At 59.4% G+C, this 115,343-nt stretch carries 98 protein-coding genes, 4 tRNA genes and 2 riboswitches (2 of these 104 cut by a window edge); of the genes, 46 read left to right on the top strand and 56 right to left on the bottom strand.

Annotated features, from left to right (window positions below; genetic code table 11):
• Window positions 1–1,026: the beginning of a methionine synthase gene (metH, locus tag ACIGDJ_RS02160; RefSeq protein ID WP_397478226.1), read on the bottom strand. 2,685 nt of this gene lie to the left of the window's left edge; the window shows 1,026 of its 3,711 coding nt (coding positions 1–1,026); its start codon is at window positions 1,024–1,026; its stop codon lies beyond the left edge, outside the window.
• 156 nt (window positions 1,027–1,182) lie between these two features.
• Between metH and ACIGDJ_RS02155 the strand changes: the two genes are divergently transcribed.
• Complete coding sequence (locus ACIGDJ_RS02155) at window positions 1,183–3,477, top strand: fatty acid cis/trans isomerase (protein WP_397478225.1); 2,295 nt, start codon at window positions 1,183–1,185, stop codon at window positions 3,475–3,477.
• Between the two features lie 59 nt (window positions 3,478–3,536).
• Here the strand turns inward: ACIGDJ_RS02155 and ACIGDJ_RS02150 are convergent, their stop codons facing one another.
• On the bottom strand, window positions 3,537–8,033 hold the full coding sequence (locus tag ACIGDJ_RS02150; RefSeq protein ID WP_397478224.1) for an SET domain-containing protein: 4,497 nt from the start codon (window positions 8,031–8,033) through the stop codon (window positions 3,537–3,539).
• A 268-nt stretch (window positions 8,034–8,301) separates the two neighbouring features.
• On the opposite strand from ACIGDJ_RS02150, the gene nfuA reads away from it, so the two are divergent.
• A complete protein-coding gene (gene nfuA / locus ACIGDJ_RS02145; RefSeq protein ID WP_003225494.1) occupies window positions 8,302–8,886 on the top strand; it encodes a Fe-S biogenesis protein NfuA in 585 nt (194 codons plus the stop codon).
• 100 nt (window positions 8,887–8,986) lie between these two features.
• Here nfuA and cobM read toward each other — a convergent pair whose 3' ends face one another.
• From cobM to ACIGDJ_RS02125, 4 genes are all read right to left on the bottom strand, one after another.
• On the bottom strand, window positions 8,987–9,733 hold the full coding sequence (cobM, locus tag ACIGDJ_RS02140; RefSeq protein ID WP_101159410.1) for a precorrin-4 C(11)-methyltransferase: 747 nt from the start codon (window positions 9,731–9,733) through the stop codon (window positions 8,987–8,989).
• A 78-nt stretch (window positions 9,734–9,811) separates the two neighbouring features.
• On the bottom strand, window positions 9,812–10,225 hold the full coding sequence (locus ACIGDJ_RS02135; protein ID WP_101159411.1) for a cobalamin biosynthesis protein: 414 nt from the start codon (window positions 10,223–10,225) through the stop codon (window positions 9,812–9,814).
• Window positions 10,222–10,923 carry a CbtA family protein gene (locus ACIGDJ_RS02130; RefSeq protein ID WP_101159412.1) on the bottom strand — a complete coding sequence of 234 codons (702 nt, stop codon included), beginning with the start codon at window positions 10,921–10,923 and terminating at the stop codon, window positions 10,222–10,224. Before ACIGDJ_RS02130 ends, ACIGDJ_RS02135 begins: the two co-directional genes overlap by 4 nt.
• A gap of 11 nt (window positions 10,924–10,934) precedes the next feature.
• Window positions 10,935–11,132 carry a CbtB domain-containing protein gene (locus tag ACIGDJ_RS02125; RefSeq protein WP_101159413.1) on the bottom strand — a complete coding sequence of 66 codons (198 nt, stop codon included), beginning with the start codon at window positions 11,130–11,132 and terminating at the stop codon, window positions 10,935–10,937.
• A gap of 122 nt (window positions 11,133–11,254) precedes the next feature.
• A riboswitch (cobalamin riboswitch) is annotated at window positions 11,255–11,474 on the bottom strand.
• A 740-nt stretch (window positions 11,475–12,214) separates the two neighbouring features.
• A riboswitch (cobalamin riboswitch) is annotated at window positions 12,215–12,427 on the top strand.
• A gap of 98 nt (window positions 12,428–12,525) precedes the next feature.
• Between ACIGDJ_RS02125 and cobW the strand changes: the two genes are divergently transcribed.
• The 13 genes from cobW (at window position 12,526) to ACIGDJ_RS02060 (ending at window position 28,079) form a co-directional block, all read left to right on the top strand.
• On the top strand, window positions 12,526–13,596 hold the full coding sequence (cobW, locus tag ACIGDJ_RS02120) for a cobalamin biosynthesis protein CobW (RefSeq protein WP_101159414.1): 1,071 nt from the start codon (window positions 12,526–12,528) through the stop codon (window positions 13,594–13,596).
• 3 nt (window positions 13,597–13,599) lie between these two features.
• Window positions 13,600–17,448, top strand: a complete 3,849-nt coding sequence (gene cobN / locus ACIGDJ_RS02115) for a cobaltochelatase subunit CobN (RefSeq protein ID WP_397478223.1) — start codon at window positions 13,600–13,602, stop codon at window positions 17,446–17,448.
• A 70-nt stretch (window positions 17,449–17,518) separates the two neighbouring features.
• Complete coding sequence (locus ACIGDJ_RS02110) at window positions 17,519–18,529, top strand: ATP-binding protein (RefSeq protein ID WP_397478222.1); 1,011 nt, start codon at window positions 17,519–17,521, stop codon at window positions 18,527–18,529.
• Window positions 18,445–19,194 carry a VWA domain-containing protein gene (locus tag ACIGDJ_RS02105; RefSeq protein ID WP_101159606.1) on the top strand — a complete coding sequence of 250 codons (750 nt, stop codon included), beginning with the start codon at window positions 18,445–18,447 and terminating at the stop codon, window positions 19,192–19,194. Before ACIGDJ_RS02110 ends, ACIGDJ_RS02105 begins: the two co-directional genes overlap by 85 nt.
• Window positions 19,195–19,482: 288 nt before the next feature.
• Entirely contained in the window at window positions 19,483–21,042 is a 1,560-nt protein-coding gene (locus ACIGDJ_RS02100; protein WP_397478221.1) for a transporter associated domain-containing protein, read from the top strand.
• A gap of 424 nt (window positions 21,043–21,466) precedes the next feature.
• Window positions 21,467–22,315 carry a transporter substrate-binding domain-containing protein gene (locus ACIGDJ_RS02095; RefSeq protein ID WP_101159418.1) on the top strand — a complete coding sequence of 283 codons (849 nt, stop codon included), beginning with the start codon at window positions 21,467–21,469 and terminating at the stop codon, window positions 22,313–22,315.
• Between the two features lie 51 nt (window positions 22,316–22,366).
• Window positions 22,367–23,029 carry an amino acid ABC transporter permease gene (locus ACIGDJ_RS02090; RefSeq protein ID WP_101159419.1) on the top strand — a complete coding sequence of 221 codons (663 nt, stop codon included), beginning with the start codon at window positions 22,367–22,369 and terminating at the stop codon, window positions 23,027–23,029.
• Window positions 23,030–23,038: 9 nt separating this feature from the next.
• Window positions 23,039–23,701, top strand: a complete 663-nt coding sequence (locus ACIGDJ_RS02085; protein WP_101159420.1) for an amino acid ABC transporter permease — start codon at window positions 23,039–23,041, stop codon at window positions 23,699–23,701.
• Window positions 23,698–24,489, top strand: coding sequence for an amino acid ABC transporter ATP-binding protein (locus ACIGDJ_RS02080; protein ID WP_397478220.1), 792 nt, complete (start codon window positions 23,698–23,700; stop codon window positions 24,487–24,489). Before ACIGDJ_RS02085 ends, ACIGDJ_RS02080 begins: the two co-directional genes overlap by 4 nt.
• A 31-nt stretch (window positions 24,490–24,520) precedes the next feature.
• The gene (locus tag ACIGDJ_RS02075; protein ID WP_016774497.1) at window positions 24,521–24,910 is read left to right on the top strand and encodes a RidA family protein; all 390 of its coding nucleotides are present in this window, start codon (window positions 24,521–24,523) and stop codon (window positions 24,908–24,910) included.
• Between the two features lie 129 nt (window positions 24,911–25,039).
• The gene (locus ACIGDJ_RS02070; RefSeq protein WP_101159422.1) at window positions 25,040–25,804 is read left to right on the top strand and encodes an IclR family transcriptional regulator; all 765 of its coding nucleotides are present in this window, start codon (window positions 25,040–25,042) and stop codon (window positions 25,802–25,804) included.
• 38 nt (window positions 25,805–25,842) lie between these two features.
• On the top strand, window positions 25,843–27,057 hold the full coding sequence (locus ACIGDJ_RS02065) for an amino acid deaminase (RefSeq protein WP_101159423.1): 1,215 nt from the start codon (window positions 25,843–25,845) through the stop codon (window positions 27,055–27,057).
• Window positions 27,058–27,143: 86 nt separating this feature from the next.
• Window positions 27,144–28,079, top strand: a complete 936-nt coding sequence (locus tag ACIGDJ_RS02060; protein ID WP_397478219.1) for a sugar kinase — start codon at window positions 27,144–27,146, stop codon at window positions 28,077–28,079.
• A gap of 44 nt (window positions 28,080–28,123) precedes the next feature.
• On the opposite strand, the gene ACIGDJ_RS02055 is transcribed toward ACIGDJ_RS02060, so the two are convergent.
• The gene (locus ACIGDJ_RS02055; protein WP_007912322.1) at window positions 28,124–28,399 is read right to left on the bottom strand and encodes a peptidylprolyl isomerase; all 276 of its coding nucleotides are present in this window, start codon (window positions 28,397–28,399) and stop codon (window positions 28,124–28,126) included.
• Window positions 28,400–28,451: 52 nt separating this feature from the next.
• A complete protein-coding gene (locus ACIGDJ_RS02050) occupies window positions 28,452–30,989 on the bottom strand; it encodes a PAS domain-containing protein (RefSeq protein WP_101159425.1) in 2,538 nt (845 codons plus the stop codon).
• A gap of 109 nt (window positions 30,990–31,098) precedes the next feature.
• Here ACIGDJ_RS02050 and ACIGDJ_RS02045 point away from each other — a divergent pair, with 109 nt between their 5' ends.
• Window positions 31,099–32,205: a PilT/PilU family type 4a pilus ATPase gene (locus ACIGDJ_RS02045; RefSeq protein ID WP_397478218.1), complete on the top strand. Its 1,107-nt coding sequence runs from the start codon at window positions 31,099–31,101 to the stop codon at window positions 32,203–32,205.
• 6 nt (window positions 32,206–32,211) lie between these two features.
• On the opposite strand, the gene ACIGDJ_RS02040 is transcribed toward ACIGDJ_RS02045, so the two are convergent.
• From ACIGDJ_RS02040 to ACIGDJ_RS01995, 10 genes are all read right to left on the bottom strand, one after another.
• Window positions 32,212–34,167, bottom strand: coding sequence for an acetoacetate--CoA ligase (locus ACIGDJ_RS02040; protein WP_397478217.1), 1,956 nt, complete (start codon window positions 34,165–34,167; stop codon window positions 32,212–32,214).
• A gap of 51 nt (window positions 34,168–34,218) precedes the next feature.
• Entirely contained in the window at window positions 34,219–34,992 is a 774-nt protein-coding gene (gene hbdH / locus ACIGDJ_RS02035; protein ID WP_101159428.1) for a 3-hydroxybutyrate dehydrogenase, read from the bottom strand.
• A 7-nt stretch (window positions 34,993–34,999) separates the two neighbouring features.
• The gene (locus tag ACIGDJ_RS02030; RefSeq protein WP_101159429.1) at window positions 35,000–36,391 is read right to left on the bottom strand and encodes a GntP family permease; all 1,392 of its coding nucleotides are present in this window, start codon (window positions 36,389–36,391) and stop codon (window positions 35,000–35,002) included.
• A gap of 272 nt (window positions 36,392–36,663) precedes the next feature.
• Window positions 36,664–38,079 (bottom strand): sigma 54-interacting transcriptional regulator, encoded by a 1,416-nt coding sequence (locus ACIGDJ_RS02025; protein ID WP_312999037.1) that lies wholly within the window; start codon window positions 38,077–38,079, stop codon window positions 36,664–36,666.
• Window positions 38,080–38,175: 96 nt separating this feature from the next.
• Window positions 38,176–39,750 carry an ABC transporter ATP-binding protein gene (locus ACIGDJ_RS02020; protein WP_397478216.1) on the bottom strand — a complete coding sequence of 525 codons (1,575 nt, stop codon included), beginning with the start codon at window positions 39,748–39,750 and terminating at the stop codon, window positions 38,176–38,178.
• 9 nt (window positions 39,751–39,759) lie between these two features.
• Window positions 39,760–40,782, bottom strand: a complete 1,023-nt coding sequence (locus tag ACIGDJ_RS02015) for an ABC transporter permease (RefSeq protein ID WP_101159432.1) — start codon at window positions 40,780–40,782, stop codon at window positions 39,760–39,762.
• Entirely contained in the window at window positions 40,782–41,843 is a 1,062-nt protein-coding gene (locus ACIGDJ_RS02010) for a microcin C ABC transporter permease YejB (protein WP_101159433.1), read from the bottom strand. Before ACIGDJ_RS02010 ends, ACIGDJ_RS02015 begins: the two co-directional genes overlap by 1 nt.
• Window positions 41,843–43,711: an extracellular solute-binding protein gene (locus ACIGDJ_RS02005; RefSeq protein ID WP_101159434.1), complete on the bottom strand. Its 1,869-nt coding sequence runs from the start codon at window positions 43,709–43,711 to the stop codon at window positions 41,843–41,845. The genes ACIGDJ_RS02010 and ACIGDJ_RS02005 overlap by 1 nt, the downstream gene beginning before the upstream one ends.
• A 130-nt stretch (window positions 43,712–43,841) precedes the next feature.
• Complete coding sequence (locus ACIGDJ_RS02000; RefSeq protein WP_042610373.1) at window positions 43,842–44,123, bottom strand: peptidylprolyl isomerase; 282 nt, start codon at window positions 44,121–44,123, stop codon at window positions 43,842–43,844.
• Window positions 44,124–44,218: 95 nt separating this feature from the next.
• Entirely contained in the window at window positions 44,219–45,088 is an 870-nt protein-coding gene (locus ACIGDJ_RS01995; RefSeq protein WP_101159607.1) for a triacylglycerol lipase, read from the bottom strand.
• 334 nt (window positions 45,089–45,422) lie between these two features.
• Here ACIGDJ_RS01995 and ACIGDJ_RS01990 point away from each other — a divergent pair, with 334 nt between their 5' ends.
• Complete coding sequence (locus ACIGDJ_RS01990) at window positions 45,423–46,502, top strand: hypothetical protein (protein WP_101159435.1); 1,080 nt, start codon at window positions 45,423–45,425, stop codon at window positions 46,500–46,502.
• A 52-nt stretch (window positions 46,503–46,554) separates the two neighbouring features.
• On the opposite strand, the gene ACIGDJ_RS01985 is transcribed toward ACIGDJ_RS01990, so the two are convergent.
• The gene (locus ACIGDJ_RS01985) at window positions 46,555–47,628 is read right to left on the bottom strand and encodes a 3-deoxy-7-phosphoheptulonate synthase (RefSeq protein ID WP_101159436.1); all 1,074 of its coding nucleotides are present in this window, start codon (window positions 47,626–47,628) and stop codon (window positions 46,555–46,557) included.
• A 605-nt stretch (window positions 47,629–48,233) separates the two neighbouring features.
• Here ACIGDJ_RS01985 and ACIGDJ_RS01980 point away from each other — a divergent pair.
• The 6 genes from ACIGDJ_RS01980 to ACIGDJ_RS01955 all read left to right on the top strand — a co-directional run bounded on the left by ACIGDJ_RS01980 (window position 48,234) and on the right by ACIGDJ_RS01955 (window position 52,121).
• On the top strand, window positions 48,234–48,677 hold the full coding sequence (locus ACIGDJ_RS01980) for a GNAT family N-acetyltransferase (protein ID WP_397478215.1): 444 nt from the start codon (window positions 48,234–48,236) through the stop codon (window positions 48,675–48,677).
• A 127-nt stretch (window positions 48,678–48,804) separates the two neighbouring features.
• On the top strand, window positions 48,805–49,446 hold the full coding sequence (gene uvrY / locus ACIGDJ_RS01975) for a UvrY/SirA/GacA family response regulator transcription factor (RefSeq protein ID WP_024012761.1): 642 nt from the start codon (window positions 48,805–48,807) through the stop codon (window positions 49,444–49,446).
• A 2-nt stretch (window positions 49,447–49,448) separates the two neighbouring features.
• Entirely contained in the window at window positions 49,449–51,272 is a 1,824-nt protein-coding gene (uvrC, locus tag ACIGDJ_RS01970) for an excinuclease ABC subunit UvrC (RefSeq protein WP_024012762.1), read from the top strand.
• Between the two features lie 32 nt (window positions 51,273–51,304).
• Window positions 51,305–51,865: a CDP-diacylglycerol--glycerol-3-phosphate 3-phosphatidyltransferase gene (pgsA, locus tag ACIGDJ_RS01965; RefSeq protein WP_397478214.1), complete on the top strand. Its 561-nt coding sequence runs from the start codon at window positions 51,305–51,307 to the stop codon at window positions 51,863–51,865.
• A gap of 60 nt (window positions 51,866–51,925) precedes the next feature.
• Window positions 51,926–52,001: transfer RNA gene (locus tag ACIGDJ_RS01960), tRNA-Gly, on the top strand.
• A 46-nt stretch (window positions 52,002–52,047) separates the two neighbouring features.
• Window positions 52,048–52,121: transfer RNA gene (locus ACIGDJ_RS01955), tRNA-Cys, on the top strand.
• Between the two features lie 84 nt (window positions 52,122–52,205).
• On the opposite strand, the gene ACIGDJ_RS01950 is transcribed toward ACIGDJ_RS01955, so the two are convergent.
• A complete protein-coding gene (locus ACIGDJ_RS01950; protein ID WP_178081207.1) occupies window positions 52,206–52,739 on the bottom strand; it encodes a GAF domain-containing protein in 534 nt (177 codons plus the stop codon).
• A 504-nt stretch (window positions 52,740–53,243) separates the two neighbouring features.
• Here ACIGDJ_RS01950 and ACIGDJ_RS01945 point away from each other — a divergent pair.
• Window positions 53,244–53,330 (top strand) — tRNA-Leu (locus tag ACIGDJ_RS01945).
• Between the two features lie 113 nt (window positions 53,331–53,443).
• Here the strand turns inward: ACIGDJ_RS01945 and ACIGDJ_RS01940 are convergent.
• From ACIGDJ_RS01940 to cyoA, 10 genes are all read right to left on the bottom strand, one after another.
• Window positions 53,444–54,742 carry an MFS transporter gene (locus ACIGDJ_RS01940; RefSeq protein WP_397478213.1) on the bottom strand — a complete coding sequence of 433 codons (1,299 nt, stop codon included), beginning with the start codon at window positions 54,740–54,742 and terminating at the stop codon, window positions 53,444–53,446.
• A 330-nt stretch (window positions 54,743–55,072) separates the two neighbouring features.
• Complete coding sequence (locus ACIGDJ_RS01935; RefSeq protein WP_397478212.1) at window positions 55,073–55,747, bottom strand: polysaccharide lyase family 7 protein; 675 nt, start codon at window positions 55,745–55,747, stop codon at window positions 55,073–55,075.
• A gap of 42 nt (window positions 55,748–55,789) precedes the next feature.
• Entirely contained in the window at window positions 55,790–56,956 is a 1,167-nt protein-coding gene (locus ACIGDJ_RS01930; RefSeq protein ID WP_397478211.1) for an MFS transporter, read from the bottom strand.
• Window positions 56,957–56,996: 40 nt separating this feature from the next.
• Window positions 56,997–57,239 carry a DUF2934 domain-containing protein gene (locus tag ACIGDJ_RS01925; RefSeq protein WP_101159443.1) on the bottom strand — a complete coding sequence of 81 codons (243 nt, stop codon included), beginning with the start codon at window positions 57,237–57,239 and terminating at the stop codon, window positions 56,997–56,999.
• A 52-nt stretch (window positions 57,240–57,291) separates the two neighbouring features.
• Window positions 57,292–57,546, bottom strand: coding sequence for a metallothionein family protein (locus tag ACIGDJ_RS01920; protein ID WP_397478210.1), 255 nt, complete (start codon window positions 57,544–57,546; stop codon window positions 57,292–57,294).
• Complete coding sequence (gene cyoE, locus ACIGDJ_RS01915) at window positions 57,539–58,564, bottom strand: heme o synthase (RefSeq protein ID WP_397478209.1); 1,026 nt, start codon at window positions 58,562–58,564, stop codon at window positions 57,539–57,541. The genes ACIGDJ_RS01920 and cyoE overlap by 8 nt, the downstream gene beginning before the upstream one ends.
• Window positions 58,522–58,860, bottom strand: a complete 339-nt coding sequence (gene cyoD, locus ACIGDJ_RS01910; protein ID WP_101159446.1) for a cytochrome o ubiquinol oxidase subunit IV — start codon at window positions 58,858–58,860, stop codon at window positions 58,522–58,524. The genes cyoE and cyoD overlap by 43 nt, the downstream gene beginning before the upstream one ends.
• Window position 58,861: 1 nt before the next feature.
• A complete protein-coding gene (locus tag ACIGDJ_RS01905; RefSeq protein ID WP_101159447.1) occupies window positions 58,862–59,476 on the bottom strand; it encodes a cytochrome o ubiquinol oxidase subunit III in 615 nt (204 codons plus the stop codon).
• A gap of 2 nt (window positions 59,477–59,478) precedes the next feature.
• Entirely contained in the window at window positions 59,479–61,452 is a 1,974-nt protein-coding gene (cyoB, locus tag ACIGDJ_RS01900) for a cytochrome o ubiquinol oxidase subunit I (protein ID WP_101159448.1), read from the bottom strand.
• Between the two features lie 3 nt (window positions 61,453–61,455).
• Window positions 61,456–62,385 carry a ubiquinol oxidase subunit II gene (gene cyoA, locus ACIGDJ_RS01895; protein WP_039760286.1) on the bottom strand — a complete coding sequence of 310 codons (930 nt, stop codon included), beginning with the start codon at window positions 62,383–62,385 and terminating at the stop codon, window positions 61,456–61,458.
• Between the two features lie 401 nt (window positions 62,386–62,786).
• Between cyoA and ACIGDJ_RS01890 the strand changes: the two genes are divergently transcribed.
• Window positions 62,787–63,101 (top strand): hypothetical protein, encoded by a 315-nt coding sequence (locus ACIGDJ_RS01890; RefSeq protein WP_101159449.1) that lies wholly within the window; start codon window positions 62,787–62,789, stop codon window positions 63,099–63,101.
• A 13-nt stretch (window positions 63,102–63,114) separates the two neighbouring features.
• Here the strand turns inward: ACIGDJ_RS01890 and galE (ACIGDJ_RS01885) are convergent, their stop codons facing one another.
• Window positions 63,115–64,140 carry a UDP-glucose 4-epimerase GalE gene (gene galE / locus ACIGDJ_RS01885; protein ID WP_397478208.1) on the bottom strand — a complete coding sequence of 342 codons (1,026 nt, stop codon included), beginning with the start codon at window positions 64,138–64,140 and terminating at the stop codon, window positions 63,115–63,117.
• A 326-nt stretch (window positions 64,141–64,466) separates the two neighbouring features.
• On the opposite strand from galE (ACIGDJ_RS01885), the gene ACIGDJ_RS01880 reads away from it, so the two are divergent.
• The 4 genes from ACIGDJ_RS01880 to ACIGDJ_RS01865 are packed head-to-tail and all read left to right on the top strand — an operon-like array spanning window position 64,467 to window position 69,758.
• Window positions 64,467–65,636: a glycosyltransferase family 1 protein gene (locus tag ACIGDJ_RS01880; protein ID WP_397478207.1), complete on the top strand. Its 1,170-nt coding sequence runs from the start codon at window positions 64,467–64,469 to the stop codon at window positions 65,634–65,636.
• Complete coding sequence (glf, locus tag ACIGDJ_RS01875) at window positions 65,624–66,805, top strand: UDP-galactopyranose mutase (protein ID WP_397478206.1); 1,182 nt, start codon at window positions 65,624–65,626, stop codon at window positions 66,803–66,805. Before ACIGDJ_RS01880 ends, glf begins: the two co-directional genes overlap by 13 nt.
• Before the next feature lie 50 nt (window positions 66,806–66,855).
• Window positions 66,856–68,001 (top strand): beta-glucosidase, encoded by a 1,146-nt coding sequence (locus ACIGDJ_RS01870; RefSeq protein ID WP_397478205.1) that lies wholly within the window; start codon window positions 66,856–66,858, stop codon window positions 67,999–68,001.
• On the top strand, window positions 67,998–69,758 hold the full coding sequence (locus ACIGDJ_RS01865; protein ID WP_397478204.1) for an ABC transporter ATP-binding protein: 1,761 nt from the start codon (window positions 67,998–68,000) through the stop codon (window positions 69,756–69,758). The genes ACIGDJ_RS01870 and ACIGDJ_RS01865 overlap by 4 nt, the downstream gene beginning before the upstream one ends.
• Before the next feature lie 8 nt (window positions 69,759–69,766).
• Here ACIGDJ_RS01865 and ACIGDJ_RS01860 read toward each other — a convergent pair whose 3' ends face one another.
• The 14 genes from ACIGDJ_RS01860 to rfaH all read right to left on the bottom strand — a co-directional run bounded on the left by ACIGDJ_RS01860 (window position 69,767) and on the right by rfaH (window position 86,380).
• Complete coding sequence (locus ACIGDJ_RS01860) at window positions 69,767–71,245, bottom strand: family 16 glycosylhydrolase (protein WP_101159455.1); 1,479 nt, start codon at window positions 71,243–71,245, stop codon at window positions 69,767–69,769.
• Window positions 71,246–71,275: 30 nt separating this feature from the next.
• Complete coding sequence (galE, locus tag ACIGDJ_RS01855) at window positions 71,276–72,331, bottom strand: UDP-glucose 4-epimerase GalE (RefSeq protein WP_312999122.1); 1,056 nt, start codon at window positions 72,329–72,331, stop codon at window positions 71,276–71,278.
• Between the two features lie 31 nt (window positions 72,332–72,362).
• A complete protein-coding gene (locus ACIGDJ_RS01850) occupies window positions 72,363–73,781 on the bottom strand; it encodes an oligosaccharide flippase family protein (RefSeq protein ID WP_397478203.1) in 1,419 nt (472 codons plus the stop codon).
• A 17-nt stretch (window positions 73,782–73,798) separates the two neighbouring features.
• Window positions 73,799–74,728: a glycosyltransferase family 2 protein gene (locus tag ACIGDJ_RS01845; RefSeq protein WP_101159458.1), complete on the bottom strand. Its 930-nt coding sequence runs from the start codon at window positions 74,726–74,728 to the stop codon at window positions 73,799–73,801.
• Window positions 74,722–76,029 (bottom strand): O-antigen ligase family protein, encoded by a 1,308-nt coding sequence (locus ACIGDJ_RS01840; protein ID WP_397478202.1) that lies wholly within the window; start codon window positions 76,027–76,029, stop codon window positions 74,722–74,724. Before ACIGDJ_RS01840 ends, ACIGDJ_RS01845 begins: the two co-directional genes overlap by 7 nt.
• Window position 76,030: 1 nt before the next feature.
• On the bottom strand, window positions 76,031–77,137 hold the full coding sequence (locus tag ACIGDJ_RS01835; RefSeq protein ID WP_397478201.1) for a glycosyltransferase: 1,107 nt from the start codon (window positions 77,135–77,137) through the stop codon (window positions 76,031–76,033).
• Window positions 77,134–78,213 carry a glycosyltransferase gene (locus ACIGDJ_RS01830; RefSeq protein WP_397478200.1) on the bottom strand — a complete coding sequence of 360 codons (1,080 nt, stop codon included), beginning with the start codon at window positions 78,211–78,213 and terminating at the stop codon, window positions 77,134–77,136. The genes ACIGDJ_RS01835 and ACIGDJ_RS01830 overlap by 4 nt, the downstream gene beginning before the upstream one ends.
• Before the next feature lie 11 nt (window positions 78,214–78,224).
• Entirely contained in the window at window positions 78,225–78,932 is a 708-nt protein-coding gene (locus ACIGDJ_RS01825) for a WecB/TagA/CpsF family glycosyltransferase (protein ID WP_101159462.1), read from the bottom strand.
• Window positions 78,929–80,287, bottom strand: coding sequence for a UDP-glucose/GDP-mannose dehydrogenase family protein (locus tag ACIGDJ_RS01820; RefSeq protein WP_101159463.1), 1,359 nt, complete (start codon window positions 80,285–80,287; stop codon window positions 78,929–78,931). Before ACIGDJ_RS01820 ends, ACIGDJ_RS01825 begins: the two co-directional genes overlap by 4 nt.
• A 46-nt stretch (window positions 80,288–80,333) precedes the next feature.
• On the bottom strand, window positions 80,334–81,725 hold the full coding sequence (locus ACIGDJ_RS01815) for an undecaprenyl-phosphate glucose phosphotransferase (protein ID WP_101159464.1): 1,392 nt from the start codon (window positions 81,723–81,725) through the stop codon (window positions 80,334–80,336).
• 66 nt (window positions 81,726–81,791) lie between these two features.
• Window positions 81,792–84,101 carry a GumC family protein gene (locus ACIGDJ_RS01810; protein WP_397478199.1) on the bottom strand — a complete coding sequence of 770 codons (2,310 nt, stop codon included), beginning with the start codon at window positions 84,099–84,101 and terminating at the stop codon, window positions 81,792–81,794.
• Window positions 84,102–84,103: 2 nt separating this feature from the next.
• Entirely contained in the window at window positions 84,104–84,637 is a 534-nt protein-coding gene (locus ACIGDJ_RS01805) for a polysaccharide biosynthesis/export family protein (protein WP_101159466.1), read from the bottom strand.
• Window positions 84,638–84,649: 12 nt separating this feature from the next.
• Window positions 84,650–85,810 (bottom strand): outer membrane beta-barrel protein, encoded by a 1,161-nt coding sequence (locus ACIGDJ_RS01800; protein ID WP_397478198.1) that lies wholly within the window; start codon window positions 85,808–85,810, stop codon window positions 84,650–84,652.
• Between the two features lie 51 nt (window positions 85,811–85,861).
• A complete protein-coding gene (gene rfaH / locus ACIGDJ_RS01795; protein WP_397478197.1) occupies window positions 85,862–86,380 on the bottom strand; it encodes a transcription/translation regulatory transformer protein RfaH in 519 nt (172 codons plus the stop codon).
• A 684-nt stretch (window positions 86,381–87,064) separates the two neighbouring features.
• Here rfaH and ACIGDJ_RS01790 point away from each other — a divergent pair.
• Window positions 87,065–88,039, top strand: a complete 975-nt coding sequence (locus ACIGDJ_RS01790) for an NAD-dependent epimerase (protein WP_101159469.1) — start codon at window positions 87,065–87,067, stop codon at window positions 88,037–88,039.
• 1 nt (window position 88,040) lies between these two features.
• On the opposite strand, the gene ACIGDJ_RS01785 is transcribed toward ACIGDJ_RS01790, so the two are convergent.
• On the bottom strand, window positions 88,041–88,250 hold the full coding sequence (locus ACIGDJ_RS01785) for a hypothetical protein (protein ID WP_073474659.1): 210 nt from the start codon (window positions 88,248–88,250) through the stop codon (window positions 88,041–88,043).
• Window positions 88,251–88,344: 94 nt separating this feature from the next.
• Window positions 88,345–89,271, bottom strand: coding sequence for an alpha/beta hydrolase (locus ACIGDJ_RS01780; RefSeq protein WP_178081205.1), 927 nt, complete (start codon window positions 89,269–89,271; stop codon window positions 88,345–88,347).
• A gap of 118 nt (window positions 89,272–89,389) precedes the next feature.
• Here ACIGDJ_RS01780 and ACIGDJ_RS01775 point away from each other — a divergent pair, with 118 nt between their 5' ends.
• Window positions 89,390–90,295, top strand: coding sequence for a LysR family transcriptional regulator (locus ACIGDJ_RS01775; protein WP_397478196.1), 906 nt, complete (start codon window positions 89,390–89,392; stop codon window positions 90,293–90,295).
• A gap of 136 nt (window positions 90,296–90,431) precedes the next feature.
• Here ACIGDJ_RS01775 and ACIGDJ_RS01770 read toward each other — a convergent pair whose 3' ends face one another.
• The 3 genes from ACIGDJ_RS01770 to ACIGDJ_RS01760 form a co-directional block, all read right to left on the bottom strand.
• Window positions 90,432–92,891, bottom strand: a complete 2,460-nt coding sequence (locus ACIGDJ_RS01770) for a fimbria/pilus outer membrane usher protein (RefSeq protein WP_397478195.1) — start codon at window positions 92,889–92,891, stop codon at window positions 90,432–90,434.
• Window positions 92,892–93,088: 197 nt separating this feature from the next.
• On the bottom strand, window positions 93,089–93,838 hold the full coding sequence (locus tag ACIGDJ_RS01765; RefSeq protein ID WP_312999169.1) for a molecular chaperone: 750 nt from the start codon (window positions 93,836–93,838) through the stop codon (window positions 93,089–93,091).
• A 68-nt stretch (window positions 93,839–93,906) separates the two neighbouring features.
• Complete coding sequence (locus ACIGDJ_RS01760; protein ID WP_101159472.1) at window positions 93,907–94,509, bottom strand: fimbrial protein; 603 nt, start codon at window positions 94,507–94,509, stop codon at window positions 93,907–93,909.
• A 319-nt stretch (window positions 94,510–94,828) separates the two neighbouring features.
• Between ACIGDJ_RS01760 and ACIGDJ_RS01755 the strand changes: the two genes are divergently transcribed.
• The 6 genes from ACIGDJ_RS01755 to ACIGDJ_RS01730 all read left to right on the top strand — a co-directional run bounded on the left by ACIGDJ_RS01755 (window position 94,829) and on the right by ACIGDJ_RS01730 (window position 103,563).
• A complete protein-coding gene (locus tag ACIGDJ_RS01755; RefSeq protein WP_024012832.1) occupies window positions 94,829–96,049 on the top strand; it encodes an EAL domain-containing protein in 1,221 nt (406 codons plus the stop codon).
• A 173-nt stretch (window positions 96,050–96,222) separates the two neighbouring features.
• A complete protein-coding gene (locus ACIGDJ_RS01750; protein WP_397478194.1) occupies window positions 96,223–96,930 on the top strand; it encodes a response regulator in 708 nt (235 codons plus the stop codon).
• Window positions 96,931–96,937: 7 nt separating this feature from the next.
• The gene (locus ACIGDJ_RS01745; protein ID WP_397478193.1) at window positions 96,938–100,570 is read left to right on the top strand and encodes a transporter substrate-binding domain-containing protein; all 3,633 of its coding nucleotides are present in this window, start codon (window positions 96,938–96,940) and stop codon (window positions 100,568–100,570) included.
• Window positions 100,571–100,672: 102 nt separating this feature from the next.
• Window positions 100,673–101,050: a type 1 fimbrial protein gene (locus ACIGDJ_RS01740; RefSeq protein ID WP_101159475.1), complete on the top strand. Its 378-nt coding sequence runs from the start codon at window positions 100,673–100,675 to the stop codon at window positions 101,048–101,050.
• A 338-nt stretch (window positions 101,051–101,388) separates the two neighbouring features.
• Entirely contained in the window at window positions 101,389–101,820 is a 432-nt protein-coding gene (locus ACIGDJ_RS01735) for a hypothetical protein (protein ID WP_397478192.1), read from the top strand.
• A gap of 114 nt (window positions 101,821–101,934) precedes the next feature.
• Window positions 101,935–103,563: a methyl-accepting chemotaxis protein gene (locus ACIGDJ_RS01730; protein WP_073474635.1), complete on the top strand. Its 1,629-nt coding sequence runs from the start codon at window positions 101,935–101,937 to the stop codon at window positions 103,561–103,563.
• A 38-nt stretch (window positions 103,564–103,601) separates the two neighbouring features.
• Here ACIGDJ_RS01730 and ACIGDJ_RS01725 read toward each other — a convergent pair whose 3' ends face one another.
• Entirely contained in the window at window positions 103,602–104,186 is a 585-nt protein-coding gene (locus tag ACIGDJ_RS01725; RefSeq protein ID WP_397478191.1) for a hypothetical protein, read from the bottom strand.
• Window positions 104,187–104,515: 329 nt separating this feature from the next.
• Here ACIGDJ_RS01725 and ACIGDJ_RS01720 point away from each other — a divergent pair, with 329 nt between their 5' ends.
• Window positions 104,516–105,472, top strand: a complete 957-nt coding sequence (locus ACIGDJ_RS01720) for a fimbrial protein (protein WP_397478190.1) — start codon at window positions 104,516–104,518, stop codon at window positions 105,470–105,472.
• Here the strand turns inward: ACIGDJ_RS01720 and ACIGDJ_RS01715 are convergent.
• Together ACIGDJ_RS01715 and ACIGDJ_RS01710 are read right to left on the bottom strand one after the other, a co-directional pair.
• Window positions 105,467–105,826 (bottom strand): response regulator, encoded by a 360-nt coding sequence (locus ACIGDJ_RS01715; protein ID WP_101159479.1) that lies wholly within the window; start codon window positions 105,824–105,826, stop codon window positions 105,467–105,469. The genes ACIGDJ_RS01720 and ACIGDJ_RS01715 overlap by 6 nt on opposite strands.
• A gap of 23 nt (window positions 105,827–105,849) precedes the next feature.
• On the bottom strand, window positions 105,850–107,289 hold the full coding sequence (locus ACIGDJ_RS01710) for an ATPase domain-containing protein (RefSeq protein WP_101159480.1): 1,440 nt from the start codon (window positions 107,287–107,289) through the stop codon (window positions 105,850–105,852).
• Window positions 107,290–107,601: 312 nt separating this feature from the next.
• Between ACIGDJ_RS01710 and pstS the strand changes: the two genes are divergently transcribed.
• The 6 genes from pstS (at window position 107,602) to ACIGDJ_RS01680 (ending at window position 112,846) form a co-directional block, all read left to right on the top strand.
• A complete protein-coding gene (pstS, locus tag ACIGDJ_RS01705; RefSeq protein ID WP_101159481.1) occupies window positions 107,602–108,633 on the top strand; it encodes a phosphate ABC transporter substrate-binding protein PstS in 1,032 nt (343 codons plus the stop codon).
• Between the two features lie 74 nt (window positions 108,634–108,707).
• Complete coding sequence (gene pstC, locus ACIGDJ_RS01700) at window positions 108,708–109,673, top strand: phosphate ABC transporter permease subunit PstC (RefSeq protein WP_312999194.1); 966 nt, start codon at window positions 108,708–108,710, stop codon at window positions 109,671–109,673.
• Window positions 109,673–110,584: a phosphate ABC transporter permease PstA gene (gene pstA / locus ACIGDJ_RS01695; protein WP_101159610.1), complete on the top strand. Its 912-nt coding sequence runs from the start codon at window positions 109,673–109,675 to the stop codon at window positions 110,582–110,584. The genes pstC and pstA overlap by 1 nt, the downstream gene beginning before the upstream one ends.
• Window positions 110,585–110,659: 75 nt before the next feature.
• Window positions 110,660–111,421: a phosphate ABC transporter ATP-binding protein PstB gene (gene pstB, locus ACIGDJ_RS01690; RefSeq protein ID WP_016774591.1), complete on the top strand. Its 762-nt coding sequence runs from the start codon at window positions 110,660–110,662 to the stop codon at window positions 111,419–111,421.
• Window positions 111,422–111,506: 85 nt separating this feature from the next.
• Complete coding sequence (locus ACIGDJ_RS01685) at window positions 111,507–112,205, top strand: hypothetical protein (protein WP_101159483.1); 699 nt, start codon at window positions 111,507–111,509, stop codon at window positions 112,203–112,205.
• Window positions 112,205–112,846 carry a hypothetical protein gene (locus tag ACIGDJ_RS01680; protein WP_397478189.1) on the top strand — a complete coding sequence of 214 codons (642 nt, stop codon included), beginning with the start codon at window positions 112,205–112,207 and terminating at the stop codon, window positions 112,844–112,846. The genes ACIGDJ_RS01685 and ACIGDJ_RS01680 overlap by 1 nt, the downstream gene beginning before the upstream one ends.
• Window positions 112,847–112,999: 153 nt before the next feature.
• Here ACIGDJ_RS01680 and ACIGDJ_RS01675 read toward each other — a convergent pair.
• Window positions 113,000–113,087, bottom strand: a tRNA-Ser gene (locus tag ACIGDJ_RS01675).
• A 123-nt stretch (window positions 113,088–113,210) separates the two neighbouring features.
• Between ACIGDJ_RS01675 and ACIGDJ_RS01670 the strand changes: the two genes are divergently transcribed.
• Complete coding sequence (locus tag ACIGDJ_RS01670) at window positions 113,211–113,882, top strand: Bax inhibitor-1/YccA family protein (protein ID WP_008006561.1); 672 nt, start codon at window positions 113,211–113,213, stop codon at window positions 113,880–113,882.
• Window positions 113,883–113,947: 65 nt separating this feature from the next.
• Here ACIGDJ_RS01670 and ACIGDJ_RS01665 read toward each other — a convergent pair whose 3' ends face one another.
• On the bottom strand, window positions 113,948–114,277 hold the full coding sequence (locus ACIGDJ_RS01665) for a YceK/YidQ family lipoprotein (RefSeq protein WP_101159484.1): 330 nt from the start codon (window positions 114,275–114,277) through the stop codon (window positions 113,948–113,950).
• 58 nt (window positions 114,278–114,335) lie between these two features.
• Window positions 114,336–114,773, bottom strand: a complete 438-nt coding sequence (locus ACIGDJ_RS01660; RefSeq protein WP_312999208.1) for an Lrp/AsnC family transcriptional regulator — start codon at window positions 114,771–114,773, stop codon at window positions 114,336–114,338.
• Between the two features lie 147 nt (window positions 114,774–114,920).
• Here ACIGDJ_RS01660 and ACIGDJ_RS01655 point away from each other — a divergent pair, with 147 nt between their 5' ends.
• Window positions 114,921–115,343 carry the 5' end (the start) of a DMT family transporter gene (locus ACIGDJ_RS01655; RefSeq protein WP_312999210.1) on the top strand. 471 nt of this gene lie beyond the right edge of the window, so the window shows 423 of its 894 coding nt (coding positions 1–423); it begins with the start codon at window positions 114,921–114,923; the stop codon falls past the right edge of the window.

The following is a 115,343-nucleotide window of genomic DNA, read 5'->3' as shown; positions in this document are numbered from 1 at the left end:
GGCCTTGGGAATATCCGGAATCTGCCGCGGTGCGTAACCGGCCACGGCTTTGGCGATGGCTTCGATGTGCCCCGGGGTGGTGCCGCAGCAACCGCCGACGATGTTGAGGAAGCCGCTCTGGGCGAATTCTTCGATGACTTTGGCGGTTTGCGAAGGCAGTTCGTCGTACTCGCCGAATTCGTTGGGCAGGCCAGCGTTCGGGTGCGCAGAAACGTGAGTGCTGGCCTTGTTCGACAGCTCTTCCAGGTACGGACGCAGTTCGCTGGCGCCGAGGGCGCAGTTCAGGCCCACGGAGATCGGCTTGGCGTGGGCCACCGAGTTCCAGAACGCTTCGGTGGTCTGGCCCGACAGTGTGCGGCCGGAGGCGTCGGTGATGGTTCCGGAGATCATGATCGGCAGTTCGATGTGCAGCTCTTCGAACACACCTTGCACGGCGAAAATCGCCGCTTTGGCGTTGAGGGTGTCGAAGATCGTCTCGATCAGGATGAGGTCGGCGCCGCCCTCGATCAGCCCCTTGGTGGCTTCAGTGTAGTTTTCCACCAGCTCATCGAAAGTGACGTTGCGGTAGCCGGGGTTGTTGACGTCGGGCGACAGCGAGCAGGTACGGCTGGTCGGGCCGAGCACGCCGGCGACGAAGCGTGGCTTGGCCGGATTTTCGGCGGTCTTGGCGTCGGCAATCTTGCGCGCCAGGCGTGCGCCTTCTACGTTTAACTCGTACGCCAGCTCTTCCATGCCGTAATCGGCCATGGAAATGCGCGTGGCGTTGAAGGTATTGGTTTCGAGAATGTCGGCGCCGGCGTCCAGGTAGGCCTTTTCGATACCGCCGATCACGTCCGGGCGGGTGATCACCAGCAGGTCGTTGTTGCCCTTGACGTCGCTCGGCCAGTGCGCGAAGCGTTTGCCGCGATAATCCTGCTCTTCGAGCTTGTAGCTCTGGATCATCGTGCCCATCCCGCCGTCGAGAATCAGGATGCGCTCTTTGAGGGCTTGCTTGAGAGCTTGAAGGCGGACGCTGCGATCGGACATGTGGACTACTCGAAAAGACCATTACGAAGGAGCGCGATCATAGCAAACCTGTGCGCTTTTGGAGCATCCGCAGCTTTTGCATGAATATCGCTCATGTTGGTGCGGCCGTCATAACGGTAGAATCGTCGCCTTTTTTACACAATCGGGATCAGCAGCATGCCGTACCGCGTCATCAGTTTATGGTTGCTGATCCTGAGCGGGAGCGTTGCGGCGCAGGATCCAGCTGCTCCTTCTTCTATTTCCTATACCCGGGACATTCAGCCGATTTTTACCGAGAAGTGCGTGGCGTGCCATGCCTGTTACGACTCGGCGTGCCAGCTCAATCTGGGCAGTGGCGAAGGCGCCGCTCGTGGCGCGAGTAAGATGCCGGTGTATGACGGCGAACGCACCCAGGCAGCACCCACCACCCGATTGTTTTACGACGCCTTCGGCAAGCGCGCCTGGCAGCAGAAAGATTTCTATTCGGTGCTCGACGCTCAGGGCAGTCAGGCCGCGCTGATGGCGCGCATGCTCGAACTCGGCCACAACACGCCGCTGACGCCGAACGCCAAGCTGCCCGAGGACATTGTCCTGGGGCTCAATCGCAACAATCTCTGTGCAATGCCCGCCGAGTTCGACGGCTACGCCGGCGCGCACCCGAAGGAGGGCATGCCGCTGGCAGTCACCGGTCTGACCAACCAGCAATATCAGACCTTGCAGCGCTGGCTGGCGTCTGGCGCGCCAATTGACGAGCAGAGTCTGGCGCCCAATGCGCAAGAGGCCATGCAGATCCTGCAGTGGGAAAACCTGCTCAACGCCCCCGGCGCGCGGCAAAGTCTGGTCGGGCGCTGGCTGTTCGAACACTGGTATCTGGCGCACATCTATTTCAAGGACGGCGAGCCGGGGCACTATTTCCAGTGGGTGCGTTCGCGCACGCCGAGCGGCCAGCCGATCGATCTGATCGCCACGCGCCGCCCGAACGACGACCCCGGCACGCAGGTGTATTACCGCTTGTGGCCGGTGCAGGGAGTGATCGTGCACAAGACGCACATCACCTATGCGCTGAGTGCGGCAAAAATGGCCCGCGTCAAAAGCCTGTTCTACAGCGGTAACTGGCAGGTCAATGCGCTCCCAGGTTACGGCCCGCAAAGCCGCGCCAACCCGTTTGCGACCTTCGAGGCGATTCCGGCTCAGGCGCGCTATCAGTTCATGCTCGATAACGCCGAATACTTTGTTCGCACCTTTATTCGCGGGCCGGTGTGTCGGGGGCAGATCGCGACAGATGTGATCCGCGACAACTTCTGGGCGTTGTTTCAGGCACCGGAACATGACCTCTATATCACCGACCCGAACTACCGTGGCCAGGCCACACCGTTGCTGGCGATGCCGGGGCAGAACGACGATGTCGGCAGCGTGCTGAGCCTGTGGCGCAACTATCGCGACAAGCGCAACGAATACGAAGCCCTGCGCCGCGACAGCTACGCCGATCTGCCGGCGCCGAGCTGGTCGACGCTGTGGGCCGGCAACGACAACGCGCTGTTGAGCATTTTCCGTCACTTCGACAGTGCGTCGGTGACCAAAGGCCTGATTGGTGAAGTAACGCAGACGATGTGGCTGTTCGACTATCCGCTGCTGGAACGCACCTACTACCAGCTCGCGGTCAACTTTGACGTGTTCGGCAACGTCTCCCATCAGGCGCAGACGCGCCTGTATTTCGACCTGATCCGCAACGGTGCCGAACAGAACTTCCTGCGCCTGATGCCCGCCGACTCCCGTGAGGATTACCTCAATGATTGGTACCAGGACGGCGGGCAGTTCAAGATGTGGCTCGATTATGAAGCCATTGATGACGACAAGCCGACTGCCCTGAAACTCGACGAAAAGGACCCGAAGCGCGATTTTGCGATGCAATTGCTGGCGCGTTACGGTGACCTCAATGCGCGACCTGATCCGATCAATCGTTGCGATGGCGCTTACTGCTCGCGGCCGAACATCGACCCGGCACTGCAAAACGCCGAGCAAGCCTTGAGCCGTCTCGCCTCGCGGCCGGCGGCGGGGCTGAAAGTCATCGACCAGATGCCCGAAGCAACCCTGCTGCGTGTCGAAACCGCCAGCGGCAAGCGCGAGGTCTACAGCCTGCTGCGCAATCGCGCGCACAGCAACGTGGCGTTTTTGCTCGGCGAATCACGGCGTTATCAACCGGGGCTCGACACCCTGACCATTTATCCTGGCGTGCTGACCAGTTACCCGAATTTCATGTTCAACGTGCCGGCCGAGCAGGTGCCGGCGTTTGTCGATGCCATGGAAAATGCCAGGGATGCCAACCGGTTCGAAAAAATCGTCGAGCACTGGGGCATCCGCCGTAGTCATCCGCAGTTCTGGCTGTATTTCCATGACTTGAGCCGATACATCCACGAAACCGAACCGGTGGAAGAGGGTGTGCTGGACATGAACCGGTACGAGAATCTTTGAGCAGACAACGACGCAGGCTTGTGGCCTGCGTCTTTGGGTGCGTCAATGCTGAACAGCGCTCATGTCGGGTCGGTCGCTGACGCGACGCCAGCGGCCCTCAAGGTTTTCCAGTAATCAGAGCCGTAATCGAGGAACAGTTCGGTGCCTGCCGGAATCTTCTCCCATGCGAGCAAAAAAACCATGTATTTGCCAACATAGATCGAGCCAACGTTCTCGACGCCTATGTTGGCCTGGCCGGGCACATTGACCGCATTGATCAGGCTCAGCACGTTGCTGTTGCCATGACCGCTCAGAGTGGCGCCCTTCGTTGCCGTTGCGAAGAGAAACGTGCTGACTTTCTCGGTGGATTTCTCCAGCATTTCCGCCCGTACGGATCTGGTCGTGCGGTGCAGTTTGCCGGTGTAAGGTCCTAGCACTTCGAAAGGCTCGATGTCGACTTTGGCAAATACCGACAACCCCCGTTCCGGGCCGTCGAGCGGTCGTCTGACCTCGAGTCGACTGGCCAGCCTGTCATGATGGCGGCCTTCATCGGCGATCCATTCCTGGACGTCTTCGGTGATTCTTCGTGTCATTTCCTTGAGTCTGGGACCCTCGAACCCCGCGAGAAAGCGATTGGTTTCGGTGATGGTGATTTTGTCGATATCACCCTCAAGTTTGCTCGTGAGGCTGATTCTGACATCCGTCGGGTCCTGAAGAATGGGGGCATTGTTATTGATGTGATGCCCAAGCGAAGGGATCAGGTCTGCGTCGCGCGGGGTTTCAGGCGCAGCATTGTCCAGGCGAGGTCGTTTGGAACTGCCAGCAACCGGCGGCGAAAGTGGTCCTGTTTCGCGGGGCGAAGGCGGCTGTGGTAACTGCCAGGAAGCGGATTTTATCCCCGTGCCGGGGGGTAGGGACTTTCGAGCACGCATGAGCGCTGAATCCGAGGCAGCGAGCAATTGCAGACACTCTGGCACCGCACTTCTCAATTCACCCCGATCATTGACAAACGTTGACCAGAGCACCGGGTCGAGATTGTTGTCATCGAGGAACGTACCCATGGTGCTGGCGGAGCCGGTGGCGATGTAACGCACGCGCCATTGCTCGATGTGCTCTGCGGTCAAAGGCGTGAACGCCTGGTTATGGGCATATTTCTCCAATACCTTTCCCGGTGCCCGAAACGAGCCATCGGTGTTGACGTGGGTAATGAAGTCCTGCGGGTCAAGATTGTGCGTGGCGGCGAAGCCTTCGCGGCTGAGCGTGCTGCGGCCTTCCTGCGACATGCTGCGCCACTCCCGCAGATGCTCGTAGGTGACAACCGTACGCGCGGTGTCGGCCCGATCCAGTATCTGTTGGCCCAGCGGTTTCAACTGCCCTTCTGTGTGGACGAATTGCCTGAAGGCGGCCGGGTCCAGCCGATGTTTTTTCGCAAACGCCTCAAGGGTGACCTCCAGCACATGCTCGCTGAACCGCGACCACTTTTGCAGATGCAAAGGCGTTGTCACGTTGGGGTCATCAGGCGCGCCGCCTCTGACCCGGATTTCCCTGCTGTACCAGTGGCCGGGCTTTACCGATGAGAGGTTGATCGACAGGTCACGGTTGTTCTTCGGGTTGACTAGCACGACCGAGAAGCTGTTTTCCCCGTTTTGCGCGGTTTCCTGAAGGAATCCATACGAGTTTTCACGTATCTGGTAAACGGCGACAGTCCCGTTTTCATCGATGTTGCAGATGAATTTCTGGTTGTATTCAGGACGGAAAAAGATTCCTCGCGAGTCGGCCTGGAGGCCGGAAATCCAGTGGGGCTGAACAGCGTAGGGCTGCAACAACGGACTGCTGTTGCTCATCACTCTCACCGGCTCGCGGTAGCGAGGGCCGAACGCCTGCCCGGACAGCGCATCGATGAGCCGATAATCCGCCGCGCCGACGCTGCCGACGTTGCGCATGGGAATGTCAGCGATTCCTTCGACGGTGCAGAGCCGGTCGCCGGGTTGGCGCGGTGCCCAGGTGTTCGGGTCGACTGCGATCAAGTGCTGAACGCTGACCGTTCCGTCGCGCAACTGGGCAATGCCCAGGCGTACCTGGCGCATTGCCGCCGCGCCGAGCTTGCGCAGGGTAAAGCGACCGAGCTTGAGCAATGCCAATACCGACTCCAGCGGGTTGAGTTCGCGCAGCGTCGATACCAATAGAGTTCGCGTCAGACCGGCAAATTTTGGCAGGGCGAGGCGCAGGCCGAGCGTGCCTGCCTGGCTGACCAGGCGGGTACAACCGGCGAGGTATTTTCCGATGGGCAGCGCAAACGAAACGATGTCGGTGAACAGGCCGAGCCCGCCGCGCTCGATGCGTTGCGGCTCGCCGGATGCCAGATCATCAATGGCGCCCCAGAACGGTACGAACATTTTTCCCCAGAAGGTGAGGTCCTCGAGAAAATCCCGGCCGATGTCGGTGCTGCGTGTGGCCTTGCGGGTGTCTTCGAGCAGGGCCGACTCATCCTTGTAAAACAGCTCGCGGGCGATCATGGCGGCCAGTTCTTCTGCCCGGGCAGAGGTCAGGTTATTGGCTGCAAAGGGCAGGGTGCGTGCCGCGACGTCGGGCGAGCGTTTTTCGATGGGTACCGCGGCAAACGTTTCGCCAACCTGTTCGACGATAAGGTTGGCGTGCTCGTCCGTTCTGGGTTTCGAGCCGTCGCGGTAGGCTTCCCAATCGAACGGCAATTGGGTGCCTTTTCTGAATGAACCCCGGCTTGTTCGACTGCTGGAGCCAACGCTCTCGACCTTGATCTCACCGCCAACTGGCAGCGAGTCGATGTCTTTGCGCAAGCGCACGATACCCGCTCGCGGAAAGACTTCAATGTAGCGGACCTTTGCCGGATAGACCGGATTGATCATTCGCAGAATGAACCCGCAGCGGCCACGCACGGCGTCGGTGTTGGCTTTGTTCTCATGTTCGACCTGCATGTCGTTCAGCGGCAGCCGCAGCGAGTAAACAGTCACTTCGTCCCGCTCCAGATCACCCCGGCATGCAGGCAGATATTGGGCGAGCAATGTCTTGATCAAACACTTATAGGCTTCTCTTGGGGTGACCAGCCAGGCATGAAACGCCTGGTCATACGCTGCGTCCGAGGCATAGCGAAAGCGACTGGGTGGGGTCAGCGCGAGGTTTTTCAGGGCATCGAGCATTTCTTGCTCATGCTGTTCCAGCGTGCTCAATGCCAGCTCTATTTCGCTGACCGGATAAGCCGTCTGACGTGTGGCGAACAATCCCATCGCCGCTGCCCACTCCACCGTCGGGCGGACTTTGGCGGCGGCAACCAGTCGCTGTTGCTCGATATCGTGCGCAAAGGCCCGGAAATGCTCCGCCGGCAAATTGAGCAACTGTTCGAAGGTCATGTGCCGGGAGGAGCCGGGCGCGACGGATTCGGCAAGCATGAAACCACTCCTGAAATTGACCCAGGTGCTGGACGTGGCGTACGGCAGTGCGTCGGGAATATCCTGAACCCACGCTTCGCTGGCCACGTTGCTCTTCATGATGGCCACCGCTAACAAGGCAATAGGCCGCTCGACCGACAGTGATCTTTGGAAGTGCTCGATCAACGATTCGTGGATGGACGAATAGCCACAACCGGGCCCGATCAGTATCTGCAGTTCGTTTTGATAGTTGCCGTGCGGGCCCGGTTTTACGCTCAGCCAGAGCGCTCGCCACAACAACCTGGTCAGTACACTGGCCGGGCGGTTTTGCTCGTTCTTCGCGGTGTACCAATCCAGTGCTGCGGCAATACGTTGTGCCAGTTGCAGGTTGCTCGCCGATTGCAGGGCTGTTTCCAGCAGCGCTACCGGCGTGGTTTGGCTCAACTTTGCAAATTTGCCATTGGATTTCACCGGTACGACATTCGCCAATAGGCAGCGTGATGTCTCGGCTTCGATTTCGCGGACAACCCGGATGATCGTTTCGTCGCTTTCAGCGCTGAACAAGTGCTCGAAGTCACTGACGGCCCCGTGATGCCCAAGCAACAATAACGCGCGATGCTCCACCAGATTGTGCAGCAGGCGCTGCCAGTCCGCCTGTGTGGCGGGACGCCGTGGGATCAGCGCGTACCAGGCCAGAACCTGGTCGAACCGCACGGAACCGTCGCTTTTGACCCCGTTGCCGACTTGACGGTAGATATCGAGCAAGACATCAACATCGATCGACCAATACATCGGAACGTCTCTCAGCGTTACCGAGTGACCGGCGATCGGGAAAACTTCCGCCGGGTCAGGTGTCGGCGACTTCGTGGAACTCAACTGGACGGACAGGAAGTCGTACAGGAAGTCGTTGCCTAACAGCGATTGATCGACCGTGGCTGGCGTGGAAAGGTGCGTTATGAAATCTTCGTCTGCCTCGAGTTTTTTCAATACACGAAAGGCTTCTTTGCATTCGCGCCCCAATTCAGAGGCGGCGGGCGGGTGGTAATAGAGCTCACTGGCATCCGTGTTGAAGTTGTCGTCGATGAGCCCATGCAGGTAACTGATCAGGTGGTTGAGATCCTGCAATCTGCGAGGCGGCGTCTTGTTGTAGAAACTGGATAACAAAGTAGACATTCAAGGCCTTTGAACCGTAGCGGCTGGAAAAATAGTCGAAGGCCTTGAATATAGGGGCATGGAAAACCGGCAGAGGTATACATATATATGGGGGCGAATGTGCTTGGGTTTCCATTTGTTAACAGCCACCCGTTGATCAAGCGCTCAATCGTCGCCACCGTCAGCGAGCAGGCGAGGGCACACGTGCGGCTTTTTCCGACAAAAATACTGGGACTTTGTCCCGCGCTCCGATTGGCGTAAACTGCGCCCAAGCCTGCGAGGAGTTTTTATGACCGCTATTACCATTACCGACGCCGCCCATGATTACCTGGCCGACCTGCTTTCCAAGCAGAACACCCCCGGCATCGGCATCCGTGTCTTCATCACCCAGCCTGGCACCCAGTACGCCGAAACCTGCATTGCCTACTGCAAGCCGGGCGAAGAAAAACCTGAAGATACTGCGCTGGGGCTGAAAAGCTTCACTGCTTATATCGATTCGTTCAGCGAAGCGTTTCTCGATGACGCCGTCGTCGACTACGCCACCGACCGTATGGGCGGCCAGTTGACCATCAAGGCGCCGAACGCCAAGGTGCCAATGGTCAATGCCGACAGCCCGGTCAATGAGCGCATCAATTATTACCTGCAAACCGAGATCAACCCGGGGCTGGCCAGCCACGGCGGTCAGGTCAGCCTGATCGATGTGGTCGAGGACGGCATTGCCGTATTGCAGTTCGGTGGCGGTTGCCAGGGCTGCGGCCAGGCAGACGTGACCTTGAAGGAAGGCATCGAGCGCACCCTGCTCGAGCGCATCCCGGAGCTCAAGGGCGTTCGCGATGTGACCGACCATACGCAGAAAGAAAACGCCTACTATTAAGGCGTTCGCTGCGAGCATGAAAAACGGCGCCCCGTGAGCGCCGTTTTTTTATGGACAATGTTCGCCGACCCTGTCGGCGGAACTGCTCGCAAAGGTGCTTCTAGGGGCGATAAAGGTGCGCATGCCCGGCGCGATACAACGATGACTCGCTGAACACCTCACTGCCCAGCACCCGCCCGACCAGAATCAGCGCCGTACGCCGAAACCCTTTGGCCTCGACTTTCCCGGCAATGTCCTCCAGCGTGCCGACCACCCAGTCCTGATCTGGCCATGTCGCCCGGTGAATAACGGCAATCGGGCAATCCGCGCCGTAATGGGGCAGCAATTGAACCAGTATCTTCTGCAGATGATTGACGCCCAAATGAATGGCCATGGTCGCGCCATGTTGCGCCAGACTGGCCAGTTCCTCGCCGGCCGGCATGGCAGTCTTGTCGGCGTAACGGGTCAGAATCACGCTTTGTGAAATGTCCGGCAGGGTCAACTCGGCGCCGAGCAGCGCTGCGCATGCCGCTGTGGCAGTCACGCCTGGAATGATCTCGAAGGGAATGCCGAGCTCGCGCAGATAGCGAATCTGCTCACCGATCGCTCCGTACAGACTCGGATCTCCGGAATGCACGCGCGCGACGTCCTGGCCTTTGGCATGGGCACTCTTGATCAGATCGATGATCTGTTCCAGGTGCAGCTCGGCACTGTTGACCACGCTATCGGCCCGGTGACCTTCCAGCACTGCCGACGGCACCAGCGAGCCAGCGTAGATAATCACCGGGCAGGCGCGGATCAGGCGCTGGCCTTTGACGGTGATCAGTTCCGGATCGCCGGGCCCAGCGCCGATAAAGTAGACGGTCATCGTTAAATCCTAGTAAAGAGGCGCAGCTGCACTACAGATGAAGTGTGCTCATGATCGATGTCGACGATTATCGGGATTTTATGCAGCGCCAGCCAATGCCAGCGTGGCCTGCGCATATTTCTGCCGCGCAATGAACAGTCTCGCCGGCGCCTGGATCAGTTGCTCGGCCATTGCCAGCGCGGCGCTTTCCGCCACGCCGTAGCAGCCGGTGCGCTCAAAGGCGATCTGTGATTGATGGCTGAGACGCTGTTGGTAACCGGCCAGTTCGGCACTGCTGAAAAACCGCAAGGGCAGGTTCAACTGTGTGGCCAGTTCCAGCAGACCCGGTTCGTCACGCTTCAGATCGATAGTGGCTAACGCCTTGACGGCTCGCAGTTCGATGCGATGCGCCTGCAGGGCTTGATCGAGTAACGCGCGCAGCGTACTGGCCGGGCAGCCGCGCTGGCAGCCCAAGCCAACAACCAGCGTCGGCGCTGCGCGGTCATTGATCATGCCTGATAGTGCCCTGCGCTTTTGCGGCGGAACAACCAGGCACTGATCAGGCCCAAGGCCAGCCAGAACGCTACGTTAGTCAACTGAGAAGCGATTTTGAACTGGGTTTCCAATGCCTCCGGCGCGAGCATGGAATGCACCTGTGGCTGCGGCGCGCCGATCACATGCGGCACTGCAAGAATCGCCACTCCGAGAATCTTCATCAGCCAGTGACGGCTGAAGGCGATCAGTGCCAGACCGACAGCGGTCGAAGCAGCAGTGCCAATCCACCATATTTGTCGCGATGCCAGATCGGCGGCTGCCGTGCCCGGCAATTCTGGCGGCAGCCCCAGCGTTGGCGCGAGAACGAACGTGGCGTAACCGGCCAGCCCCCAGAGCAGACCTTGCGAAGTCCGGGTCGGCGCGCGCAGGGTGTAAAGGCCAGCGAGCATCAAGGCGAAACCCACTGCCACCACCAGATTGCCACCGGTGGTCGAGACCACGCGCTGCCAGCCGTCTTCGGGCTCCCAGGCTTCGCCATCGTGGCTGTGGGCGGCAGTGCCAGCGGCGTGTTCGTGAACTTGCACGACCGGTTCGGATTTCTCGAAGGTTTCGGCCTGCAGAATCAGTGGTGATACCCAGAAACTCTGCAGCAACGTCAGCAGCAGGGCGGCCAGCAAGCCGGTGAACCCCGCCGTTTGCGCGATACGCTTGATCATGTCGGCAGGTCTCAGTGGCAAGGGAACGCAGCGCTGTGGCGGGTATCGTGGGCAGCGTTGTGCACTGCTTCGATGTGCGAGAAACCGGCGAACCAGACCAGACTGGCGCCGAGGATCGAGGCGAAGAGGGCGGCGGCCACGCGTTGGCCGAGAGTGGTGGTGCTGGAGATGTGGTCAGTGTGGCTGACGGTATTGCTGATGATCGACATAGCGCTTCCCTCTGAAATGTCAGCGGGTGAATAGAGCGCAGGAAAATCCCTGCGAGTCGGGCACGCAGGGATTTCGAACAGCGCCCGCCCACCGCGGGTTTGTTGGTGGTCAGCGGCGCTTGCGCGCGCTGGGTGTTGCGGGCCGGTCTCCGGGCTCACGAGGGGTTGGTTTGTCACCGACCTGCAAGCGTCACCTTCCCATGCCAGGGCACAGTGGATTTGACGCTTCGCTCGCTTACCGTTGCGGGGGCAGCACCGGACTGACATGGCTTTGAGTAAAGCACATGATTCACCGGTTTCCCGTTTCACCCTGTGAAGGGCACCCGTAACAAGGTGTGCAGGAGAACATGGGTTTGGGTTTTTAGTCAATTTCCGGGGAGTTTTCGGTGCTGCGGTGGGGGCATTTTCTGATGTTTTTGTGTGTATATCCGTTGCTGCGGGTGTTGCTGATTACGGTTTCGCCCTTACGGCGAGGCACTTTTCCCAAACGCCGAAAAAGTACCCAAAAAGGCTTGCTCCTACGTTCGGCCCTCGCAGGCTCGGGTTCCTTCGCTGCGGGACTGATCCGGGCGCAGCGGCTCCGGTTTGCTTCGCTGCACCTACACTCGCTGTGTACGACTGCGTCGTACGGTCGCTGCGCTCCCACGCCCGGATCAATCCCTCCGCTCAGCCTTCCGACGTCGCCGGTGGATCAAGATCAAGAGCACTCGAGCTTGCGCTCATTGTTGAGTGGGGCGGCTTCGCCGCGGGCAGCTGCGCTGCCTTGCTTTTTGCTTTTTGTGGGAGCGAGCCCGCTCGCGAAGGCGGCCTGACAGCCGACCTGGTCTTGCAGCACGCGATCCGACTGTAGGAGCTGCCGAAGGCTGCGATCTTTTGATCTGGCTTTTGCTTTTGATCTTTTGCCCCTTCGGCAGGCTTCGTTATGGGATCGCTCCGGGTGTGTGATCACAGCTACCGTACGACGCAGTCGTACATCTGGAAAAGGGAGTCGCTGGAGCGAAACCGCACGCCGCTGCACCCGTAGCAACGGATATACCCCCAGTTTCAGACTCACCGACCATTGACCCACGACGGACCCATGCGTAGCCTTGCGCTTTCGAGGTTCTTCGGCACTCGCCGAAGCTAAGAAGGGAACGCGGTCAAAGCCGCGGCTGCCCCCGCAACTGTGAACGGTGAGGTTCGTTGCCACGCCACTGCCAGCTCAGCCAATGAGCCAGCGGGAAGGCGCAGCGAATGCCAGGCCCAGCGCCTGGACACCGTCAGCCAGGAGACCTGCCTCGTCACAGATTCTCACTACAACCGGGCGGGGTGATCCGGTGGCGAATGCTTCCGGCGTGCACACGCGCTGCCGGTTCTCGTCCCGTATGCCCGCCGCTTGCCAAAGGGCATACCGATGAAAACACTGGCCAAACTCCCCGTCACCATCGTCACCGGTTTTCTCGGTTCGGGCAAAACCACGCTGCTACGGCACATGCTCGACAACGCTCAGGGCCGGCGCATCGCGGTGATCGTCAACGAGTTCGGCGAGTTGGGCATCGACGGTGAAATCCTCAAGCAATGCACCATCGGCTGCACCGAAGAAGAGGCCAGCGGCCGCGTATACGAATTGGCCAACGGCTGCCTGTGCTGCACGGTGCAGGAAGAATTCTTCCCGGTGATGCGCGAACTGGTAGCCCGTCGCGGTGACCTCGATCACATTCTCATCGAAACCTCGGGCCTGGCCCTGCCCAAGCCATTGGTGCAAGCGTTCCAGTGGCCGGAAATTCGCAGCGCCTGCACCGTCGATGCGGTGATCACTGTGGTCGACAGCCCGGCCGTCGCCGCCGGCACGTTCGCCGCGTTCCCGGATCAGGTCGATGCCCAGCGCAAGCTCGATCCGAACCTCGACCATGAATCGCCGCTGCACGAGCTGTTCGCCGATCAACTGGCGAGCGCCGATCTGGTGATCCTCAACAAGGCCGACCAGACCAGCCCGCAAGACTTGGCTCGCGTACGCGCTGAGGTCGCCGAAGAGCTGCCGCCAGCGGTAAAAATCATCGAAGCCAGCAACGGTCGTTTGCCGCTCGACGTCTTGATTGGCCTCGGCGCTGGCTCCGAAGAACACATCGATAGCCGCCACAGCCACCATGATCACCATCATGACGGTGATGACGATCATGACGACCACGATCACGACGCCTTCGACTCGATCTCCATCGAACTGCCGCAAGCCGACGAAAGCCTGCTGCTCGACGCACTGACGCAATTGGTGGTGCAGCACGGCATTCTCCGTGTCAAAGGTTTCGCCGCCATCCCGAACAAACCGATGCGCTTGTTGATTCAGGGTGTAGGCACGCGTTTCGACAAGCATTTCGACCGTCAGTGGGGCGCTGAAGAAGCGCGCGTCACGCGTCTGGTGCTGATTGGTCAGGCACTGGATGCCGTGCAACTCGAAGCGCAATTGCGCGCCGCGCTCAGCGTTTAAGCCATGCACCTGCTCAGGACTCAGCCCGGCGGATTCGTCTCGGATGACAACATTGCCGACCTCGGACAAACCCCCGCCGAGCTGGTGATCCTGTGCAGCGGCGATTCCAGCCTGGCGCTGCTTGCCGAGGCGGCGCAGCAGCTGCCGGATGATTATCCGAGCTTGCGTCTGGCCAACCCGATGCAGGTGCAGAATCATGCGTCGGTCGATTTGTACGTGGACGAAGTGCTGCGACACGCCAAGGTCATTCTCATCTCGCTGCACGGCGGCATCGCCTATTGGCGCTACGGCGTCGAGCGGCTGATCGAACTGTCCGAACGCGGCGTGCAACTGATTCTGGTACCGGGCGATGACCGTCCGGACCCGGAGCTCAGCGACTTGAGCACGGTCAGCGCTCAGTCACGCGATCGACTCTGGCAGTTCCTGCGTCAGGGTGGCATGGGCAATGCGCTGGATTTCTTCCGTTGCCTGGGCAACCAATGGTTCGCCCGCGATTACCCGTGGAGCGAGCCGCAGACCCTGCCGCGCACGGCCATTTATCACCCACGGAAAAACACCGCCGCCCTGAGTGACTGGCAAGCCGAATGGCTGCCCGATCAACCTGTGGCGGCGCTGTTGTTTTATCGCTCGCATTTGCAGGCCGCGAACACCGCGTTCATCGATGTGTTCTGTCAGCGTTTGCAGGCGGCCGGGCTCAATCCGCTGCCGATCGCGGTGGCCAGTCTTAAAGAGCCAGCCTGCCTGGCGGTGGTCGAGGATTGGCTGGATGAAGTCGAAGCGGGGGTGATTCTAAACACCACCGGGTTCGCCCAATCGAGCCCGGAAGCACCGCATCTGCGCCCGTTTCGCCGCAATATCCCGGTGATTCAAGCGATCTGCGCCCAAGACAACGAGCCCGGCTGGCGCGCCAGCGAGCAGGGCCTCGGGCCGCGCGACCTGGCGATGCATATTGCCTTGCCGGAACTCGACGGGCGCATCATCAGCCGGCCGATCAGCTTCAAGGATCTGGCCTGGCGCAGCGAGCGCAGTCAGTCCGACGTGGTTTGCTACCGCGCCCAGCCCGAGCGCATGGATTTCGTCGCCGAACTGGCGCGGCGCTGGATTGATCTGGCGCGCGTGCCCGATGGCGAAAAGCGCATTGCGCTGATCCTCGCCAACTACCCGACCCGCGACGGTCGCATCGGTAACGGTGTCGGTCTCGATACGCCGGCGGCAGCGCTAAACATTCTGCGGGCATTGCGCGGCGAGGGTTATCCGGTCACGGCCGAGTTGCCCGACAGCGGCACCGAGCTGATTCAGCAATTGCTCGGCGGCGTCAGCAACGACCTCGACAGCCTCGATCTGCGCCCCTGTCAGCAGAGCCTGGCGATGGACGATTACCTGGCAATGTTCAACGCGTTGCCGCAGGCCAATCGCGCTGCGGTGCTCGAGCGTTGGGGATCGCCACACAATGATCCGATGTGCCGCGACGGTCGCCTGATGATCGCCGGTCTGCGTTTCGGTCTGACCTTTGTCGGCATCCAGCCGGCCCGGGGTTATCAGGTCGATCCGAGCGCGGTCTATCACGACCCGGATCTGGTTCCGCCGCACGGTTATCTGGCCTTCTATTTCTGGTTGCGCAACACCTACGGCGCGCATGGCGTGATCCACGTCGGCAAGCACGGCAACCTCGAATGGCTACCGGGCAAAGGTGTCGGCCTCTCGGACAATTGCTGGCCGGACGCACTGCTCGGGCCGCTGCCGAATATCTATCCGTTTATCGTCAACGATCCGGGCGAGGGCGCCCAGGCCAAACGGCGCACGCAGGCGGTGATCATCGACCACCTGATGCCACCACTGACGCGCGCAGAAACCTATGGGCCGCTGCGCAATCTGGAGGTGCTCGCCGATGAATATTACGAGGCGCAACTGCTTGATCCGCGCCGCGCGCGTGAGCTTCAGCGCGACATCCTGCAATTGGTCCGGGACACGCAGATCGACCGCGAACTGCAATTGGACGCTGCGCTGGACAGTGACGCCGATGCGGCGATCTGGTTGCCGCGTCTGGATACTTATCTGTGCGATCTGAAGGAATCGCAGATTCGCGATGGTCTGCACATTTTTGGTGAATCGCCGAGCGGGCGCTTGCGCATTGACACGTTACTGGCGTTGCTACGGATTCCGCGCGGTGATGGCAAGGGCGCACAGTCGAGTCTGTTGCGGGCGTTGGCCAAGGCGTTTGAACTGGGCTTTGATCCGCTGGATTGCGCGTTGGCCGATCCGTGGAGCGGCCCGTGTCCCGGCGAGTTGCAGTCCGTCAGCGATGAAGTCTGGCGCACCGCTGGCGACACCCGCGAACGCCTCGAATTGTTTGCCACCGACCTGATCTCCCAAACACTGGATTTCCCCTGTGGGAGCGGGCTTGCTCGCGAAGGCGGAGTTTCAGTCGACGACCCTTTGCCTGACACACCGCTTTCGCGAGCAAGCCCGCTCCCACAAGGGCCGGGGTGGGCTGAGGTTGATTCGATACTCGAGCATCTGCGCGAAGTCGTCGCCCCACGCCTGGACGCTTGCGGCGCGGCCGAAATGCGCGGGCTGCTCGATGCGTTGCGCGGTCGTTTCGTCCCCGCCGGCCCCAGCGGCGCGCCCAGCCGTGGCCGCCTCGACGTGCTGCCGACCGGGCGAAACTTCTATTCTGTAGATGTGCGCAACCTGCCCACCACCACGGCGTGGCGCATCGGTTTCCAGTCCGCCACGCTGATTCTCGAGCGGCACCTGCAGGATCATGGCGATCACTTGCGTCAATTGGGCTTGTCGGTCTGGGGCACCGCAACCATGCGCACAGGCGGCGATGACATCGCCCAGGCCATGGCGCTGATGGGGGTGCGCCCGGTCTGGGCCACGGGCAGTCAGCGCGTGGATGATTTCGAAATTCTGCCGCTGAGTCTGCTCGATCGCCCAAGGGTCGACGTGACGCTGCGGGTCTCGGGTTTTTTCCGTGATGCGTTTGCCAATCTCATCCGCCTGTTCGACGCCGCCGTGCAAGCGGTGGCCGCGCTGGACGAACCGGATGACTTGAATCCACTCGCCGCCAAAGTGCGTGCCGAACGCGAGGCGCTGTTACAAGCGGGCGCCGACGAAGACACTGCGCGGCGTCAGGCCGGATGGCGGATCTTCGGCGCAAAACCGGGTGCATACGGCGCCGGGGTGCAAGGCGCGATCGATGGGCGCCTGTGGCAGACCCGCGAAGACCTCGCCGAGGTCTACCTGAATTGGGGCGCCTACGCTTATGGCGGTGCAGACGATGGCACCGCCGCCCGCGAGCAATTCAGTCAGCGCCTTAGCCAGGTGCAAGCGGTGCTGCACAACCAGGACAACCGCGAGCATGACTTGCTCGATTCCAATGATTACTACCAGTTTCAGGGCGGTATGCTCGCGGCAGTGGAAAGCCTGCGCGGCGAGGCGGCGGCCAGTTATCACGGCGATCACAGCCAGCCGGATCTGCCGAAGATCCGTACCTTGAAGGAAGAACTGAACCGCGTCGTGCGCTCGCGAGCGGTGAATCCGAAGTGGATCGACGGAGTCAAACGCCACGGCTATAAAGGTGCGTTCGAACTGGCGGCGACGGTTGATAATCTGTTCGCCTTCGACGCGACTACGCAATTGATCGACGACCATCAATATGCCTTGCTGGCGGATGCGTATTTGCTCGACCCGGCGACGCGGGATTTTGTACGTGAACATAATCCGCATGCGCTGCGCGACATGACCGAGCGCATGCTCGAGGCGCAGCAGCGGGGGATGTGGCAGGAGCCGGGGGCCTATAAAGAGGCGCTTGAAAACCTCCTGCTGGACATTGAAGAAGACACCTGACACACCGCGATTCCCTGTAGGGCCGAGCCCGCAGTTGAAGCAATTCACTGACCATGACCGAGTACCCACAATGACCGACACCCCGCATTTCCCGCTCTCTGCCGTGGTCGGCGCCGACGATTTGAAACTCGCCCTGTGCCTGACCGCCATCGACCCGAAAATCGGCGGCGTGCTGATCGAAGGTCCGCGTGGCATGGCCAAGTCGACGCTGGCCCGGGGCCTGGCGGATCTGCTCGCCAGCGGTCCATTCGTCACTTTGCCGTTGGGCGCTACTGAAGAGCGGCTGGTCGGCACCCTCGATCTCGACGCAGCCCTGAGCAGCGGTCGCGCACAATTCTCCCCCGGAGTTTTGGCCAAGGCTGACGGTGGCGTGCTGTACGTCGATGAGGTCAATCTGCTGCCGGATCATCTGGTGGACCTGCTGCTTGATGTCGCCGCCAGCGGCACCAACCTGATCGAGCGCGATGGCATTTCCCATCGGCATTCGGCGAAATTCGTCCTGATCGGCACCATGAACCCCGAAGAGGGGGAACTGCGGCCGCAACTGCTTGACCGTTTCGGTTTGAACGTCGCGCTCAGCGGTCAAACCGCGCCCACCGAGCGCGGGCAGATCATCCGTCGGCGGCTGGATTTCGATAGCGATCCGCGAGCGTTCTGCGCGCAATGGGAAGGCGAGCAGCACATCTTGCGTTTGCGTTGTGAAAACGCACGTGAGCGCTTGGCTGACATCCCGCTGGATGATGCAGCATTGGCGTTGATTACCGAGCGCTGTTTCGCTGCTGGCGTTGATGGCTTGCGCGCCGATCTGGTCTGGTTGCGCGCGGCTCGCGCCCATGCCGCGTGGCGCGGGGCGGATGCAATTGCCCAGCAGGACATCGACGCGGTGGCCGAATTCGCCCTGCGCCATCGTCGTCGCGAACAATCTTCATCCGGCGCTGAGCCGCCTGCGCCGTCGCCGGCGGGCGCAGAAAGCAATTGCGACGCAGGGCAGGGCCAGTGGGGCGAAATGCCGGCGACAGCGCAAGTGACCGGCGCTCGCCGCGAAGTGCCGAGCTGGCCGCCGCTGGCAAAAAAGCCCTAGGCATTCGCCCCCGATCCGACGCGGGGGCGAATGCCAGACCCCGCGCCGGACAACTCGATAACGGCCGTCAAGGGCAACGGCAGGCGGCCAGCAGCGGCGCGGTGAACTGGCCGGGCACGCTGCTCAATGGCCACCCTCAGCGGCGCGCTGATCTGCTGTTTCATCAACGCACTCGTTCGCCCCATGAAATCTGGCTGGTCATCGTCGACGCTTCGGCTTCGACCCGTCGCCATCAGGCCCTGAGCGATGCCAAAGGCGTGCTCGCACAACTGTTCGACGATGCTTACCGCCAACGGGCGCGGCTGGCCTTGCTGACGGCCAGTGGCGCCGCGCCGAAGTGGCAGGTGCAAGGCTTGAAAGCCTCAAGCGGCCTGCGTGTCTGGCTCGACAAGCTGGGCGCCGGTGGCGGGACGCCGTTGCTCGCGGCGCTGGCGCAGGCGCAGCAGTGGTTGTCCGTGCGGCGCAAGCGTTTTCCCGCTGAACAGCAGCGCTGTCTGATCGTGACCGATGGTCGCTTGAAAGAACTGTCCGGACTGCCGGTGCTCACCTGCCCGGGATTGCTGATCGACATCGAGCGCGGGCCGATACGACTGGGCCGAGCAAAGGAACTGGCGACCGCGCTGCAAGCGCAGTATCAGCATATCGATGCGCTGGGTTTGAGCTGAACATTAGATTCCTGCTGTTGATACAGATTTTGAAATGATTTGCTGCTGTGGAGCAGGCCGGTTGAACCTGTACGCTCCAAGGCCATTTTTCATTCAGGATTTACATGAACACCCTCTTGGAGCCTCCCAGTCAACACTCCCCAACGCGCCTTCACGCGATCTTGATCCATTCGCAGCACCCCGTCTTTCGACTTCCGACTATCGTTGATAACGCGGCCCTTGAGCCTTCGCGTTGCACTTCGCCGTGTCCGGCAGCCTGAATTCACAGAATAGAGATCGAGACGTTTTATGGAATGGTTAGCGGATCCCACGGCCTGGTTAGGCCTGTTGACTCTGATCGTGCTGGAGCTGGTGCTGGGTATCGACAACCTGGTGTTTATTGCAATTCTTGCCGACAAACTGCCGCCGCATCAGCGTGATCGCGCGCGGATCATCGGTCTGTCGCTGGCGCTGATCATGCGACTGGGCCTGTTGGCGAGTATCTCCTGGCTGGTCACGCTGACGCAGCCATTGTTCGAGGTGTTCGACAAGAGCTTCTCCGGACGTGATCTGATCATGCTGTTCGGTGGTGTGTTCCTGTTGTTCAAGGCCACCATGGAATTGCACGAACGGCTCGAAGGCCACGTCGGCGAGCGCTCGACCAACAGTGCCTATGCGCTGTTCTGGCCGATCGTGGCGCAGATCGTGGTACTCGACGCAGTGTTTTCCCTCGATGCGGTGATCACCGCCGTAGGCATGGTCGATGAATTGGCAGTGATGATGATCGCCGTGATCATCTCCATCGGCCTGATGATTGTCGCCAGCAAACCGCTGACGCGTTTTGTCAACGCGCACCCGACCGTGATCATGCTGTGTCTGGGCTTCCTGATGATGATCGGTTTTGCCCTGACTGCAGAAGGTCTGGGTTTCCACATCCCGAAAGGTTATCTGTACGCGGCCATCGGGTTCTCGATCCTGATCGAAGTGTTCAACCAGATCGCCCGTGCACGCCGCAAGCGTTCGATGCAGGGCTTGCGGCCCTTGCGCGAGCGCACTGCCCATGCGGTGATGCGTTTGCTCGGTGGGCGCAAACTGGCCGTGGAGGAAGTTGGCGAAGAGATTTCCGATTTGCTCGATAACGGTGAGGCGCCGGTCGCCGAACTGTTCGACCGCCGTGAGCGGGTGATGATCAGCGGCGTGCTGCAATTGGCGGAGCGTGCGATTCGCCACCTGATGACGGTGCGCGCCGACGTTGACCTGATTGACCTTGCCGATGATGCAGAAACCATTCGTACGAAGTTGATGCATTCGTCCTACTCGCGCTTGCCGTTGATTCGCGATGGTGCGGTGGATGAGCCGTTGGGCTTCGTGCACAAGAAGGAGTTGCTCAAGGAATACCTGGCCGGCAACGAGCCGAACCTTGAGCATCTGGCACGCAAGACCATCAATCTGCTCGACAGCTATTCGATCCTCAATGCGTTGGAACAAATGCGCGCGGCGTCGACGCACATCGCCTTCGTCGTCAATGAGTTCGGTGACTTTGTCGGCGTGCTGACCATGACCGACATCCTCGAATCCATCGCCGGCGAGTTACCCGATGCCAGCGAAATCGAAGGTCCGGATGTGGTCGAAGAGCACAATGGTTTCCTCGTCAGCGGTGCGCTGCCGTTGGCTCGCGTACGCCAGCGCACCGGCTTCGGTGCCGAACCGACCGAGGACTATCAAACCATGGCCGGGTTGGTAATGAGCCTGCTTGATCGGTTGCCGATCACCGGCGATCAACTGCAATACGAGGGCTGGCAGCTGACCGTCAGGGCGGTTGAAGAGCGGCGGGTGACACGGGTTTTGCTGGAGCGTGCTGCCGCGTAATACCGAGTTCTGTAAAGGCTGCCGGCCTCTTCGCGAGCAAGCTCGCTCTCATGTCTGAACGCAGTCAGATGGGAGCGAGCTTGCTCGCGAATGCAATTTGGCAGGCACCTGCGATCCCTTCCTGACAGTTGTTCAGATTGTCTTGATTGCCACGGTCACAGTCGACCGTGGCACTTGGTTGTTTTTGGTGCGCCGCGCCATTGCATGTGGCGCGAATACCCGCCTCGTGTAGCCAAAGGTAGCGCGCGTTGAGGGCGTGCCGGGTAACAGCGGCATTACATTCATCGCATCCACCTGATTTCAAAAACATTTCATTGCGCTGCAGATTCCTTTGACAGGCTGTGGCACACTTTCTGCTGTTCATTCCGTAGTAACAAACCGAGTTCCGGTATAGCGGAATAAACACCTCTCAGGAGTGCTTGCCATGCATCGCCGTCCTTCGTTAATCAAAGCGTGTGTTTTTGTTCTTGCAGCGTCTTCTTCGGTCATGGGCCTGGCCCAGGCGGCTGACAGCAAGCTCGACAGTGTCCTGGCCCGTGGCAAGTTGATTGTCGGCACCGGCAGCACCAATGCGCCGTGGCACTTTCAGGGCGCGGACGGCAAGTTGCAGGGTTTTGATATCGACATCGCCAGGATGGTGGCCAAGGGGCTGTTCAACGATCCAGGCAAAGTCGAGTTCGTGGTGCAGTCGTCCGATGCGCGGATTCCCAACCTGCTGACCGACAAGGTCGACATGAGCTGCCAGTTCATCACCGTCACCGCCAGCCGTGCGCAGCAAGTTGCGTTCACTTTGCCGTACTACCGCGAAGGCGTCGGCCTGCTGTTGCCGAACAACAGCAAGTACAAGGAAATCGAAGACCTGCAAGCGGCGGGCGATGACGTCACCGTCGCGGTGCTGCAGAACGTGTACGCCGAAGAGCTGGTGCATCAGGCATTGCCCAAGGCCAAGGTCGACCAGTACGACAGCGTCGACCTGATGTATCAGGCGGTGAATTCCGGGCGCGCCGATGCCGCCGCCACCGACCAGTCCTCGGTTAAATACCTGATGGTGCAGAACCCTGGCCGCTACCGCAGCCCGGCTTACGCGTGGAGCCCGCAGACCTACGCCTGCGCGGTCAAACGTGGCGATCAGGACTGGCTGAACTTCGTCAACACCGCGCTGCACGAAGCCATGACCGGAGTTGAATTTCCGACTTACGCCGCGTCGTTCAAACAGTGGTTCGGTGTTGATCTGCCGTCGCCTGCCATCGGTTTCCCCGTCGAATTCAAATGATCCCGTGAGAGTGGGGCGATTTCAGTCGCCCCGCTCAAGGTACTGCTGACCATGAACTATCAGTTGAACTTTGCTGCCGTGTGGCGCGATTTCGACACCTTGCTGGCGGGGCTCGGTTTAGGCTTGCAGCTGGCGCTGGTGTCGATCGCCATCGGCTGCGTGATCGGCCTGCTGATGGCGTTTGCCTTGCTGTCGAAGCATCGCGCCTTGCGGGTGCTGGCCTCGGTGTACGTCACGGTGGTGCGCAACACGCCGATCCTGGTGTTGATTCTGTTGATCTACTTTGCCTTGCCGAGCCTTGGGATACGTCTGGACAAGATCCCGTCGTTCATCATCACGCTGTCGCTGTATGCCGGCGCATACCTGACCGAGGTTTTTCGCGGCGGCTTGCTGAGCATTCCCAAAGGCCAGCGCGAAGCGGGGCTGGCGATCGGCCTCGGCGAATGGCAGGTCAAGGCTTACGTCACCGTGCCGGTGATGCTGCGTAATGTCTTGCCGGCGCTGTCGAACAATTTCATTTCGCTGTTCAAGGACACTTCGCTCGCCGCTGCGATTGCGGTGCCGGAGCTGACCTATTACGCGCGCAAGATCAACGTCGAAAGCTACCGGGTGATCGAAACCTGGCTGGTGACCACGGCGTTGTATGTCGCGGCCTGTTACTTCATTGCCATGCTGCTGCGTTACCTCGAGCAGCGCCTGGCGATCCGCCGATAGGAGGCTGCAATGTACCAATCTCCCAGTTGGTTGCATGAATTGTGGCTCGCCCGCGAGCCGTTGTGGCAGGGCTTTCTGACCAGCGTGCAAGTTTCGGCGCTGGCCATTGTGCTGGGCACGCTGCTTGGTGTGGTCACCGGGCTGATCCTGACTTACGGCAGATTCTGGATGCGCGCGCCGTTCCGGGTTTACGTCGATCTGATTCGCGGCACGCCAGTATTCGTGCTGGTGCTGGCCTGCTTCTACATGGCGCCGGCGCTCGGTTGGCAGATCAGCGCGTTTGAGGCCGGCGCTCTAGGGCTAACCCTGTTCTGCGGCTCGCACGTTGCCGAAATCGTACGCGGCGCGTTGCAAGCCTTGCCGCGCGGCCAAATGGAGGCGGGCAAAGCCATTGGCCTGACGTTCTACCAATCCCTCGGCTACGTACTGTTGCCTCAGGCGCTGCGGCAGATCCTGCCGACCTGGGTCAACTCGTCCACCGAAATCGTCAAGGCTTCGACCTTGCTCTCGGTGATCGGCGTCGCCGAATTGCTGCTCAGCACGCAACAGATCATCGCCCGAAACTTCATGACCCTGGAGTTCTATCTGTTCGCCGGTTTTCTGTTCTTCGTCATCAACTACGGCATCGAATTACTCGGCCGGCACATTGAAAAGCGGGTGGCCCTGCCATGACTCAAGTTCAAGTTGCTTCACCGGATCAGGCGCTGCTGGACATTCGCGGCCTGCACAAACAGTACGGCGCAGTGGAAGTGCTCAAAGGTGTCGACCTGAGCATGCAGCGCGGCAACGTCGTCACGCTGATTGGCTCCAGCGGCTCGGGCAAGACCACGTTGCTGCGTTGCGTGAACATGCTGGAAGAATTCCAGGGCGGGCAGATCCTGCTCGACGGCGAATCCATCGGCTACGACGAGATCAACGGCAAACGGGTTCGCCATCCGGAAAAAGTCATTGCCCGTCATCGCGCGATGACCGGCATGGCGTTCCAGCAATTCAATCTGTTCCCGCACTTGAGCGCGTTGCAGAACGTCACGCTGGGCCTGCTCAAGGTTAAGAAGATGCCCAAGGACGAAGCCGTGGTGCTCGCCGAAAAATGGCTCGAGCGCGTCGGCCTGCTGGAGCGGCGCAATCACTTTCCCGGTCAGTTGTCCGGCGGCCAGCAACAGCGCGTAGCAATCGCCCGGGCCATCGCGATGAACCCGAGCCTGATGCTCTTCGATGAGGTCACCTCTGCCCTCGACCCGGAACTCGTCGGCGAGGTGCTTAACGTTATCAAGGGGCTGGCCGAGGACGGCATGACCATGTTGCTGGTGACCCACGAGATGCGTTTTGCCTTCGAGGTCTCGGACAAGATCGTCTTCATGAATCAAGGGCGCATCGAAGAGCAGGGGCCTCCCAAGGAACTGTTCGAACGCCCGCAATCGCCGCGTCTGGCTGAATTTCTCAAGAACACGCGGTTTTGAATCTGCACTTTTGCAATCAGGAGAAACACCCATGAGCATTACGCGTTACGGCACTGGCAGCACCGCCGCCGGCGGCCAGCCTCGTCCCTTCGCCCGCGCTGTTGAAGCGGATGGCTGGCTGCATGTGTCCGGTCAGGTACCGGCGGTGGATGGCGAGATCATTGTCGGCGGCATCGTTGAGCAGACCCACCAGACCATGAAGAACCTGATCGCGATTCTCGAAGAGGCCGGTTATGGCCTGGAGGATGTGGTAAGGGCCGGTGTGTGGCTGGACGATCCACGGGATTTCAGCAGTTTCAACAAGGTCTTCGCCGAGTATTTCAAACCCGAACACGCCCCGGCCCGGGCGTGTGTGCAGGCGAGCATGATGGTCGATTGCAAGGTTGAGATCGACTGCATTGCCTACAAGAAGAAGGCCTGAGGCAACGCGGCTCTTGTAGGCGCTGCCGAAGGCTGCGATCTTTTGGCATTTTTGGATGCGCCAAAAAGGCAAGATCAAAAGATCGCGGCCTGCGGCAGCTCCTACAGGGAATATCGAGTGAGTAATGACATGACCGAAGACACCATCAAACGCCGGGCACGCGGTCTGGACCGGGCGTTCGATATCCTCGATTTTCTCAAGGAAATCGGCCAGCCGCTGCGCCCCAATGACATCGCCAGCGGCATCGGCGGTCCGAAATCCACGGTCTACGAACTGGTCGCGTCCCTGCTCGAACGACGGATTCTGGAGCCGGTGGGCAAGGACGGTCACGTCTATCTGGGCCGGCAGCTGTATTTTTTAGGCCAGGCGCATCTGCGTCATTTCGACCTCAGCCGCGAGGCCGACCACGCTCTGCAGGAAATCGTCAGCCAGACCCGCGAAACCGCGCAGATGTGCCTGCTCAACGGGCGCAAATACACGGTGGCGCTGATGAAAGAGGGCGAGCGGCATTTCCGTATTTCCTCCGACATCGGCGAGAACGCGCCGATCCCGTGGACGGCCTCCGGGCGCCTGCTGCTGGCGCATCTGAGCGATCAGCAGATCATCGACCTGATCGATGAGGACGACTACATCCTGCCCGACGGCGAACGCCTGCCGCTGGAACGCTTTCTGGCAGAGATTCGTCAGGCCGGCATCGATGGGTTCTTCTCCTTCGACAGCGTCGCCGACACCTTCACCCATTGTTTCGCCGCGCCCGTCAAAGACCCGCAAGGCGTGGCCATTTGTACCTTGTGCATCGTCGCCCCACGGGCCGATGCGAAAAACAATTACAACGACTATCGCCGGGTTTTGATCGAGAGCGCCAACAGCCTCGCCCGGCGTATCAACGAATAACCGCGGCTGCCTGCGGCCGCGACTGTGAGGATTGGACCATGACGACTGCCATCAACTCTGCCGTGGAAAAGGGCGACGCCACCATCGGCGCACAGCTGACCCGCGACGTCAGCCTGCCGGCGCTGGTGCTGCACCGCGAAGCGCTGGAGCACAACATTCGCTGGATGCAGACATTTGTCAGTGACAGCGGCGCGGAACTGGCGCCCCACGGCAAAACCAGCATGACCCCGGCGTTGTTCAAGCGACAGCTCGACGCCGGCGCCTGGGGCATTACCCTCGCCAGCGCCACTCAGACCCGCGCCGCTTATGCTCATGGCGTGCGACGGGTGTTGATGGCGAATCAGTTGGTCGGCACGCCGAACATGGCGCTGATTGCCGATCTGCTGGCCGATCCGTCGTTCGATTTTTATTGCATGGTCGATCATCCGGACAACGTCGCCGACCTCGGGGCTTACTTCGCCTCGCGTGGGGTCAAACTCAACGTGATGATCGAGTACGGTGTGGTCGGCGGGCGCTGTGGTTGCCGCAGCGAGCAGGAAGTCATCGAACTGGCCAGGGCCATCGACGCGCAACCGGCGCTGGCACTGACCGGCATCGAAGGTTACGAAGGCGTGATCCACGGCGATCACGCGGTCAGCGGCATCCGCGAGTTCGCCGCATCGCTGGTGCGCCTGGCGGTGCAGTTGCAGGACAGCGGCGCTTTCGCAATTGCCAAACCGATCATTACCGCATCCGGTTCTGCCTGGTACGACCTGATCGCCGAATCCTTCGAAACGCAGAACGCCGCTGGCCGCTTCCTCAGTGTGTTGCGCCCGGGCAGCTACGTGGCGCACGACCATGGCATCTACAAAGAGGCGCAGTGCTGCGTGCTCGACCGTCGCAGCGACCTGCACGAAGGCCTGCGCCCGGCGCTGGAAGTCTGGGCTCATGTGCAGTCGCTGCCGGAACCGGGTTTCGCGGTGATCGCGCTGGGCAAGCGCGACGTTGCATTCGATGCCGGTTTGCCCGTGCCGTTGTTGCGCTACAAGGCCGGCGTGGTGCCGGCGGCGGGTGAGGATGTCGGTGCATGCAAGGTCACGGCGGTGATGGATCAACATGCGTTCATGACGGTGGCACCGGGCATTGAGCTGCGGGTCGGCGACATCATTTCCTTTGGTACCTCGCACCCGTGCCTGACGTTCGATAAATGGCGGGTGGGGTTGCTGGTAGATGAGCAGTTGGCGGTCATCGAGACCCTGGAGACTTGCTTCTAAGGCTTGAGACCGCGTTGCGGCCATTCGCGAGCAAGCTCGCGAAGACGCCAGTCCAGACACCATCGATCAACCAGAGACAGCACAAAATGAACACCCTCAGCCCCCAGGGCCCGAACATTCCACATGTCGCCCTCATCGGCGAATGCATGATCGAACTGCAGCAACGCGCCGACGGCAGTCTGCAGCAAAGCTTCGGTGGCGATACGCTCAATACGGCGGTGTACCTGTCCCGCGCGATGGGTGACAAGGCGCAAGTCGATTACGTAACAGCGCTGGGTGATGACAGTTTCAGCGACGCCATGTGCCAGATCTGGCGCAGCGAAGGTATCGGCCTCGAACTGGTGCAGCGTTTGCCCGGTCGACTGCCCGGTTTGTACTGCATCCAGACCGACGCCAGCGGCGAGCGGCGTTTCCTGTATTGGCGCAACGAAGCGGCGGTGCGCGATTGCTTCACGACACCTGCGGCTGAACCAGTCCTTGCGGCCTTGCCCGACTACGATGTGCTGTATTTCAGCGGCATCACCCTCGCCGTGCTCGGCATGCAGGGGCGCGCTCGCCTGGTCAAGACGTTGAGCGAAGCCCGGCAGCGCAATGCGCGTATCGTTTTCGACAATAACTACCGCCCACGCCTGTGGGCTTCGGTGGAAGAGGCGCGGGCGGCGTATCGCAGCGTTTTGCCTTACGTCGATCTGGCGTTACTCACCGTAGATGACGAACAGGCGCTGTTCGGTTTTGCCGATGGCGAAGAAGTGTTCGCCGCTTATGCGCAGTTCGGCACGCCGGAAGTGGTGCTCAAGCGTGGCGCCGAGGCGTGTCTGATTCGTTGTGCGGGGGAGGCGTTTGAAGTCCCGGCGCTGAAGGTTGAAAAGGTCGTCGACACCACGGCGGCAGGGGATTCGTTCAGTGCGGCGTATCTGGCCAGGCGCCTGCTCGGCGGCAGCCCGGCAGAGGCGGCGCAGGCGGGACATGAATTGGCCAGTCGGGTGATTCAGGTGCCCGGAGCACTGATCCCCAAAATCTGAAATCCAATCCCTTGCACTCGTCAGCTCCTACACAGCTGCAGTGATCAATCGCGGTAAAACACCTGCACCAGGTGATAACCAAACTTGCTCTTGATCGGCCCATGCACGGTGCGCAGCGGTTTCTTGAAAATCACCGCATCAATCGCGCCGACCATCTGCCCCGGCCGCACTTCGCCCAGATCGCCGCCGCGCTTGCCCGACGGACAGGTCGAAAACTTCTTCGCCAGCACATCGAACGCCTCGCCCTTGGCGATGCGCTGCTTGAGTTGTTCGGCCTCTTCGGCGGTTTTCACCAGAATGTGGCGGGCTTGGGCTTTCATCGTGCAATACCTGATAACGGGGCGACGGCGGGGCGCGCGATTATGCCTCAAGTCACGGGGTCGGGTTGATCAACTTGCGAATCTTGCTCGCCAGCACTTCGAGGACAAATGGCTTGGCGACCATGTCCATACCTTCTTCAAGGAAACCCTGACGTTCGGCAGCAATTTGCGCGTAACCGGTCATGAACAGCACCTTCAGCTCCGGACGATGCTGCCGGGCAATCTCCGCCAACTGGCGACCGTTCATGCCGGGCAGCCCGACATCGGTGACCAGCAGATCGACGCGCCGCGCAGACTCGAGCAACGGCAGCGCGGTCTGAGCGTTTTGCGCTTCGACGGTTTTGTAGCCCAGCTCCTTGAGCAGATCGAGCACCAGCATGCGCACCGCCGGATCATCCTCGACGACCAGCGCGGTTTCACCAGTCGATGACGCCGCGATCGGTTCGGCATTCTTCACCGACACCGCCTCGGCATCCAGTTCAAGCAAGCGCGGCAAGTACAGGCGCACACAAGTGCCTTGCCCCGGCACGCTGTCGAGGCTGACATGCCCGCCCGACTGCTGGGCGAAACCGTAAATCATCGACAGCCCGAGCCCGGTGCCCTGGCCGATCGGCTTGGTAGTGAAAAACGGGTCAAACGCCTTGGAGCGAATTGACGGCGTCATGCCGGTGCCGTTATCGCTGACCGCGAGCATCACGTATTCCCCGGCCTTCACCGGCTCGAGAATGGTGATGTCACTGCTGTCGAGATACACGTTGGCAGTCTGGATCAGCAACGTGCCGCCTTCCGGCATCGCATCGCGGGCGTTGATCACCAGATTGAGCAGCGCGTTTTCCAGCTGACTCACGTCGGTGCTGACTGGCCAAACCTCTTCGGGCAGGCGCAGTTGCAGATCGATGGCATCGCCCTTGGTGCGGCGGACGAGGTCTTCCAGCGAATGCACCAGTTCGTTGACGTTCAGTTGTTTGCGGTCCAGCGATTGGCGCCGTGAGAACGCCAGCAAGCGATGCGTCAGCGCCGCCGCGCGATTGGCCGAGGACACCGCCGCCTCGGTGAATCGGCCGATCTCATCGGCGCGACCGTTGGCGATGTAGCGCTGCATCAAATCCAGACTGCCGATGATGCCGGTGAGCATGTTGTTGAAGTCGTGGGCAATGCCCCCGGTGAGCTGGCCGACGGCTTCCATCTTCTGCGCGTGGCGCAAGGCATCCTCGGCGCGCTCGCGCTCGAACATCTCGTTCTGCAAACGCTGGTTGGCCTGGGCCAGTTGCTCAGTGCGCGCGCTGACCCGCTCTTCAAGCGTTTCGTTGAGATTGCGCAGGGCTTCTTCGGTTTTCTTGCGCTCGGTTTCGTCAATCACAAAGATGTAGAAACCGTTGACCGCACCGTCTGCGCCGTGACGTGGCAGATAGTTCATCAGGGCATGACGGGTGCTGCCGTCGCGGTGGGGGGTGTAGAAACTGAAGGAACACGAGCGCCCGGCCAGCGCTTCAGCGATATAAGGCGCACGCAGGAAATACGCCTCTTCGCCGATGACTTCGCGGATTGTGCGCCCATACAACTCCTGCGGTGTCAGGCCGTACCAATCGAGATAGGCCGCGTTGTTGAGGCGAAAACGTTCTTCTGCGTCGACGTAGCTGATCAGGATCGGCATGGCGTTGATGATCAATTGCAATTCGGTCTGGCTCTGACGCAGCGCCTGTTCCGTGTGTTTGCGTTCGGTCAGATCCAGCGCCGCGCCGAGAAACCGCATCGGCCGACCATGATGGTCCTTGTAGCAGCGCCCGCGTGCGAACACCCAGCGCAACGTGCCATCGGCCTGCAACAAGCGGTATTCCTCGGCGTACTCGGTGCCATGAGTAATGCAATGTTTGATGCCACGCGCGACCATGGCGCGGTCTTCCGGGTGCACCCCGTGCAGATATTCGCTGATCGGCAACTGTCCGGCCCCGGCCGGATCGACGCCATGCAATTCGGCGAAGTGCGCATCGGCGATGAAGCGATCTTCACCAATGTCCCAATCCCAGGTGCCGACCGCGTCGGTGGCGGCGAGGGCCAGTTGCAGGCGCTCTTCGGACTGACGCTGGGCCTTGAGGCTTTCCTCGGAGCGGCGCTGCAATTCAAGGGCGATGCGGCGGCGTTCGTTGGTTTCGATGGCGGTGATCAGAATTCCCGCCACCTGTGCGGTTTCATCACGAATCGGGCTGTAGGTCAGATCCAGCCAGAAATCGGTTTTTTTACCGTCGCGTTGCACGCTGAAACGCTGCTCGCTGAAGCTGCGCACCTGGCCTTGCAGTACCGCCTGATAAATCGGTTCGGAAAAATCCCGCACTTCCGGCCAGACCTCATGCGTCGGCTGCCCGAACGCCTCGGGATGCTTGCTGCCGGCGAGCAGGGCGAAACCATTGTTGTAGATCTGCGTCAGCTCAGGACCCCATAACAACAACATCGGCATCGGCGAATGAAGCACGATATCCACGGCCGTGCGCAGGCTTTGCGGCCAGGTGCCGGCGGCGCCCAGCGGGCTGCGGCTCCAGTCGGTGCGGGCAATCAGGGCCTGAGCGTCATCGGTGGTGGGTACAGCATTCATGTTTCAATCCTGAGCGTGGTTCTGTGAGACGGGGTCTATCATTGTTGCAGGAGCCGCGCAAAGCGTAGGCCAAATCTGCTGTTTCAATGCTTCGCGGGTGCTTTCAGCCATGGAAATCGATGCACTGTTGTCAATATTGTCGCAAAAAAACGGTTCTGATCTATTCCTCTCCACCGGCGCAGCGCCGAGCGCGCGCATTGACGGTGTGCTGAGGGCATTGAGCGACCAGCCGTTCAAACCCGGCGAAACTGCGGCCATCGCCGCCTCCCTGATGGACGCCGAGCAACGGCGGGAGTTCGACCGGGATCTGGAAATGAACCTGGCAATCTCCCGAACGGGCGTCGGGCGATTCCGCGTAAACATTTTTCAGCAGCGCAACGACGTCTCGATCGTGATTCGTAACGTAAAACTCGACATCCCGCGATTCGAAGACCTGAAGCTGCCGCCGGTATTGCTGGAAACGGTGATGCTCAAACGCGGCCTGATCCTGTTCGTCGGCGCGACCAGTTCGGGCAAATCGACCTCGTTGGCGGCATTGATCGATCATCGCAACCGCCACAGTGCCGGGCACATTGTGACGATCGAGGACCCAATCGAATATATACATCGGCACAAGCGCTCGATCATTAACCAGCGTGAAGTCGGCGTTGATACACGCAGCTTCCATGCGGCGCTGAAGAACACCCTGCGCCAGGCACCGGATGTTGTGTTGATCGGCGAAATCCGTGACCGCGAAACGATGGAACATGCGCTCGCGTTTGCCGAAACCGGGCATCTGGTGTTGTCGACGTTGCATGCGACCAATGCCAATCAAGCGCTGGACCGGATCATCAACATGTTTACCGAAGAGCGCAGGCCACAACTGCTGCAAGCCTTGGGCAATCACCTCAAAGCCTGCGTGTCCCAGCGCTTGGTCCGCACGCGCGACGGTCAGCGCCGCGCAGCGGTGGAAGTAATGCTCGGCACACCAACCGTCAGCGACTTGATCCGCAGCCACCAATTGGGCGAGCTCAAAGGCATCATGGAAAAATCTGCCGAGTCGGGCATGCAAACCTTTGACGCTGCGTTACACGCGCTGGTGATAGAAGGCTCCATCAGTGAGGAGGAGGCCCTCAAGCACGCCGACTCGGTGAATAATCTGCGGCTGCGATTGAAGCTGCAGGCCGACGGCGCGCCAGGGAACCCTGACTCGGGTGAGTGGGGGTTGATGGATTGATTCCGCTCAACTGCGCAATTCGACGCGGTCGCGAAACTGTTCCAGTGCTTGCGGATTGGCCAAGGCATCGGTGTTCTTCACCTTTTCGCCATGCACCACATTGCGTACCGCCAGCTCGACGACCTTGCCGCTGATAGTGCGCGGTATGTCCGTCACCGCCACAATCCGCGCCGGGACGTGCCTGGGCGTGGTATTGGCGCGGATCACGTCGCGGATTCGCTGTTCAAGCCCTTCATCCAGTTCGACGCCGTCGCGCAGACGCACGAACAACACAACCCGCACATCATCCTGCCATTGCTGACCGATGGCGACGCTGTCCAGTACCTCAGTGATTTTCTCGACCTGGCGATAGATTTCCGCTGTGCCGATGCGCACACCACCCGGATTCAGCACCGCATCCGAGCGGCCGTGAATCATCATCGCGCCATGGGGCAACTGTTCAGCGTAATCACCTTGCGCCCACACGCCGGGAAAGAGACTGAAATAGGACTGACGCAGTTTTGCGCCGTCGGAGTCATTCCACAAACCGATCGGCATCGCCGGGAAATGCCGGGTGCAGACCAGTTCGCCTTTCTCGCTGACGACCGGCTGGCCGGCGTCGTTCCACACCTCGACGGCCATGCCCAGGCTTTTACCCATGATCTCCCCACGGCGTACCGGTGACAGCGGATTGCCGTTGACGAAGCAGGAAACGATGTCGGTGCCACCGGACATCGAAGCCAGGCACACGTCGGTTTTGAAGTCGCGATAAACGAAATCGTAACTGTGCGGCGATAGCGCCGAGCCGGTGCAGAGCAAGGTTCTCAGGCTTGCCAGATGATGACTTTCGCGGGGTCTGACGCCACTGCTTTCAAGCGTGGCGAGGAACTTCGGGCTGGTGCCGAACACGCTGATGCGCTCGTCGTCGATCAGGTCGAGCAAACGCTGAGGGGCCGGGTGAAACGGCGAGCCGTCGTAGAGCACCACAGCGCTGCCGACTGCCAATGCCGAGACCAGCCAGTTCCACATCATCCAGCCGCAGGTCGTGTAGTAGAACAAGCGATCACCAGGCCCGAGATCGCAATGCAAACCGTGCTCCTTGACGTGTTGCAGGAGCACGCCGCCGGTGCTGTGCACAATGCATTTCGGCACGCCGGTGGTGCCGCTGGAGTACAGCACGTAAAGCGGATGATTGAACGGCACCGGGATGAAATCCGGTTCGCCGCCGGGCTGATAAAAGTCCTCCCACAAGGTGACTTCCGCCTGGGTTGGGTAATCCTCGGTGCGCGCCTGCGCTCGGGCGTACGGGACGATGACCAACTGCTGCAGTGTCGGCAGCTGCGCGAGGATTTCATTGAGCTTGGCAGTCTGGTCAAGGGTTTTTCCGGCGTATTGATAACCGGCGCAGGTTAGCAGCAGTTTCGGTTCGATCTGGCCGAAGCGATCGATCACGCCGTGGGTGCCGAAGTCGGGTGACGAGCACGACCAGATTGCGCCAAGGCTGGTGGTTGCCAGCATCGCCACCAGGGTTTGCCAGGTGTTGGGCATGCAAGCTGCTACGCGATCGCCTTGAGCAACGCCCGCCGCCCGCAGGCTGGCCTGAAAACCGGCGACGTGTTCGGCCAGCTCGGCCCATGTCAGTTGCTCACGCTGGCCGCTCTCCGCGACGGCGACCACTGCAACGGCATCGTCGCGACGGCGCAGCAGGTGTTCGGCGAAATTCAGTGTCGCCCCGGGGAACCACTCGGCGCTGGGCATCGCTGCGCCTTCGCGCAAAACGGCATCGGGCTGAGTGTGAAAACGGATATCGAAGAAATCGACAACCGTTTGCCAGAAATCGGCGCGTTGCCCGATGCTCCATTGGTACAGGGCAGGGTAGCCATCGAGCTCAAGCGAATGCCGCTGATTGATCTCGCGCCGCAAAGCGTCCATACGCGAACGAGCGATACGCTGGGCGTCGGGTTGCCAGAGGATGTCGGACATCAGTTGCCTCTTCTTGTTTGATTACACATAGCTGCGCAGGCGCGGGCGGCTTTATTGCGCCAACCAGCCACCATCAATATTCCACGCCGCGCCGCGCACCTGGCTGCCGGCTTCGCTGCACAAGAACAGCACCAGCTCACCCAGATGCTGCGGCGTGACGAACTCCAGCGACGGCTGTTTCTCGGCAAGCAGATCATGCTGCGCCTGCTGCGGATCGACGCCTTTGGCCGCGCGATCATCGATCTGCTTCTGCACCAGCGGCGTCAACACCCAGCCCGGACAGATCGCATTGCAAGTGACATTGCTGGTCGCGGTTTCCAGCCCGACTACCTTGGTCAGACCGATAACACCATGCTTGGCGGCGACATACGCGGCTTTGCCGGTGGAACCGACCTGGCCATGCACCGAGGCGATATTGATGATGCGTCCCCAGTTTTTCTGGCGCATGCCCGGCAGGCTCAAGCGAGTGCTGTGAAACACCGAGGACAGGTTGATCGCAATGATCGAGTCCCAGCGCTCCACTGCAAACTCCTCCACCGCAGCCACGTGCTGAATGCCGGCGTTATTGACCAGAATATCGACGCCGCCAAATTCACGCTCGGCGTAAGCGATCATGTCGGCTATCTGCGCCGGATCGCTGACATCGGCGGGATGGTGGCCGACCTTGCCGCCGAACCGGGCGACCTCGGCGATCACCTGCGAGGCGTCGCCGAAGCCATTGAGAATCAGGTTGGCGCCAGCTTTCGCCAGGCTCAGCGCGATGCCCAGGCCGATGCCGCTGGTAGAACCGGTGACCAAAGCTGTCTTGCCGGAAAGAGTGGTCATGAATACCTCACACAATGCCAGTGGCGTAGAAAGTGCCGATCACCACGAAAACCGCCAGGGTCTTGATCAGCGTAATACAGAAAATGTCTTTGTAGGCTTCGCGGTGTGTCAGCCCGGTGACGGCCAGCAGCGTGATCACCGCGCCATTGTGCGGCAGGGTGTCCATGCCGCCGCTGGCCATCGCTGCCACGCGGTGCAGCACTTCCAGCGGAATATTCGCCGCGTGCGCCGCGCTGATGAATTGCTCGGACATCGCTGCCAGCGCAATGCTCATGCCGCCGGAAGCCGAACCGGTGATGCCGGCGAGCAGCGTCACGGTGATCGCTTCGTTGACCAGCGGATTGGGAATTTGCTTGAGCCAGTCGGCCAGCACCAGGAAACCGGGCAGCGACGCGATCACCGCGCCAAAGCCGTACTCGGACGCGGTGTTCATCGCCGCCAGCAATGCGCCGCTGACCGCGCTTTTACTGCCTTCGGCGAGTTTGCTTTTAATCGCCTTGAAGCCGAATGCCAGCACCATGAGGATGCCCACCAGCAGCGCCGCCTGCACCGCCCAGATCGCCGTAAGCTTGGCGATCTCGGTGGTGACCGGCGCAGCCATCCCCGGCAGCGCCAGGCTGTGAGTCTTGCCGTACCACTGCGGAATCCATTGGGTGAACAGCAGATTCATGATGCCCACTGCCAGCAAGGGCGACAGCGCAATCCATGGGTTGGGCAGCTTCAGGTCTGCGGCCGTCTCGGGCTCGTTGCGCAGTTCAGTGCCGTAACCTTCACCGGCACGCTGTGCCTTGTTGCGCTGACGCTGAAGAAACAGCATGCCGGCGCAGAACACGAAAATCGTGCCGATCACGCCCAGCCATGGCGCTGCCCACGCGGTGGTGTTGAAGAAGGTGCTGGGGATGATGTTCTGGATCTGCGGGGTGCCGGGCAGGGCGTCCATGGTGAACGAGAACGCACCCAGGGCGATGGTCGCCGGGATCAGACGCTTGGGGATGTTGCTCTGGCGGAACATTTCGGCTGCAAACGGATATACCGCAAATACCACCACGAACAGCGATACGCCGCCGTAAGTGAGCAGGGCGCAAACCAGCACAATCACCAGCATGGCCTGTTTGGTGCCGAGCAACCGAATCGCGGCAGCCACAATCGAGCGCGAGAAACCCGACAATTCGATCAGCTTGCCGAACACTGCGCCAAGCAGGAACACCGGGAAGTACAGCTTGATGAAGCCGACCATCTTGTCCATGAATACCCCGGTGAACGCGGGCGCCACGGCGGACGGATCGGTGAGCAGGACCGCGCCGAGGGCGGCGATCGGGGCGAAGAGGATGACGCTGTAGCCACGGTAGGCAGCAAGCATCAGCAGCGTCAGGGCTGCCAAGGCAATGATCACACTCATGGTGTGTCTCTCCAGGATTGTTATTTTTGTGGGTGGAACGGGTGTGGAGAGGTGTTAGCGATTACTGTGCCAAATACCTAACATGTTGATATCTGTAGATATTTCCTGCAGAAGTGAGATTGTGCAGGAAAAGTTGTCTCGTTTGTGAGACCGAAAAGATCACAGCCTTCGGCAGCTCCTACAAGGAAATACGTATCTACCCTGTAAGAGACGCCGAAGGCTGCGATCTTCTGATCTTAAAAAGCTATCCATGATATGAGACCAGTGTCTCTTTATGTAGACTCAACGATCCCCAGCGCAGCCATCTTCTTGTACAGGGTCGACCGCCCCAGCGCCAACCGAGCCGCAGCTTGCGGTACTTTCCCCTCGCATTGCGCTAACGTCGATTCGATCAACTGCCGATCAAACCGCGCCCGCGCCTGCGCAAATGTCTCGTTGAGCGGAAGTTGCCTGCCCGGCTCGACCGGTCGCTCAACCGGCGTGAACGCCCCGATCGCCCCGCGAATATCCTGCTCTGTCAGCAGCAAATCATCACTGAGCAACGCCGCCCGCTCCAGTACATTGCGCAGCTCGCGAATATTGCCCGGCCACGCATGCTGGCCCAGCAACGCCATCGCATCGCGGTGCAATTCGTGCTGGCTGCGCAGCTCTTCCAGGATCGCCTCGCTCAGCGCCGGGAGGTCATCGAGACGTTCGCGCAGCGGTGGCACCTGGATCGGCAGTACGTTGAGGCGGTAGTACAAATCGGCGCGGAACTCGCCGCGTTTGATCGCCGCCTGCAGATCCGTCGAGGTTGCCGCGATCACCCGCACATCGCTCTGAATCACTTCGTTGGAGCCGACCGGTTCGAACTCCTTTTCCTGCAGCACCCGCAGCAGTTTGCTTTGCAGCGGCAGCGGCATGTCGCCGATCTCGTCGAGAAACAGCGTGCCGCCCTGAGCAATCTGCAGCTTGCCGGTGCGTCCCTTGCGATCGGCGCCGGTAAAAGCACCGGGTGCCGTGCCAAAGAACTCGGCCTCCAGCAGCGCCTCGGGAATCGCCGCGCTGTTGATGCTGACGAAGGCCTTGTGCGCGCGGGGCGAAGCGCTGTGAATCGCTTGCGCGAGCAGCTCCTTGCCAGTGCCCGTTTCCCCCAGCAGCAATACCGGCGAATCAGCGCTGGCACTGCGCCGGGCGCGGCGTTTGACTTCCAGGCTGGCAGCGCTGGTACCGATGAAATGGGCGAAGTTGTATTTGGTCTGTCGCGCACGCAGCAGCGAGCGGGTCGAGGCCAGTTCTTCCTGCATGCTCAGGTAACGCTTGAGCATCGGCGACAGCGTGCGCAGCTCGTCGAACAGGGCAAAACCGATGGCGCCGATCACGCTGCCGGCGTCGTCGTGAATGGGCAGACGCATCACCACCAGCGGTTCCTTCGGCGTGTCCTGCATGTCCAGCAGAATGGGCCGACCGGTACGCACCACCTCACGCAGCAAGCTACCGGGGATCACGCTTTCGCAAGGTTTGCCGATCGCGCCTGCTGCTGAGGCAAGACCAAAGCGCCGGGCGTAGCGTTCGTTCATCCAGACGATATTTGCGTCGCGGTCGACAATCACCGTGCCCTCGCTGGATTGCTCGATGATCTCGAACAGCGAACGGATCGCCAGGGTGCGCACCCGTTGGTAGTCCTTGAGGCTTTCGGTGGTGTTCATGAAAATTGATCCTGATGTGTGTCGCCAGTGCCGGCCCCTTCGCGAGCTAGCCTGCTCGCGAAGGGGCCGCTGTGCCGAGGCTAGCGCCGATTATGCCTACCCCGGATGTGCTGCCGACAACAGCTCTTGAGTGTAGGGATGCTGCGGGTTGTCAAACACGTCATGACTGGCGCCACGCTCGACGACCTGACCGTCCTTGATCACGATCATGTCATGGGCGAGGGCGCGCACTACCGCCAGATCGTGGCTGATGAACAGGTAAGTCAAGCCGTGTTTCTCCTGCAGGTCACGCAGCAGCGCAACCACCTGTTTCTGCACGGTGCGGTCGAGCGCGGAAGTCGGTTCATCGAGCAGAATCAGCGCGGGTTTCAGCACCAGCGCCCGGGCGATGGCGATGCGCTGACGCTGGCCACCGGAGAATTCATGCGGATAACGATGGCGACTCTCGGGGTCCAGGCCGACTTCCTTGAGTACGCGAATCACTTGCTCTTCGCATTCGTCAGCCGTCGACTCGCCGTGGACTTCCAGGCCTTCACTGATGATCTGCGCCACCGACATGCGCGGGCTGAGGCTGCCGAACGGGTCCTGAAACACCACCTGCATCTGACGCCGCCACGGCCGCAGTTGCTTTTGATCAAGACTGTCGAGCGCTTCGCCCTGAAAGCGAATGCTGCCTTCGGAGTCGAGCAAGCGCAGGATCGCCTGACCCAGTGTTGACTTGCCCGAACCGGACTCGCCAACGATCCCCAGGGTCTTGCCACGCTGAATATTCAAGCTGACCCCATCGACCGCGCGCAAATATTGCTTGCGCTGGAACAGTCCGCCACCGACCTGGAAATCAACGCGCAGGTCAGCCACTTCCAGCACGTTTTCACGTTCGTCACGGGGCAGGGCTTCACCTTCCGGTTCCGCGTTCAACAACACGCAGCTGTAAGGGTGTTTCGGCTCGGTGAACAGGGTTTCGCAGGGTGCCTGCTCGACGATCTCACCAGCCTTCATCACACACACGCGTTGCGCGATGCTGCGCACCAGATTGAGATCGTGACTGATCAGCAGCAGCGACATGCCGAGTCGCTGTTGCAGGGACTTGAGCAGCACAAGGATCTTGCGTTGCACGGTGACATCCAGCGCCGTGGTCGGCTCGTCGGCGATCAACAGCTCCGGCTCACACGCCAACGCCATGGCGATCATCACCCGTTGTCGTTGGCCGCCGGACAGTTGATGCGGATAGGCTTTCAACCGTTCCCCGGGCTTCTGAATGCCGACCAGCCCGAGCAGTTCGAGAATGCGCGGCTGCGCTTGTTTGCCGCCGAGGCCACGGTGCAGCAACAGGGTTTCGCCGATCTGCTTTTCGATGGTGTGCAGCGGATTGAGCGAAGTCATCGGCTCCTGAAAGATCATGGCGATGCGATTGCCGCGCAGTTCTCGCAAGACCTTCGGATCAGCACCGAGCAGTTCCTGGCCGCGATAGCGAATGCTGCCACGGGTTTGCGCCTCGCTCTCAGGCAGCAACTGCAGGATCGAATGCGCGGTCACCGATTTCCCCGAACCCGATTCGCCGACCAGTGCCAGGCACTCACCGGGGCGGATATCCAGGCACAGGTCACGCACCACAGTCTGGCCATGGAAAGCGACATTGAGGTTGCGGATTTCGATCAGATTTTCAGTCATGGTCACGCTTCAGGATCGAGGGTCAAAAGCGTCACGTAACGCTTCACCGATGAATACCAGCAAGGAAAGGATCAGCGCGAGGGTGAAGAACGCGGTCAACCCCAGCCATGGCGCTTGCAGGTTCTGCTTGCCCTGACCGATCAACTCGCCCAGCGAAGCGCTGCCGGCCGGCATGCCAAATCCCAGGAAGTCCAGCGCGGTCAGCGTCGAAATGGCCCCGGTCAAAATGAACGGCAGGTAGCTCAGCGTCGCATTCATTGCGTTGGGCAGGATGTGCCGGAAGATCACCTTGCGGTCAGTCAGGCCCAAGGCGCGTGCGGCTTTGACGTATTCCAGATTGCGCCCGCGCAGAAATTCGGCGCGCACCACGTCCACCAGCGCCAACCAGGAAAACAGCGCCATGATCCCCAGCAGCCACCAGAAATTCGGCTCGACGAAACCGGAGAGGATGATCAGCAGATACAGCACCGGCAGCCCTGACCAGACTTCCAGCACGCGCTGTCCGAGCAAATCGACCCAGCCACCGTAATAGCCCTGCAACGCGCCGGCGGCGATACCGATCAGCGCGCTGACAAAGGTCAGCATCAGGGCAAACAGTATCGAGACCCTCGCACCGAAAATGACCCGCGCCAGTACATCGCGCGCCTGATCGTCGGTGCCCAGCCAGTTGACTGAGGTCGGAGGGCTCGGTGCGGGTTTGTCCAGATCGTAGTTGGGCGTGTCGTCGCTGAAGGGTATCGGCGGGAACAGCAACCAGCCGCCGTCCTTGCGGATCAGATTCTGCACATACTCGCTGCGATAATCAGCCTGGAACGGCAATTGCCCGCCGAACTCCTGTTCGGTGTGACGCTTGAATACCGGGAAGTACCACTGGTCCTGATAGCTGACCACCAGCGGTTTGTCGTTGGCAATCAACTCGCCACCCAACGTCAGCATGAACAGACCGATGAACAGCCACAGCGACCACCAGCCGCGCCGGTTTTTCTTGAATCGCTCGAAACGGCGCCGACCCAAAGGCGAGAGCTTGAACATCAGGCATTCCTCGCGGCGAAGTCGATACGCGGGTCGACGAGGGTGTAGCAGAGGTCGCCGATGAGTTTTATCAGCAGGCCGAACAGCGTGAAGATGAACAGCGAGCCGAACACCACTGGGTAGTCCCGCGACACCGCGGCTTCGTAGCTCATGCGTCCGAGGCCATCGAGCGAGAAGATCACTTCGATCAGCAGCGAGCCGGCAAAGAACACACTGATGAAAGCCTGAGGTATCCCCGAAACCACCAACAGCATGGCGTTGCGAAACACGTGTCCGTACAGCACGCGGCGTTCGCTCAAGCCTTTGGCGCGGGCCGTTACTACGTACTGTCGGGTGATTTCATTGAGGAACGAGTTTTTCGTCAGGATCGTCAGGGTCGCGAAGCCACCGATCACCAATGCAGTGACGGGCAACACCAGATGCCAGAAATAGTCGGCGATCTTGCCCAGTGTCGACAGCGATTCGAAATTGTCCGAGACCAGCCCGCGCACCGGAAACCAGTCAAGCGACGTGCCGCCGGCAAACACCACGATCAGGAACATCGCAAACAGAAACGCGGGCATGGCGTAACCGATGATGATGGCCGTGCTGCTCCAGATGTCGAAATGGCTGCCGTGGTGCACAGCCTTGCGGATGCCCAGCGGGATCGACACCAGATAAGTGATCAGCGTTGCCCACAGCCCGAGGGAAATGGTCACCGGCATCTTTTCCAGAATCAGGTCAGTGACCGTTGCACCACGAAAGAAGCTCTTGCCGAAATCCAGCTGCGCGTAATTCTTCAGCATCAGCCACAGCCGTTCGTGGGCCGGCTTGTCGAAGCCGTACTGTTTTTCGATGTCTTTGATCAGTTGCGGGTCCAGGCCCCGGCTGGCCCGCGAAGCGTTACTCGACGTCTCGCTGGCGCCACCGCCGACACTGGCGCCGCCGATCCCTTGCAGATGGGCGATGGCTTGTTCCACTGGCCCGCCGGGCGCGGCCTGAACGATCACGAAATTGACCAGCAGGATAATCACCAGCGTCGGAATGATCAGCAGCAGCCGCCGCAGTGTGTAACCCCACATCAGTGCGGTCCTCCGGGTCTGCTGCGACTGATTTTCTCAGCGGTCATTTGTTGATTGGTCAGCGGCGTTCGACTGATTTCCCACCAGCTCTCGATGGCTTCGTCATTGCTTGCCTGCACCGTGGGGATGCCGAAGCGATTCCACCACACGGTCGAGGTGCCCGGCGGGTAATAATTGGGAATCCAGTAGTAATTCCATTGCAGCACCCGGTCCAGCGCATGGGCGTAATGCAACATGTCCGACTGGGTCGAGGCGCGGATCAGTCCGTTTATCAAGGTATCGACCGCCGGGTTTTTCAACACCATGTAGTTGTTCGCGCCCGGGTCATTGGCCGCTGCCGAGCCGAAATAGTTGAGCAACTCGCCGCCCGGAGAAGTGGTAACGGGATAGCCGGTGACGATCATGTCGTAGTCGCGACTCATCAGGCGATTGACGTATTGCGAGGCGTCGATGCGACGGATATTCAGCTCGATGCCGATCTGCTTCAGCGTGCGCTTGTATGGCAACAGCAGGCGGTCCATGCCGTTCTGGCTGACCAGAAAAGTGAAGCTCAGCGGCTCGCCGGCGCTGTTGACCAATTGGTCACCATCCGGTTTCCAGCCGGCCTGCTCGAGCAGTTGCAGGGCTTGCAACTGCTTGTCACGGATGATGCCGCTGCCGTCGGTCTTCGGCGCCTCGAAGACTTTACTGAACACTTCCTCAGGCACCTGACCGCGCAGCGGTTCAAGGATTTTCAATTCCTGCGCATCGGGCAACTGCCGGGCGGCGAGATCGGTGTTGGAAAAGTAACTTTGCTGGCGGATATAAACGTTGCGCATCATCTGCCGGTTGCTCCATTCGAAATCCCAGAGCATCGCCAGTGCCTGGCGTACCCGGCGGTCCTGGAATATCGGCTTTTGCAGATTGAACACGAAACCCTGGGCCGACTGCGGCGCTTCAGTGGCCAGGTGGGCTTTTTGCAAGCGGCCATCGCTGAGGGCGGGGCTGTCATAGCCGATCGAGTAGCCGGTCGCGGAGAACTCCCGGTTGTAGTCGTAGGCGCCGCCACGCAGCACCTGACGCGCGACGTCGGTGTCGCCGAAGTACTCGATGCTGAAATGATCGAAGTTATACAAGCCGCGACTGACCGGCAGATCCTTGCCCCACCAGTCGCCATTGCGTTCGAAAGTGATGCTGCGCCCGGAATCGACCTTGCCAACCCGGTACGGTCCGCTGCCCAGCGGCGGTTCATAACCACCGCCGCTGGCGAAATCGCGGCTCTTCCACCAGTGTTCGGGGAACACCGGCAGGGTCGCGATATCCAGCGGCAACGTGCGGTTTTCGTTGCTTTTGAAGTCAAAGCGCACGGTCAGCGGGGCCTCGACCTCGACGCCTTTGACGTCGGCGAACTGCGTGCGATAACGCAGGCTGCCCTGGGTCATCAGCAAGTTGAAGGTGTAGCGAACGTCTTCGGCAGTAATCGGTTTGCCATCGGCAAAGCGTGCCTTGGGATTGATAAAGAAACGCAGCGACAGGCCGTCGTCCGAACGTTCCATCTTCTGCGCGACCAGACCATAGACGGTGTAAGGCTCGTCCAGCGAGCGCTGCGCCAATGGCGAATACAGCATGCCGTCGATCTGCGTTACGCCGATGCCTTTGTCTATATAAGGCAGCAAATGGTCGAAGTGACCGATTTCGATCGCCGATCGACGCATTGTTCCGCCCTTTGGCGCTTGCGGATTGGTGTAGTCGAAGTGGCTGAAACCGGCGGGGTACCTGGCCGGTTCGCCGTAGACGGTCAGTGCGTGTTGCGGCGCAGCGGTCACACCGGCGGCACCCGTGAGCAGGGCGAGGGCGGTGAGCATCAGTGTGGGAAAAACCAGTCGCATCGTCAGCCTTGGAACGGAAATCGATAAGCGCAAGTTGTACGCGAGCGGCGCGCCACTCGCCAGCCGTATGTTTTACTGAAACACAACGGCCCACCAGAAGGCGGGCCGTTGTCAGCAATCGGACGAGGAATCAGTCCTGACGGCTGGTGACTTCCAGAAGGTGATAACCGAACTGGGTCTTTACCGGGCCTTGCACGACGTTGATCGGCGCGCTGAAGACCACGGTGTCGAATTCCTTGACCATCTGGCCAGGGCCGAACGAACCCAGATCACCACCCTGACGGCTGGATGGGCAGGTGGAGTTGGTTTTGGCGACTTCGGCGAAATCGGCACCGGCTTCGATCTGAGCCTTGAGTTCGTTGCACTTGTCTTCGCTGGAAACCAGGATGTGGCGGGCAGTGGCTTTAGCCATGGGGAATTCTCCGAACTGTTTCAATAAAAGGTGGAGCCTACCGGAATCAGTGGGCGAATTCTCGGCAAAGTTCCATTGTGAGTTGCTGACTCCATTCAAAGATCTGCCGCACGCAGGCGCCGGGCATGCTCGACGTACAGCTCGATCGGATCCGCTGAAGACGGGTTGATGCCCGCGCTGCGTCGCAGGCTGGCCAGATGATCCATCGGATAATCGGAGCGGATCACTTGGCCGAGATGGCTGCTGAAGCGTCCGACGAAACCGTCATTCTGCTGGGCTTCGGTGGTGAAATATTGCGACAGCACCCGGCAGATGGCTTCAACCGGATCCAACGCAGGCAGCTTGGATTGCGCTACAACCCCGCTCCACGAGTAATAACGCACGCCGTTGACTTGCTCAGGGCCGTGGCCGCCCCAGGTTTGTGGCAATCCCTGCGGAAACTTGTCGTTGAATTGACCGACGCCGAGGGTCGTCAGCGCGTTGAGTGCGGCCAACGCATTTTGCGGCAGTGCCACGTTGCCACTGAGCAGCGATAACAGATCAGCAAATTGCGTCGCCACGTTTTGTGCGACGGCTTCGGGAAGCTTGCCTGGGATCAAAGCCTTGCGCAGGAAGTCGGCAAGCTCCGAACCGTGGTTCGGGCCACTGACGGAGGTGACTGAAGCGACGACGTCTGGTGCAAGCGCCGCCGCATAGCGCGCAGCGAGTGCGCCCTGACTGTGTCCTATGAGGTTGACTTTCTTCGCACCTGTGCCTCGCAGCACACAGGCAATCTGAGACAGCAATTGCTCACCCCTTGTTTCATTATCGTGGGTGGCCGAAAGGTGTGGAACAAACAAACGACATCCGGACGCTTTGAGTGCGGTCTTGACGTCATGGAACAGCTCGAAATGACCGATACGCTCGAACCCGAACAGACCGTGGATCAACAGGATTGGATAACGAGTTGTAGCATTCCGTTGCATGTTCTTACCTTTTTCGTAGAAGTTCATGGGGAAATCACCGAGCCACTCTAAAACACTCATCTCGTTGAAGAAGTACGAAGAGGCTTCACGTTGCGTTTGAAAAGGGATTAATAGGCGTACGAAATTTCCTAGAGCTGTGAAATCCGAATCGGAAGTTCGCTGGGTCGTTTGTCGTCATAACAGTGTGAACTCCCCATTTGCCTACCTTGCGAGTAGCGGTTACGCCGTCGTCGCGGTGCATTCGGCTGACATCCGGAACATTCAAAGAAGTGCTCAATGTAGGCGTCAGTGTCGTCATTCAGGACGGCACGTTGTCCAGGGAGTGGAGACGAAAATGAATAGCCATGAAGTCGAGTTTTGCTGGCGGATACGACAGCTCGCGGTTACCGAAGCGTCTGTCGAGCCTCTGGTTGCGCCGATGATTGACGGGTTGGAGGGCAGCGTGCTGGAGCCTTCGCTGGTCAGGGCCGTCGTTCGCATTTCTCCTTACGCCAACATGAGCAGTGGCGATCAGCTCGTTCTGTACTGGGAGGGGCTGGATATCGAAGGCTTTGCGTATCAATACGAAAGTGTTCGATTCATCAGCCAGGCCCAGGTTGGCAAAGACGTTATCTTCGTCATCAAGGGCATGCATATAGCTGCGCTGGAGGGTGGCTCGCTTGAGGTTTACTGCACGCTCCAAACCGCGCTCGCACCCAAGGCAGTCGAATCAGCACGCCTGCAACTGTCGGTGGGCGATGTCCGTACGCAACTGTTGGCGCCGCTTATAGAAAACTCGGTAAACGGAGCGCTGGATCCGCCACGAGTGGTCGAGGGCACCCTGGTGACCCTGCAGCCTTACGCGAGAATGTCGGCGGGCGACCGGGTAATGTTGTCGTGGCACGGAGACACCTCACCCGAGATCTTTACCGACTCGTTGAACGTGGAGGCCTACGCCGTCGCGCAAAGCCTGTCATTCTGGGTGCCGGGCAGTTACATCGAAGCGCATCGTGGTGGCGAGGTGGTTGTCGCCTACCGTGTCGAACCACGCTCTGGAACGGTTCGAATTTCGGAACCTGCGACGATTTACATCGGGCCGACCGTGCGTGGGCAACTGGCTGCGCCGGATGTCGTTGAGGCGGTTGAAAACGTGTTGTCAGTAAAGGATTCGGTTGACGGCGTTTCCATCCTCATCGAAGAAGCGCACGTGCAGGAGCAGGAACTGGTCTATCTCAAGTGTGACGGTGAGTTCTTCAGTCACCGGGATGATCTTGAAATCACCCGGGAGATGGCCGGGCAGCCGGTGAGTTTCATTGTTCCCCATCGGTTCTGGCGTGAGCACCACGGCACGACGGTGGAGATCGGCTACACGATTGAGCGACTGGATGACGTCAGTCAACTTTCGGCGGTAAGACGCATCAGCGTAGAGGCATAGCCTTTTAGAGTCAGCCCTCCACGCCCTGTATGAGCGGGAGGGCGGCATGTGCTCAGTTTCTGACGTGAGCCAGGCGCCGCGCGGCGTCTGTCAGCAACTGTTCGGTAGCGCCGAAGCCGAGGCAGCCATCGGTGATCGATACACCGTAGCGTAGAGATGAGCTCAGCGACTGACAGCCTTCGAACAGGTGAGACTCCAGCATCATGCCAATCAGCGAATGGTTGCCTCGCAAACGTTGTTCGAGCACATCGTTGAACACCGCTGGCTGACGCAGTGGATCCTTGCCGCTGTTGGCATGGCTGCAGTCGACCATGATCCGGTTGGGGATCTTTAGTCGGCTGAGTTCGGCGCTGATTTTGGCTACGCTGGTTGCATCGTGGTTTGGCCCTTGATGACCACCGCGCAGCACGATGTGTGTGTCCGCGTTGCCGGCAGTCTGCACAATCGCCGGATGCCCTTGGCTGTCCACGCCGAAGTGCCGATGAGGGTGGGCTGCCGAGCGCATGGCGTCGACAGCAACGGCGGCGCCGCCATCGGTGCCGTTCTTGAAGCCCACCGGCATGTTCAAGCCACTGGCCATTTCGCGGTGGATTTGCGATTCGGTGGTGCGGGCGCCAATGGCCACCCAGCTCAAAAGGTCATCGAAGTAATTGGCAGCCATGGGTTGTAGCAGTTCGGTGGCGATCGGTAGTCCGAGCTGGATCATTTGCAGCATCAATTCGCGGGAAAGCGTGAGGCCGGCAGCCATGTCGTCAGTGCCGTCCAGATGCGGATCGTAGGCCAGGCCTTTCCAGCCCACTGTCGTACGAGGCTTTTCGACGTAGGCGCGCATGACCAGCAGCATTTCACTGCTCACATCCTCGGCCAGGTGCGCGAGTTTGCTGGCATATTCGAGTGCCGATTGCGGATCATGGATGGAGCAGGGGCCAACGATGACCAGCAGGCGTGGGTCTTGACCGTTGAGGATGGCGCGCACCGCCTGGCGATGGGCATTGACTTGCTGAAGCAGGGAATGACCGAGCGGTAATTGTTGTTTGAGCTGCAGCGAGCTGGGCAGACGCAGGGTCAACGCTTCGTTGGCAGAATCGAGGGTGGACAGCGGCAAAGCGGAAGCGGAGGAGTTCATATTCGTTCTTCCTGGGCGGATGGCGGGTATTTCCCGCTCGCTCGGCCCTACTGGGGTGTTCGACAAATGGCCGTACTGGCTGGGCGCGTATGTTTGCCACCTGTAGGTGACCGATCGGAGGCGGCAGGCTGTCCCGAGCGGAAGCTGGTAAATCGCCAGGCGCTAAAGCTGTCGTAACGGTAATAAGTGGCGTAGTTCATGATGTATTCCTCAAAGTGTCTGGTGTGATGCTGAAAGTTGTGGGCCTGAAAAAACAAAACCCCCGGTCGGGAGGCCGACCGGGGGTTGAGAAATCTCTGGTAGGCGACCCGTTATCATGGGCGCCGTTTGGGTATCAGGCGCGCCAGTGGCTAAACCAATACCCAAAATAAAAAGTGGCAGGAGCGCAGGTTTCATTCACCCGGACAGCCGCAACCGAGCGCAGGGCGCTGGCGATGCAAGACTGTGAAGGGGCGTTGAACATGATCTGTCTCCGTTGAATGCGCCGAGCTTACTCGACGCTGATACACGTCAGCAATCAGAAAATGCTATTGCCTGTGCCCGAAACGACTATCAGTGGCAAACCAGACGGGTGAATCGCATTTTACGGTTACGGAGAAAACCGAATGATCTACTGGATTCGCCATGCCACGGTCGACGATCTGGCTTTTGCGCGGGATCTGACCTGTCGCAACATGCTGCGCTATTACATCGATCATGATCTGCTGTGGCAGGACGAGGCGTTTGACGCAGGCTGGCAGTCTCGTGAAAACTGGATAGTCCTGCAGGGTGAAACGCCAATCGGCTTTTTCAGTCTGAGCCAGGCTGCACGGGCGCTATACATACGCGAACTGCAAATTGCTCAGGCCTGGCATGGGCGGGGTGCCGGTTCCTGGTGCATAGACCAGGTTATCGAGATGGCTCGTCAGGCAAGACGACCCGCACTCAGGCTGACCGTGTTCGAGAACAACCCGGCGCAAGAACTGTATGCACGCAAAGGGCTGCACAGAGTGGGCAGGGACGAGTGTTTCATCAGGATGCAGCTTGATTTGAGTACGGCTGTGCGCTGAAACCCACGGCCGGCAAGCCCTGAATGATGAATTGAAACTTTTTAAATGCGGCTTTCCGCTAGGTGTGTCTGGCACTTTTTGCTAAGGTGTCCGGCATCCCAATAAGACCATATCGCGAGGTGTCTGCTTGATTAGGGTGCTAGTGGTCGACGACCATGATCTCGTTCGCACAGGCATTACACGGATGCTGGCCGATATTGATGGCCTGCAGGTGGTAGGGCAGGCCGAGTCAGGTGAAGAGTCCCTGATCAAAGCCCGTGAGTTGAAGCCTGACGTAGTGCTCATGGACGTCAAGATGCCCGGCATCGGCGGCCTCGAAGCCACACGGAAATTGCTGCGCAGCCACCCGGACATCAAGGTGGTTGCCGTTACGGTGTGCGAAGAAGACCCTTTCCCGACGCGCTTGCTGCAGGCAGGGGCCGCCGGTTATCTGACCAAGGGCGCAGGTCTGCCGGAAATGGTGCAGGCCATTCGATTGGTCTTCGCCGGGCAGCGTTATATCAGTCCGCAAATCGCCCAGCAGTTAGCGATCAAATCATTCCAGCCGACCAATGATTCGCCGTTCGATGCTTTGTCGGAACGGGAAATCCAGATCGCGTTGATGATCGTCGGCTGTCAGAAGGTCCAGATCATTTCTGACAAATTGTGCCTGTCGCCGAAAACCGTGAACACCTACCGCTACCGCATTTTCGAAAAGCTTTCGATCAGCAGCGACGTCGAGTTGACACTGCTCGCGGTACGGCACGGCATGGTGGATGCCAGCGCCTGACCATGACCGAGACATTCGATTCCAGTGCTTTCCTGTCGACCGTGAGCGGTCGGCCGGGCGTCTATCGCATGTTCGACAGCGAGGCGCGCCTGCTGTATGTCGGCAAAGCCAAAAACCTGAAGAAACGTCTGGCGAGCTACTTTCGCAAGACCGGACTGGCGCCGAAAACGGCTGCACTGGTCGGGCGTATCGCTCAGGTCGAGACAACCATCACCGCCAACGAAACCGAAGCGCTGCTGCTTGAACAGACGCTGATCAAGGAATGGCGACCGCCTTACAACATCCTGCTGCGCGACGATAAATCCTATCCGTACGTGTTTTTGTCAGACGGGCAGTTTCCGCGCCTGAGCATCCATCGCGGTGCAAAAAAGGCCAAAGGCAAATATTTTGGCCCGTATCCAAGCGCCGGCGCTATCCGCGAAAGCCTGAGCATCCTGCAAAAAACCTTTTTCGTCCGTCAGTGCGAAGACAGTTATTACAAAAACCGCACTCGTCCGTGCCTGCAATACCAGATCAAACGTTGCAAGGCGCCGTGTGTGGGTTTGGTCGAGCCGGACGTCTATGCCGAAGACGTGCGTCACTCGGTGATGTTCCTTGAGGGGCGCAGTCATGCGTTGACCAACGAGTTGTCCACCGCGATGGAAGAGGCGGCGATCAACCTCGAATTCGAACGCGCCGCCGAATTGCGCGACCAGATTGCCTTGCTGCGCCGGGTGCAGGACCAGCAGAGCATGGAAGGCGGAACCGGTGATATCGACGTCATTGCCGCATTCGTCAACCCTGGCGGTGCCTGCGTGCACCTGATCAGCGTTCGCGGCGGCCGAGTGCTGGGCAGCAAGAATTTCTTCCCTCAGGTCGGTATCGAGGAGGACGTCTCCGAAGTCATGGCGGCGTTCCTCGGCCAGTACTACATCAGCAGCCCTGAACGCGATCTGCCGAGCGAGTTGATCGTCAACGTGGTTCATGAAGATTTTCCTGCGCTGATCGAAGGCATCCATACCTTGCGCGGTCGCGAGTTGGCGATCAGCCATCGGGTACGTGGTACCCGTGCGCGCTGGCAACAACTGGCCGTAACCAACGCCGAGCAAGCGTTGGGCGCGCGTCTGGCCAACCGTCAGCACACTGCCGCGCGGTTCGATGCACTGGCCGAGGTGCTGAATCTGGATGAGCCGCCCCAACGTCTGGAATGCTATGACATCAGTCATTCCAGCGGCGAGGCGACGGTTGCGTCCTGTGTGGTGTTCGGGCCGGAAGGCGCGATCAAGTCGGATTACCGCCGTTACAACATCGAAGGCGTCACTGCGGGCGACGATTATGCGGCCATGCATCAGGCACTCACGCGACGCTTCAGCAAGCTCAAGGACGGGGAGGGCAAGCTGCCGGACATCCTTTTGGTGGACGGGGGCAAAGGGCAATTGTCTATGGCCCGTGACGTGCTCAACGAACTGGCAGTGCCGGATCTGATACTTTTGGGCGTAGCCAAGGGCGCCACCCGCAAGGCTGGGTTCGAAACGTTGTATCTGAATGATGCAGCGCACGAGTTCACTTTGCGCGGCGATTCGCCCGCATTGCACCTTATTCAGCAGATTCGTGATGAGGCACACCGCTTCGCGATTACGGGACATCGCGCCCGTCGCGGCAAGACTCGCCGAACCTCGACCCTGGAAGGTGTCGCAGGGGTAGGGCCGACACGCCGACGTGACCTGTTGAAACATTTTGGTGGATTGCAGGAGCTGTCTCGTGCAAGCATCGAAGAGATCGCCAAAGCCCCGGGGATCAGTAAAAAGCTCGCAGAGTCGATTTATGCGAACCTGCATAGTGAGTAGAATGCCCCTTCACCTCGTAGCCAGTTGTGCCGATGAATATCCCTAATCTGATTACCGTTCTCCGCGTCCTGCTCATCCCGATCTTCATTCTGCTGTTTTATTTGCCTTACCAGTGGAGTTACATGGCTTCTGCCTCGGTGTTTGCCTTTGCGGCCGGAACCGACTGGCTCGATGGTTATCTGGCGCGCCGACTGGAACAAAGCACACCCTTCGGTGCGTTTCTCGATCCGGTCGCCGACAAGCTGATGGTTGCAGTTGCTCTGGTCTTGCTGGTGCAGGAACACGGCAACCTCTGGCTCACGCTGCCCGCAGCGGTGATCATTGGTCGCGAGATCGTGATTTCGGCACTGCGCGAATGGATGGCCGAACTCGGCGCCCGGGCACAGGTTGCAGTGTCCAATCTGGGCAAATGGAAAACCGCTGCGCAAATGCTCGCACTGGTCATACTTCTGGCCCATCCAAAGGCTTTCAACTTCTGGGTCGTGCTCGGTTATACGCTGCTGATCGTATCGGCAGGGCTGACGCTGTGGTCGATGGTTCAATACCTCCGCGCCGCATGGCCGCACCTGAAGACGGATGTCGAAAAGAAATAAAAGTTTTTTGAATCAAGGGGTTGACGGGGCTTCTTAATTCTATAGAATGCGCCACACCAAGCGGGAATAGCTCAGTTGGTAGAGCACGACCTTGCCAAGGTCGGGGTCGCGAGTTCGAGTCTCGTTTCCCGCTCCAATTTGTACAGTGTTTGTTGTTGCGCTACTGACAGCGAATACTTTGAGGCCGAGTAGCAAAATGGTTATGCAGTGGATTGCAAATCCACCTACGCCGGTTCGATTCCGACCTCGGCCTCCACTATCAAAAACCCCGTAGATCAATGATTTACGGGGTTTTTTGTTGTCTTCGAAAAAGAGTGGAATTGCGCATCCTTCAAAAAGATCACTCAGCCACGCACGCTCCTGTCTTTATATGGCTGGCGCCTTCCACTGTCAGATTCGAGAAAAAGATACAGCCGATAAGCCGTGCGAACAGCGTCAGTGTCTCTGCCAGGTCAGGGTTATCAAACAGAACAGACCTCGAATCAAGAGCACAAAGCGCGCCCCACAGTCGTCCGTCCGGCAGGAAAACCGGAGCGCCGGCGTAGCTTTCAATTGAATATTGCTTCACTACGGGACGCGACGAAAGTCTTCCGTCCTGGCTGATTTGTGGAAGGAAGAGGGCTTGAGGATCCCTGCGAAACTCACTGCAAAGCGTAGTCTCCAGATCCAGCGTGTCGCCGACATTTATCCCCAGTTCGATCGGATCGTAGGCCGAACAGACTATCCATTCGGTTTCTGTGAATTTTGCGATGCCAGCGAAGCGCGTGCCGGTCAACCGGGTGACTAGCTGCAAAATATTGGTGGTCGCTTCGATTTCGGCGATTGCCGAGCGCTCCTCGGGGCTCAAAGACGCTTTGAGAACGGTGTCACTCATTTGCATTCGGTTAAATCTCCTGATTGCTTGTACATCCCTGAGCTGAGCTCTGGTGACGTTTAGTGGAAGTCAGCGCCTGTGAGGCGGGATGCGGTGTAAAAACGGTAAGCGGGTTACATGCAGTCGCTGATTCCGGCGTCATCGTTTAGCGTAGACACCCCGGCGAGTCATGGGTTGCTTCTTCATGATCGCCAGCGCAGAAAAATCTCTGGCCCGTACAGTGAATGTAGTGGTAACCTTTTGATCTTGTTGGGTTTTAGCTTCGGTTTCGAGTTTGGCTAGCGCGTTTTTTCTCAAGCTTCAGCCTCAACTTCAAGCACGCTACATAGCACGATGATTTAAATGGCTTTTTAGTTCTCATGGCCAGCAAGATTTAGTCTTCAAATCGACCACTGCGAACTTGCTTCACCGGGATGTGATGTATATATTCCCCGCTCGGCTTTTCAAGCGGCCATCCTGTCAGGATCGCAACCGCAATGCTGAATCAATCAACACCGCGCTACCGCCCGAATGGCGAAACTGGTAGACGCATGGGACTTAAAATCCCCCGCTCGTAAGGGCGTGCCGGTTCGATTCCGGCTTCGGGCACCATCTTTCAACAAAGGCCTGCTAGCGAAAGCTACGCAGGCCTTTGTTCGTTTACGCTTCGCTATTTTGGCTTTCGCCGCGTCGATCAAAGACGGAGCCCGCCGTGCGGTTGCTGATCAACTGTCACCGCGCTGCGCTACCCATTCGCCACTAATCGCATCCACCATGGCCGGATGTTCTTCCGCTGCCACGCGCAAATCCTCGGTGACCCGCAATTCCGCACCCGTAGGCGAAAAGGTTGCTGCCGCTGTGAAAGGTGCGGGATTGGCCGGCACCGGGCGTTTGCCGCGGCGCCAGAAGAAAAAGCTGACCATGCTCAGGTTGACCACTGCGAATACCCAGAACAGGCCGTTGGCGCCGAACGAGTTCATCACCGGCGAGATCATCATCGGGCTGATGGCCGAGCCCAGCGAGTTGATCAGCAGCAAGCCCTGGATCATCGGCACCAGCGCTTCGGCGGGCGCGCGGTCGGCTGCGTGGCTGACGGCAACCGGATACAGCGCGAACACGCCGCCACCGAGCAGAAACAACATCACCGCGAGCATTGTCATGGACAGCGGCATCAGCACAATCACCAGCGATAACACGGTGCACGCAACCGCCAACAGAGTGAGCACCTGCACGCGATCCGTGCGGTCGGACCAGCGTCCGACCGGATATTGCAGCAACATCGCGCCGAGAATCGTCCAGGCCATCATGCTGCCGACTTCACCGACGTCCAGCCCGCTGCGTTGCAGATACAACGGCAACAACGTGTAAATCGCCGCGATGGTCAGCCCCGAGCCGAAACAGCCGACCAGCCCGGTCGGCGTCACGCCCAGCAATTGTCGTGGCTTGAGCGGCTCGACGTGATCGAGCAGCGGCGACACCCGTGGCAGGATCACGATCGGCAGTACCGACAACGCAGCGAGCATGCCGGCAACCATGAACGGCGCGCTGTCGCTCATGCCCGTGATGGTTCCCAACGTCGCCTGTCCGAGTACGCCGGCGCCATAGAGGACGATCATGTACAGCGCGAGCAAACGCCCGCGAATTTTTGCGTCACCTGCCAAGAGCAGCCAGCTTTCGATCACCAGAAACACACCGACCGTGGCCCAGCCGTTGATCAGGCGCAGAATCAGCCAGCCCCAAGTGTCATAGAACAGACCCTGCAGCAAAATCGTCACCGCTATCAGCGAGGCAAAGCTGCCGTAGGCCCGAATGTGGCCGATGCGCAGAATCAGCCGGTCATTGAACACCGCGCCGAGCGTCAGGCCCATGAAATAGGCCGACGAAACAATCCCGATCATCGTTGCCGAGGTACCGGCGGCGTCCAGGCGAAGGGTGGTCAGGGAGGAAAGAAAACCATTGCCCAGAGCAATAATGAACAGCCCGAGCAGGGGCGCCAGCGCCATGGCCAGCAAACGCGGAGACATAAAAACCTCAAGAAATAGAACAGCGCAACGTGCGCCTCTGCGCATGCGGTTGCCAGGCTGGAACAGGTGTTGTGAAAATGTCTGCCGATCGGGCAGGGCGGTGGCGTCGGACAAGGTCCGCCTTGCAGGTCCGCCTCCCTGACGAGACGCGCGATAGCAAGAGCGCGCGGGATTCTAAGGCTTGCGCAGGATTTGCCAATAGCTGAAAGCTGCGACGTTAGGACGCAGGCTGTTCTGACATGAGGCGCAAGGCTGAAGACCAATCATCATGCTCAGCTCCAACAAGGGCCTGCCAGCGAAAGCTGACCCAGGCCCTTGCTCATTGCAGCCCTAGGTATGTGAAATCAACAAATCACTGATGATGCAAATCGAGCCATCCTCAGGCGGGGTGGCGTCGGTGTAATCGATCTGGTTGTAGACCCCGCCGTGGAAGTTGAACACCTGCGAATTCCAGGTTGAATCGAGCTGCAAGTCGCCTGATGTCCCTATTACGCCGTTGTAGTCGACCGTGACTCGGGCGACGCCGGCAGAGTTCGCGCGAATGGTCACCTTGAACTTTGCGCCCAGCGGCACGCCCTTGAGCACCGTGGTGTTGACTGGCGTGGCCTGGTTGAAGCTCTGGCGGAAGCCCATGGTGATGTTGCCTTTCTGCCAGAACACTTTGATCACCGGGCCGTCGTCGTTTTTCACGTGCATCTGTGAGATGACGACCTTTTGCGCTGAATTGACCTTGGTCACGGTCATCTCTTGATAGTTGAGGTGGTCAGCGGCGCTGGCCAGCGACCAATAGAAGGATTCCTTCCATTCGCAGCGGGTTCGGTGGGTGCTCTTGCTCGAGGCGCCTTTGGTCGGCGCGGACAGTTGCAGTGACCCGTCCGGCAGCACCGTGACGATGCTGGGGAACTGCGCGATCGCCTCGGCGCCGTTGAGCTCCAGTGCCACCGGATTGGTCGCCGAGACGGGAACCGGAGTGGAGAGGGTGAGATTGCTGATGTTTACGGCCATGGTTTCTACTCCTGACGATAAAAATCATTCTCGCTGCAAGCCTCAGGTCATTCCCGAGCCGCACATTTGCCTGCGCGGGTTTTCACCACCTCTCGGGCTCAGCAGCATGGCGACGCAAGCGACCGCCGCAAAAATACACAGGGCAACGATCACATCAGCAGCTTCCAGCACTGCACCGAACATCGGCGTGCCAGCGGTCTGACCGAGTGCGAGCACCAGAAACGGAATGCCCAGCCCCAGATCCGGGCGATCCGGGAACAACCGGATCCCTTGCAACAGATAAACGCCTGAAGAAACAATGTAGGCCGCGCCAAACAGGCCCATCGCAGCGAGGCCGTAAATGGCACCCGCGCCAGTGGCGGCAAGTCCCAGCGTGCCGACGGCGATCCCGGCGAGCGCCAGGTGCTGCATTCGTGCGACACCAAACCGGCCGGTCAGCACACCGGTTGCGCAGCCACTGATGCCCGCCGCGCCCAACACAATCCACGCCCAGGCCATCGACTGATCAGAGAGCCCAGCCTCGCTACGCAGAATGTCGGCGCCGAACGTCCAGACCGCCGTGCTCGCCAACCCCATCAGAAAAGCACTGGCGCACAACGGCATAACGCCCGGTCGACGCAACATTGCCAGAGAAAAGTGTTGCGCAACGTCATGCTCGACCCGGCGCGGTACCGCAAACCAAAGCCAGGCCGTCACGCCAACGCCGATCAATCCGAACAGCGCATAAAGTGGCCGCCATTGCCCGGCCGCCAATATTGCCGCCAAGCCTGAAAAAACGATCCCGGCCGCCGTCCCTGCATTGATAAAACCATTAGCACGCGGCCGGTCCGCGTCATCAAGACGCGCCGCCACCGCGCTGGCCAATGGCGGCGAGGTCAAACCTGTGCTCAATCCCGCCAGCGCTACGCCGCAGCCCAACGCCGGTGCGGACGACGCGACCACGATCAACCCCATCCCTAGCGTAGCCGCCGCGCCGGCCACGACCGTCAACCCGCGTGGGCTGACTTTGTGACTGCAGACAAACGTCGCCACGATCCCCACGCAATAAGTCGCGAACGCGCTGCCGCCGATCCAGCCGGCAGCGGTCACGCTGAGCGCCAGATCCTGACGAATCTGCGGCAGCAGCAATCCGTAGGCGAAGCGCGCCAGACCATAAGACAACGCCGTCAGCGCGAAGGCCGCCGCAACAAGGTTGATGCCACGTTTCACGAGCGCTTGGGCCCCGTAGTCACGCGGCTTTCAAGATCGGTCATTTGGCAGCAGACGCGCTTTTCTTGCGGGTTTTGGTCGCAGGAACAGCGGTTGCAGCCTTGGCTTTTTTGCGGGGTGCCGGTGGCGCGACGCTGCTGGCCACCGAGCCGGGCAAGCCATCGGAGTCAAACGCATCCAGCTCGGCACGCGCCTGCAACCAATGCTCGAAATCATTACCGTGGGGCCGTCCCTGCTCTTCCCAGAGGCGATAGGCGATTTTTCGGATGGTTTCCTCGTCCATTACGTTGTCTCCTGCTGAAAAAAAAGACTGCTTCGAAAGCGCAAGTGCCGGATCACGGCGAAATCGGATCGCTGGCGGGGAAGGTTTCTTCGACCGCTTCATCCAGTTTCGAATCACTCACATTGCGCTCATCGGCCCCAAGGTTTTGCTCGCAGTGGCAAGCTGAGGACGGGCAGGGTTGGCCTTTGGGATGGAGATCTGCGCAGGCCTGGCTGCAGAACTGCTTGCCGTCACGCTCGAAGGTCTGCTCGCCGCTGCACTTGCAGCCAGGGCAGGCGCAATCGGTAGTTGAGGGGGCATTAGCCATGGGTTTCCTCCGGGCTGTCTGTTGGTGAAGTTGTTATCGATTCTGATAACCCGCCACGCACCTGCGTTTGATGATTTTCCGCCATGCCCGATGAGCGGTAGAGCGCAGAGGGCGAGGGCAGCACAGCGTTCAGCGCCAGGGAAAGATTCAGCGCCAGGATCAGCAGGATCGACACGCTGAACAAACGCCGAGCCCAAGCTTTTGCGGTAGCGTTTCGCACGGGGCGCAAGGCCAGGTAAAACCAGTATCCGCCCAGCCCGAGCACCACCAGCGGATAGGAAACATTGATATTCGCGACCCAGCCCAATATCGCCGCGCTGAGCAGAAAAGCGACCATGTAGATGTTGATCTCGCGTCTGGCTTGACCCAAGGTCAACGTCGGCAATCCGGCGGCGCGAAAGTCTTCGTGGCGCATGACCGTAATCGCATGGGAGTGGGGCATCTGCCAGCAGCAAAACACCACGATCAGCATCAGCGCCGTCGCATCGAAGCTGCCTGTCACGGCGCAATAACCGACCACCGGCGGCATGGCCCCGGACAGGCTGCCGACCAGCGTGCCCCAATGCGAGCGGCGCTTCATCAGACAGGTGTAGACGCCCGCGTAAACAATCAGCCCGACCGCCGCCATCGCACAAGCCAATTGCGTAGTGCCGGCCCACAGCAAGCCGAAGCCGACGACCCCGAGAACTGCCGCGTAGCACAACGCTCCAGGCAGCGATACTGCGCGAATGGCCAAGGCCCGATGGCAGGTGCGCACCATGCGCCGGTCGATGTCGCGGTCGACGCAGTTATTGATCACGCAACCGCAAGCAATGACCAGCGCGGTGCCGAGCAAGGCGGCCAATAAATGCGCCAGGGTAACCGGACGCCCGCCTGCAGCAAGCAGGTAGCCGCCGAACACCGACGCCAGGTTGCCGACGATAATGCCGGGCTTGGTCAGTTCCAGCCCGACATTCAGCGACAGCCGCCATTGCTTCAGTGCGCCAGCATGTTGTGGTGAATGCTGTCCATGATCCATAGCGAAAGCCCAACCAGCAGAAGAATGATGACGGCGGAAAAAATCAGCGCGATCAGGTTCCAGCGTTGCTCCTTGGCGGTGTCCAGATGCAGGAAATATTTGAGGTGGGCAAACACCTGCACTACACCGAGTGCGACCACCACCCACGCGGTGACGCTGCGCGGCAACGTCGGGTACATGACCAGGCCAAAGGGAATCACCGTCAGGATCACCGAAATGATGAAGCCCACCATGTATGAACGACTGGTGCCATGGCTGGTACCGGCACTGCTATGAATCGGACTCTGGTTATACATGTCACACCACCCCCAGCAGATAAACCACGGTAAACACGCAAATCCACACCACATCGAGGAAGTGCCAGAACAGGCTCAGGCAACTTAGCCGCGTGGTGTTGGTGTTGGTCAGGCCACGGCTGCGCACTTGCAGCATCAGCACCGCCATCCACACCAGACCGCTGAGTACGTGCGCGCCGTGGGTGCCGACGAGGGTGAAGAACGCAGTGAGGAAACCGCTGCGATCCGGCCCGTAGCCTTCTTCGATCAGATGATGGAATTCATTGATTTCCATGGCGATGAAGCCGCAACCCAGCACGAAGGTGACACCCAGCCAGCGCAATACATGGGATGTGTCATTGCGGTTCATCGCCAGCATGGCGTAGCCGTAGGTGATGCTGCTCAACAACAGCAACGCGGTTTCGGCAAGGACGTAGGGCAGTTCGAAAATGTCGACGGTCGATGGCCCGCCAGCCACGCTGTCACGCAGTACTGCATAGCCTGCGAACAGCGTTGCGAACAGGATGCAGTCGGTCATCAGGTAGATCCAGAAGCCGAAAATGCGCATCGATCCCGCGTCTTCATGGCCCTGTTCATGGCTGTGCGCGATGTCTTTATCCAGAATGATGTTGGACATGTTCAGGCCTCCGCCAAATCTTTGAGACGCGCTTTTTCAATCCGGGCGACTTCCTCTGCCGGGACGAAATAATCGATGTCTTCGTCGTAGCTGCGCACGATCATCGCTACCACAGAAGCGACCAGGCCAAAGATCGCCAGCCACCAGATGTGCCACACCAGGGCAAAGCTGCAGATCAGCGCAAAGACACTGATCACCAGGCCCGCCGAGGTGTTGCGTGGCATGTGGATGGCGCGGTAGTCGGTGTGGCTGAGGGTGCTGACGCCGCGCTCCTTCATGCCCCAATAGGCGTCGAGATCGTTGACCTTCGGTTGCTCGGCAAAGTTATAGAACGGTGGAGGCGAGGCCGTGGCCCATTCCAGGGTGCGTCCGTCCCATGGGTCGCCGGTGAGGTCGCGTAATTTCGCGCGGTTGCGAATACTCACGTAGAGCTGCAGCGCCTGCGCGGATACGCCACAGAGAATGATGCCGACACCGACCAGTTCCAGCAGCAGCCACGGTTGCCAGGCCGGGTTGTCGAAATGGTTGAGACGCCGCGTCATACCCATGAAGCCGAGCACGTAAGACGGCATGAACGCGAAGTAGAAGCCGACCAGCCAGCACCAGAACGCGATGCGCCCGAGGCGGTCGTTGAGGCGGAAGCCAAAGGCTTTGGGAAACCAGTAAGTCAGCCCGGCCATGTAGCCGAACACCGCGCCACCGATGATCACGTTATGGAAGTGGGCGATCAGGAACAGGCTGTTGTGCAACAGGAAGTCGGCACCGGGCACCGCCAGCAGCACGCCGGTCATGCCGCCGATGCTGAACGTGACGATAAAGCCCAGCGTCCACAGCATCGGCGTTTCGAAGCGCACCCGACCGCGGTACATGGTGAACAGCCAGGTGAAGATTTTCACCCCGGTCGGCACGGCAATGATCATCGTCATGATGCCGAAGAATGCGTTGACGTTGGCCCCCGCGCCCATGGTGAAGAAGTGATGCAGCCAGACGATGAACGAGAGGATGGTGATCGCAATCGTCGCCCATACCAGCGACACATAACCGAACAGGCGCTTGCTGCTGAAGGTCGCGGCGATCTCGGAGAAAATCCCGAACGCGGGCAAGATCAGGATGTACACCTCCGGATGTCCCCAGGCCCAGATGAGGTTGACGTACATCATCGGGTTGCCGCCGGCCTCGTTGGTGAAGAAGTGCATGCCCAGATAACGATCGAGGGTGAGCATCAGCAGTGTCGCGGTGAGGATCGGGAACGCGGCGAGGATCAAAATCGAGGTGCACAGTGCGTTCCAGGTGAACACCGGCATCTTGAACAGGGTCATGCCTTCGGTGCGCATCTTCAGAATGGTCACGAAGAAGTTGACCCCGGTTAATAACGTCCCTATGCCGGATATCTGTAATGACCAGATGTAGTAATCCACCCCGACTCCCGGGCTATAGCCGAGCTCGGAAAGGGGCGGGTAGGCGACCCAGCCGGTGCGGGCAAACTCACCGACACCCAGCGAGATATTCACCAGCGCCGCGCCGACCACGAACAGCCAGAAACTCAGGGCATTGAGGAACGGATAGGCGACGTCGCGGGCGCCGATCTGCAGCGGCACGACGATGTTCATCAGGCCGACCACGAACGGCATGGCCATGAAGAAAATCATGATCACGCCGTGAGCAGTAAAGATCTGGTCGTAGTGTTCCGGCGGCAAATAACCCGGCCCGCCACTGGATGCCATGGCTTGCTGGGTGCGCATCATGATCGCGTCGGAGAAACCGCGCAGGAGCATGACCAGCGCAACGATGATGTACATGCAGCCGATTTTCTTGTGGTCGACCGAGGTGAACCACTCGCGCCAGAGGTAACCCCACTTGCGTTTCCAGGTCACGGTGCCGACCAGGGCAAAGCCCATCAGGCCGACGATAGCCAGGGTGTACATGACAATCGGCTCATGCAGTGGAACCGCGTCCCATGAAAGTTTCCCGAACATGATTTAACGCTCCTCGGCCAGCAGACTCGGTTGTTGATTGACGCGCACATCGTCGCTGTTGCGTTGCACTTGGGTTTGCTTCTTGCGTGGTGCTTTGTTCATCCCTTCATACTTGTCGACGATGTCGAGAAACAGTCGCTCCTGCACAGCCGAGTAATAAGTAATCTTGTGCGCGACAGAGGGCTTGGCCAACTCGGCGTAACTGGCCTGATCAAGTTGGCCGGGCGCCGCTTTGACTTTATTGACCCAGGCTTCGTAATCCGCACCGCTGAGTGCCAGGGTGCTGAAGTGCATGTCGGAGAAACCGTGGCCGTTATAGTTCGCGGCGATCCCGCGATACTGGCCGATTTCATTGGCGATCAAGTGCAACTTGGTCTGCATGCCGGCCATGGCATATATCTGCCCACCGAGTGCAGGAATAAAGAATGAAGTCATGGCAGCGTCAGAAGTGACGGTGAAACTTACCGGCGTATTCACCGGTATCGCCAGTTCATTGACCGAGGCAATGCCCAGATCGGGGTAAATGAACAGCCATTTCCAGTCGGTTGCCACCACTTGCACATTGAGGTGCGGCACATCGGAATCCAGCGGTCGGTACGGATCGAGTGCATGGGTGGTTTCCCAGGTGACCCAGCCGAGCACGCAAATGATCAGGAACGGCACGCCCCAGACCACCGCTTCGATCTTGTGCGAACTGGCCCAACGCGGCGAATAACGGGCCTTCTTGTTGGTCGCCCGGTAGCGATAGGCGAACAGGAAAGTCATGACGATGACCGGAATGACCACCAACAGCATCAGGCCCGTGGCGAGGATGATCAGGTCGCGTTCATCGCGGGCGACATCGCCCTTGGGGTTGAACACCACCAGGTTGCAACCGGCGAGCAGAACGCTGGTAGCGAGGTAGACCAGGCAATAGCTGATTGTTCGCTTCATACAGGCTCCTGTTTATCAGAGCGATCCTTTTTTTACGCCGGGACTGCGACGCGCCATGTTGAAAGGCAAATACCGTTGCGCTTGTTCAAGCGAAGCGAAGTTGCCGAGATATTTCTCCAGGCAATAGTGTCCCTGTCGGCTGCAAAACAGTGTTTGCGCGGCCGCTCTGCCACCCTTTGTCGGAGATGAGTTGAGATGAACTCGTCTGGGTCTCGAACTTTTTGAATAAGCGCTCTGGCATTGGTTTGACAAAATGTTTCGCAAGCTGACGAACGGTTGAACTAGCGAAACGGCGAAGCGCAACTTGCGGGCTATGCTGCAAATGCCTCTCGGCAAAAGCGGGAATCATCCAGCCAGAGGGTGGGTCATTGAAGAAAGCGGAGTGACTTCAGGAGTACGACATGTTTATACGCGGCGAAACCTACAACAAATGGAAAGCGACGGAAAAGGCAGAGAAGTGCCATACCGAAGAAGTTGAAAATGGTTGCCATATCGAAGTTCGGGCGCGGGAGGCCGATGATGGCGACGTAGAAATGTTTATCAGCGTGTACACCGCGACTGGCGAGTGCGCCTATGAGCGCATCAGGAAATTGCCGGGCGTGGAATGGGAAGTCGAAGACGCGCTCAAGCGCGGTATCGACCAGGCAGAGCGAATCGCCGGCGGCGAGTCCGGGCGATTGTCCTGTGCCGACGCGCACGGCCACGAGAATGAGTGACCGCGCGCAACGTTCAATTGGCTTGGCGAACATCGACATTTCCGCGCTGGTTGCACTGCCAGCGCCAGGCATCGGCGAGCATGCTGTGCAGTGAGCGGCTCGCCTGCCACCCCAGTTCTTCGATCGCTTTTTGCGGGTCTGCCCAGCAACGCGCGATATCGCCGGGCCGCCGCGCTTCAATACTCATCGGGATCTTGATACCGGTGATCTGTTCAAAGGCGCTGATCACCTCCAGCACCGAATAGCCGCGCCCGGTGCCGAGGTTCCAGACGCTCACGCCGTGGCGATCGCGCAGCGCGTCGAGCGCACAGACATGCCCCAGCGCCAGGTCAACGACGTGCAGGTAATCACGAATGCCGGTGCCATCCGGGGTCGGGTAATCATTACCGAATACTGACAGCTGCGCGCGCTGGCCACTGGCGACTTCCAGCAAGTAGGGCAACAGATTGTTCGGCGTGCTGGTGGGGGCCTCACCGAGCAGGCCGGAAGGATGCGCGCCGATCGGGTTGAAATAGCGCAGCAGGCCAATCGACCAGCGCGGGTCGGAACTGGCCACGCTCTTCATGATGTTTTCCGACATCAGTTTCGACATCCCGTAAGGATTGGTCGGCTGGCCGGTGGCGCAGGCTTCATTGATAGGCAGAGTGGCACAGTCGCCGTAGACCGTGGCCGACGAGCTGAACACCAGATGGAATACACCGGCCTGGGCCATGGCCTGGCACAGCGTCAGGCTGCCGCCGACGTTGGTGTCGAAATAACGCAGTGGTTCACGGACGCTTTCGCCAACGGCTTTCAAACCCGCGCAGTGCACCACGGCATCGATCGGATAGTCATGCAGGAGATTGTCGAGCAGTCGTCGATTGCGCACATCGCCCTGAATGAACTCCGGTCGTTTTCCGGCCAGCGTGCTGATGCGCTCGATCGCCGCGCGCTGGCTGTTGCACAAGTTATCGAGGATCACTACATCCTCACCGTTGCCCAGCCATTGCAGTGCGACATGCGCACCAATGTATCCCGCACCACCCGTAATCAAGATCATGCGTCCGCCCTCACCAGTGCTGCCATCGGCCGATGGCGATGGCGATGTGGATGGTTTCGGTGCGCCTGTGTGGCGGCCAAAACCATGGTTGTCCTGGACGGTAGGGGATGGAATGGCCGGCGAGTTCAACCTGCTTTGCCAACCGGTATGTGCAGTTCATCGGCTGCGACCAACGTTCGTATGAACGCTGTGTGAACGCCGCGATTCCAACAATCAAGAGCCCTACGGCCTCATCGAGACATGCCATGCACTTGCTGTGTCGACAAGTGTGACGGTCCGGTGGCTCGGCACTGTGTCGTCTTGTTTTTCTTGATGAGGAACTGGCTATGAACCTTGCAGAACAACCCGAGGTCCTCGCACTGGCGAGTGTGCAAAAAGCTGTTGAAGCATCGCTACAGGTGCGGCCGACGCTGGTGTGCCTTTCGCACTTGCGTTGGGGGTTTGTCTATCAGCGGCCGCAGCACGTCATGTCGCGACTGGCAAAAAACTACGACGTAGTGTTTTTCGAAGAACCGGTATTTTCCCAAGACACGACGCCCCGGCTTGAACTCTCGAATCCGGCAACCGGGATAGAAGTCGCTGTACCGCATTTGCCTGGCGGCATGAGCGGCGAAGCGATTGAGCAGGCGCAAAAAAAACTGCTCGACGAACACCTCGCGGGCCGTGTGCAGGGTGATCTGCTGCTTTGGTATTTCACGCCGATGAGTCTGCTGTTTACCGAGCACCTCGACCCTCGCGTCACGATTTATGACTGCATGGATGAACTCTCGGCTTTCATGGGCGCACCGGCGCGATTGATTGATATGGAAAAGCAACTGCTGGCCCGAGCCGACGTGGTGTTTACCGGCGGCGTCAGTTTGTGGGAGGTCAAGCAGCGCCAGCACGGCAATGCTTATCCGGTGCCCAGCAGCGTAGACATTGCGCATTTCGCGGCGGCGCGGCAGGCATTGCCGGAGCCGCCAGACCAGGCATCCGTAGCGCGGCCACGTCTGGGTTTCTTTGGCGTGATTGATGAACGCTTTGATCTCCAGTTGATCGAGCGAGTGGCGACGATGCGTCCCGACTGGCAAATCGTACTGATCGGGCCAGTGGTGAAAATAGATCCGCAGACGCTGCCGCAACGGCCGAACATTCATTATCTGGGCGGCAAGCAATATGCCGAGCTGCCGGACTACATCGCTGGCTGGGACGTGGCGCTGATGCCGTTCGCTCTCAACGCATCCACGCGATACATCAGCCCCACCAAGACCCCGGAATATCTCGCCGGCGGCTGCCCGGTGGTGTCGACGCCGATTCACGATGTCATCAGCGGCTACGGCGAGAGTGGCGCAGTGTTTATTGCCGACACCGTCGAGGCTTTCGTCGAAGCCATCGAAAAAGCCTTGCCGCTCAAAAGTACGGTTGAATTTGTGCAGCGCGCCGATGCCGCCATCGCCGGTATGTCGTGGGACAACACCAGTCGCTTCATGCAGGAGCAGATCGAATGCCTACGATAAGCCTGGAGAGCGCAAAGTCCGCCCAGTCCTACGACTACCTGATCGTCGGTGCCGGGTTTGCCGGCAGCGTTATCGCCGAGCGTCTGGCTGAAGGGTTGGGTCGCCGTGTGTTGCTGATTGATCGGCGTCCACACATCGCTGGCAATGCCTACGACCATTACGATGAGGCCGGGGTGCTGGTGCACCGATACGGCCCGCATATCTTCCATACCAACGCGCAGCGGATCGTCGATTACCTGTCGCGCTTTACCAAGTGGCGGCCCTATGAGCACCGCGTCCTGGCGCAGGTGGACGGCAAGCTGGTGCCGATCCCGATCAATCTGACGACGCTGAATTCGCTTTACGGTCTGTCGATGTCCTCTGAGGAAGCCGAGGTATTTCTCGCCGAACGCGCCGAACGCGCCGAACCGGTGGCGACCATTCGCACGTCCGAGGACGTTGTAGTGAACCAGATCGGTCGCGAACTTTATGAGAAGTTCTTCCGTGGCTATACGCGCAAGCAGTGGGGCCTGGATCCGTCGGCGCTGGACAAATCGGTGACCTCGCGCATCCCCACGCGAACCAGCGAAGACGACCGCTATTTCGGCGACACCTTTCAGATCATGCCCACCGATGGCTACACGAAAATGTTCGAACGCATGCTTGATCATCCGAACATCGATTTGCTGCTGGGCACCGATTTCACGGCGGTGCGTGAAGGGGTGAAGTACGCGCATTTGATCTACTGCGGCCCGATCGACGAGTACTTCGATTTCCAGTTGGGCCGCTTGCCGTACCGGTCGCTGCGCTTCGAGCATCGGACCCTCGAGCAGGAACATTATCAACCCGTGGCAGTGGTCAATTATCCGCACCCCGACGTGCCGTACACGCGCATCACCGAATACAAACATCTGACCGGCCAGACACACCCGTGCACCAGCATCACCTACGAATATCCCTGTGATGACGGCGATCCGTATTATCCAGTGCCCCGCGCGGAAAACGCTGAGCTGTACAAACGCTACCGAGCGCTCGCTGAGCAGACACCGAACGTGACGTTTCTCGGACGACTGGGCACCTACAAGTACTACAACATGGATCAGGTGGTGGGGCAGGCGCTGGCCTTGTATCGGGATATTCAAGCGGCGAACGCACCAGTCACTGCCGCAACCGAGATCGATATCTCATGAGCGTGCAGCCCAAACGCGACGAACCCGAGCCCGGCGCAGGCGCACCTTCAATGTTCAGCAGCTTCGTGATGGCCGGTTTTGAGTGTTCCAGTCAGCGCCGCCAGGACGGTCGGCGTCTCGACCTGTTGGCAGACACCGGGCATGCGCGTTGGGTGGAAGAGGATTACCAGCGCCTGGGCGCCTTGAACATTCGTTGCGCCCGAGACGGCTTGCGCTGGCACTTGATCGAACGCAGCCCCGGGCGGTATGACTGGAGTAGCTTTGTGCCCATGCTCAAAGCCGCGCAAGCGCGGCAGGTGCAAGTGGTCTGGGACTTGTGCCACTACGGTTATCCGGATGATCTGGACATCTGGCGCCCGTCGTTCGTCGAACGCTTCGCCCGTTTCGCTGGAGCCGTTGCGAAGCTGATGACTGACGAGGGCGTGAGCGTGCCGTTCTACTCGCCGATCAACGAGATTTCGTTCTGGAGTTGGGCGGGGGGTGATGTCGCTTACTTCAACCCGAACGCGCGCGGGCGTGCGCAGGAACTCAAGCATCAACTGGTGCGAGCCAGCATTGCTGCGATCGAAGCGATTCGCGGGCAGGCGCCGAATGCACGCTTCGTCCAGTGCGACCCGCTGATCCATGTGATCGCCGGATCCCGGCGCAGCGATGAAGTCGAAGCGGCCGAAGCGTATCGGCTGTCGCAGTTCCAGGCGTGGGATTTGCTCACCGGTCGCCAATGGCCGGGGCTGGGCGGGCAGGAACGCTACCTGGATATCATCGGTGCGAACTTCTACCCGCATAACCAATGGTATTTCCAGGGGCGGCGCATTGTTCGCGGCGAAGCGGACTATCGTCCGCTGGCCGGGATGCTCAAGGAATTGCACCTGCGGTACCAGCGGCCGGTGCTGCTTGCCGAGACCGGCGCCGAGGATGACGAACGCCTGCCGTGGCTGAGCTACGTTGTCGATCAGGTGGGGAGTGCGCTGGAGCGCGGTGTGCCGGTGCAAGGCATCTGCTGGTATCCGTTTCTCGATTATCCCGGTTGGGACGACGGCCGTTATTGCCCGACCGGCGTGTTTGGCTACGCGGATGGCGAGGGCGCGCGCGCGGCGTTTCATCCGTTGCATGTCGAGCTTGCGCGAGTTCCGGAGCGGATCAACGCACGGTTGCGCAGGCTCAATGACGGGCGATTGGAGGGGCGACCAACATGAACTTCCAGCATTTGCGTGACGAACCGTTGCCGGCCGCATCCAGCGCGTTTTTGTGGCGCTACGTCAGAGTGCGCCCGGCGCATTTCATGGCAATGGTGGCGCTGGTGATTGGCGCGGCGTGTTGCGCGGTGGTGGTGCAGTACGGCATGAAACTGCTGGTCGATGCCATGGCTGGCGAATCAGCAGCGGATCAGGTCTGGCGCGCGTTCGGCCTGTTCATGGCACTGATCATTCTGGAGAACGTGCTCTGGCGTCTGGGCGGCTGGGTGGGCTGTTACACCATCGTCGGCAGTTGTGCCGATCTGCGTGTCGACCTGTTTCATCATCTGACTGGCCACCCTATGCGTTATTTCCGGCGGCATTTCTCCGGCTCGCTGGCCAACCGCGTCTCGGCGATCGGCGCCGCTGCCGACAAGGTCTACGGCGGGCTGACGTGGCGCATCGTGCCGCCGTGCGTGGATTTTATTGGCGCTGTAGTGGTGATGGTCACGGTCCATCCGGCAATGGCACTGGCCTTGATCGGCTGCGTCATCGTGGTCGCCGCGCTGATTACCCTTTTTGGCGTGCGCGGCCGCAGCCGGCACATCGCGTTCGCTTCGCAGTCAGCCCGGGTCGGTGGCGAAATTGTCGACCTGGTCTCCAACGTGTGGACGATCAAGGCTTTCTCCGGGCGTGAACGCGAGCGGCTGCGCCTGGAGCGCGAGATCGGCATCGAGGCGCAATCGCACCGCCTTAGCTGGATCTACATGGAAAAGGCCCGGGTGCTGCACGACATCTGCCTGACCCTCATGGCCGGCGGCATGCTCGGCTGGGCGATTGTGCTCTGGCGCACGGGGCAAGTGACCGCAGGGGATGTGGTGATGGTCAGCGCGCTGACGTTCCGCATCCTGCATGGTTCGCGCGAACTGGCGCTGGCGCTGGTCGAAACCAGCCAGCAAATGGGCGTCATCAGCGAAACGCTGGGCATCGTCGCCCAGCCCCACGAGCTCAGCGACACCGCAGAAGAATTGGCACCAACGCGCGGGCACATAAAAATGCTCGACGTCAGTTACGCCTACCCGGACGGGCGCAACGTCTTCGAGCATTTTTTTCTGGATATCCCGGCTGGGCAAAGTATCGGGATTGCCGGTACCTCGGGCGCGGGCAAATCGACCTTGCTCGGCTTGCTGCAACGTCTGGATGACGTGCGCAGCGGGGTGATTCTGATCGACGACCGTGACATCCGCTCGGTCAGCCAGGACAGCCTGCGCCGGCAGATCGCCGTGGTGCCGCAAGAGCCGGCGCTGTTCAACCGCAGCATTCTGGAAAACATCGGCTACGGCCAACCGCACGCTACCGAGCAGCAGATCATCGAGGCTGCCCGCCAGGCGTTTTGCGATGAATTCATTCAGGCGCTACCGCAGGGTTATCACACCCCGGTAGGGGAGCGCGGCGTAACGTTGTCCGGCGGGCAACGCCAGCGCCTGGGGCTGGCGCGGGCGTTTTTGAAGGACGCACCGATCCTGATTCTTGATGAGGCCACCTCGGCACTGGATTCCGATTCGGAAGCGATCATCCAGCGCGCACTGAGCAACTTGATGCGCGGCCGCACGGTGCTCGCCGTCGCCCACCGCCTCTCGACCATCGCCAACTTCGACCGCGTGCTGGTGTTGGAGGACGGCGAGATCGTGCAGGACGGCACTCCCGAAGAACTGCGCGAGAGCCAGGGACGGTTTCGCACGCTGTGGCAGATGCAGGCGATGGTGCATAACCGCTGAGTGCAGCCCTATTGCGTTGAGCGGGTCCAGACCCTGACGTAATCGATGCGAAAGACCGACGGCAGGTCCGCGTCGTCGACCACGCCGAACCAGTCCCACATCGCTTCACTGTCGAAGACGATCTGCATCGGAAAATGCCAGTAGCTGTTCTTCGCTTCCCTAACGAGTACGCCGTCGACATACCAGCGCAAGGTCTCGGGTTGCCAGTCGAAACCGTAAACATGAAAGGTGTTGGCCAGCCGCCACGGCGCAATCCAGGTACTGCCGGAACTGAGATGTTGATCGTTCTGTGGTCTGGCCCAGACATGCGCATTCATGTTGTAGCGGCGATCAAACGCTTCGTTAAGGGTTTTGCCGCCGATTTCGAAGATATCGATTTCCGTGGCGTTGTCCGGCAGCCCCGTCCACGCCAGCCAGAACGCGCTGGAACCGGCAGAGTTCATCGGTTTCGCGCGTGCTTCGTAATAGCCGTACATGCCCCGTTCATGGGTGCGCACCATCGCCGAGCTGTAGTCCTTGTAGCCCAGGGCGACATATTTTTCCGGGAGGGTCTGTTTGCGGAAAGTGATGTTCAGATTGCCGTTGCCGACCTTGGCGTTCTCCGGCAAAAACAGCGCCGGTTTGCGCCCGAGGGAGTCGGTGCCGGTGGCGTTGTTGACGTGCCAGCGTTCGGCATCGAGCGCGCTGCCGTTGAATTCGTCGGACAGCCGCGTATCGCGTTTCCAACCGCCGGCATTGGCCTGGTCCGATAACGGCAGGTCGGGCGTAACGTGCGTCGGGGTCGGGCCCAACGGGCCAACGCGAGTCCAGGCATCGGCCTGTTGCGGTAGGGCGACCGCCCACTTTTGCGCCAGATACTCGAACACGTTGCGGCGTTCGTCCTGGTTGCTGAATGGGCGGTCGTAAACCAGTACTTCGGCAATGTCGCCACGCAGGATCTCCGAGGTGCCGACGACGTTGCGCGCCACGGCGAACGGGCCGATCGGCACGTCACTGGTTTCCAACACCGCCAGGGCCGGTTCGTAGGCCGTGGTCTGCTGCACGCTGATGCCGAAATTCGGCGCGACGTTATCGTTATCCGCCAGTTGCGGTCGCGAGCTGAACAGGCGCTGCCATGCCTTGCCACCGGCCTGCTCGGGCAAGCGCCGCGAGACCACAAACACTGTCACCGGGCCTTTGCTTGTGCGAATGGCCTGGCCCATGAACGCCGCCGTGCCGCTGAAACGCACCACGCCGTGGCCGTTGAGGGCGTTGTCGACGCGCGTCGGCAACGTCGTTGCCGCACGGTTGTCGACGACGACGTCATTGCCTTTGCCGGATTTATCCAGCCAGCGTACGACCTGATTTTGCCCTTCGAGGGTCATTGCGGCCGGGTCATTGCCGTCCAGCCACAGCACCAGTCCGTCAGCCACAGGCTGTGGAATATTGGCGCTGACGCCGGCGCTCAGCAGCAGCAAAACAAACAGCAAGCATCGTGATCTGTTCATGAGTCGTCCCTAACTTGGTTTGCGCCGTTATTACGTGCCCACCGCCAGCAACGGCGCCGGTTGCGGGCGGTAGCCCCACGGGTTGTTGGTTTGCCAGCGCCAGCTGTCGATGAGCATTTGTGTCAACTCACGCTGTGCCCGCCAGCCCAGCTCGCGCCCGGCCTTGCTCGCATCGGCGCGGCACTCGGCGACATCACCGGCACGGCGCGGGGCGAAACGGTAGGGAATGCGCAGACCGGTGACGTCTTCGAAGGCGCTGATGATCTGCAACACGCTGTAGCCGCTGCCGGTGCCGAGATTCCACACGTGCAGGCCATGCTCATCGCCCTGCAAAACCTGCAGCGCCTTGAGATGACCTTCGGCCAGATCCAGCACATGGATGTAATCGCGAATACAGGTACCGTCGACGGTCGGATAGTCATTGCCATACACGGTTAACGCAGCGCGCTGGCCGCTGGCAACCTCGCTCAGGCACGGCAGCAGATTGTTCGGTCGACCATTGGGCGCTTCGCCGATCAGCCCGCTCTCATGCGCGCCAATGGGATTGAAATAGCGCAGCACAGCGATGTTCCAGCGTGAATCAGCGAGGGCGAGGTCGCCGAGCAATTGCTCGATCATCAGCTTCGAGCGCCCGTACGGATTTGCCGGTATGCCGGTGCCGTGCTCCTCGACGATGGGCATCGCGGCCGGCTCGCCGTAGACAGTCGCCGATGAGCTGAACACCAGATTGAACACGTGGGCGCGGGCCATCGCCTGACACAGGTTCAGTGTGCCGACGACATTGTTGGCGTAGTAATCCATCGGCCGGCGCACGCTCTGTGCCACAGCTTTGAGCCCGGCGAAATGCAGCACCGCGTCAATCGCGTAAGTGCTGAAAATCTCTTCCAGCAGCGCGGCATCGCGAATATCGCCCTCGATGAAATCGACGTGCGAATGACTCAACAGCTCAAGCCGTGCGATCGACTCGCGGCTGCTGTTGCACAGATTGTCGAGGATCAGAACCGAGTGTCCGGACTCGATCAGTTGCAATGCCGTGTGCGAACCGATGTAGCCGGCACCGCCCGTGATCAACGTGGTTTTGCGCATGACGACGTGCTCCATTGCGGGAAAATCCGGCTTAGCGGGCGGTGAACACCAGCTTGAATTCTTGCGGCCAGCGCGGGTGCAGCAGGCTGTAGGCCAAGGCGTAGGTCAGCGTGCCGATAGCGATGTCGCCGGCCAGGTGCGCGTAGCCGGACAGGCCGGTTTGCCGCGACAGCCACATCACCATGACGGCCATCACCAGTGAGGCGAACAGGCTGCGGTAACCGGAATGGAAAAAGCTGCGCCAGTCATAACCGATGGCGGCGTGCAGGCCGCGCACCTGCACCGGCGTGATCAGCAGCATGCGCAGCAGCAAAGCCAGCGCCGCCGCCATGCCGCCATAGGTCGCGCCGAGCAGGTAGACCAGCGCCAGCGCGAGCAGGGTAGTGGCGACTTCGGCCTTGAGCGTCAGGTGTGTGCGGTTGACCGCCACCAGCGCGGTGGTGGCGTACAGCGCCAGATTGCCCAGCGCTGCCGTGCACGCGAGCACTTGCAGCAACGGAATCGCATCGGCCCATTTGGCGCCGAAGATCAGCAGAATAATGTCTTCGGCGGTCAGGGCGATGCCGAAAAAAAGCGGTGTCAGCACGAAGCCGCTGATCGCCGTTGAATCACCAATCACACCGATCAGTCGCGCCGGTTCGGCACTGCGCCGGGCAAACACTGGCAGCGCGTAACTCATCAAACCGTTGTAGATCGCCGAGCGCGGCAGGTCGATGATGCGCATGGCCAGGTTGAACATGCCCACCGCCTGCGCCCCGGCAGTGAGGCCGAGAAGCAGGTTGACGCCGCGTTGCAGGGTTTGCGAGCTCATGACGTTGACACAGACCGGCAGGCCGGCGCGCAGCAGTTCGCCCAGCACTTGGCGGTCGATCAACAAGGGAATGCGCCGACGCTCGCTGCGCATCAGTACCAGCGTGGAAATGCCGTCCATGATCAGCGCCTGAGCGACCACCGCCCACGGGCCGAAACCCATCAGTGCCACGGCCACACCGCCCACTCCGCCAGCAACTTTGCCGAGCAAGGTGCGCGAGGCCAGCAGCTTGAAATTGCCGCTGCGGCGCATCTGCGCCACATACACCCGCGCCATCAGGGTGAAGAGGATTTTCACCGAGGCCACAACGGTCATCCAGCGTAGCGCGGGCGACGGCGTGTAAAGCACGACCGCCAGCGAAATCAACGCAATCGACAACAGACTGACCAGCACGGCAAACCAGAACACGCTGCTGATGTGTTTGTCTTCCACCCGCTGCAGACGCACCAGCGGGTCTTCCAGCATCGACGAGAACAGAATGCCGACCACTTCGACCACAGCGATGATCAGCGTGCCGATGCCCAGCTCCGTTGGCGTCAGCAAATGTGCGTAGACGACAAAGGTGATCATCGACAGAAAGATCAGGCCGAATTTCTCGGTGAAAATCCAGGCGAGTGTCGTCAGGCGACGGTTGGCCATGGTGCGATCCCCGAGAGTCAGCGGCTGTTGCCCAGGCTTTTGAAGCAGGCGTAGAGGTAGCGCAGGGTCGGTTTGCCCTGAAAGAAAAACAGCGTCTGCCACGAATGCCCGAGCATCTGCCGGAACACCTCGATGACCCGGCGATGATCGCCGCGCCGGGAAAAGGCATTGAGAAACTCCGCGTGGTTGGCGAGGACGAAATAGATCCGCTGCTGCTTGTTCAACCGGGTGCCGTAACGCGCCAGGTACAGCTGGATGAAGCGCAGTTTGTGCGGGTAGTACTTGTGCGGTTGCGCGGTGATATTGGCGGCGTTGACGGCGCGCCAGTGCAGGATCTGCGGCACGCTGTGGATCTCGCTGATTTCCCCGATGCGCGTCCACAACAGGCGATCCTCGGCGAAGCGCAGGCTCTGATCGAAGCCGCCAATGGCAACGATGATCTCGCGCAGCGCGAGCACGCCGGAGGTGCCGTTGATGATGTTTTCGCGCATGAAGTCGGCAAAGTGATCACCGTGTTTGCAGCGATCCTCCAGTTGCCGTTTGCCGTCGCTGAATTCACTCATTTGAAAGCAATCGATCAAACCGACCTTGCGTCCCTGCTGCGTCAGTTCAGCGTGCAGCGCCAATTGCCTGTGCAGTTTTTCCGGATGCCAGCGGTCATCGGCATCGAGGAAGGCGATAAAGGTTTCCTTGGCACTGAACACACCGCGATTGCGCGCACTGGCCGGGCCTTGATTGGGCTGTTGCAACAGGACGATGGGGAAGGGCGCGGCGTATTGCCTGACGATCTCTGGCCCGGCATCGCTGGAGCCGTCATCGACGATGATGACTTTGTCCGGCTGGCGGGTTTGTGCGCACACCGAATCCAGTGTGCGCTGGATGCTGGCGGCGGCGTTGTACAGCGGAATCACCACGCACACGGTGACGGCCGAGGGATCATTCAGCATGGACGTTGCTCCCGGAAAGTGCCGCGCATCGGCCGCGCGCTGGCGGCTGGCAGCGGCTGGGTACGGGTGACGAGGTGATGGCGGAAGGTCAGGCTGAGCACGCAGAAAATCAGGAACTCGCCCGAGCGGTAGTTGGGAATTACATAGGCAACGTAATTGGTAACGACGAACAGGCCGATGATCACCAGAGCACACGCCTGATAGCGCGCCGATTGATCCGCCGTGATGGCCCGATAACGCTTTGCCAGTGTCTGGGCAAACATCAGCAGCAAGGCGATCAACTGAATCAAGCCACCGTTGAGCAGGGTCTCAACGTAGCCGCTGTGCGCGTTGCCGATGTAGCCCCAGCGCGTGATGAACGCGTCAGCATCGGCACTGGCCCAGAACGCGCCGAAGCCATAGCCCTTGAGAAATTGCGCATCGATCAGGGGCTGCAACAGCTCCCAGATCAGCGTGCGGTCGGTCAGCGACGGGTCGCGGCCAACCAGCTCCAGCAACATCGCGTAGTTGGCGTAGAGCACCCCACACAGGAGGAAGAACACCAGCGTCGCCGCCATGAACGCGAGCAGTGAGCGGTTGATGCGCAAGCGGATCAGCGCAATGAAGTACGCGTAGCTGGCAGTGCCGGCGACGATCAGGGCAATCGCCGTGGCTGACTGCGCGAGGCCAATGGCAATCAGCGCGAACAGCCCATACAGCATGGCCAGCGGGTTGCGCTGGCGGATCATCGGCAGCAGCAACAGAATCGCGATGGCGTTCAGGCGCGCGCCAGCATTCTTTTCCGCGAACACCCCGCGAAAGGCGCCGTCGCGAATGCCGCCGGAAATAAAGGCGATGTCCGGGCGGATCAGGGCAAAGATCAACCCGACCAACGCCGCCGCACCGATCACGCAGCCGAACAGAAAAGCGATGCGTTCCAGGCTGTAGCGCCAGGCAATGAAACCGGCAAAGAACACCACGCTGAGCAGCGCAACGAAACGCTTGAAGCTCAGCATCGGCTCGCTCGACCAACTGATCGACGCCGCCACGCAGCCCAGAAACAACAGCAAAAACAGGTTCTGCCGGTAGAAGCTCTTGCTGAGGAACACCTTGTGGCGAATGAAGAAAAACAGCGGCACCAGCAGCGTCAGCAAGCCACAGACCTGATTGGCCAGATTGCCCTCGAGATCCTGCTGCGCATCGTCCAGCGTGCTCACATTGCCCAGGCGCAGAAAGAAGCCGATCACTTGGGTATAGAACAGCACACCGAACAAGGTGAAGGCGTCGGCGAGCGTCGAATAACGCACTTGCAGACGGTTCATCTCAGCGCCTCCCGAGTAACGCCTTGAGGTAGGTCTGCACCGCGCGAGCGCTGACAAAGCGTGCGGCGGCGTCGATGCGCCGTTGTCGGTGCAGCGCTCGCGGCCTGGCCATTTGTTCGCTGATCGCAGCGGCCAGCGCCGCCGGGTCGTCAACCTCGACCAAGGGCGCGACGGCGCCATCGGCGAGGATTTCCTGCGGGCCATACGGGCAGCGTGTCGCCACTACCGGCGTGCCGGTCGACAGGGCTTCGACCAGGGCGTTGGGGCTGCCCTCGAAGCGTGACGACAAAACAAAGCAGTCGGCCCGAGCGATTTCGGCGATGGGGTCACTGGCGTACCCCGGCAGATCGCAACGCTCTGCGACGCCGAGCGCTGTCGCCTGGGCAAGCAGTTCGCCGCGCAAGGCGCCTTCACCGAAGATGATCAGACGTGCATCGCGTTGCGCCAGGCGGGCGAAGGCGTCGATCAACGTGTCGAAGCCTTTCTGCTGGGCCAGCCGACCCACGGCAACGATCACCGGAGTGGTTTTATCCCGCAGCCAGGGATGGCTGGGGGCGGCGGCAGGTTTGTCGCGAAAATCGTTGTCGAGTACCGGGTTGTCGGCGGTGGTCACATCGCGCGGGCGGGCGATAGTGGTGTCGACCAGGTCTTCGGCGACGCCCTGTGACACGCAGATCACCGGGTTGGGAATCAGCCGATACAGCCACGGCGCCAGCCAATAGGCGAGCTTGACCGAGAGCGCCGGGTTGACGTGCTTGTCCCGCGAGAAGGCATTGCGCTCGCTGACATGCAGCCGCGCCAGCGTCCCGGACAGCGCGGCGGCGGCAATCGCCACGACGTTGACATGAGTGAGCACCGCCAGTTGCGCGTCGTAGCGGTTGCTGCGCAAAAAGCGCATCAAAGCGGGCACGGCGGCGGCACTGCGTGGGCTATCGAGCAATACTTGCCTGACCCGAGGATCGAGCGCCGGTTGATTGATGCCGGCACCGGTGAGCATCAGCAGCGTCACTTCATTGCCGGCCTCGACCAAGGCACCAGCGAGGCGCACCATCATTTTCTCCGCGCCGCCGGCGCCGAGATCCTGGAGGATGATCAGCAGCTTTTTCATCGGTTCCACACCTGGTAATAAGCCTGCGCGGCGTATTGGCTGGTATACGGCTGGATCGCTTCGCTGACCGAGCGTCGGGCCGCTGTCGCGGGCTCGCGGCCGGCCAGACTGTCGAGCAGCGCCTCGGCCAGGGCCGGAACATCATCGACGCTGACCAGGCGCCCGAGGCGTCCGCCGTCGAGCAACTCGCGCGGCCCGCTGCCGCAATCGGTGGAGATCACCGCCGTGCCCAGCGCCAGCGCCTCGACCAGCACCGTCGGCAAGCCTTCGTGAAGTGAGCTGAGCACCAACAGCTGCGCATGGCGAATCAGCGGGTATGGATTGCGCAGATGCCCGGTGAAATGCACCAGACGTTCGATGCCCAGCCGTTGCGCCTGTGCTTCAAGCTCAGCGCGCAACGGCCCGTCGCCGGCAATCACCAGATAGGGCAACGTGCGTTGTTGCGCCGCCACGGCATAGGCTTCGAGCAGCAAATCAAAGCCCTTGGTGTGCACCAGTCGGCCAATTCCCAGCCAGTAATGATGGGGCACGCCACCGGGCAGCGGCGCTTGTGCCGCGTGCAGCAATTGCTCGGTGATCACCGCGTTCGGGCAATAACGGATGCGCGGCTGGCCCCACGGCATCAACCCGGCCAGCGACTGGCGCAAACCGTGGGACACCGCGACCACCTTGCCGCTGCCGCACAAATACAGCGCGTACAACAGGCGCAAGCTGGCACGCCCGGTGTTTTGCTCGGCGCAATCCAGCGCAGCGTGGCGACTGTAAATGACTTTGCAGTCACTGCCCAGGGTGGCGAACCAGGTGCACAGATTGGCTTGTTCCTTGGCGCCGATCAGGTGCGTCACGCCTTCGCGGCGAATCAATCGGCGCAGCAGCACGATCGACTTCAACCAGCCAGCGAGTCCGCTGCCGCCACCTGCCACGCTCGGCGCGCCGTCGACGTCGGGCGAGTCGCCGTTCATGACGTAAAAACTCACCCGTCGACCGTCCGCCAGAAACTGCTCGGCAAGGCGTTGCTGCACGCACTCGACGCCGCCGCCAGTCTGGTAATCCTTGAGCGTGAACAGAATATGCATCGACACAATCCTCATGGGGCAGTGACATTGATCGCCACTTGCTGGCGCAGAATCATTTCGGTCAGGCGCAGGGCATTGCTCGGGTAGTCGAGCAGGTAGCGTTTGATCGTGTGCGGCTCGCGATACATGCGGTAGAAGGCGCGCAGGTGCAGGCGATTGATGGCGTCGGGGTAGTAACGCTCGCTGGCATTGGCTTCCTGACGAATGAAGCCACCGCAGGTGAACGCCACGCCGCTGAAACCGCCGCGCAGCGCATCGAGGACAAAGCGCTCTTGCAGACCGGCGCCGAGGCCGACCAGCAGCAGGTTGGTGCGCTGTCGGAGGATGTCAGCTTGAATTGCCGCACCTTGTTCGGCGTCGAAGTAACCGTTGTGTGCGCCGACCAATTGCAGGCGCGGGTACTGCGTGCCGAGCTTGTCAACGAAACGATCAAGCTCGGCCTGCCGCGCACCGACCACGTAGACGCGTTTGCCGCGCTGCTCGGACTCGCGCAACACCGGGTCGGCAATCGAGGTGAAATCGAAACTGACCCGCTGCACCGCGCGCCCGGTGATGCGCGACATGAACCCGGACATCAGCATGCCGTCGCAGAAATACGCCAGCGACGGCGGCGGCTGGCGAATGAAACTGCCAATCGAGGCAAAGTTGAGAAAGGAGAACGCCCGGTTCGATTCCAGCAGGGCCGGCGAATAACGGTCGAGCAATTCCAGGCGGATCATGATGCAAGATCCTGTACTTGCGCGGCGCATGTCGGCCGACCGACGCTGATGTAGGTAAAGCCGCGTGCGCTGAGACGTTGCGGATCGAACAGGTTGCGGCCGTCGAAGATCAGCGGGTTTTTCAACTGGCGAGCAAGCAACTCGAAGTCCGGCGCACGAAACGATTGCCACTCGGTGACGATCACCAGCGCGTCGGCATTTTTCAGCGCCGCCTCTTTGGTGCCGGCCAGGGTCAGGTCGTCGCGCGGGCCGTAAAGCTGCTGGGCCTGTTCCATGGCTTTCGGGTCGAACGCCTGCACGCTGGCGCCAGCGCGCCATAACGCCTCCATCAAGACGCGGCTGGGTGCTTCGCGCATGTCGTCGGTGTTGGGCTTGAAACTCAGGCCCCACAGCGCAAAGGTTTTGCCCTCCAGGGCGCCGTTGAAGTGTTCGGCGATTTTATGGAACAGCGTGCTTTTCTGTTCGTTGTTGCGCGACTCCACCGCGCGCAGCAGGCGCGCATCGATGTCGACGCCTTGGGCAGCATGAATCAGCGCACGCACATCCTTGGGAAAACACGAACCGCCATAACCGATGCCGGGGTAGATGAACTGGTAGCCGATACGCGGATCCGAGCCAATGCCGTGGCGGACCATTTCGATGTCGGCGCCGAGCTTTTCGGCGAGCCCGGCCATTTCGTTCATGAAACTGATCTTGGTCGCCAGCATGCAGTTGGCCGCGTACTTGGTCAGCTCGGCGCTGCGCACATCCATCACGATGATTTTTTCGCGGTTGCGATTGAACGGTTCGTACAACTCGCGCATCAGCGCTTCGGCCCGCGGGCTTTCGGTGCCGATGATGATTCGGTCGGGTCGCATGCAGTCATCGACCGCGCAGCCTTCCTTGAGAAATTCCGGGTTGGAGACCACATCGAAGGTCAGTTCGCCACGGCCGCTTTCGGCGAGGATGACATTGATGCAATCGCGCACACGGTCCGCCGTGCCCACCGGCACCGTGGATTTGTCGACGATGATCTGCTCGCCGCGCAGATGCTCGCCGATCGTTCGCGCGACGCTCAGCACATGTTTGAGATCCGCCGAGCCGTCCTCGTCCGGCGGGGTGCCGACGGCGATCAGCAACACGTCGCCGTGCGTTACCGCAGCGGCCAGATCACTGCCGAATTGCAAGCGTCCGCTCTGATGGTTTTCCCGCACCAGGCTTTTCAGGCCCGGCTCGTAGATGGGCAGGCTGCCGTCATTCAAGGCCTGCACCTTGGCCGCGTCGACATCCACACACAGCACGTTGTGGCCGACCTCGGCCAGCGCGGCGCCCTGGACCAGTCCGACATAACCGATACCGAATACACTCACATTCATGGGAAAACCTCATGCGTGGCGGGGTGGGCCAGAGCGCTGGCCGCTGTCAGTAGATGTTTTTCGAGAACAGGGTGAAGGGCGTCTTCAGGAGGATTTTGATGTCCAGCCACAGCGACCATTGATTGATGTAATTGAGGTCCTGGGCGACCCGGCGCTGCATCTTTTCCACGGTCTCGGTTTCGCCGCGATGCCCGGTGATCTGTGCCAGCCCGGTGATGCCAGGCTTGAGCCGATGCCGCGCCATGTAGGCGCGCACCTTGCCGGTGTAATAGATGTTGTGGGTGACCGCGTGGGGGCGCGGGCCGACGAGCGCCATGTGGCCGAACAGCACGTTGAACAGTTGCGGCAGCTCATCTATCGAGCTGCGCCGCAGAAAGCGTCCCAGCGGTGTGACGCGGTCGTCGTCGCGGGTGGCCTGGCGCACTTGCTGATCGTCGTGCACGCGCATCGAACGGAATTTCCACACGCGAATCACTTCGCCGTCGCAGCCATGGCGGCTTTGCTTGAACAGCACTGGCCCCGGCGACGTCAGCTTGACCGCGATGGCCACGCCGAGCAGCAGCGGGCTGAGCAGAATCAGCGCCACGGCGGCCACGCTGCGTTCGAACAGGTCTTTGCAGAACAGACTGCCGGGGTGCGAGGTGAGCAGGCTTTCGTTGAGGTAGATCGCCGGCATCCGTTCGATCTCGGAGATCGAGTGATTAAGCAGGACCATGCTGCCCAGATCCGGAATCCACACCACGTCGACGTTCATGTCGAGCAGGTTGATGTACAGCGCTTCGATGGTCGCCGCCTCCGCCATTGGCAGCACGATGTACACGCGCCGCGCCTGCAGGCGCGTGATGATTTCGCGGATGTCCTCGACCTCGCCGAGCAGCGGCAGGATGCTCGGCGCGGGGCCGCTGTCGGCTTTCGCCGCGACGAAACCGAGCAGCAGCGCGCGATCCGGATCGAGGAGTTTGCGCGCCAGCTCATGGGCGGTCGGGCAGGTGCCGATGATCACCGCGCGGCGCTCGTTGCTGATCATTCTGGTGTAGAGGCGCACGAACAGATGCAGCGGCACAAACGTCGCCGCCTGAGCGAGAAAACCGACCACGGCCCAGACAATCACCACCTGCCGCGAGAACAAAGCGCTGGTCTGGGTGACGAAAGCGATGCTCATCAGCAGCCCGAGCAGAATCAGCCATCCGGCAAGCAAACGCCCGAGCCCGACCAGCAGGCCATGGCGCTTGTGGTAGACCTGCACCAGGCCGTAGACCGGCATCGAGCCGAGCACCGTAAGGATGATCAGCAAGCGGTACTCACTGGGCAGTTCGCCGATGCGCCAGTGCACCAGTACGATCAGCAACAGGTTGACCAGAGTCATTGCGCACAGCCATTGCACCCAGAAGGTGAGGCCGCGACGGTGTGCCATTTGCGCGGAATATTGCGAGGTCATCGGCGCGATCTCCGATTCGTCCAACAGGGAGGGATTTGCTGTTGCCGGGCGGCACGGCCCGGAAGATCAGCGCGGGGCGAAGTCGTAGTCGTAGAAGGAGCGGGAGTGACCATGGCCGTACTTGCGCGCCTTGCGCAGATCGACCTGATTGAGCACCACGCCGAACACCGGCGCTTGGCTCTGCTGCAACACGGCGATGCTTTTGCGCACCTGGCCGACCGGCGTGCTCTGCGCCTTGACCACGTAGATCACCGCGTCGGAGTGCTGAGCCAGCAACAACGCGTCACTGACGATTTCTGCTGGCGGCGAATCGATGATGATGTGCCGATAGCGCGACTTCAGAATCTGCAATAGCCGACCGAGGCGTGGCGAACTGAGCAAGTCCTGCGCGGGGGCCACGGCATTGCTCGAACTGCTCGAGGCTTTCAGCCGTGGCGCATCGAACGGGTCCAGCGCAGAAGGCGCCAGGCAACCGGCCGGGAGCATGTCGAGATTACCGACGCTGCGGATGCAGTCTTCGAGCCGCGCGGTGCCGGCCATGAGGTTGGCCAGGCCGGGGTTTTCCGGCGGGAAATCGAAGTTCAGCGACAGTGTCGGTTGACGCATGTCGGCATCGATCAGCAGCACTCGCTCCAGCGGCGCGAGCGACGAAGCGAGGTTGTTGGCGATGGTGCTCTTGCCTTCGCCGGACACCGAAGACGTGACCAGCACCACCTGCGCCGGACGTTCGTTGTTTTGCAGCATCAGCCAGGTGCGCAGGTTGCGGATGGTTTCGCAGAAGCGCGGGTGGTCGTTGTCCTCGAACAGCCGCGCCAACTGCCGCCGGCTCTTTTTCATTACCAGCGGCACCACGCTCAGTAGCGGCACATTGAGCAGGCTCTCGACGGTGTCGTCGGTCTTGAAGGTGTTGCTCAGGGTATCGAAGAGGAAGGCGAGGGCGACGCCGACGACCGCAGCCACCAGCGCAACAATCGCGAGGATCAGATTCTTGCGCGGTTTGCTCGCTTCCAGCGGCGCGATCGCCGGGTCAACGATGCGTGCTTTGGCCGAATCCATGTCCGAGGTGGCGGCGGTTTCCTTGAGGCGAGTGACGAAAGTTTCGTACAGCGCTCGGGTGCTGTCGACTTCGCGCTGGAATTCGCGCAGCTGGAATTCCTTGCGCGAAATATCCTGAATCTGCGCCTTGTTGCTGTTGAAGGATTTGCGCAACGCGTCTTCGCTGGCCACCGCCAGTTGATATTGGCGTTCGATGCCCGCGACCACCTGCTGCACCTGCAGGCGCAGGCTGTTGGCAGCGGTACGCTGTTCGGAACGGGCGGAAATCAGCGCCGGGTGCTTGGGCCCGTAGCGCCCCGACAACTCCTCGACTTTGGCCTGGGCCTTGGCCAGATCGCCTTGGAACTGCTGAATCAACGGGTTGCTCAGCACCGCTGGTACGCTAGACAGGCGACTGATATCGCCATTGCTGAGAGATTGGGCCTGGCGGTACTGGCTCTCGGCCTCGGCACGATCGCGGCGCGCGTCGATCATGCGGTTGCCGGTCATTTGCAACTCGTTGGCACTGATCGTCGCGACACCGTCAACATCGACCAGACCCTGTTCCTCGCGGTAGGCCTGCAACTTGTTTTCGGCCACGCGCAGGTTGTCGCGCAATTCGACCAAGCGGGTGTTCATCCAGCTGGTGTTGTTTTGCGAAGACTTGAGACTGGTGTCCTGCTGGCTGTCGATGAAACCTTGGGCGAGGGCATTGGCCACCGCCGCAGCGAGCGCGGGGTCGGGCAGCTCGACGTCGATTTCCAGCAACTGGCTCTTGCCGACGAACTTGACGCTGGTGTGCAGCATCAGGTTTTGCGTGACGTCGTTGAACACCTGTTCTTCGGTCGCAGGCGGCTTGGGCGGCGGCAGCAGATCCAGCCATGGCAGCCATTGATCGCGATTGAGCTCGGCCAGCCATTGGCGCGGGGCGAACCAGCTCTGCGCCTGTTGGCGTGGATCGGTAATCGGGTGGGTGGTCAGGCCGAGCTTGCGCACCGCGCGCTCGGCGAGTTCCCGCGATTGCAGCAACGCCTGCTGAGTCTGCAAGTAATCGGTGGTGGTCGCGCCGCCGGCTTCGGCGGCCTGCTGAAAACTCAACACCGGCGGCGTCTTGTCCTTGATCAGCAGCGTCGCACTGCCGACGTACTGCGGCGTGATGAACGACAGCACCGCCACGGCCAACGCGCAACTGAGCAGTACCAGCCAGGCGATGTTCCACTTCGCCGACCAGATCACCCGCCACAGGTGCAGCAGATCAAGGGTGTCCGACTCATCGGCGGCTTGCGTTGGCAAGTGGCCCTGGGGCGGACGTTCGAGGTAGGTGCTTGGGCTGTTGTCCATGATCAGAAAAAGCCTTGTGCAATGGAAATGGTGTCGCCGGGGGCGATGACGGTAGTGCGCGAAATGTTTTCAGTGACCGGCGGGCCGCCACTGCCGCGCAAAATCGTCACGCGTTTCATCGAGGCGCGTTCGGTCAGACCGCCGCCCAGCGCGATGGCTTTTTCCAGGGTCAGGCCGGGTTGGAACGGATAGCTGCCGGGTTTCTGCACTTCGCCGTTGATATAGAAAGGGCGGTATTCGATCTGGCTGAGGCTGACTTTCGGGTCGACCAGATAGCCTTGCTTGAGGCCGTCGACGATCTTTTGTTCGACTTGATTGGGCGTCAGGCCCCTGGCGACGATCTCGCCGAGAAACGGGTAGGAGAAAGTGCCGGCGTCATTGAGGCGGATCTTCTTGAAGCTCAGTTCCGGCTCGCCGAACACGATGATGCGCAAGACATCGCCAGCGGCCAGGCGGTAATTGGTGTCGGTGTCCGCCGCCTCGACCGTGGGCACTGTCCAGAGCAGCAACAACAGTAAAATCAGGCGCGTGTGCATGGCCCAACCCTCCTACAGACTGACGTCGAAAGTGATCTGGAAGACGTTGCGGGTGAAGCTTTCGTTGTCGGCATCGGAGTCGTTGTCGCGGTGGCGGTAGGCGACTTCGACGTCCAGCCAGCGGCGCATTTCGTAATTCACGCCGAGTTTGTAATCCTGCAGATCGTCGCTGCGGTCCTGGCCTTCGTAGACGTAATGACCCATGCCGACTTCGGCAACACTGGTGATGCGCTCGGTCCAGCCATGGCGCCAACCGACCTGGGTGAACGTGGCTTTCACCGCGTCGGCGCCGTCGTCGCCTTCGGCCATGGCCTGGCGCGCAAGAAAGGTGAAGGTCGAGTAGGTGCGCGGTTTCCACGCCAGGTCCACTTGCCAGGTCGGGTTGCTCAGGTCGTCGGAGCCGCTCTGGTCGAAATTCTTGCGCTCGTAGCCGACGCGCAGCTTGCCGGTGGTTTTCGCCGTCATGTCCCACTCGGCGCCGGCCAGCACCGCATCGGAGCGGCTGCTGCGCGGGCTGTTCGATTGCAAGTAGTCGAAGCGCGTGTGGTCGTATTCGAGCAGGCCACGGGTCTTGCTGCCGAGGCGGTGATACCAGGTGGTGGTCAGGTTGCTCGTGTCGCGCTCCTTGTCATCGTTGATGCCGTCGGCGTTGTCGTAGCGAAGCTGTGCGTAGTTGGCGCCGAGGTCGATCTGGTTCAGCGCACTGCGCGCACCGAAGGTGTAGACGCCGCCGACGCGTTTGCTTTCGATCTTGTCGTTGATGCCGTCGACGGCGGTAGACGTGGTGCGCTCGTATTTGCGCGCCTCCGCTTCGAGTTTCAGCCGATGTCGGTCCGTAAACTCCATGATGCTGTCGGCGCGCAGGCGCTGGGCGGTGTTCGAAGCATCCGAGTCGCTGTGATAGATGTAGCGGGTCGGTTCCCAAATCACCCGCGTGGCGCTGTTGCGATCCTCGGCCTTGAGCTCGAAGGCGGGCGCCAATCGGGTGACCATGGTGGACTCGACATCGTGTTCGACTTCGCGAAAATTGTCGTCGTAGCTTTCCGACAAGGCGAAAGTCGGGGTGAAATCGAAGCCGTAGACATTGATCGCTTGCGGCTCGACGCTCCAGGCGGCTTCGGGAGCGCAGCAGGCGACGACTAAAACCAGGGAACAGCGAGGCTTCAGAGCCATGGATCACGCTCCTGATGAAGGGGGTCGGTGTCAGGGCGAAGCGGATCCGGACTATTGTCGCTGGCGTTCCAGGTAACTCAGCGGGACGCTGACGTGCTGTTGGCGGTTGAGGAAATTGAGCAGAAGCATCACGCGCTCTTCGCCCTGCATGGACAGGAACACGCCTTCGAGCGGGGACAGCGGGCCGTGGACGATTTGCAAAGGTTCGCCGGGTTTGAGCATCGGATCGACAGGAAAGCCGATCGACTCCTGGCTGCGTTCACGCAGTTGTGCGATCACGTCTTCATCGACCCGGGCGGGCACATGGTTGAATTCAACAATGCGACTGACGCCGCGCGTTGAGCGGATCGGCGCCCAGTTATCGTCACGGCTCAGTTGAATGAACACGTAGCCTGGGAACAACGATTCCAGCGTCCGTTGGCGTTTGCCACGGATGCTGCGCTCGCTCATCAGCTGAGGCCGAAAGATCGAATAGTTCTGTTGCTGCAGATTGAGTTGTGCCCGTTCATCCTGGCGGGGCTTGCACTGCAATAAATACCAGTTAGAACCGTTGCGGCAAACCGTTAGCATGCTGGAGTACTCCATACATAGCGATCGTGTAAGCAGGGTGGCCGATAACGTGGGACGAGCCGCCCTGCTTGCTAGTAGGTAGTAGGCTGATCAAGGCAAAGTGCCGAGCCAGATGCATCAATGTTTATTGGCAGAAGAAGTGTTTCAAAAATGAATCAAGTTGATCGGGTTATTGTTATATCCGTGGCCGTCTTGGCTATAACGAGTCCGTGCTTTTGTTTAAGCAAAGCTACCGCACGGTTCGCAGTTGCGACCTTCAGGATCCAATTACATAAGTAGCCAGAGAGCAGAAAAGTGCGCGGCGGCGCGAGCTCATCGGGCAGTGCTAAGTTATCGGCCAGTCTGCGCAAGCTGTCAATTGATAACAGTCAAAAACATTGCCTTTCATCCGCTGATAATGGGCGTGTTTCGTAAGTCGTTGACTTTCAACGATGAACGCTGTTCGTCGGATTTTTTAAACTTTTCGAAGTTATTGTAGTCGTCGAGGTTAGATGCTGTGTGTGATAGCAAATTAGTTTCAATCTTACATGTTTCGGTTCGTAAGAAGTTCGGTTTTTAAATGCCTCGCGTCGGATGCTGCTGGCCCGGGTAACTAAGGTCGTCTATGAATAACTGTCGTCGTTTGCGGATAAATGTACGGCGGTGTTTAACGCCTTAAAGTCGAAACAGTGAGCCGAGGCAATCATGAGTGTTCTGGTAACGGGGGCCGCAGGTTTTATCGGTTATCACACGGCCATGCGATTATGTCGCGAAGGACTGGAGGTTGTTGGGCTCGATAATCTCAATCCTTACTACGACGTCAAACTCAAACAGGCGCGGTTGCACAGACTGCAAGCGCAGACCAACTTCACTTTCCATCGGCTGGACATTGTTGACCCGTCGGCACTCACCGCGCTGTTCGAACACGGCCAATTCCAACAGGTCATTCACCTCGCCGCGCAGGCCGGAGTGCGCTACTCGCTGGACAATCCTGAGGCTTATGCGCAATCGAATCTGGTCGGATTTCTCAACGTCCTGGAAGCCTGCCGACGTCATCCGCCGGAACACCTGATCTACGCATCGAGCAGTTCGGTGTACGGCGCCAATACCCGAATGCCGTTTCGCGAAGACGACAGGGTCGACCAGCCGGTTTCTTTGTACGCTGCGACCAAACGCGCCAACGAACTACTCGCCCACAGCTACTGCCATCTCTACGGCGTGCAAGCCACCGGTCTGCGCTTCTTTACCGTTTACGGCCCCTGGGGGCGGCCGGACATGGCGCTGTTCAAATTCACCGAAGCGATGCTGCAAGGGCGCGCCATCGACATCTACAACCAAGGCGAAATGGCGCGGGATTTCACTTATATCGATGACATTGTCGAAGCGATTTTTCGACTGCTCGACAAACCGCCCGCACGCAGCGCCGAGCGTGGTACCAACCGTTTGTTCAATATCGGTCGCGGCAGTCCGGTGGCGCTGATGAGCTTCGTTGAATGCCTGGAACAGACGCTGGTCATCGAGGCGCAGCGCCGTTATCTGCCGATGCAGGAAGGCGACGTATTGAAAACCTGGGCCGACGTGTCGGCACTGGCACGCTGCATCGACTTCCGCCCCCAGGTGCCGATCGAGCAGGGCGTGCAAGCGTTCGTGCAGTGGTATCGCGAGTTTTATCAGGTCTGATTCAGTGCAGGGTGACGGCCCTGCGACTTTCACCAATGCGGATCCGGTCGAGGGCGCGGTTCAGCGCATCCAGCGCATCGAGCAACGCCTTGGCCTCGGCTTCACGCCCGTCGCCCCACAGACGTTCGGCCATTTTGTTCAAGGCTAGAATGGCGCGTTCGATGTCGGCTGCGCTGGCGGTGCTGTCAGGGGGTGGTGGTTTTTTCGGCATTCAGGGTTCCTCGGCGGTCGGTAAACCACCATATCGCCAAGGCGCCTAGCAAAACAGCCAAAAGTGTCCCCAATCAGCAGCGAGTGCTGTCTGATCAGCGATTAACCTCAATCAACGCCGCCTCGATAAACCGCACCGAACTCTCCAGCGCCTGCTGCCCCTCGGCCAGCATGCCCGCGTAGAAATGCCAAGCGTGAAACATGCCGGGCCACACTTCAAGATTGACCCGGACGCGGTTGTCCGCCAGGTGATTGGCCAGACGCATGGCGTCACTGAGCATCAGTTCGTTTTCGCCGATCTGCACCAGAATCGGTGGCAGCCCGGTGACGTCGGCGAACACCGGCGAGGCCAGCGGATGGTTGGCCAAGGTGTCGCCGAGAAAGGCTCGCGCGAGGATATCCAGCACTGGCTTGGAGTTCAGCGGATCAAGGCCTTCACGATTGCTCATGGAAGCGCCGGTGTGTTCGAGGTTGGCCCATGGCGAGATGGACGAACCCACTGCGGGCAAGGGCAAGCCTTTGGATTTTGCCGCGACCATCACGCTGACCACCATCGCGCCACCCGCGGACTCGCCTGCGAAGGCAATCTTGCTGGCGGCGATGTTCTGCTCAAGCAACCACTCGTAGGCGCGCAAAGTGTCATCGATGGGGGCGGGAAACTGATGCTCGGGTGCGAGGCGGTAATCCGGCATGTACACCCGCGCGCCAAGCATTTTTGCGTAGTTGCCGCCGATGCCGTGGTAGCCGTCAGGTCGACCGACGATGTAGGCACCGCCGTGGATGTACATCAGCACCGCATCGGTCTTGAGCTCATCCGGAGTCACCAGCGTAGCGGGCACTCCGCCCATGTCGACTGCTTCAAACCCCACGCCAGCAGGCGGCTGATTCTGCCCGAGCATTTTTGCGTAGGCATCGCGGATGTCGCTCATCCTTGTGGTGGTATCGGTGCCCTTGAGCACAGGTACCAGATCGCTGAGGCTGTTGGCCCAGGTTCGCACGGCTGCTTTTACTTCAGTGTTCATATGACCTCGATCAGGCGTTAGTGAAGGCTTAACTAATCGAGATGTTATGCTCATGATTGGGGAATAGGGTTCCCCATAACCGGTGCCCACCCGCCTGAATGCCAAACCCGGAGGCCTCATGGAACTGCATAACCTGAACGACATCGCCGCCTTCGTCGCCTCGGTGGATACTGGAAGTTTTACGGCGGCGGCCAGGCAACTCGGGCTGACCCGCTCGGCCGTCGGTAAATCGATCGTGCGGCTCGAATCGCGTCTGCAGGTCCGTCTGCTCAACCGCACCACCCGCAGCCTGAGCCTGACCGACGATGGTCGGGTGCTGTATGAGCGATGTGTGGGCATCTTGCAGGATCTGGACGAGGTCGAAGAGGCTTTGGCGTTCCGCCGTTCGACGCCCAGCGGCCGCTTGCGCATGAGCCTGCCGGTAGCACTGGGCCGGCTGCACGTTGTGCAGCACATCGAGCGCTGTCTGAGAGACTGGCCGTCGCTCGCCATCGACGCGACGTTTTCCGATCGGCTGGTCGACCTGATCGACGAGGGTTTCGATCTGGCGATTCGCATCGGTCCGCCCAAGGAAGACTCCGGGCTACTCACGCGCACGGTGGCTTACCAGCAAATGATCACCTGTGCCTCGCCCGATTATCTGAATGAACATCCGGCACCGCAGACACCCGAAGATCTCGCCGGGCATGCGTGCCTGCACTTCGTCAGCGGCGGCCGATTGCTGGCGTGGAACTTTCGCATCAACGGTCAGCCCGTGCCTGTCATTCATGCCGGACGGCTGCAAATGGACAGCGCCGAAGCCTTGCATCAGGCGACTGCGGCAGGCCTCGGTATCGCGACGTTGCCATCCTATGTGGTCAACGATGACCTGCGCAGTGGCAAGCTCGTGCAGTTGCTCGCAGAGTACGCCGAGGCTGCCGAGCCGATCCGGGTGATTTACCCGAGCAAGCGACACCTGTCGCCGAAGATTCGGCTGTTCATCGACAGGCTGGTGGAAGCATGGTCGCCGGCGCCTTGGGACTGATTGCCGTTGCTTGCAGCTGTTTTGCAGATTCCGATGGTATTGATCGGCAATGTCCAAACCGCGCGCATTAAAAGCCCTGAATCATCAGGGCTGAGTTTTGGTTGAGGGGGCGTAGGGTGACAAGCTCGCGGTCGGTCTACTTCGCGCTCGAAGAGCAAGCCAACCGATACTGCTCATAGTTCAAACCTTCGACCTTTTCCGGCAGCTTGTATGGCACGGGGCAGCTTTTGCCCTGCCACTTGATGGTGATGACACCGTGATCTTTGGTCACCAGCGCCAGGGCCTTGCCTGTCGGATCTGACAATGCCAGTTGTTTGCCGTCGCTATCCAACAGCACCGCGCCGAATGGAATCGGCTGGCCGTTGGCATCGTACAGTTCAAACTGGACGCGTCTGCCTTTGCTGCCTTCGAAGCGTGCAAGAACCACCGAACCTCGTCTTGGCACCAGTTGCTGGGTGGCATTGTCCAGCTCGATCTCACCGCCCAGGTTACGCGTGTCCAGCGTTACCCAGTTCACGCGGTACGGTTGCGCGTTAGGCAGAACCGCATAGCCGTTCAGGCCGGTTTTCACACCCGAATAGCTGCTGACTTCGACGCCCGACATGCCGGGGACTTCCACCAGGCCGAACGTTTCACCGACGGTCTGGCCCATATTGATGCCGCCGGCATGAGCCACCAGCGATCCGGCCGCACTCAAGTTCTGCGACTCATAGCCGCTGCCTCGGTTGTAGCCAAAGCCCAGATCGCCCATCGACGTACGGGTACTCAAACTGAGTGAGCCAGAGCGCTCGCCCTGGACGCTGCGCCCGGTCTGCACGGAATAGTAGGTGTCGCTGTCCTCGGTCAGATAACCATTGATCCCGGCTTGCGTGCTGGTACCGGCGTTCTGATGGTTACTGGAAACGTAGGCACGCGGTGCGCGTGGTGTCGATCCGAGCGGGAACGAAATTGAAACGCTTAATTGCGTGTCGTTGCTGGTGTCACCGCGTGCGCCGAATTCCTGGGTTTTGCTCAGGCTGATGTTGTAGTTCAGGTCGCGCCAATTGTTGTTGTAGCCGGCGGAAAAGCTGCGCGAGCCACCGCGATCCCAATAGCGCTGGTCACTCGCATTCAAATACAGCGAGCCGAACTGGCGCGCTTCGCCAAGGGTCTGGTTGACCGTGAGGTCGGTACGGGTTTTGGCATTGCCCGCGCGCCGCGTAGCGCCGGCGCTGGTGTCCTGCACATGGTCGGTCAGCGTGCGGTAACCCTCGGTCGAATAACGATAGGCGGCGAGGGTGAAGCTGGTATCGGTACCGGTGAAGGTCTTTGCATAGAGCGCGCGGACACTGCTGCCCTGGGTGGTTTTGCCGAATGCCTTGCTGGACGATTGCGTAACGTCCAGGGACATCGCGCCAATCGAGGTGTTCTTCGCCGCACCGATGGACAGCGCCTTGAAGCCGTTGCTCGCCTGAATGCCGGCAATGCCCGTCAGATTGCTGGTCAAGCCGTAGGCGAAAGTGCCCCCAAGGAAAGCCGGTTTGTCATAGCCCTCGCTGTTGTTGTTGAACTTGCCGCTCGACAGGCTGTACTTCAGTTGCCCCTCACGCACCATCGTCGGCAGGGCGGAGAACGCCTGCCGGGTTACCTTGCGCCGACCATCCGCTTCGACAATGGTGATCTCCAGGTCACCGTTGGAGCCCGATGGGTAGATATCACTGATCTCGAACGGACCCGGCGGTACATTGGTGGTGTAGAGAATGTAGTTGTCCTGGCGGACTTCGATCTTCGCATTGGTTTCCGCCACGCCACGAATGATCGGTGCATAACCGCGCTCACTGTCTGCACGCATGCCTTCATCAGAAGCGATCTTGACGCCTTGGTAGCGCACGCTGTCGAACAGATCCGAGTCTGAAAAGATTTCACCCGCGCTCAGTTGCCCCTTGATCGCCGTGAGGTCGCGCTGGATGAACGTGCGGTTGCTGACAAAACGATTGGGCCGGCCGGTGGAGCTGCTCAGATTGGACTCGTTGCGCAGACGCCAGGCACCAAAGTTGATGCCGTTGCGCAGCCCCAGGTTATTGGAGATTTGCGTGGTGTAATCGGTTTTGCTGCGGGTGCTGCTCAGCTGGTAGTTGATGAAACCGGCGGCCACACCTTGGTCCCAAAGCTCTGGATCTACATAGCCGCGCATGCCACGCGCCATGGCGACCTGCGGCACGCTGATGTTGAGGCGCAGGCGGTTGGCATCGAAATTGAGACTCGCTTGCTCGATCATTTCAGGCAGGTCGTAGTGATCGGCAGGGTGTTGCTCGTCAACAAGACCCTGCTCACGGAGTTTGCGCATGTCCACACCCAGCTGCTGCAACAGTTCCAGGGTGATGCGTGGCTCGACTTTGCCGTTGACCGGGTTGGCCGCGAAATCGATATCGCGACGCCCGACCAGCGTGCCGTTGCTGAACACGTCGACGCGGTATTGGCCTGGCAAGACGCTGTTGGCATTAAGCAACGGTTGCAGATCGACCGCCGATGAACCTTCAAGGAACAGCGTATTGAAAGATTCACTCGCCACTGCGACCGGGGCTTCGGCGCCCACGGCGAATCCGCAAATGGCCATGTTGATAGCAAAGCACAATGGATGCAGGCAGCCCAACGCCGCTTTGTTTTTCTGGCGCGCAACATGATGCTTAACACAACTTTCAGATGTGTGGTGTTGGGAGGAAAACATACAATTTGCCTTATCAGTCCGTGTTGCTTCAACCGGAGTCGGGAACTTGTGAATAGCTTGTAAGTTGGCAGGGTGGGGCGGGGGATTTACTGGGCGGAGGCATCTTTCACGCGCTCGGCATGGCGTTCGGCAACGCTTAGTGGTGCGTCGAATCGTTGTTGTGCGCCGTAATCGTTAATGGCTGAAAAACTCAAATGCGAAGTACCAGCTGGCAGATCTTTCAGATTGAATGAGCGAACTTCCCCTGGAACGATCATTGTCGAATCAATTACCAATTCCGCTTTTTTCCCTGCAACGACTTTCAGATCCGCCAGCGACACGTGGTAGTTGCTTTGGTTTTTTACTTTCAGCACCGACTTGCCAGCCTGAGTGACCAATTGCCATGCAAGTTGCTCCGGTGCCTTTGCGGCATCACCGGTGAGTCCGTCCGGGCGGAAGAAGACCTTGATACGCTGACGTACCGCCAATTGCAGCGTGTTGACATCGGCAGCACTGGCCTGGGGGATTTCCTGCACGTTCAGCCATACCACCGACTCCTTGTCCGCAGGCATGCCGCGGCCTTCATAAAGAATCCTCAGTAATTGCTGTTGATTGGGCTCAAGTTTGGCCAGTGGTGGAGTAACTGCGAAAGGCGGTGCGCTGCCAGCCGTATCGCCGGCATCCAGCCACGATTGCGCCAGAATGGTTTGTCCGCCGTTGCGCACGGTGACATTCGCCTCTTTGTGCGCGCCATCGAAGATAATCCGGGTGGAGCTCAAGGAGATGCTGGCGAATGCCGAGTGCGTCATCAACACCCCGGCAAGCCCCAGGCAAAGCGGAAAGTAGCGACTAAACATAGATTTCACCGATTAATCTGGTCGGGAAGGACGAGGCACAGCGGCCCCGTCCAGGTATTGCGGGCTGCTTATTCGTATTCGAGAACGAACGGCAGAGTGGCGTTACCGGTACCGGCAGTAGCGGTGGTCTTGTCGCCGGTGGTGACGTAAGCGGCTGCGAACGACAGGGTGCCGTCACCACCTGTGGTTGCGTCGCCAGTCAGGTTGGTCTGCACTTTGGCAGTGGCTTCGGAGCTCAGGTCGATCAACTGGCCATTGCTGTCCAGCAGTGCGATACCAACGCCTTTGGCCGCGTCTGCACCCTGCAGCTTGAGAACTTTCTTGCCATCAACCAGGCCCGAACCGCCGTTTACGGTTGGTTTGAACAGCATCGAAACCTTGGTGCCAGCGTTGCAGTTCACTTTCAGGTTGAAATCGTTGGCGGCCACACGACCGGCGCCCGGAGCAGAGTCGGTGCCCATGTCTTTGATCGACACGCTGCCCATGTCCACGGCAATCATCTTGTCGTTACCCAACGCGCCATCTACCGAGCAAGCGTCGTTATTGATAACGCCAGTGAAGCTGATTTGACCACTGCCGCCTTTTACAGCTTTGGCGGCTTCTTCAGCCACTGCACCAGTGGAGGCAGCCAGTACGGAAAGAGTGAGTACTGCGAAAGCGAACTTTTTCATGTTTATATCCGAAGTTATTGTGAAGTGCTGCATTGAAATGCCAGGCCATATTAGGTGTGCGGTGGTGGCGGGTCTTTGGGATTTGTCTTAAAGCGATAAAGGTGCGAGCCAGTCAGTAATATGGCCGTGGCGTATTTATATTTGCGGTAATGGTGCAGCGAACCAAATGAGACAATTCTCAAAGTCGTGCGGTCTTTGTCTGGCTAGTATTCGCGGATGCAGAAATTCTCAGTCAACGCAAAGTTTGTGAGCGGGCGTCCTGCTTGAAGATTATTCAGACTTTCGCTATTAACGACTGATAGAAAGAGGTTCCAGGTTTGTGAACACGCTTCGTATATTGGTCTTGGAAGATCACGCCTTTCAGCGCACGGCGGCAGTCAGTGCGCTTAATAGTCTGGGGTACAAAAATATCTTTCAGGCGGCTGACGGCAAGGATGCGCTGGCTGTGATATCCCAGGCTGGAGGCGTGGACGTTGCATTGTGTGACTTGAGCATGGCCGGGATGGATGGTTTGACGTTCTTGCGCCTGGCGAGAGAGGCCGGTTTGATTCGTGCAGTGATCATCTGCAGTTCACTGCCTGAAGACTTGTTGCGCACGGTTGATCGAATCGTCACGTTGCAGGGGCTTGAGTTGCTTGGCAGTGTCGGCAAGCCTCTGATGGTCGATGTGCTGGGGCCATTGTTGGCGCGTTATCGGCCGCACACTCCGGGCGATGCCAAAGTGGTGGAAAGTCATCTCGATCAGCCTTCGGAGAACGAAGTGCTCGAAGCGATACGCCGTCAGGAATTTCGCGCCTACTTCCAGCCCAAGTTTCATCTGCGCAGTGGTGAGGTGGATGGCGCCGAGGTGCTGGTGCGATGGCAGAGCCCCAGTCGCGGCTTGCTCTCGCCAGGCATGTTCTTGCCGACGATCGAGCGTTGCGGTCTGCTCGATGAAATGTTTTTCAGTCTGCTCACGCAAGGCTTGAGTCTGCAGCGCTTCGTCCAGTCTCACGGCAAGCCGTTCAAGCTGGCGTTCAATCTCGACGTGACGCAGATGGCCAATCCGAATCTTGTCGACCGGATCAAGGCGCTGTTGCGCATCCATGGCGCCTCGCCAGCTGGGCTCATTTTCGAGCTCACGGAAACCGGCCTGCTGCAGATGCCCGAGATCAGCATGGAAAACATGGTGCGTCTGCGCATGCTCGGCTTCAGTCTGGCAATCGATGATTTCGGTGTCGGCTATTCTTCACTTGAGCGGCTGTGCCAGATGCCGTTCAACGAAATCAAACTCGACGCCGGCTTCGTGCAGAATTTCCATCAGGCGCGCTACAGCGCGGTCATCCACGGGGCGTTGGCCCTGGCGCGGGAATTGGACATGCGCGTGGTGGCAGAGGGTATTGAAACCGCTGATCAGGTTCAGCATCTGGCGCGGCTTGGTTGTCAGTGGGGGCAGGGCTTCTTCTATGCTCGCCCGATGAATTGGGCGCATTTGGTCGACTGGCGTTTCGAGGGTCAGAAGTCATCCTGGCGCCGCGCAATAGGCACATCCGATCGTTGATGCAAGCGGCATTCTGACTTTTGGGACAAAGCCCTATTTCGTCACGCCTTTAAAACACTCATCATGTGCCGAGAAATCAATCAGATGCACCTGAGTGCTTCGGTGATGCCCGGGATTTGCTGCGGTTGCCAAGTGCTGATGGTCCTCCAACACTCTTCATCATGGAGCTGTTCATGCATTGGTCTGTCGTGAATCCGTTACGCGTTGCCATCCTTGATGATCACTCGCTCATACGTCTGGCGATGAAGTCGCGGCTGACGCGCGAAGCTGAGTTCAGTGTCGTAGGTGTGTATGGCAGCAGCGCGCAGTTGCTCGCCGGATTGCGCGAAATCGACATCGACCTGCTGATACTCGATTACAAACTGCACGATGGGGAGCTGGACGGGCTCAATCTGATCCGCCTGCTGCGCAAGCAATATCCGGGCATGCGCATCCTCGTCTCTTCCTCAGAAGAGCGCCCGGCAGTGGTGAACATGGCGGTCGGGGCGGGCGTCAGTGGATTCTTCGGCAAGTCACAGTCGGTCGATGACCTGATTACTGCCATTCGCTGTGCAGCGTCCGGCCAGTTGTACCTGTCTCCCACCATGGCCTTTGAGCTTGACGTGTTGCCAGCATCGATCGACGAGCCCGCCGGTGCCAAAGACGAGAGCGCGGCGCACAGCGACGATTTCCTCAGTAATCCTCTGCTGTCACCTAAAGAGAAAGAAGTCTTGCGCTGTTGTCTCGAGGGGATGGGGGTGACGCAGATTGCCTTGAAGTTCTCGCGCAGTCGCAAAACCATCAGTGGGCAAAAACAGGCCGCTTTCAAAAAGCTTGGCATTCGTGGTGACGCAGAGCTGTTCAAGTTGCAGCACAGCCTGACAGCCGACAACCAGGGATAACACGCTTATGTTTCATCTGTTGCGCGGTGTTTTGCTAATCAGTGTGCTTTTCGTATTCAGTAGTGGTGTGTTATTGGCAGCAGAGCCGCGCACCTTGCAGGTGTTCGGTCGCTCGGACTGCAAGGAGCTGCAAGTCGATCTGGCCAATGAAGACTGGAGTTGGCTGCGGCAAAAGCGCAGCCTGATATTGGGTTCTGCGCTTCCGGATTTCCCGCCTTATGTCATGACCGCCAGCGGTACGCGCTATGAGGGGATTGCCGCCGATATCGCCTGCATTATCGGTCAGGCACTGCATGTTGAGATTACCGTCAAGGCTTACCCTGACCGGCGTGACGCCATGGCCGCACTTGAGCGCGGTGACATTGACATGTTGGGCAGTTCCAACAGTTTCGAATTGATCGATGGCCTCGTCACGCTCAGTAAACCTTATGTCGAAGACGTGCCGGCGATGTTCATGCGCGGCGATGATCGACGACCGATGCCGGCCAATCTGGCCGGTTTGCGTATTGCGGTTGCCGACGATTACCTGCCTTCCAGTCAATTACACGCGTTATACCCCAACGCCGAATTCGTGCTTTTTCCATCGAACGAGTTGGCACTGGCTGCGCTGGCTTTTGGCAAGGTCGACCTGTTTCTCGGCGATACGGTGTCGAGCAATTACCTGATCAACCTCAACTACTTCAACTATGTGCGGCTGCACTCTTTCGTCAAAACCCAAACCAGCGGTTTCAGCTTTGCCTTGCGCCGGGGCAACGACCAATTGCTGCGTCTGATCGATTCGACGCTCGAGTCGCTGGGTGATGCGAAGATTGCCGAAATTACCAAGCGCTGGTCGGGCGGCGGCGGGGCGCTGACGCCCAAACGCATTGACCTGACACCCGGCGAAGCACGTTGGCTTGAGCTGCATCCGGTCGCGCGGTTCGTGATCAATGACGATCAGGCACCTTTTGCATTCTTTGATGGTGACGGCAACTTTGGCGGGATCGGCGCTGATCTGCTCGAGCTCATCCAGCGGCGTACCGGCTTGCAGATCAATGTCGAGCGCACCGACAGCTTTTCCAGTCTGAGCACGCGTCTGCTGGATGGCAGCGCGGATATTTCTCTGCTGACACCAACGGTCTCGCGGGAAGTCGGCATGCGTTTCACTCATCCGTTCCTTGCCAGCCCCTTTGTAATCGTCACCACCAAGGACGCAGGCGCGCCTTCAAGCCTGCAGGAGCTGCGCGGCAAGCGCGTCGCAGTGCCCGAAAGTTCGGCTGAGCGTGAGCTGCTCAAGGACTACCCCGACATCGAGATCGTTGATAACGAAACAGTTCTGGGCGCCTTGGCTGACGTGAAGGACGGTCGAGCGGACGCGATGATTACCACGTTGCACAGTGCGCGCTACTACATCGCCCACATCTACAGCGACAGCTTGCGTATCTCAAACATCGTCGGCATGAACAAAGGCTTCCTCGCTTTCGCCGCGCGGCGTGCCGATACCGAGCTGGTCAGCATTCTGAACAAGGCGTTGCTGAGCATTCCGCCGGATGAGCTGGACGTAATCCTCAACAGGTGGCGTCCCATTGCAGCGTTTTCGGGGTTGTCGTGGCGCGATTACAAGGCGCTGATCTACCAGATCAGCGCTGGCGCGTTCCTGATTATCCTGGGATCGCTGGCGTGGAATTTCTATATTCGCCGGCAGATCCGCGAACGCAGCCGGGCAGAGCGCTTGCTGGGCGATCAGTTGAAGTTCATGGGCGCGTTGATCAACGGCACGCCGCATCCCATCTACGTACGTGATCGTGAAGGTCGGCTTGTCACCTGCAATAATAATTATCTGCAAACATTTGGCCTGCTGGAAAAGGACGTGATCGGCAAGACCGTGCTCGAAAGCGGCAAGCGCAATCGTCAGGAGGCGTTGCAATTTCACGACGACTACTTGCGCGTCATCGAGCAGGACGAACCTTACGAGGTGGATCGCACGCTGCATGTCGGTGATACGCGGCTGATCATTTACCACTGGATCCAGCCGTATCACGACACGGCGGGTGAAGTCAGAGGCGTGATCTGCGGCTGGATCGATATCAGCGAACGCCGTGAACTGATCGAGGAGTTGCGTTCGGCGAAAGAGTTGGCTGACGAGTCGAGCCGCGCCAAAACCACGTTCCTGGCGACCATGAGCCACGAAATCCGTACGCCGATGAGCGCCGTGATCGGCATGCTCGAACTTACCCTCAAGCGTGCCGAGCAAGGTCACTTCGATCGGCCGGCGATTGAAGTGGCATACGACTCGGCAAAAGGTCTGCTGGAACTGATCGGCGATATCCTCGATGTGGTACGCATCGAATCGGGCCATGTCAGCCTTTCGCCGAAACGTGCCAACCTGCGCGAATTGGTCGAATCCGTGGCGCGGGTGTTCGACGGCTTGGCCAGGCAGAAGAGTCTGGTGCTGAAGCTCGACATCGACGCCACTGTCGGCTGTGACGTATTGGTTGATCCGATGCGCTTCCAGCAGGTGCTCTCGAACCTGGTGGGCAACGCGATCAAGTTTACCGACACCGGTCATGTCAGCGTCTCGATTCGCGGCCAACGTCTCGCTGACGAACGCTTACAGGTCGACCTCAAGGTCGAGGACACCGGCATTGGCATTTCCAGCGCCGATCTGCAGAATCTGTTCCAGCCGTTTTCCCAAGCCAATCATGGTCCCTCCAGCAGAGGCGGCACCGGTCTGGGATTGGCGATCTCCCGTTCATTGTGCGAATTGATGGGCGGGCGGCTGAACATTACCAGTACGCTTGGCAAAGGCACCTGCCTGGAAGTGTCGCTGTTCTTCAATATTCTCAGCCCGCTTGGCGGCAAAGTGCTGCCTGTTTCGGTTGTTCAGGACAAACCGGTACCGACACTCAGGATTCTCGTAGTCGATGACCAGAGCGCCAACCGCCTGCTATTGACGCAGCAGCTGAGTTTCCTTGGCCAGGCGGTGCGTGATGCCGCCGACGGTGCCCAGGCATTGGCGCTGTGGCGCTCGGAGCCGTTCGACATTGTGATCACGGACTGCAACATGCCGGTCATGAACGGCTATGAGCTGGCCCGCACCATTCGCCAGGACGAACGCGAAAGTGGTGGATCGCCGTGCATCGTACTGGGCTTCACGGCCAACGCGCAGCCGGAAGAAAAAGTGAAATGCCGGGAGGCCGGGATGGATGATTGTCTGTTCAAACCGATCAGTCTCGGCACCTTGTCGATCATGCTTGCAGGCTGGGAAAAAAATGTTGAAATCCAGCCATTTGAAAGCCCGCCTGCGGCGACTATCAAGGAGCTGGGTTCGATTCGCGAGCGTCTTGACGAGCTCACCGGAGGCGATCTCGACATGATGAAAGAACTTCTGCGCGAGGCGCTGTCGAGTTGCGAAAAGGATCTGGAGGAGTTGCATTCGCTAATACCCGAAAGCGATCCCGGGCTGTTGGCTGACCTGGCGCACCGCATCAAGGGGGCGGCGCGCATTGTTGCCGAGCATCAGGTCATTGAGGCGTGTAACGAGCTTGAAGCCGAGTGTGAGGCGCCTGTTATCGATCCGCTGGACCTCAATCGCAGTGCATTGAAGCTGGAGCATGCACAGGCTGATCTGATCAAGAAAATCAAACGGATCGAGCTGTAAACGTATCGGCTCATGACCATCCGACTGGCCTTGCATTGAAGCTGACGTTAAAGATCATTTTGCAGCGGGCGATACCTTGGTTAATAACCATGGAGTTTCGCGATGATCATTCGACGTCCTTTATTGATTGCCTGCCTTTGCCTGCTCGGTTTTGACACCGTCAGCGCAGCCCAGTCTGCGCCGGTCAGCGGAGTGATTCGCTTCAGCGGTCGAATTGTCGAGGCAAGTTGCATTGCCAGTGGCGCCAGCCATTCTTCTGTCGAGTTGCTTGATTGCCCCCAGGCAAGCACCGGGCAGACTTTTACCGTGAACAACGTCAGTGCGGCAGGGCGAGGTAAGTCGCGCCAGCAGGTGTTTGTGAAGGTGATTGCCGATACTCATGAGCAGGACGATTATTACGACCAGCGCTTGCTGCTCACGGACAACAAGGGTCACCAGATAACGAGCGGTAATTACGTAGTGACGATGACGCTGCCTTGATGGCTTGGAAAGAATGAGTCTGCGCCCCTTGTTTCAAGGTTACTGACAAAAAGGGGCGTTAATAATGAGAATTGTCTGGTTCGCACAGAACCGTCCCGCGCTTCTGGCTTGTCGCCACTCCCCTGCGTTGCAAAATCCCTCCTTCAACACTTTCTGAGCCAGACCATGCGCCGATCGCGTGGGCTGTCGTCAAGGTGTGGATTTTTATCATCTATCCCTGCGTTCATTTTTGAGACAAGTCTCATATCAGGCAGGTTGGCCCTTGGTTATTTTCTTGAAAGGAAGAATGGAGCTGCCAAAGGTGTCCGATGTTTCTTGAAAATAACCGCAGTCGATCCTTGCGAATCTTGATCGCCGATAGCGATGTGCGCAGAGGTCTGTCAATCGAACAGCAGTTCAACAAGCTGGGCTGTCTCAGCGTCTTGAACGTTCGCACTTATCGTGACCTGAAAATACTGACGTATTACTGCCCTCAACGGTTGAGCCTGGTCGTCGTCAATGCTGAGTTGCTCAGCGAAATGGCGATGGATCCGCTCGACTTTTTCGGGGAAAACCCGCTGATTCGTCATCTGCTGATTTTCAATCCCAACGATGATCACCAGTGGTCGAAGACCTTCTTCAACCCGCATCCGCAACGCTGGATGCGCTTGGTCTCGAAAATCAATCTGCCGCGACTGGCAGATTTTCTGATGCTGGCCGACCCGGCGCTCAAGGAAATTGCGGAGCCGGCCTTGACCAACTCCACACTCTCTCAGTGCGCCAACCGCTAGCTACCGCACCTTCCCGCGTTGATCCAGGTATGCGCCGAGGCGCTATACCGCAGCGCCGCTCCGCTGCCCACACGTTTACCCCATTGTCTTGAATACACTCTAAGGTAAGGCATCATGCTGCTTCGTAAACTCAATCTCGCGCCGCGTTCGGCGCTGTGTTTCGGCTTGTTCTGTCTCATGATTATCGCGATCGGATTGATCGCTCTGCAGCAAGTCGACTTGCTCAACAAGGCAGAAACGTACGTCGAGACGACGATCGTGCCGAGTATCAAGCTGCTCGGCCAACTCGATCGAGAGTTCGTCGAAATCAAGGGCAACAACGCTCGCTTGCGCAATCCCATTGAAACGAGTGAGCGCAAAGCGCAGGCCCTGATTGACATCCAGCAGTCGCGTCAGATGATCAAAAATCATCAGCGTGCGCTCATTGACCTGCTGGCGACTGACGCCGGGCGCGAGGCGTTCGAGGAGTTTGCCAAAGCACAGAAGGTCAACGATCAGGCGCAGGACCAATACCTTGAAACAGTGGCGAACGGGCAGCTTGAAGCGGCCATTGCGCTGTCCAGGAATCAGATGCGTGCGGCGTCGGATGGCGTACAGGTCGCGCTCAAAAAGTTGATTGCTCTCAACGAGATAGAAGCTTATGAGGCGGGCAAGCAGGCCGACAATGTCTATGAGCACACGCTGTTGATCGTCAGTGTGTTCATTCTCATCGCGATCGGTGCTTCGTTGGCCCTGGCCGTGTTGTATACCCGCAGCCTGACGGTACCCATTGCAGGCTCGCTAAGGGTGGCCGAATGCATCGCCGCCAATGATCTGAGCGAAACCATTGCGCTGGATGGCTCCGATGAGGCGGCGCAAATGCTGTCGTCATTGGCGGCGATGCAAACCAGTCTGCGAGATGCCTTGATCATGATCCGTGATTCGTCCACGCAGTTGGCCGAAACCTCGGAGGTCATGCACGGCGTCACTGAAGATATCTCGCGTATCACTCAGCGTCAGAGCCATGAAATCGAAATGGCCGCCACCGCCGTCACTGAAATGAGTGCAGCGGTGGAGCAGGTTGCAGACAACGCCGCATCGACCTCGCAGCTGACGTCGGAATCAAGTGCGGCAGCCATTGCCGGTCGAAGTCAGGTCAGCGACACCGTCGCCGCAATCAACCTGATGGTGTCCAGCGTGCACAGCACCTCGGCTGAGGTGCAGGCGCTATCGACCATGGCGAGCGATATCAGCAGCGTGCTGGACGTTATCCGAGAGGTTGCCGAACAAACCAATCTGCTTGCCTTGAACGCAGCGATCGAAGCGGCGCGGGCGGGGGAGGCGGGTCGCGGTTTTGCCGTGGTTGCCGATGAGGTGAGAGGGCTGGCGCAGCGTACTCAGAAGTCGACCGAGGACATCGAGTCCATGGTCAGCTCCATTCAGTCGGGCACCAGCCGCGCAGTTTCCTCCATGAGCCACACCCGCGCTCAGGCCGAGAGAACGCTCGAAATGGCCAATATCGCCGGCGAAGTGCTGACCGACATCACTGGCTCGCTGAATCTCATCAACGAGCGAAACCTGCTGATGGCAACCGCTGCAGAAGAGCAGGCTCAGGTTGCGCGTGAAGTGGATCGCAGCCTGATCAGCATTCGCGACCTTTCGTGTGAAACCGCAGAGGGATCGAAACAGACCGCAGTCGCATCGGCGGAGCTGTCGCAATTGGCAGCGTCGCTGAACAAATTGACCAAGGAATTCAAACTTTAATCAATAAACGTAAAGCCCTGGCTACCAGGGCTTCTTGATCAGCGCTCGATCGGCGCAGCAAAGTCTTGCGCATGGGGTGCAGAGTCAGTTTGTGCTGGCGATGCGGTTTGTGCTGTCAACTGCTCAATGCAGCTGGCGAGTTGTTTTTCATAGCTTTCAAGTACCGCTTCGGCTTCAGCTTCGCGCTCATCACGCAGGCGGAAGAAATCGTCGCGATTGAGTTGGTCCGCAACAAGTCGGATGTTTTGCTCGATGATCGCGCACAGTGAATCTTCATCCTCTAACGCCGCGCTGGTCAGGGCTGCCTGTCGATTGTTTTCGAGTTCGGTTTTTGCGTGCTCAGCGGCCTTCGCCTCTTCCTTTGCGCTAAGCAGGTCGGCTTCCAAAACCTGTTTCTGTTCCGCCAGGCGCTTCAGTTCTGCGCTCATCGACTGGATTGCATCGGCGCGCTGGGTGAGTTGGACCACCTGTTGTTGCACCACAGCCTTCAGTGGAAACAGTTCATTGAGTTGGTAGCCGGCGACCACAGTCATGGCGATCAGTGCCAGCGCAAGAATGGTCAGGCAGTAGATGGCGGCGTTGCTCTGGGGTTTTGAGCTATTGAGGGTATCGAGGGCTCTCACGGAATCGTTTCTCCTATCAAGAGTAGACAGTGTAATAACCTCGATTCGCTGGGCCTTTAAGACGAGTCTTAATTTGTGCTCTGTTTGCGTATGTCGATAACGGCTAACATTTTTAAAGAGTTCGCAGAAGGTTTGTTGTTTAAAAACCGACTATCTAAAGTTTCTCGTGGGGCCATGAGAATTGTCTTGTTTGCGAATAAATAAACTTTTTGCTCAAGCTCCTTTTTTTCATTATCGTCTGCTGCCGCTTTGGTGGCGTTACTGCTGATAGTTCACGCAATCGTCCGCCATTCAATTGCTTGCAACACGGCGAGTTCAGAGAGATTGCTATGAAGTTTTCCCATGTTTTAATTGTCGGTTTTTTGTATTCACTGCCATTTAACGCAATGGCTGCAATTTGCGAATTTTATCCGGATCATTCCAAGGGCAGTGTCAGGGTGGTTCTTCCAGCCACGATCTCGGTGCCTCGTGACACGCCCAACGGCACGGTTATCTATGAAAGCCCGATCTTGACCCTGGGCGCCATACCCAGCTCATTCAGGTGCTCTGCGGTACACAACGAAGGTGTACGCAATACTGTCGGCGTTACTCAACCGGGCGCGGAGATTTTTCCTATCGGAAATACCGGAATCGGCTGGCAATGGGTCCGACCGCCATCTGGGAAAGCGTGGAAAGGCTTTCCAGGAACTACCGACACTGCTGGCGGTTGGGGTTGGAATGGTTCTGAGCACATCTTGCGTTTTGTAAAGACGGGCACTATTTCCGGCAGTGCGACGATACCCTCAGGCCAACTTGGGACCTTCGTCGCTGCAGAAATCGAGCCTCTGGCAATGAATACAAATGGCACGCGGATCGTCTCGCAGTCTTGTGAAACACCTGATGTGAAAGTGGATATGGGCAGCTACACCATGAGCGATTTTTTGCAGAACGGTGACTATGCCAAGGAGAAATACTTCTTTCTTGATATGAAAAACTGTCCTCCCGGAATCAATAACTTCAGGTACTCCTTTTCGCCCACTGCGGGCAGCCCTGCATGGAGCGCTGATACCGGCGTGGTACACCTCAACAGTAACTCCACTGCCAAAGGGCTGGCATTGCAAATGCGCTTCAGTGACAGGACGATACTCAAGCTGAACCAGAATTACATAATGAAAGCGCCAACATCGAGCGGCGGTAATGCATCCGTTTCCTTGCAAGCCCGCTTCGTGCGCATCGAGCCTTCCAATGCGCAAATGCGAGCGGGCGATGCCAATGCCGAAATTGCCTTTGTCGTCGAGTATCTATGAGCCCAACAGCCTCTTCACCTCACCCACAATCACCGCAATATCAAACGGCTTGGGCACTACCACATCAAACAGATCCGAGCGCTGCATGCCGATGTGCGCTTGCGCGCCACTCATGAGAATGATCGGCAAGTGTTTGACGGACGGCTGAGCACGCACGGCTTCGGCGAATTCGAGGCCGTCCATGACCGGCATCATGAAGTCGGTAATAACCAGCGCCGGACGTTCTCTTTCCAGCACCTCGAGCGCTTTCTTGCCGTTGCTCGCGGTCACGGTCATGAAGCCCTCATCCTCAAGCGCAAAGCCAAGAATGTCAGCAATCAGATACTCGTCGTCGACTACCAGAATGGTGGTCATGTTATTTCAACCCGCTTGAAGACTTACGAAATTGAACCAGGCAATGACTCAGCTGCGACTGAAGGTTCATTTTTCAAAGCCTTTTCCAGGAACACATCTTGATCGCGTACAACCACCTCGAACCGCGACGGGTTGTAGGAGCTATCGCGTACCTTAAGAATGGAAAGCGTCCTGCGAAGTTCAGCGTGATTGTCAAAGAAACGCATGAGGATCAGGTTGTCGACAATACTGGACAGGTCAGAGTTCGGTGCGCTGACCTCGGATCCGAACAAATCGCGCATTTCCCAGGAGGCGAATACGGTCACGCCTCTGGATCGCAGTTCGTTCATCAATGCACTGAAAAAGTCGGTGATGCGTTCCGGTGTGGTTGACACCCGGGTCATGCCGCTCAGGCTATCGATGAACAGGCGCTTGATACCTTTCTCATCGACCAGACTCAGCAGGCGTGCGCCGAGGCCGTCGAGTAAACCCTCCGTTGTTGGCTGCCAGGCAATGCTCAATGCGCCGCTGTGTTCCATGCGTTCAATATCGATGCCTAGCGAACGGCCTTTCAGGCGCAGGCGCTGCGGGCTTTCATAGAAACCGAAATGCAGGCCAGGCGCTTCGGCCGTTGATTGCGCAAGAAACTTCAGGCCCAGCGTGGTTTTGCCGATGCCGGAAGGGCCCATGACCAGCGTGACGCTGGAGCTGTGCAAGCCGCCACCGAAGATCTCATCGAGCGACGCAATGCCGCTTGGAATACGCGTCATGTCCGCGCTGTCGGGGGCGGAAGGGCGCTTATAGAGACTTTCGAGGCGCGGATAGACGACCAGGCCGTTATCGGTGATTTCACATTCGTGAAGACCGGTCAACGCGCCGCTGCCGCGAGTCTTGCGCAAATGAATGCGGCGCACCGAACGGGTACCGAACAGCTCTTCGCCCATTTCGATGACGCCGTCGACCATCGTGTGCTCGGGGCTGCCGTCGTCCAGGCGCGAGCTGGTCAGGAACAGCACGGTGCAACCGGCGAACGCGGCGTGGCCTTGCAGTTCAGAGATGAATTTTTTCGTATCGATTGGCGAGTCGGCTTTGGAGCGTGCATTGAGCAGGCCGTCAACGACCATGACGGTCGCCTTCTGCCGGGTGATTTCACGTCGCAGCAGCTTCACGACTTCATCAAGGCCTTCGTTTTCCAGCGTATCGAATGCGCTGACAAACTGAATCTCCGCGCCGACTCGCGAAGCGTCGAAAAAACTCATGGTCGACAGAAACTGGAACAGCCGGTCGTGCGACTCGGCCAGCAATGTGGCGACCAGCACACGGCCGCCGTCGCGGGCATGGTGAAACCCGAGCTGGTTGGCAAGGATGGTTTTGCCCGAGCCCGGGCGCCCTTGAATGATGTATGAAGCGCCGGCGACAAAGCCCCCCTGAAGCAGCGCGTCGAGCCCTTCGATCCCGCTTTGAAGGCGTTTTAGCTTTTCCACAATGCGACCCTGATCTGGATAAACAGGCTTGTTCAGCCGAATGAGTGAAATGCTAACGCCATTTCCGGTTGAGGGCCATAAAGGCTGGGGAAAAGTAGCGTTTGTGCAATGTGAACCTGGCGCGTGACTGCTCAGGATCAGGGAGTAGGGACAAGCCCCGCACAGGAAGATTCGATTTTTCAAAACCTGGCACCGATTACATCCATGGGCGCTGTTGCGGACCATGAGGGTAACGCTTGCCACTTTGCTTTCATGAAATCGTCACAAAACTGCTGCAGAGTTCGGGAGCCCGTAATCACTAGGTGTCATTTAATGAAAAGTTCGATGAAGTCTGCTGCGCTCGCCATTGCGGTATCTCTTTGTGCCACCTCGGCCTCCTTTGCAGCAGAAAATGTTCGCCTGACGGGGTCCGGAGCAAGTTTCCCGGCACCGATCTACCTGACCTGGTTCAAGGATTTCAGCAAGAAATCCGATAGCGTCACTGTCGATTACCAATCCAAGGGCAGTGGCGCGGGCGTACAGGACTTCTTGAACAAAACCGTGGATTTCGCTGCCAGTGACTCGGCAATGAAAGACGAAGATATCGCCAAGGTCGCCGAAGGCGTGCAGTTGCTGCCAATGACCGCCGGGGAAATCGTGCTGGCCTATAACCTGCCGGGCAATCCCAAGGGGCTGAAGCTGCCACGCGATGTCTATTCCAACATTTTCCTGGGCAAGATCACGCGCTGGAACGATCCGCAGATCGTCGCAGCCAACCCGGACCTGAAGCTCTCCGATACGCCGATCACGGTTGTCGTGCGTGCAGATTCCAGCGGTACGACCGCGGTATTCACCAAGCACCTGGCAACCGTCAACGCCGAGTTCAAGCAGGCGCTGGGTGAGGGCAACACCGTCAACTGGCCGGCCAGTGACAAGTTCATCAAGTCGCCGAAAAACGATGGCGTGACGGCGACCGTGCGCCAGACCCCTGGAGCGATTGGTTACATCGAATATGGCTTCGCCAAGCTGGCCAAGGTCGACTTTGCCCAGTTGCAGAACAAGGCTGGCAATTACGTGGTGCCCAATGCCGAAAGCGGTGCCGAGGCCCTGGCGGCGGTAAAAATGCCGGAAAACCTGGTGGCCTGGCTGCCTGATCCGGACGGCGCCAAGTCCTACCCGATCACCTCTTATACCTGGATGATTTTCCGCAAGGACAATGGCAACCCGGCCAAGGCCAAAGCCATGCGTGAAATGGTCGAATACAGCCTGACCGAAGGGCAGAAGATTGCCGATTCGATGGGTTACATCCCGTTGCCGCAATCGGTCGTCGAACAGGTTCGCAAAGCGTCCGCCAACATTCAGTAACGCCGTGAGGTCTCTCTCGACGTGTGCGTCTGCGCCACGCCGGGAGAGTTTTCCCCCTGTTCCGGACTTAGCCCATGAACAAACCTTTTGTCGTACCGGTTAATCCCGACTCTGCCTGCCAGCCACCTTCGACGAAGGATTTTCTGGTTGATCGCACCTTCCGCGCGCTCGCGCGCATCGGTGTGGTACTGATTCTGGCGCTGGTATTTGCACTGGTGTTCGAAGTCGGACGCAAGGCACTTCCCGGTATGGAGAAGCACGGCTTCGATGTCCTTCTGGGCAGTGTGTGGGACGTCAACCAAGGCAAATACGGCATCCTGCCAGCCATCTGGGGCACGCTCTACAGCGCCTTCATCGCTTTGCTGATCGCCGGTGTTTTTGGCGTGAGCATGGCGATTTTCCTCACCCAGGATTTCTTGCCAACCAAGCTCGCTGCGCTGTTTCGCACCATTGTCGAACTGCTCGCGGCCATTCCCAGCGTGGTCTATGGCCTGTGGGGGATCTATGTGGTGATCCCGGCGATTCGGCCGCTGACCACCTGGTTGAACAGCGAACTGGGCTGGATACCCTTTTTCGGCACGTCCCTGAGCGGTCCGGGCCTGCTGCCCGCAGCGCTGGTGCTCGCCATCATGATTCTGCCGACCATTGCCGCCGTTTCGCAGGACGCGCTAACGGCTGTGCCGATGAAAACCAAGCAGGCTGCGTACGGCATGGGCACTACCCATTGGGAAGCGATTCTCAAAGTGATGGTGCCATCGGCCGCCACCGGCATTTTCGGCTCGCTGGTGCTGGGCCTGGGGCGCGCGCTGGGTGAAACGATGGCGCTGGCCATGCTGGTCGGCAATGCCAACAACATTTCCCTCTCGCTGTTTGCACCGGCCAACACGCTTGCCGCTCTGCTGGCGCTGAACTTCCCCGAAGCCGGGCCGAACGAGATCGAGGTGTTGATGTATGCCGCACTGGTGCTGATGTTGATTACGCTGATCGTGAACATTTTCGGTTCGATGATCATGATGTACGCCCAACGGGGTAACAGATGATGACTGACCTGACCGCAGCAACAGACTTGACCGCGCCAACCGGTGCAATGCCCAGCTTGCAACGCAGGTTCGAAGGTCGCGCTCTGCGCAGCCTGATTCTGACCACCCTGGTATGGGCAGGAGCTTTGCTGGCCAGCGTGCCGCTGATTTCCGTGCTCTACATGCTGATCACCCGCGGTGGCGCGCGTCTGAACCTGGAAGTGTTTACCGAGCTGCCACCGACCGGCTTCGAGATGGGCGGCGGTTTCGGCAATGCGATGGCGGGTACCTTTGTAATGGTCGGAATCGCGGCAGCGATCGCGGTGCCGATCGGGATCATGGCGGCCATCTTCCTCGCTGAACTGGGGCCAGACAGCAAGCTGGGGAACGCCGCGCGTTTTGCCGCCAAGATGCTTACGGGCCTGCCGTCGATCCTGGCGGGGGTGTTTGCCTACGCTTTGGTAGTAATGACCACCGGCACGTATTCGGCACCTGCAGGTGGCGTGGCGCTCGCCGTCCTGATGCTGCCTATCGTGGTGCTGACTGCTGAAGAATCGATGCGGATGGTGCCCAAGATCATGAAAGATGCTGCTTATGGCATGGGCTGCACCCGCTCGCAGGTCATCTGGAAGATCATCTTGCCGACCGGTATGCCAGCGATCCTGACTGGCGTGATGCTCGCCGTGGCACGTGCCGCAGGCGAGACGGCACCGTTGTTGTTTACCGCGCTGTTCAGCAACTACTGGATCTACCACCAGGGCAATCTCGACGTCATGAACCCGACTGCCTCGCTGGCGGTACTGATCTACAACTTCTCCGGCATGCCTTTCGATAACCAGCTCGAGCTCGCATGGGCGGCCTCGTTGGTGCTGGTGATGATCGTGCTGTTCGTCAACATCATCAGCCGGATTTTCGGCAAGCCCAAGTATTAAGAACGGGAGCATCTGATTTTGAACGTATCCACCGCGCAAATAGCCGCTCCGTTTGTCACCCAGGCGCCTGTAGTCATGGACTGCAAGCTGGACAAGATTTTCTACGGCAACTTTATGGCAGTACGTGACAGCCACGTGCCCATCGAGAAAAACAAGATCACCGGTTTCATCGGTCCCTCAGGCTGCGGCAAAAGCACCGTGCTGCGCAGCCTCAACCGGATGAACGATCTGGTGAAGGGATTCCGTTTCGAGGGCCACGTGCATTTTCTCGGGCAGGACGTCTACGGCAAGGGTGTCGATCCGGTGGTCGTGCGCCGCTACATTGGCATGGTGTTTCAACAACCTAACCCGTTTTCGATGAGCATTTTCGACAACGTCGCGTTTGGTCTTCGCCTCAATCGCTACAAGGGCGATATCGGTGACCGCGTCAAGCACGCGCTGCAAGGCGCCGCGTTATGGGATGAGGTCAAGGACAAGCTCAAGGTCAGCGGCCTGTCGCTCTCCGGTGGTCAGCAACAACGCCTGTGTATCGCCCGCGCCATTGCTACTGAGCCGGAAGTCCTGCTGCTGGATGAGCCTTGCTCGGCACTGGACCCGATCGCCACCCGACGGGTCGAAGAATTGATGGTCGAGTTGAAGAAGGATTACACCATCGCGCTGGTCACCCACAACATGCAGCAAGCCATCCGTGTCGCTGACACCACAGCGTTTTTCTCGGTGGATATTTCCCAGGGCACGCGCACCGGTTATCTGGTTGAGATGGGCCCGACGGCGCAGATCTTCGACAACCCGCGTGAACAGATGACCGGCGATTACATCAGCGGCAAGTTCAGCTAAGCCACACACCGGATCAGGCCGCCTGTGCCAAATGGATTTGGCGGGCATCCGGTGGACATTTACCAAGCGTTTCCAAGGAGCACCAATGCCTGCCAAGCATCGTCTTGATTTGCCTGCGATTGAACGCGCACTGCGGGACGTGCAGAGCCGTTTCGCCGAGCTCAGCCGGCACTTCACCGAGCCGCGTGACCCGTTGACTGACGAAGTGCTGCACAACGTGCTTGAAGGCTATGCGTTGGTTGACGAGTATGTTGCCCGCGGCGTCGACCTGTTCGATCTGCAGCAACTGAACCTGATGCTGGAAATCAATGCCACGGTGCTGTGTGGCCGAGATCCGGCGCGCCGGCTGGAATACGCCCAGCATCTGGCAGCCACCGAGGCGCATTTCTTCAACAATGTTGAGGGCGGCATCAAGGACTTGTACAACTGGTATTGCGCGTATCGCAGTGAATCAGTCTGGAAGCGTGCAGCGGGTGTCTATGTCCGCATTCTGAGCAAGCCGCAGCTGTTCATCGAAGGCAATAACCGCAGCGGCTCGCTCATTGTCAGCTACTTGCTCATGCGGGCGGGGCTGCCTCCATTCGTGTTGACCCTTGAAAACGCCGAGGGCTATTTCAACCCGTCCTCGGTCATCCGCAACTCCGCCAAGCATGGCGTCAAGGCGTTGTACGAATTGCCCAAAATCAAGAAAAAATACGCAGCATTTTTAGAAGAACAGGCGCCGGATCCCATGAAGTTCTTTCTCAAAGAAAAGCCTTTGCCTCTCTTTCAGGGTGGCCATTGATGAGCGCGGCGTCAGCCTTTGCCAAATGCACAAGCTTCGGCAGCCGGGCAGGGCAGATCATCCGCTGCGCTGTGCGGCAGCTGTTCAGGCGTCAGCGCATACGGATTTCGTTCGATATCGACGACACGCTCGCCTGCCAGCTGCACCACTGCGCGGTCGAAAAAAGTCGGATACCGGCCTGTATTCATCGGTGGTTGGGTGAGCCGTTGCGTATGGGCACGCGTTCCCTGATCCGAGAGCTTCGACGCCAGGATTGCAGTATCTGGGTCTACACCTCGTCCGGGCGCACTCCGTCGTATATCAGGCGTTGGTTAGCGCTTTACGGCATCCGCGTCGACGGCGTGGTTAACAGCGTGCTGCACAACCGTGCCCTGACAGCGCATGGGATGTCGAATTCGCCTTCAAAATATCCACCGGCGTTCGATATCGACCTGCATGTCGATGACTCCGAGGGCGTGCAGCTTGAAGGCAAGGATCATGGCTTCCGGGTGGTCGTAGTGCATCCTGAGGATGATCGCTGGGCGCAGAAAGTGCTGGATTCGGTGGCCAAGGTCCAGGCGCAGCTCGCCTGGCAGCAAATGCTCAGACCTCAAGCGCCGGTGCAACACCGGGCAGAGGCTGTCTTTGAGCCTCTCGGTTAAGCGGTTACACCCTCCGCTACCAGAACAGCAGAGCCTCTGGCATACGAGGCGCTGCTGTGAAATGACTCAGAAGATGCGTAAGCGATGCGGCGTAAAACGTGTATCGCAGAAACGACAAAGCCCTGAATAATCAGGGCTTTGTCGTATATAAGATGGCGGAGGCGATGGGATTCGAACTCATGGACCTGTTACAGTCGACGGTTTTCAAGACCGTTGCCTTAAACCACTCGGCCACACCTCCGTTTGCGTTGCGGGCGCCATAATACCTGAATGAAACACACTGTCAAACTCTCTGCATGGCTTGTTACAGAGCGTCTGTTATGATCTTTGCGACTGAACGTTTCAAACCAACAGGAGTGTCGCCATGCGCGAACAGGATTACGCAGTTAATAACAGCGTGCAGGCTGAGCAGCTAGAGGTTAGCCGCGTCCTGCGCAACACTTATGGTCTCTTGGCTCTGACCCTCGCATTCAGCGGCGTGATGGCCTTCGTAGCCCAGCAGATGCGTGTCGGCTACCCGAACATTTTCGTGGTGCTGATCGGCTTCTACGGGCTGTTCTTCCTCACCAACAAACTCCGTGATTCCGCGTGGGGCCTGGTGTCCGCCTTTGCGTTGACCGGTTTCATGGGTTTCCTGCTCGGCCCGATCCTCAACCGTTACCTGGGCATGCAGGGCGGTGCTGAAGTGGTCAGCTCGGCATTCGCCATGACCGCTCTGGTGTTCGGTGGTCTATCGGCCTACGTGCTGATCACCCGTAAGGACATGAGCTTCCTCGGTGGTTTCATCACTGCCGGTTTCTTTGTCCTGCTGGGCGCAACGCTGGCCAGCTTCTTCTTCCAGATCAGCGGCCTGCAACTGGCGATCAGCGCCGGCTTCGTGCTGTTCTCGTCGGTCTGCATTCTGTTCCAGACCAGTGCGATCATTCACGGCGGCGAGCGCAACTACATCATGGCAACCATCAGCCTGTATGTATCGATCTACAACCTGTTCGTCAGCCTGTTGCAACTGTTCGGCATCATGAGCCGCGACGACTGATCAAAGCAGCTGCAATAAGAAACCCGCTCAGGCGGGTTTTTTATCGTCTGGAGAAAGGTGTTCATTCAGTGGATGACAATGCTGCCATCCACTTGTTGACGATAGATCGTATAAGGCAGCAGCAAGGTATCGAGCGCGCCGGAGACCACGGCGTCAACCAACAGCCCCGGGATCGCTGTGTTGCGATGATTATCGGCATCCACGCCCGAGGCCAGCGGCGCATTCAAAGAACAGAAGTCATAGGCAAGGCCGCTATAGATCCTCGGCACCGCGCCACAATAACTCTTTTGTTCCTTAAGGCCGTCCATTGCAGCCTGATCATTGCGTGCCACTGTTTGAATCGTGCCACAACCGCCGAGCAGCAGCGCCGTCAGCATCATTGCCCGAGTTCTCATCCCGCCATTCCTTAGCCGCGAAAAATCACAATCTACGCCGATCGGTGGCAAATGACACTCACGCCATCGGTGGCAGTCGCCGCTTGACCGGGGTCTTCTTGACGATCGCTGTGTTGGTTTCCGCCAGCGTATTGAGACGATCAAGCAGGGTGTCGAGCTGTTCCATCGAACGCACGTGCAGACGGGCGATAAAGCAGTCCTCGCCGGTGACCTTGTCGCACTCGGTGAACTCCGGGATTGCCATGATCTGCCGCTCCACCTCCTGCAATTGCCCTGGCAGCGGTCGTACCCGGACGATCGCCTGAAGCTGATAGCCGAAGCATTTTGGATCGATTTCCACCGTGTAGCCCTTGAGCACGCCGCGCTCTTCCAGGCGCCGCAGCCGCTCCGCCACGCTCGGTGAGGACAAGCCGCTGATCTGCGCCAGCGCTTTGAGCGAGCGCCGCGAATCTTCCATCAGCGCGCCGATGAGAATCCGGTCGATATCGTCAGTCATGTGCAAGTCTCTGATTAGGCAAAAGGGGGGAAACACCTGCGATAAAAAAGGCGAAATGTGATTTTAGCCTGCTTTATGCGCTGGAGCAGCCTGGCGCTTGCTAGGCATACTTTGGCCATGCTTCGCCACAGCCTCAGGAGATAAATGATGGACAATTCAATCCGCCGCGGTTCGCTGGAAATGACCGCCGCGATGCTGATATCCGGGACGATCGGCTGGTTTGTGCTGGTGTCCGGGCAACCGGTGCTGGACGTGGTGTTCTGGCGCTGCGTGTTCGGCGCCGGCACCTTGCTATTGATCTGCATCGCATTCGGCTTCCTGCGCCCAGGGATTCTGACCCGCACAACGTTTTTGCTGGCGGTGCTCAGTGGAATGGCGATCGTTGGCAATTGGGTGCTGCTTTTCGCGTCGTATTCGCGCGCCTCGATTGCCATTGGCACGGCGGTCTATAACGTGCAGCCGTTCATGCTGGTCGGTCTGGCGGCGTTGTTTCTCGGCGAGAAAATCACCTTGCAGAAGCTGTTCTGGCTGGCGATTTCGTTCTTGGGCATGCTGGCCATTGTCAGCGCA

The sequence above is a fragment of the Pseudomonas sp. NPDC079367 genome (genome assembly GCF_044542195.1).
In the GTDB taxonomy this organism is placed as follows: domain Bacteria; phylum Pseudomonadota; class Gammaproteobacteria; order Pseudomonadales; family Pseudomonadaceae; genus Aquipseudomonas.
This window is presented reverse-complemented; position numbering and strand designations above follow the sequence as displayed.

Coding starts and splice junctions, on each gene's coding strand:
- ACIGDJ_RS02155 (WP_397478225.1), top strand. CDS start 1,183: ATGCCGTACCGCGTCATCAGTTTATGGTTGCTGATCCTGAGCGGGAGC.
- ACIGDJ_RS02150 (WP_397478224.1), bottom strand. CDS start 8,033: ATGTCTACTTTGTTATCCAGTTTCTACAACAAGACGCCGCCTCGCAGA.
- nfuA (WP_003225494.1), top strand. CDS start 8,302: ATGACCGCTATTACCATTACCGACGCCGCCCATGATTACCTGGCCGAC.
- cobM (WP_101159410.1), bottom strand. CDS start 9,733: ATGACCGTCTACTTTATCGGCGCTGGGCCCGGCGATCCGGAACTGATC.
- ACIGDJ_RS02135 (WP_101159411.1), bottom strand. CDS start 10,225: ATGATCAATGACCGCGCAGCGCCGACGCTGGTTGTTGGCTTGGGCTGC.
- ACIGDJ_RS02130 (WP_101159412.1), bottom strand. CDS start 10,923: ATGATCAAGCGTATCGCGCAAACGGCGGGGTTCACCGGCTTGCTGGCC.
- ACIGDJ_RS02125 (WP_101159413.1), bottom strand. CDS start 11,132: ATGTCGATCATCAGCAATACCGTCAGCCACACTGACCACATCTCCAGC.
- cobW (WP_101159414.1), top strand. CDS start 12,526: ATGAAAACACTGGCCAAACTCCCCGTCACCATCGTCACCGGTTTTCTC.
- cobN (WP_397478223.1), top strand. CDS start 13,600: ATGCACCTGCTCAGGACTCAGCCCGGCGGATTCGTCTCGGATGACAAC.
- ACIGDJ_RS02110 (WP_397478222.1), top strand. CDS start 17,519: ATGACCGACACCCCGCATTTCCCGCTCTCTGCCGTGGTCGGCGCCGAC.
- ACIGDJ_RS02100 (WP_397478221.1), top strand. CDS start 19,483: ATGGAATGGTTAGCGGATCCCACGGCCTGGTTAGGCCTGTTGACTCTG.
- ACIGDJ_RS02095 (WP_101159418.1), top strand. CDS start 21,467: ATGCATCGCCGTCCTTCGTTAATCAAAGCGTGTGTTTTTGTTCTTGCA.
- ACIGDJ_RS02090 (WP_101159419.1), top strand. CDS start 22,367: ATGAACTATCAGTTGAACTTTGCTGCCGTGTGGCGCGATTTCGACACC.
- ACIGDJ_RS02085 (WP_101159420.1), top strand. CDS start 23,039: ATGTACCAATCTCCCAGTTGGTTGCATGAATTGTGGCTCGCCCGCGAG.
- ACIGDJ_RS02080 (WP_397478220.1), top strand. CDS start 23,698: ATGACTCAAGTTCAAGTTGCTTCACCGGATCAGGCGCTGCTGGACATT.
- ACIGDJ_RS02075 (WP_016774497.1), top strand. CDS start 24,521: ATGAGCATTACGCGTTACGGCACTGGCAGCACCGCCGCCGGCGGCCAG.
- ACIGDJ_RS02070 (WP_101159422.1), top strand. CDS start 25,040: ATGACCGAAGACACCATCAAACGCCGGGCACGCGGTCTGGACCGGGCG.
- ACIGDJ_RS02065 (WP_101159423.1), top strand. CDS start 25,843: ATGACGACTGCCATCAACTCTGCCGTGGAAAAGGGCGACGCCACCATC.
- ACIGDJ_RS02060 (WP_397478219.1), top strand. CDS start 27,144: ATGAACACCCTCAGCCCCCAGGGCCCGAACATTCCACATGTCGCCCTC.
- ACIGDJ_RS02055 (WP_007912322.1), bottom strand. CDS start 28,399: ATGAAAGCCCAAGCCCGCCACATTCTGGTGAAAACCGCCGAAGAGGCC.
- ACIGDJ_RS02050 (WP_101159425.1), bottom strand. CDS start 30,989: ATGAATGCTGTACCCACCACCGATGACGCTCAGGCCCTGATTGCCCGC.
- ACIGDJ_RS02045 (WP_397478218.1), top strand. CDS start 31,099: ATGGAAATCGATGCACTGTTGTCAATATTGTCGCAAAAAAACGGTTCT.
- ACIGDJ_RS02040 (WP_397478217.1), bottom strand. CDS start 34,167: ATGTCCGACATCCTCTGGCAACCCGACGCCCAGCGTATCGCTCGTTCG.
- hbdH (WP_101159428.1), bottom strand. CDS start 34,992: ATGACCACTCTTTCCGGCAAGACAGCTTTGGTCACCGGTTCTACCAGC.
- ACIGDJ_RS02030 (WP_101159429.1), bottom strand. CDS start 36,391: ATGAGTGTGATCATTGCCTTGGCAGCCCTGACGCTGCTGATGCTTGCT.
- ACIGDJ_RS02025 (WP_312999037.1), bottom strand. CDS start 38,079: ATGAACACCACCGAAAGCCTCAAGGACTACCAACGGGTGCGCACCCTG.
- ACIGDJ_RS02020 (WP_397478216.1), bottom strand. CDS start 39,750: ATGACTGAAAATCTGATCGAAATCCGCAACCTCAATGTCGCTTTCCAT.
- ACIGDJ_RS02015 (WP_101159432.1), bottom strand. CDS start 40,782: ATGTTCAAGCTCTCGCCTTTGGGTCGGCGCCGTTTCGAGCGATTCAAG.
- ACIGDJ_RS02010 (WP_101159433.1), bottom strand. CDS start 41,843: ATGTGGGGTTACACACTGCGGCGGCTGCTGCTGATCATTCCGACGCTG.
- ACIGDJ_RS02005 (WP_101159434.1), bottom strand. CDS start 43,711: ATGCGACTGGTTTTTCCCACACTGATGCTCACCGCCCTCGCCCTGCTC.
- ACIGDJ_RS02000 (WP_042610373.1), bottom strand. CDS start 44,123: ATGGCTAAAGCCACTGCCCGCCACATCCTGGTTTCCAGCGAAGACAAG.
- ACIGDJ_RS01995 (WP_101159607.1), bottom strand. CDS start 45,088: ATGCAACGGAATGCTACAACTCGTTATCCAATCCTGTTGATCCACGGT.
- ACIGDJ_RS01990 (WP_101159435.1), top strand. CDS start 45,423: ATGAATAGCCATGAAGTCGAGTTTTGCTGGCGGATACGACAGCTCGCG.
- ACIGDJ_RS01985 (WP_101159436.1), bottom strand. CDS start 47,628: ATGAACTCCTCCGCTTCCGCTTTGCCGCTGTCCACCCTCGATTCTGCC.
- ACIGDJ_RS01980 (WP_397478215.1), top strand. CDS start 48,234: ATGATCTACTGGATTCGCCATGCCACGGTCGACGATCTGGCTTTTGCG.
- uvrC (WP_024012762.1), top strand. CDS start 49,449: ATGACCGAGACATTCGATTCCAGTGCTTTCCTGTCGACCGTGAGCGGT.
- pgsA (WP_397478214.1), top strand. CDS start 51,305: ATGAATATCCCTAATCTGATTACCGTTCTCCGCGTCCTGCTCATCCCG.
- ACIGDJ_RS01950 (WP_178081207.1), bottom strand. CDS start 52,739: ATGAGTGACACCGTTCTCAAAGCGTCTTTGAGCCCCGAGGAGCGCTCG.
- ACIGDJ_RS01940 (WP_397478213.1), bottom strand. CDS start 54,742: ATGTCTCCGCGTTTGCTGGCCATGGCGCTGGCGCCCCTGCTCGGGCTG.
- ACIGDJ_RS01935 (WP_397478212.1), bottom strand. CDS start 55,747: ATGGCCGTAAACATCAGCAATCTCACCCTCTCCACTCCGGTTCCCGTC.
- ACIGDJ_RS01925 (WP_101159443.1), bottom strand. CDS start 57,239: ATGGACGAGGAAACCATCCGAAAAATCGCCTATCGCCTCTGGGAAGAG.
- ACIGDJ_RS01920 (WP_397478210.1), bottom strand. CDS start 57,546: ATGGCTAATGCCCCCTCAACTACCGATTGCGCCTGCCCTGGCTGCAAG.
- cyoE (WP_397478209.1), bottom strand. CDS start 58,564: ATGGATCATGGACAGCATTCACCACAACATGCTGGCGCACTGAAGCAA.
- cyoD (WP_101159446.1), bottom strand. CDS start 58,860: ATGTATAACCAGAGTCCGATTCATAGCAGTGCCGGTACCAGCCATGGC.
- ACIGDJ_RS01905 (WP_101159447.1), bottom strand. CDS start 59,476: ATGTCCAACATCATTCTGGATAAAGACATCGCGCACAGCCATGAACAG.
- cyoB (WP_101159448.1), bottom strand. CDS start 61,452: ATGTTCGGGAAACTTTCATGGGACGCGGTTCCACTGCATGAGCCGATT.
- cyoA (WP_039760286.1), bottom strand. CDS start 62,385: ATGAAGCGAACAATCAGCTATTGCCTGGTCTACCTCGCTACCAGCGTT.
- ACIGDJ_RS01890 (WP_101159449.1), top strand. CDS start 62,787: ATGTTTATACGCGGCGAAACCTACAACAAATGGAAAGCGACGGAAAAG.
- galE (WP_397478208.1), bottom strand. CDS start 64,140: ATGATCTTGATTACGGGTGGTGCGGGATACATTGGTGCGCATGTCGCA.
- ACIGDJ_RS01880 (WP_397478207.1), top strand. CDS start 64,467: ATGAACCTTGCAGAACAACCCGAGGTCCTCGCACTGGCGAGTGTGCAA.
- glf (WP_397478206.1), top strand. CDS start 65,624: ATGCCTACGATAAGCCTGGAGAGCGCAAAGTCCGCCCAGTCCTACGAC.
- ACIGDJ_RS01870 (WP_397478205.1), top strand. CDS start 66,856: ATGTTCAGCAGCTTCGTGATGGCCGGTTTTGAGTGTTCCAGTCAGCGC.
- ACIGDJ_RS01865 (WP_397478204.1), top strand. CDS start 67,998: ATGAACTTCCAGCATTTGCGTGACGAACCGTTGCCGGCCGCATCCAGC.
- ACIGDJ_RS01860 (WP_101159455.1), bottom strand. CDS start 71,245: ATGAACAGATCACGATGCTTGCTGTTTGTTTTGCTGCTGCTGAGCGCC.
- galE (WP_312999122.1), bottom strand. CDS start 72,331: ATGCGCAAAACCACGTTGATCACGGGCGGTGCCGGCTACATCGGTTCG.
- ACIGDJ_RS01850 (WP_397478203.1), bottom strand. CDS start 73,781: ATGGCCAACCGTCGCCTGACGACACTCGCCTGGATTTTCACCGAGAAA.
- ACIGDJ_RS01845 (WP_101159458.1), bottom strand. CDS start 74,728: ATGCTGAATGATCCCTCGGCCGTCACCGTGTGCGTGGTGATTCCGCTG.
- ACIGDJ_RS01840 (WP_397478202.1), bottom strand. CDS start 76,029: ATGAACCGTCTGCAAGTGCGTTATTCGACGCTCGCCGACGCCTTCACC.
- ACIGDJ_RS01835 (WP_397478201.1), bottom strand. CDS start 77,137: ATGAAAAAGCTGCTGATCATCCTCCAGGATCTCGGCGCCGGCGGCGCG.
- ACIGDJ_RS01830 (WP_397478200.1), bottom strand. CDS start 78,213: ATGCATATTCTGTTCACGCTCAAGGATTACCAGACTGGCGGCGGCGTC.
- ACIGDJ_RS01825 (WP_101159462.1), bottom strand. CDS start 78,932: ATGATCCGCCTGGAATTGCTCGACCGTTATTCGCCGGCCCTGCTGGAA.
- ACIGDJ_RS01820 (WP_101159463.1), bottom strand. CDS start 80,287: ATGAATGTGAGTGTATTCGGTATCGGTTATGTCGGACTGGTCCAGGGC.
- ACIGDJ_RS01815 (WP_101159464.1), bottom strand. CDS start 81,725: ATGACCTCGCAATATTCCGCGCAAATGGCACACCGTCGCGGCCTCACC.
- ACIGDJ_RS01810 (WP_397478199.1), bottom strand. CDS start 84,101: ATGGACAACAGCCCAAGCACCTACCTCGAACGTCCGCCCCAGGGCCAC.
- ACIGDJ_RS01805 (WP_101159466.1), bottom strand. CDS start 84,637: ATGCACACGCGCCTGATTTTACTGTTGTTGCTGCTCTGGACAGTGCCC.
- ACIGDJ_RS01800 (WP_397478198.1), bottom strand. CDS start 85,810: ATGGCTCTGAAGCCTCGCTGTTCCCTGGTTTTAGTCGTCGCCTGCTGC.
- rfaH (WP_397478197.1), bottom strand. CDS start 86,380: ATGCTAACGGTTTGCCGCAACGGTTCTAACTGGTATTTATTGCAGTGC.
- ACIGDJ_RS01790 (WP_101159469.1), top strand. CDS start 87,065: ATGAGTGTTCTGGTAACGGGGGCCGCAGGTTTTATCGGTTATCACACG.
- ACIGDJ_RS01785 (WP_073474659.1), bottom strand. CDS start 88,250: ATGCCGAAAAAACCACCACCCCCTGACAGCACCGCCAGCGCAGCCGAC.
- ACIGDJ_RS01780 (WP_178081205.1), bottom strand. CDS start 89,271: ATGAACACTGAAGTAAAAGCAGCCGTGCGAACCTGGGCCAACAGCCTC.
- ACIGDJ_RS01775 (WP_397478196.1), top strand. CDS start 89,390: ATGGAACTGCATAACCTGAACGACATCGCCGCCTTCGTCGCCTCGGTG.
- ACIGDJ_RS01770 (WP_397478195.1), bottom strand. CDS start 92,891: ATGGCCATTTGCGGATTCGCCGTGGGCGCCGAAGCCCCGGTCGCAGTG.
- ACIGDJ_RS01765 (WP_312999169.1), bottom strand. CDS start 93,838: ATGTTTAGTCGCTACTTTCCGCTTTGCCTGGGGCTTGCCGGGGTGTTG.
- ACIGDJ_RS01760 (WP_101159472.1), bottom strand. CDS start 94,509: ATGAAAAAGTTCGCTTTCGCAGTACTCACTCTTTCCGTACTGGCTGCC.
- ACIGDJ_RS01750 (WP_397478194.1), top strand. CDS start 96,223: ATGCATTGGTCTGTCGTGAATCCGTTACGCGTTGCCATCCTTGATGAT.
- ACIGDJ_RS01745 (WP_397478193.1), top strand. CDS start 96,938: ATGTTTCATCTGTTGCGCGGTGTTTTGCTAATCAGTGTGCTTTTCGTA.
- ACIGDJ_RS01740 (WP_101159475.1), top strand. CDS start 100,673: ATGATCATTCGACGTCCTTTATTGATTGCCTGCCTTTGCCTGCTCGGT.
- ACIGDJ_RS01730 (WP_073474635.1), top strand. CDS start 101,935: ATGCTGCTTCGTAAACTCAATCTCGCGCCGCGTTCGGCGCTGTGTTTC.
- ACIGDJ_RS01720 (WP_397478190.1), top strand. CDS start 104,516: ATGAAGTTTTCCCATGTTTTAATTGTCGGTTTTTTGTATTCACTGCCA.
- ACIGDJ_RS01715 (WP_101159479.1), bottom strand. CDS start 105,826: ATGACCACCATTCTGGTAGTCGACGACGAGTATCTGATTGCTGACATT.
- pstS (WP_101159481.1), top strand. CDS start 107,602: ATGAAAAGTTCGATGAAGTCTGCTGCGCTCGCCATTGCGGTATCTCTT.
- pstC (WP_312999194.1), top strand. CDS start 108,708: ATGAACAAACCTTTTGTCGTACCGGTTAATCCCGACTCTGCCTGCCAG.
- pstA (WP_101159610.1), top strand. CDS start 109,673: ATGACTGACCTGACCGCAGCAACAGACTTGACCGCGCCAACCGGTGCA.
- pstB (WP_016774591.1), top strand. CDS start 110,660: ATGGACTGCAAGCTGGACAAGATTTTCTACGGCAACTTTATGGCAGTA.
- ACIGDJ_RS01685 (WP_101159483.1), top strand. CDS start 111,507: ATGCCTGCCAAGCATCGTCTTGATTTGCCTGCGATTGAACGCGCACTG.
- ACIGDJ_RS01680 (WP_397478189.1), top strand. CDS start 112,205: ATGAGCGCGGCGTCAGCCTTTGCCAAATGCACAAGCTTCGGCAGCCGG.
- ACIGDJ_RS01670 (WP_008006561.1), top strand. CDS start 113,211: ATGCGCGAACAGGATTACGCAGTTAATAACAGCGTGCAGGCTGAGCAG.
- ACIGDJ_RS01665 (WP_101159484.1), bottom strand. CDS start 114,277: ATGAGAACTCGGGCAATGATGCTGACGGCGCTGCTGCTCGGCGGTTGT.
- ACIGDJ_RS01660 (WP_312999208.1), bottom strand. CDS start 114,773: ATGACTGACGATATCGACCGGATTCTCATCGGCGCGCTGATGGAAGAT.